Below are 113,948 nucleotides of genomic sequence, written 5' to 3' on the forward strand. Positions count from 1 at the left end.
ACGTTGACCCGGCCAGGGCGATCACCAACAGCAGCAGTGCAACAAAACCGATTTGCAGACCCATGATCACTCTCCGTGTCGCACCGCGTCAGTCGCGGCGACTTTCAGCAATAAGCCTTTACGCCCGACCACGCGCACCGTTTGCCCGGTGTGCAGCGCTGTCGTGCTGTGCACCTGCCAATGTTCGCCCTGCAATTGCACCCAGCCGTTGTGCGCGTTTTCCGCTTGCACGGTGGTCACCGCCGTCACGCTGCCGACCAGCCCGGCATCACCGCTGACGGCGTGGCGTGGCCGGGTTTTCAAGGCGCGGACGATCAAGGCGATCAGCAGCAGGGCGCTGATCAGGCCAAGGCCGATGATCATCGGCACCGGCAACTCGGCGTTGCCCAGAATCAGTGCGCCGATGACGAACATGATGATCCCGCCGAGGCCGATCACCCCGTAGTTGGGCAGCGCGGCTTCGGCGATCAGAAAGGCAATGCCGAAGGTGATCAGCCACAGGCCGACCGGATTGACCGCCGTCAGCGGTACATCAGCCGCGAGGGCCGGGCCGCTGAGCAGCAGTAACAAGGCAAGCGCACAACATCGACTGTTCACGTGACCCTCCGGGAGAGTCATTGGGGTGGTTCTTTAAGTCTAGTTGAGGCTGGCGCTGGATGAATTTTGATCAATGAACAGATGTGTCCGGTGAGCGGATTTCCCTTCGCCAGTGCCTTGCCGAACTAGACTCAGCAGAACAGGCACAACGTTCAGCGTGACACCGAGGTGCAGCATGCGTATGGCAAAAAAAGTGCAAAGCAGCCTGACCCGGGCGCATTGCGAATATGACGTCTTGGCCCACCGACACTCGGCCAGCAGCCTTGAAACCGCAAGGGTTTCCGGGGTCCCTGCCGAACGCGTGGCCAAATCGGTGATTCTCGATGACCACCACGGGCATTACCTGATGGCCGTGCTGCCGGCCAGCCGGCACCTGGATTTGAGCAAAGTGCGCAACCGCGGCGAATGGCAGGTCACCCGGGAGAGCAACCTGGCGCATATCTTCGATGACTGCGAACGCGGCGCGGTGCCGCCGCTGGGGGATTCCTACGGCCTGGACATGGTCATCGACCCACTGCTGACCCGGCAGAAGGACATCTACCTGGAAGCCGGCAACCACAACTACCTGCTGCACATGAGCATGCCCGAATTCCTGAAAATGGTGCCGCATGCCGAGGTGCAGGAGTTGAGTCATTAGGGTTTTTGGCATTGCCACTGCCGCCTTCGCGAGCAGGCTCGCTCCCACAGGGATTCGCGCTAAACCTGTGGGAGCGAGCCTGCTCGCGAATAATCTTCCAGCCACCACTTTCTTCAAGGAGTCCAGCCATGGAACAGCCAACCCACAGCCTGCCATCCCTGTTCAAACAGCTGGGTCTGGACAACGACCCGACCAGCATCGACCAATTCATCGCCACCCATTCACCGCTCAAACCCGAACTGCACCTTGCCGACGCTTTCTTCTGGACCAAGAGCCAAGCGGATTTTTTGCGCGGCGAGATTCTTGATGATGCCGATTGGGCGGAAGTGGTGGATCAGTTGAATGTGTTGTTGCGTAAGGGACGGGAGGGGGTAACCAGCAGGAAACCGCTTGGCACCTGACCATTTTTACAAGTTGTCGGTGAGCTAAAAATAGACCAATATAAAGACCTTAATTGAGGTCTTTATTATGCAAAATATTCTGGCCGATAGGGCTGTCAGTGTTTCCGAGTTGAAGAAAAATCCCTCAGCAGTGCTAAGCGGTGCACACGGTGGAGCTGTGGCTGTACTGAACCACAATCGCGTCATGGGTTACATGGTGCCGGCCGATGTTTACGAAGCCATGATGGAGCGACTTGATGATTTGGAGTTGGCTGAAATCGTTCGTTCCCGCAGCCATGAAACGCCCATTTCGGTAAGCCTGGATGACCTATAAGCTCGAGTTTCTACCGTCTGCTCATAAAGAGTGGAACAAGCTGGGTCATACGGTTCGGGATCAATTCAAGAAAAAGCTCGCCGAACGGTTGGCGATGCCAAGAGTGCCGGCTGATGCGCTTCATGGAATGCCTGACTGTTTCAAAATCAAACTCAGGGCTTCTGGCTATCGTTTGGTCTATCAAGTAATCGATGAGCGAGTGGTCGTTTCTGTAGTCGCGGTAGGAAAGCGCGAGCGCAGCAGCGTGTACGAGAATGCAAAAAAACGCTGAATACGTCCTGACCTTGTCGCTGCCTTTCGACGGATAGCCAATTTGTTTCAAAACTTGACTGAAATTCCCCGCCAATGCGATATTGATAGTTAGCAAACTAACAGTGTGCATTTCCCCGTGCCGAACTCCCTCGACGCTCTCCAGATGAACATCAGCAGTGCCATGGTGGTGGCCGCCAGGCATTGGCGGAAGATCTGCCAGACCACGCTGGTCAACTATGGCATCTCCGAAGCCTGCGCTGTCCCGCTCTTGATGATCGGGCGCCTGGGCGAGGGCGTGCGGCAAGTGCAGGTGGCGCAGGCGGCCGGGATGGAGAGTCCGTCGCTGGTGCGTCTGCTCGATCAGTTGTGCCACGCCGGGTATGTCTGTCGCACCGAAGATGCGCAGGATCGCCGGGCCAAATGCCTGAGCCTGACCGACACCGGCCGCGAACTGGTGCACGCGGTGGAAGTCGAACTGGTACGTCTGCGTCATGAAGTGCTCGAAGGCATCGACCAGAGTGATCTGGAGGCTACGCTTCGGGTACTGCGAGCTTTTGAGGCGGCCAATCCGCCTGTGGTGATCAATTCTTGAACGGTTTTTTCTCTGGCATTCCGCCGGCCCGGGACTGGTTCTACGGGGTCCGCACTTTTGCAGCGTCGATGATTGCGCTGTACATCGCCATGCTCATGCAGATGCCGCGTCCATATTGGGCGATGGCTACGGTGTACATCGTCTCCAGCCCGTTTCTCGGGCCGACCAGTTCCAAAGCCTTGTACCGCGCCATCGGCACTTTTCTCGGGGCGGCGGCGGCGGTGCTGTTCGTGCCGATGTTCGTGCAGAGTCCGTATGTGTTGGTGGTGGTTATTGCCTTGTGGACGGGGATTTTGCTGTTCCTGTCGCTGCACCTGCGTACCGCCAATAGCTACGCGCTGATGCTGGCCGGCTACACCCTGCCGCTGATTGCCTTGCCGACGGTGGATAACCCACTGGCGGTGTGGGACGTGGCGGAAGCCCGGACCGAAGAGATTTTTCTCGGTATCGCCGTGGCGGCGGTGATCGGCGCGATGTTCTGGCCGCGCCGCCTGGCGCCGGTGTTCAACGACGCAGTGGGTAAGTGGTTCGCCGATGCCACGACCTACAGCCTGAAATTTCTCAGCCGCGATGTGCAGCCGGAACAAGTCACGGCCCTGCGCATGGCCATGGTCGCCAATTTCAACAGCCTCGAATTGATGATCGGCCAGTTGCCCCACGAGGGTGCCCGTCCGCAAACAGTGCGCAACACCAAGGAACTGCGCGGGCGGATGATTCACCTGTTGCCGGTGATCGACGCCCTCGAAGACTCGCTCTACGCCCTCGAACGGCGTACGCCGGAACTGGTGGAAAAGTTTGCCCCGCTGCTGACCGCAACCCGTGAATGGCTCGGCCATAACGACGCCGATCTGCAGCGTTGGCAGGCTCTCAAAGATCAGCTGCAAGCCTTGCAGCCGAGCTGCGAGGCGCTGGAAGACCGCAAGCAATTGCTGTTCTCCAACGCGATTTATCGCCTCGGCGAATTCATCGATCTGTGGCAGGACTGTCGCAGTCTGCAGGACGCGATTCTCTGCGAGCGCCAGGACAGCTGGCGCGCGGTGTACCGGCACTGGCGCCTCGGGCGGCTGACGCCATTTCTCGACCGCGGGATGATGCTGTATTCGGTGGCCTCGACCGTTCTGGCGATCATCGTCGCTTCGGTGCTGTGGATTCTGCTCGGCTGGCCGGACGGTGGCAGCGCGGTGATTCTGGCGGCGGTAGCGTGCAGTTTCTTCGCCTCGATGGACGATCCGGCGCCGCAGATCTATCGGTTCTTTTTCTGGACCGGGATGTCGGTGCTGTTCGCCAGTCTCTATCTGTTTCTGATCCTGCCGAACCTGCACGATTTCCCGATGCTGGTACTGGCGTTTGCGGTTCCATTCATCTGTGTCGGCACCCTGACGGTGCAGCCACGGTTCTTCCTCGGCATGCTCCTGACGCTGGTCAACACCTCGTCATTCATCAGCATCCAGGGCGCGTACGACGCGGACTTCTATGCCTTTGTGAACTCCAACCTGGCCGGCCCCATGGGCCTGTTGTTCGCGTTCATCTGGACCCTGATCGCCCGCCCGTTCGGCGTCGAATTGGCCGCCAAGCGCCTGACCCGCTTCAGCTGGAAAGACATCGTGCACATGACCGAGCCGGCCAACCTCGCCGAACATCGGCACCTGGGCGTGCAACTGCTCGACCGCTTGATGCAGCACCTGCCGCGACTGGCCATGACCGGTCAGGACACCGGCATTGCCATGCGCGAAGTGCGCGTGGGCCTAAACCTGCTCGATCTGCTGGCTTACACCCCGCGTGTAGAAGGCGCGCCGAATGCCTTGCTGCAACAAGTGGTGGCTGAGGTCGGCGAGTATTTTCGCGCCTGTCTGAAGGCGGGTGAACGCTTGCCGGCACCGAGCCCCTTGTTGATGACGATGGACCGCGCGCGCCGTGCGCTCAAGGGCGACGGCGACGAGGAAACCCGGCTAAACCTGTTGCATGCCTTGAGCGGTTTGCGCCTGGCGCTGTTGCCCGGGGTGGAGTTCGTCAGCACGAGCGATGCCGAAGAACCGCTGCCCGATGGAGCGCCCCTATGATCGGTGATCTGGATATCAGCGGCATTTTCCTGCCGACCCTGCTGGTGCTGATGGGCATCACCTATGTGTTGTTTTTGCTGGTGCACGGCGTGCTCACGCGTGTGCACTTTTACCGTCTGGTCTGGCACCGGGCATTGTTCAACGTGGCTCTCTACGCCGTGCTGCTGTACGGCGTGGACTCACTCAGTCGATACCTGATGACATGAAAAAACCGTTTCTGACTATCGGTCGCGTGGTACTGACCCTGCTGATCGTGACTTTCGCCGTCGTTCTCGTCTGGCGCATGGTGATGTATTACATGTTTGCGCCGTGGACCCGCGACGGGCACATTCGCGCCGACATCATCCAGATCGCCCCGGACGTGTCCGGGCTGATCCAGCAGGTCGAGGTCAAGGACAACCAGTTGATCAAGCGCGGCCAGGTGCTGTTCAGCATCGACCAGGACCGTTTCAAACTGGCCCTGCGTCAGGCCAAAGCGGCAGTTGCCGATCGCGAAGAAACCCTCGCCCAGGCGCAACGTGAAGCCAAGCGTAACCGTGGCCTGGGCAACCTGGTGCCCGCCGAACAGCTGGAAGAAAGCCAGTCGAAAGTCGCCCGGGCGCAATCGGCGCTGGCCGAAGCGCTGGTGGCGGTGGACAGCGCCCAGCTCAACCTCGACCGCTCGGTGATCCGCAGCCCGGTGGACGGCTACGTCAACGACCGCGCGCCGCGGGTGCAGGAGTTCGTCACCGCCGGGCGTCCGGTGTTGTCGGTGGTCGACAGCAATTCGTTCCACATCGACGGCTATTTCGAAGAAACCAAACTTGACGGCATTCATGTCGGCCAGTCTGTCGACATCCGGGTGATCGGCGACAAGGCCAGGCTGCGCGGGCATGTCGAAAGCATCGTCGCCGGCATCGAAGACCGCGACCGTACCAGCGGCAATAACCTGCTGCCCAACGTCAACCCGGCGTTCAGCTGGGTGCGTCTGGCGCAGCGGATTCCGGTGCGCATCGCCTTTGACGACGTGCCGGAAGACTTCCGCATGATCGCCGGACGTACCGCCACCGTGTCGATCATCGACGAGCACAAGCAGGAGCCTGCGCAATGAGCAGGGTCCTGATGATCGCCGGGTTGGGCATGATGCTCTCGGCGTGTCAGATGGTCGGGCCGGACTATCACCTGCCCGCTGACGCCGCGGTTCAGCGCCAGGACTTGCAGGGCGAGCTGGCCGTGGAGGGCAAACCGGTGGTTTCGGCGCCGGTGCCGGCGGACTGGTGGCGCTTGTATCGGGACCCGCGTCTGGACCAACTGGTGCAACAGGCCATGGCGTCCAACACCGACTTGCGCGTGGCGGCGGCGAACCTGTCGCGGGCCCGTGCACAGGTCGATGAAGCCGAAGCGGCCGGTGGCTGGAGCGGCGGCGTGAAGATGGGCGCGCAGCGCTTGCAGGAATCCGGTCAGGCGTTCCTGCTGCCGGAAAAAGTCCCGGTGGCCAACGTCGCGGACATCGGCATCAGTGCCTCTTATCAGTTCGACTTGTGGGGCACGCTGCAACGCGGGATCGAAGCGGCGAAAGCCAATGCCGATGCCACGCAAGCGGCGGCCGACACCGCGCGCATCACCCTGGTGGCGGACGTGGTACGTGCCTACACCCAGGTGTGCGCCGCCAACGAAGAGCGGGAAATCGCCCAGCATTCCCTCGACCTGCAATCGCAAAGCACCACGCTGATCCAGCGCCTGCGCGATGCCGGGCGTGGCGATGAAACCCAGGTCACCCGCTCGCAAACCCAATTCAAGTCGTTGCGCGCCGACATGCCGCGTTATGAGGCGGCGCGTCAGGCCGGGTTGTTCCGCCTGTCGATGCTGCTGGCCAAACCGGTCGATCAATTGCCGGCCGGCACCGCCACTTGCGCCGAACTGCCGAAAATCGCCCAACTGGTGCCAGTGGGCGACGGTGCGGCGCTGCTCAAGCGTCGGCCCGATGTGCGCCAGGCCGAGCGTCGTCTGGCCGCCGCGACGGCCAGCATCGGTGTCGCCACCGGCGAGCTGTACCCGGACATCAGCATCGGCGCGACCATCGGCACCGTCGGCATTGTTTCCGACCTTGGCGATCCATCGACCAACCGCTGGGGCTTTGGTCCGTCGCTGAGCTGGAAGGTGCCGACCAATGGCGCCCGCGCGCGTATCCGCGAAGCCGAAGCCAATACACAGGGCGCGCTGGCGCATTTCGACGGCGTGGTGCTCAACGCCATCCGCGAAACCCAGACCGGCCTGGCCCAATACAGCGCGCTGCTGCAACGCCGCGATGCGCTGGCCGACGCCGAGCAGTCGGCGAAACTGGCGGCGGACCAGACCCATCGCTTCTTCCAGGCCGGGCGTGAGTCATTCCTCGCCGACCTGCAGGCGACCCGCACCTACACCGACGTCACCGCACAACTGGCCGCCGCCAACACTCAGGTCGCCATGAGTCAGGTCGATTTGTTCCTCGCGCTGGGCGGCGGTTGGGAAAGCGGACGAACGCAAGCCTCAAGCGCCAGCAAACCCTGAAGCCGTTGCTATGCTTTGAAGTGTTGAAAGGGGGCGCCGAGCAACGCACCCTTTCAGCGCACATTGCTAGCGCTGGTCTAGGGGAAACCAATAATGAAAAACCCTTACGCTCTCGGCTTCTGGTGCGCCCTGGTAGCACTGGTGCTGCTGTCGGCCACCTATTTCTACGGCATCATGCTGGCCCACCAGATCGACAAGGCCATGGTTTTCCTCGACAGCGTCACGGCATTGATCGCAGTGATGGCCATCGTGGTGGTTGCCTGGGCGTCGATCCAGGTGCAGCGGGTCAAGAAAAGACAGCTTGAACAAGGCAAGACCCTGGTGCTGATCTGGGACACCAAAGTCGCCCTGCGTCGAGTCGAAACCGTGTTCGATCGCTACTTCTGGGGTAGCTACTGGCAGCCGGGGCGCACCTTCGCCGAAGTCATGGGCGAACTCACCGGCACACCGCTGGAAAAAAGCCTCGAAGCCCTGAAAAAACAGTGCCTGGAACTCGACAAGCAGATTGCCGATGAAGGCTGGCATTGGCTCAACAACGCCCGTGAATTGTCGGATGTCGCCACGGCCATGGCTCGCGAACGCTATCAGCTGGACTTCTGCGACCCTCGGGCCGATGGGCCGGACGGGGCGGTGATCGATCGCGATTTTGAAGTGCTGGTGTACACCTGGACGGCGCGGTTGAAGAGCTTTGATCATCAACTCGATGAGATCGAGGTTCAGTATTCCTGATCTTCTGCGAATCCAGTGGCCCTATCGCGAGCAGGCTCACTCCTACACGGGAAAGCATTCCAATGGTAGGAGAGAGCCTGCTCGCGATAGCGTCCTCAAAAACACTGCAACTCTCCCTGCCTGTCAGCTGTCCACACTCCCCATAGACACTCTTTAACCTTTAAACATTGGGCTGCCTCGCGCTGCCAGTGCTAATCTCCATCGCTAATTTCAGCGGAGTCGAGCCGCGACCCGGTCACGGGTTCAGGGAAGACGACCACACTTTCAGCCACGGACATTGATCAGGTCATTCATGAATAAATCAGCAGGCGTGCTTCTCGGGATTGTTGTTGCGATCGGTGCCATCAGCGCCGGCGGGGCCTGGTATACCGGCACCAAGATCGAAGGCGTGCTGAACAACGCCGTCACCAACGCCAACAAAGAGCTGCAGACCGCGATGGCCGGTTCCAATGGCAGCGCGTCGCTGGAACTGGTGTCACTGGAGCGTCACACCTTCACCAGCACCGCGCACTACCGCCTCAAGGGCGAAGGCGAGATGTTCGGTGAGGCGCCGGTCGAGCTGTTGTTCGTCGACCACATCGAGCACGGCCCGCTGCCGTTCTCGCGTCTGGTGTCGTTGAAGTGGCTGCCGGTCATGGCCACCAGCAACTACGAGCTGGAAAAGAGCCCGGCCACCGAAAAATGGTTTGCCGCCGCCAAGGGCGCCGCGCCGCTCAAAGGCGTGACCAACATCGGCTACGACGAATCCACCACCAGCAGCCTCGAGCTGCTGCCGCTGGAAACCGCGCTGGACGAGCAGTCGAGCCTGAAATTTTCCGGCCTGACCATGAACATCTCCGCCAGTGCCCAGGCGCAGAAGGTCAAGGCTGACGGCTACATGGACAACCTGAAACTGGTCACCGTGTCGCAAGACCAGGCGCCGGTGCAGGTCGAACTCAACGGCCTGACCCTGGCCAGCAACCTGACCAAGAGCAGCTACGGCTACTACACCGGGGAAAACACCCTCGAGCTGACCAACAGCAAAACCACCTTCGGGCCCAAGCAGTCGGTGCTCGGCGTGAAGAACTTCGAAATGAAGAACCTCACCGAAGAGAGCGGCAGCAACGCTTCGGGCCGTGCTGACTACAAGGTCGGTGAAGTGACCCTCAACGACAAGAAAATCGGTTCGGCCAGCATGGCCATGAGCCTGAAAAACCTCGACATCCCGTCGACGATGTCGCTGATGCAGATCTACCAGACCAAATTGCAGCCGTACGAGAAAGAAGCGGCGGCCGCGGCCGAAGCCGGCCTGCCGGCGCCGGAGCTGAACCTGACTGAAGCCGAGTCAGCGCAGGTCAAGGCGGATCTGCAGAAACTGCTGGGCGCCGGCCCTCAGGTCGCGCTGGAAAACCTGTCGCTGAAGACTGCCAACGGTGAAAGCCGCGCCAGTCTGGTGATCGACCTGACCAAGCCGCCGTCGATGGACCTGCCGCCGGATCAACTGGCCAAACAGCTGATCGCGCTGCTGGACCTGAATGTCCAGGTGTCCAAGCCGATGCTGATCGATCTGCTCAGCGTCCAGGCGCAGCTCGACGGTCAGACCGACGCCAAAGCCATCGTCGACCAGGCGAGTGCCGGTGCTGACATGTTCTCCGGCATGGCGGTCGGTTCGCAACTGGCGACCATCGACGGCACCAATGTCGTGACCAAACTGCATTACGCCGCCAATCAAGTGGAATTCAACGGCCAGAAGATGACCGTCGAGCAGTTCGTCGGCTTCCTGATGAACAAGTTCGCTGGCGTCACGCAAGTGCAGTAATACTGCGTTCTAAATAGCAACGCCCGGCCTCTGTATCGCGCAGACGCCGGGCGTTTTGCTGTCTGGTGCTCGGGTTCTCGGCTGAGCCCGCGCCACGATTCTGAACAATTATTGTGTTCTGGATATTCGACTACGCTTGCATGCAAGACTGCCTGACTAAGCTTGGCTGGGTCTTCATGGGCTCAGCCTCCGTTACGAGTGGGCAAGGGGGGCATTGCGACCCGGCTGGCCATGTAAGGATGCTGACGAATGCCGCGTATTGATGTTCCCGTTCTACATCGTGGTTTACGCCCGTTGTTTCGCGTTGCGCTGTGCAGCCAGTTGCTCTGGCCGGCGCTGGCGTTTGCCGATACTCCCTATGATCAGATGGTGCGTGATGCCCGTGCCGGCCAGACCACGCCCGCGCTGAACGTGCTGCGTCAGGTGCCGCCCGGCCAGGCGACCACCGGGCAGATCAGCGATCACCTGCAGATCGCCAGTTGGGCCGGCCTGGATGCCGAAGTGGTGCAGGTTTATGAGACCCAGGGCCGTGACCGGGTGCTGCCGGTGCAGGCGCTGACCGCCACCGCGCGCGCCTATCGCAATCTCAAGCGCTGGGATCAGGCGATCCAGGTCTACACCAAGGCCCTGGCGCTGGAACCGGACAACGCCGACCTGCAACTGGGGCTGGCCCTGACGCAGGCAGACTCGGGCAAACCCGACGAAGCCGTGACCCGCGCCAAGGCACTGGTCGCCGCCAAACCTGATGATCCCTCCCGTCGCCTCGCGCTGGGCTATGCCCTGACCCGCGTTGGCAAACCATACGACGCGCTGTTTGAATACGATCAAGCGTTCATCCGCGCTGGCAGCAAGCCGGAAGTCGCTCGTGAGTACGTGGTCGCCCTGCAAAAGGCGCGTCTGCCGGAACCGGCGCTGCGCCTTGCCAATCAACGCCCCGGGCTGATCGACCCGGTGACCCTGCGCCGCCTCGAAGGCGATCTGGCCGCCGAGCGCGTGCGTCTGGCCGAACTCGCTTCGCGCAGCGAAAAGGAACGCTACGTGATTGCCGACCGCGCACTGGCCGATTACGACAAATTGCTCGTCACCTGGACCCCGGACACCAGCGCCCACGATGACGTGATTCGCTGGCGCATCGACCGCATGGGTGCGCTCAAGGCCCGTGCGCGCACCGCTGACGTGATCAACGAATACCAAAAGCTGCAGGCCGAAGGCGTGAAGATTCCGACCTACGCCCTGCGTTGGGTGGCGGCGTCGTATCTGGATCAGCGCCAGCCGGAAATCGCCACCGACCTGTATCGCCAGGTGCTGTCGGCGCCGGATGCGGATGTCGGCGATCGCCTCGAAGACAGCACGGCGTTGTATTACTCGCTGCTGGAAAGCGACCGCGTCGACGAGGCGCGCAAAGTTGCCGAAGAAGCCGCCAAGAACCAGAAACCACGGGTCGAACTCAAGGGCCTGCCCATCGGCAACCCCAACGACGAATGGATGGACGCCCAGCAACTCGCGGCGCAGGCCGGCACCTATGGCTCCGACTTGCCGCATGGCGAGGAACGCCTGCAAACGCTGGTCGATCAGGCGCCGGGCAACGTGGGCCTGCGCCTGGCCCAGGCCGATCTGTACCTGGCCCGGCAGTGGCCGCGCCGCGCCGAAAACCAGCTCAAGGAAACCGAGAGCATCGTGCCCCGCGACAGAGGCCTGGAAGTGGCTCAGGCGCGCACCGCGATGAGCTTGCAGGAATGGCGGCAGATGGATGCGCTGACCGATGACGTGGTCGAGCGTTTCCCGGACAACCGCCAGGTGCAGCGCGCGGCCCGTGAGCGCGAAGTGCACGACATGTCCGAACTGCGCGTCGAAGCCTATGGCGGCAAGGCCAACGGCGGCGGCAGCAGTGGCGGGGGCGCGGTCAGTGGTAGCCGCGATTTCGGCATCCAGAGCACCCTGTACAGCCCGCCGATCGATGAAGACTGGCGCGTGTTCGTCGGCGCCGGTTATGCCACCGGCGACTTTGCCGAAGGCACCGGTACCGACCGCTTCCAGCGCGTTGGCCTGGAACGGCGCACCCGCGACATGAGCCTGGAAGCCGAGGTCTCCAACCACGATTACGGTTATGGCGCCAAACAGGGGGCGCGCATCGCGATTGCCCGCGACATCGACGACCACTGGCAGTACGGCGGCAGCTTCGCCTATCTGTCGGCCGAGACTCCGTTACGTGCGCTCAACAGCGACATCAAGGCCAATGGCGGCAACGCGTTCATCCGCTGGCGCGCCAACGAGAGCCGCGAGTGGCGACTGTCGGTCAGCCCGTCGCATTTCAGCGATGGCAACAACCGCGTCGAGGCCTTGCTCACTGGGCGCGAGGGTGTGTACAGCGCGCCGAACGTGCAGGTCGATGCCGGTCTGGAAGTCGGCACCAGCCACAACTCCAATTCCGAAGATGTGCCGTACTTCAACCCGAAGTCGGACTTCAGCGTCATGCCGACGGTCAACGTCAACCATGTGCTCTACCACCGTTACGAAACCTCGTGGAGCCAGCAGTTCCAGGCCGGTGCGGGCACCTACAGCCAGCGTGATCACGGCACCGGCGGCATGGCGATGCTCGGCTACGGCCAGCGTTATGCCTGGAACGACGTGTTCGAGGTGGGCGGCTTGTTCAGTGTGATCAACCGGCCCTACGACGGTGATCGGGAGACCGATCTGCGTCTGCTCGTCGACCTCACTTTCCGCTTCTAGAAGAGTTTGAAGATGCCTTTGATTACGCGTTTCATCCTTTTGCTGGGAGTGCTGCTGGTCAGCGCCTGCGCCCAGCAAGCCCCGGCCTTCGCGCCGCCGTCGCAGCGTCCGGTGGCGGCCAATGAAAAACCGTGGCCGAAAAACCATGTACTGGGCATCGCCTATCACGACGTCGAAGACCGTGACCCCGATCAGGCCGTGGTGGCGGTGCGCACCGAGCGCATGATCGAGCAACTCGCGTGGCTGCGCGAGAACGGCTACAAACCGGTCACCGTCGATCAGATCATGGCCGCGCGCAAGGGTGGCCCGGAACTGCCGCCCAAGGCGATCCTGCTCAGCTTCGACGATGGTTATTCGAGCTTCTATACCCGCGTGCTGCCGGTGCTGCGCGCCTACAACTGGCACGCCTTGCTGGCGCCGGTCGGTGTGTGGATCGACACCCCGCTCAATCAACCGGTGGATTTTGCCGGTGCGCCACGGGCACGATCGGATTTCCTCACCTGGGGCCAGATACGGGAAATCTCGCAATCGGGGCTGGTGGAAATCGCCGCCCACACGGACGCCAGCCACAAAGGCATCCTCGCCAACCCGCAGGGCAACCTGCAGCCGGCGGCGGCGACTCGCCGCTACGATCCGGTCACCAAGCGCTACGAATCCGAAGAGGAGTTCCGTGCACGGATCCGCAACGACGTCGCGACCATCTCGGAAAAGATCCGCAAGGTCACCGGCAAGAAACCGCGCATCTGGGTCTGGCCGTACGGCACGGCGGACGGCACTTCGCTGGCGGTGGTCGGCGAGCAGGGCTACGAAATGGCCCTGACCCTGGACGACGGTCTCGACGCCCTCGACAACCTGATGAGCAGCCCGCGCTTCCTGGTGGCGTCCGATCCTGACGGCGAGCATTTCGCCAACAGCATCGTCGGCGCACAATCCGACTTCACCATGCGTGTGGTCCACGTCGATCTGGACAACGTCTACGACCCGGACCCGGCGCAGCAGGAAATCAACCTCGGCAAGCTGGTCCAGCGCATGGCCGACATGGGCGCCAACACCGTATTCCTGCAGGCCTTTGCTGATCCGAAGGGTGACGGGCTGGTGCACTCGCTGTACTTCCCCAACCGTCACTTGCCGGTGCGCGCCGACATCTTCGACCGTGTGGCCTGGCAACTGCGCACCCGCGCCCATGTGAAGGTGTTCGCCTGGATGCCGGTGCTCAGTTTCGGCCTCGACTCGAAGCTGCCACGCGTGACTCGCTGGGATCCGAAGACCGGCACCACTGCGGTCGATCCGGACCAGTATCAGCGCCTGTCGCCGTTCGATCCGCAAGTACGGCAGATCATCGGTGAAATCTACGAAGACGTGGCGCGCCTGACCTCGGTCGACGGCATTCTCTACCACGACGACGCGGTGCTCTCGGACTTCGAGGACGCCAGCCCGCAGGCCTTGAAGGCTTACGCTGCGCAGGGTTTGCCGGGATCGATTGCCGCGCTTCGCGATGATCCGGCAGCGATGCAGCGCTGGACGCGCTTCAAGAGCCGCTACCTGATCGACTTCACCAATGAACTGACTGCCAAGGTTCGGGCGATCCGTGGCCCGCAGGTGCAGACCGCACGCAACATCTTTGCCGAACCGATCCTCAACCCCGACAGCGAAGCCTGGTTTGCACAGAACCTCGACGATTTCCTCGTGACCTACGACTGGACGGCGCCGATGGCCATGCCGCTGATGGAGAAACAGACCCAGGCGCAATCCGGCCCGTGGCTCGAAGCGCTGGTGGCGAAGATCAAACAGCGCCCCGGTGCACTGGACCGCACGGTGTTCGAATTGCAGGCCCGCGACTGGACCAAAAAGGATCAGGCCGACATCGACGGCGCGCAACTGGCCGACTGGATGGGCCGGCTCAAGCGTCAGGGTGCGACCAGTTTCGGTTACTACCCGGACAACTTCCTCGACAACCTGCCGGACCTGAAAACCGTAAGGCCTGCGCTCTCCAACAAATGGAACCCATGACATGCTGGATAGACTGTTAGCCCTGCTTGTTCTGGCGCTCGTCCTCGGCGTGCCGCTGGGGTTGATCTTCCTGGTCACCGGGCAGTTCCTGATGGACTTCGTGTTCTTCTACCCGTTGTTCATGTCCGGGCTGTGGATCGCTGGCGGCCTGTATTTCTGGCTGCACTGGGAACGCCACTGGCCGTGGAAGGACGACACCCTGCCGCCGCCGCTGGAAGGCGAGCCGCTGATCTCGATCCTGATCCCTTGCTACAACGAAGGCGACAACGCCGCCGACACCATCCACGCGGCGCTGGGGCAGCATTACCCGAACATTGAAGTCATTGCGATCAACGACGGCTCCAAGGACAACACCGCGCAAGTGCTGGATGCGCTGGCCAAGGAAGACCCACGGTTGCGGGTCCTGCATCTGGCGGAAAACCAGGGCAAGGCTGTGGCCCTGCGCATGGGCGCCATTGCTGCGCGCAGTGAATATCTGGTGTGCATTGACGGTGACGCGCTGCTGGCGCCGAACACCGCGGCCTATCTGGTGGCGCCGATGCTCGACAACGCACGGCTTGGCGCGGTGACCGGCAACCCACGGATTCGCACACGCTCAACATTGGTCGGGCGGGTACAGGTCGGTGAGTTCTCGTCGATCATCGGCTTGATCAAGCGTACGCAGCGGGTGTTCGGGCGGATCTTTACCGTGTCCGGCGTCATCGTCGCGTTCCGCCGTACGGCGTTGAACCGGGTCGGTTACTGGAGCCCGGACATGATCACCGAAGACATCGACATCAGCTGGAAGCTGCAACTCGATCACTGGAGCATCTTCTACGAGCCGCGGGCGCTGTGCTGGATCCTGATGCCGGAAACCCTCGGCGGCCTGTGGAAGCAGCGACTGCGCTGGGCGCAGGGCGGCGCCGAAGTATTGTTCAAGAACATTCGCGGGATCTGGCAGTACCGCCATCGTTACCTGTGGCCGCTGCTGTTCGAATATTGCCTGTCGACCGGTTGGGCCTTCACTTTCCTGTTGTCGGTGATTTTCTGGGCAGTGGGCAAGTTCGTGGTGATGCCCGAAGCCATTGCGGTCGATCACTTGATGCCACCGGCGTTCACCGGGCTGCTGCTGGCGTTCGTCTGTCTGGTGCAGTTCGCCGTCAGCATCATCATTGACCGGCGCTACGAGCCGGGCCTGGGACGCACGATGTTCTGGGTGGTCTGGTACCCGTTGGTGTTCTGGTTCATCAGTCTGCTGACCACGCTGGTCAGTTTTCCCAAGGTGTTGTTCGGTCAGCATCAGAAGCGTGCGCGCTGGGTCAGCCCTGACCGGGGTATCAAACCGGTCGGAGACGACGAAGAGGAGGTCATCAAATGAAAATCATCCGGACCCGCCAGCGCCCGTTCCTGGTCGTGATCGATGTGATCCTTACCGTGCTGGCCTGGGTCGGCCTGCTGTTTCTGCTGGTGCGTGGGCTATGGCCGCTGATCGAAACCCATGCCGGCGGGCCGCGCATCGACAACTCGGCGTTCGAAGCGCTGGGCACCTTGAACATCTACCTGTGGGTGGCGCTGGTCAACGCGGTGATCCTGATTGCCTGGGCCCGCTATCAACAGCGCAAGAGCAAAAGCTTCGCCCAGCGCCGTCTACCGGCGCCGGTGGTTGACGACGAAGGGCTGACCAAGAGCTTCCGGCTGTGCGATGACCGCTTGCAGACGTTGCGTACGCCCGGGGTGATGACCATCCACAACGATCAGGACGGTGACATCAGCCATGTGGTGCTCAACTTTCGTCCGCTGGAGCCGGCGCAATTGCCGCCACCGCTGGCGCCACTGGAGCATCCGCGGGTGATCTTTCTGCACGCCGAGGATGACGCAAACCGTGATCCGGTGAATCGCCCCACCTGAACGACGATTCCGCTGTAGGAGCTGCCGCAGGCTGCGATCTTTTGATTTTGCTTTTTTAAGATCAAAAGATCGCAGCCTGCGGCAGCTCCTACACGAATCGATGACTAATCGCGGATCAGCGTCCACGCTTGTTCCATCGACAGTGGTTGTTTCATGCGCTCGGCGAGCATCGCCATCTCCCGCTCCTTCTCGCACGCCACCGCAGCCACGACCATGCCGCTCCTGCCAAACAGCCCGATGAACGGCGGTTGCTCGGGTTCGCCGAGAAACTCGACTTCATCCCAATGCTCGGCATGGCCGAGGTAGTCGTAGTTCCTGCCGAAGTGCCAGGTCCAGAAAAACGGCACATCCAGATAATGCTCATCAGCGCCGAGCATGTTGGCGGCGGCGATGCGCGCATGCTGCTGGGCCAGGCGCCAGTGTTCAATGCGTTGCGGCTGGCCGTTCAGCGTGAACGTGGCGATATCGCCAATCGCCCACAAGCCATCGGTGACGCGCAGACTGGCATCGACCCGCAGCGACTGGTCCTTTTCCCTCGGCAGCGCCGCAAAAGCCTCGGTGGCCGGGTGCACGCCGACCCCCGCCAGCACCAGGTCCGCCGACAGGCGCAAACCGTTGTCCAGCAACACCGCCTCGACCTTGCCATCTCCGGTGATTTCCCGGGCTTCGTGGCCGGTGAGGAATTTCACCCCGTGTGCCTCATGCAGCGCACGGATCGCCTTGCCCACCGCTTCGCCGAACTGCGCGGCGAACGGAATGGTGTGGCGGGCGATGACCGTGACGTCGAGGCCGAACTGGCGCAGCGCCGAGGCGCATTCGAGGGCGATGAAGCTGTCGCCGATGATCACCGCACGCTGATCCGGCTTGGCCGCGTGCATGATCTGTTCGGCCTGGGCTTTCGAACGCAGGACAAACACCTGCGGCAGATCGGCACCGGGCAGTTGCAGCGGGTTGGGCTCGCCGCCGGTGGCGAGCACTGCCGCGTCGTAGCGCAGGGACTGGCCGTCGTGCAACTGCAGGGTTTTCGCCGAAGCGTCGAGGGAGGTGATTTCGCCTTGCCGACGTTCGATACGTTGCTCTTTATAAAAAGCCTCATCGCGCAGCGGCGGGGTTTCCTGCGCGGTCATCTCCCCGGCGAGGACGAATTTGCTCAGCACCGTGCGGTCGTAACCGGCGTCCGGCTCGCGGTCGATCATGATGATCCGGCCACCAAAACCTTTCTCGCGCAGTGCCGCCGCACACGCGGTGCCGGCTGCACCCGCGCCGACAATCACGAACGTGCGCGGATCATCTGCCGGCGGCGTATGCGCGTCCGGCAATGGCTGATCATCGACCCAGACCTCATCGCCCCGTAACTCCAGCGGATAACGCTTGAGGCTGTCGAGGGCCGGCGGTTCGCACACTGCGCCGTCTTCGACGCGAAACGCGGCCTTATGCCACGGGCAGATCAGGCGTCCGTGACACAGCGCGCCGTCCGCCAGCGGCGCCCCGGCATGTGGGCATTCGCCCTGAAACGCCCGTAGCTGGCCGTTTGCGTGGAGCAGGACAATCTTGCAGTCGCCGATTTCGACTTGCAGGCCACGGTCTTCAGGGACATCAGCGAAACGGGCGACACGGTGCAGGGACATGATCGGATTCCTCGCGGGTATTTCTCTTACGAGTTTGCGGCACAGTGCGAGGTTCAGCCAATTGCTACTGCCACGGCATCAACGGTACAGCTATAGTTTGCAGGCCGACGAAGGCCTAACTGCACAAGGTGCTCCCGGAATGACCCGATTGACCTCTCTAAACCCTTGGCTGGCGGCCGTTGCCGTCGCCCTTTGCGTGCAGTTTCCGGCGCAGGCAGCCGAGCGCTTTACCCTCGACATCCCTGGTGTCTCGGACAACCGCCTGTTCACCTCGGCCGCCGCCAGCGATTCGGCCGGTTGCGGTGGCAAGAACCAGTCCCCGGCCCTGAGCTGGAACGCTGGCCCCAGCGCTACCCAGAGCTACGCGATCGTCATGCACGACCCGGACGGTCAGAAGGGCATGGGCGTCGATCACTGGATTCACTACGGCATCAAGGCCACCACCCGGCAGATCCCGGCCGGTGTTGGCGCCAAGTCCAGCCTCGAAGGCGTGGGCGGCACCAATAGCAAAGGCACCACAAATTACATCGGGCCATGCCCACCGGTTGGCGACAGTGCTCACCACTACATCATCCAGATCTACGCCCTCGACCTGGCCCCGGACGCCCTGCCGGCCGGTCTGACCCGCGCCGAACTGATGGACAAAATCAAAGGCCACGTACTGCGTAACAGCAGCGTGGTGCGGCGTTATCACCGCTGAAAATAATGTCAGCGGCGTTTAACCCGAACTGAAGGGGCTGCCCGTCTCAGAGGATGAATGGATCACTTTCATCCCGAGGTCAGCCCCCATGTCCCGTTCTCTGCCTTTTCTGCGACCTGCTGCGGTCGGTGTGTTGTTGGCCGTCGCCGGTTGCGGCGTGTCTTCCAATCCGGAGTCAGCTGCTGTCCCGCCACCGGCGCAGCCTCAGGCTTCGATTCAGCATGAAGCGCTCAGCGTCGATGGCGCCATGGCCAAGCGCAGCGCGCGTCCGGCGCCGATCGCCAGTTTCGCGGCGATGCCGGCTGCAGACAGTTATCCACAGGGCTACCGCGACGAACAGCGCGAGCAGTATCAGGCGCTGGCCGACAACCCGATCCATAGCGTCGCCGAATCCCCGGTCTCGACCTTCAGCGCCGACGTCGATACGGGCGCCTATGCCAACGTCCGGCGTTTGCTCAATCAGGGACGTCTGCCGCCGGAGGGCGCGGTGCGACTGGAAGAGATGGTCAATTACTTTCCCTATATCTACGCGCTGCCCAGCGATGGCTCGCCGTTCGGCGTAACCACCGAACTGGCCGCCACCCCGTGGAATCCACACACGCGCCTGCTGCGCATCGGCATCAAGGCCTCCGACCGCGCTGTGGCGGAACTGGCCCCGGCGAATCTGGTGTTTCTGGTGGACGTTTCCGGTTCGATGGATCGCCGCGAAGGGCTGCCGCTGGTCAAAAGCACGCTGAAGTTGCTGGTCGATCAATTGCGCGAGCAGGACCGGGTATCGCTGGTGGTGTATGCCGGCGAATCCCGGGTGGTGCTGGAGCCAACGTCCGGCCGCGAGAAAGCGAAAATTCGCACAGCCATCGAGCAATTGACCGCAGGCGGCTTTACCGCTGGCGCGTCGGGCATCGAACTGGCCTATCAAATGGCGCAGCAGGCGTTCATCCCCCAAGGCATCAACCGCATCCTGCTGGCCACCGACGGTGACTTCAACGTCGGCGTCAGCGACTTCGACAGTCTCAAGCAAATGGCTGTGGATAAACGCAAGACCGGGATTTCCCTGACCACCCTGGGTTTTGGTGTGGATAACTACAATGAACACCTGATGGAACAACTGGCCGACGCCGGTGACGGCAACTACGCCTACATCGACAACCTGCGCGAGGCGCGCAAAGTATTGGTGGATCAACTCGGCTCGACCTTGGCGGTGGTGGCGAAAAACGTCAAATTGCAGGTGGAATTCAACCCGGCCCAGGTCAGTGAATATCGCCTGCTCGGCTACGAAAACCGCGCGCTCAAGCGTGAGGATTTCAGCAACGACAAGGTCGATGCCGGTGAAGTCGGCGCAGGGCACACGGTGACCGCGCTGTATGAAATTGTCCCGGCAGGCGAGAAGGGCTGGCTGGAACCGCTGCGCTACGGTAAATCGGAGGCGGCGGTTGCGGCGAAGAACGGGGAAATGGCGATGCTGCGTGTGCGTTATCAACAGCCCGAAGGTGGGAAAAGTCTGCTGATCGAGCGGCCGATTGCCAATCAGGTCGCACCGGCCAGCGAAGATCTGCGTTTCGCGGCGGCGGTTGCGGCGTTTTCCCAACAGCTCAAGGATGCTCGTTACACCGGCGATTTCAGCCTGAAAGACACCGAAGCGCTGGCCCGTGGTGCGCGCGGCGATGACCGTTTCGGCTTGCGTAACGAGTTCGTGCAATTGGTCGAACTGGCGCAAAGCCTGCGCACCTCAACCGCATCGAATGCGATGCCCACTGAGCGACGGATCGAATAGTGAGCCGATTGAAAGGCTTCATCAGTCAGCTGTTTGCTGTGCCAGACAGCACGGCCGCCAGCAGCGATGAAGCGCTGCTGGCGCGTTATCGCGAGGGCGACGGCGCGGCGTTCGAGACGCTGTACGCCCGCCATCGTCAGAGTCTGTATCGCTTTCTGCTGGGATTGAGCGGTAAACCGGAACTGGCGGATGAGGTGTTTCAGGACACATGGCTGAGCCTGATCCGCAGCGCCAGTCAGCCACAGGGGCGGGCGACATTTCGTACGTGGCTGTTCCAGATTGCGCGCAATCGCCTGATCGATCACTGGCGCAAACACGGCGCTCATCAGCCGCTGCACGACAGCTACGACGAACAGCTGCATGCGGTGGGCGACGAGGCCAACGATCCCGAACAACTGCTGAACCTCAGCCGCGACAGTCAACGCCTGGAAAACGCCCTACAAACCCTGCCCGCCGATCAACGCGAAGTGTTCCTGCTGCGCGCCCATGGCGACCTCGACCTGGCGCAAATCGCCAGCCTCACCGAAACACCGCTGGAAACCGTCAAGAGCCGCTTGCGCTACGCCCAGCAAAAACTGCGTCGGCTGCTGGCCGAGGAGGTACTGACATGACTGACGCCCGGCAGACACCCGAAGATCCTGTGATCAAACATGTTCGCGAACAGCAAAACGCTGAACCGCCGGCGCACCTTGATGCGTTCATCCTCAATGCGGCCCACCGCGAAACCCCGGCGCCGAAGCCAAGCCTGTGGCAACGCTGGCTGCAAGCCTGCCAGAAGCCGCGTTGGCAGGTCGCCTTCGCCAGCCTGGTCGGTGTGGCACTGATGCTGTCGCTGGTGCAACGTGCGCCCGAGCCACAGCCCCGATTCGACTTCGCCCCAGCCGCCAAACCCGCCGCACCATTGGCGCGCAAACAAGCCCCTGAAGCGCAGTCGCTGGCAGTCCCCGCTGGCGCAATGCCGGCACCGGCGCCGATGATGGAAATGGCGGCGCCGATGCAAAGCGACGCGATCAGCACCGATGAAGCCAAAGTCAGCAAACGCGCCGCCGCCCCGGCCAACGGCCTTGACACACAACTGCGCGAAGTCCTGCGCCTGCGCGACTCCGGCCAGTCGCAAGCCGCTGATGCGCTGTACAACAACCTGCACAAACGCTACCCCGGTGTGGACCTTGACCTGCGACTCGAGCAAATCCGCCAGAACTGACCGCCTGTTCGCCCAGCCATTTGGCATTGCCCGGCAAAAACGCGCACTATCGGGCCATAGCTGAAGCGCTGGAGAACACCGTGGCACCAAAAATCGACCGCATCGCCCAACTCCTCAACTGCCCGCAGAAGGGCGAAGAGATGCGGCGCGCGATTACCGAGGCGCGTAAGGAGTTTCTGCTGAACCAGTCGGAAGAAGACGTCGTGGAAGAAGACGAGGTTTTTGAGGAGGTTGGGGAAGAAGAGGATGACGACGATTACGACGAGTTTGACTGGACGACGGAGTGAAAGCCGTCGCATGAGAGACAGCGACCACAAAAAAGCCCCGGACCATCACAGTCCGGGGCTTTCTCGTTTAAATCAGTGGTGCACCAGGCGGGATTCGAACCCACGACCCCTGCCTTCGGAGGGCAGTACTCTATCCAGCTGAGCTACTGGTGCAGCGGGCGACATCATACCTAGGTCGGCTCGGGGCGTCCATGCTGGGTTTCGGCGGGTTTTGTCAGGGCGCGTGTCCGTTGAAACCGCTGCATTCCTTAAAGCTGTAACGTCCTGCAAAACCCTCGCTTGGCGCTTTTGCCGGGCTGATCTATGGTTTGGCTGCGGCCGGGGCTTTTTGCTCGTTGATCTGAAAATTTCCACAAACACGCCGTTTTTGTTCTTTTTTTCGAACGACCTATTGTCCTTTAACCCCTTTGATCCTACGATCCGTTTGAGATTTCAAACGCTCTTTGATCGAGTGCTGAGCCGCACGTGTTTCGAATCGTGCACGATGGATGGGCCTCACCCGGTCTCTGATTTCCCTGACGGCAGCCTTGCGAGGCGCCTTTCTACAATCATAATTTTGCTCCGCGCAGGCCGCGGTGCTGTTAAGGAAAGCCGACATGCAGCTTAAAGACACCCTGTTGTTCCGCCAGCAAGCCTTCATTGATGGCGCTTGGGTCGATGCGGACAACGGTCAGACGATCAAGGTCAACAACCCGGCCACCGGCGAAATCCTTGGCACCGTGCCAAAAATGGGCGCTGCCGAAACTCGCCGCGCGATCGAAGCCGCTGATAAAGCGCTGCCGGCCTGGCGTGCACTGACCGCCAAGGAGCGTGCAGGCAAGCTGCGTCGCTGGTTCGAACTGATGATCGAGAACCAGGACGACCTCGCGCGCCTGATGACCCTCGAGCAGGGCAAGCCGCTGGCCGAAGCCAAGGGTGAAATCGTATACGCCGCTTCGTTCATCGAGTGGTTCGCCGAAGAAGCCAAACGCATCTACGGTGACGTGATTCCTGGCCACCAGCCGGACAAGCGCCTGATCGTGATCAAGCAGCCGATCGGCGTGACGGCAGCGATCACCCCGTGGAACTTCCCGGCGGCGATGATCACCCGTAAAGCCGGCCCTGCGCTCGCCGCCGGTTGCACCATGGTGCTCAAGCCGGCTTCGCAAACCCCGTTCTCCGCGTTCGCCCTGGCTGAACTGGCCCAGCGTGCCGGCATCCCGAAAGGCGTGTTCAGCGTGGTCTCCGGCAGCGCCGGCGACATCGGCAGCGAGCTGACCAGCAACCCGATCGTGCGCAAGCTGTCCTTCACCGGCTCGACCGAAATCGGTCGCCAACTGATGTCGGAGTGCGCCAAGGACATCAAGAAAGTCTCGCTGGAACTGGGCGGCAACGCACCGTTCATCGTGTTCGACGACGCGGACCTGGATAAGGCCGTCGAAGGCGCGATCATTTCCAAGTACCGCAACAACGGCCAGACCTGCGTCTGCGCCAACCGCCTGTACATTCAGGATTCGGTCTACGACGCGTTCGCCGAGAAGCTGAAAGTGGCCGTCGCCAAGCTGAAAATCGGCAACGGTCTGGAAGAAGGCACCACCACGGGCCCGCTGATCGACGAAAAAGCCGTGGCCAAGGTGCAAGAGCACATCGCTGACGCCGTAGCCAAAGGCGCCACCGTGCTGGCTGGCGGCAAGCCAATGGAAGGCAACTTCTTCGAGCCGACCATCCTGACCAACGTGCCGAAAGACGCGGCTGTGGCCAAGGAAGAAACCTTCGGTCCGCTGGCGCCGTTGTTCCGTTTCAAAGACGAAGCCGAAGTGATCGCGATGTCCAACGACACCGAGTTCGGTCTGGCCTCCTACTTCTACGCGCGTGACCTGGGTCGTGTGTTCCGTGTGGCTGAAGCCCTGGAATACGGCATGGTCGGCGTCAACACCGGGCTGATCTCCAACGAAGTCGCGCCGTTCGGCGGCATCAAGGCCTCGGGTCTGGGTCGTGAAGGCTCCAAGTACGGCATCGAAGATTACCTGGAAATCAAATACCTCTGCCTGGGCATCTAAGCCGAGTAAGGGATCGCTGCAAACGCAAAGGGCACGAGAGCGCTGTCCCTTTGCGTCGTTTCAAACCGGAATTTTCTCTGCGGCCGGGAACGCCGTGGCAGTCGATCATCGCATGCTGCCACCGCCGATTTCTCCCGCTTAATCCTTGAACCACGCCGCCCGATGAGCGGTGAATGAGGACTGTAATGAGCAAGACTAACGCTGACTTGATGGCCCGCCGTACCGCTGCTGTTCCACGTGGTGTTGGCCAGATTCACCCGATCTTCGCTGAATCGGCGAAGAACGCCACCGTGACTGACGTTGAAGGTCGTGAGTTCATCGACTTCGCCGGTGGTATCGCTGTACTGAACACCGGCCACGTGCACCCGAAAATCATCGCTGCCGTGACCGAACAACTGAACAAGCTGACCCACACCTGCTTCCAGGTGCTGGCCTACGAGCCGTACGTTGAGCTGTGCGAAAAGATCAACGCCAAGGTGCCTGGTGATTTCGCCAAGAAAACCCTCCTGGTGACCACCGGTTCCGAAGCCGTGGAAAACGCCGTGAAAATCGCCCGTGCCGCCACTGGCCGTGCCGGCGTGATCGCCTTCACCGGCGCTTATCACGGTCGCACCATGATGACCCTGGGTCTGACCGGTAAAGTCGTGCCTTACTCGGCCGGCATGGGCCTGATGCCAGGCGGCATCTTCCGCGCGCTGTATCCGAACGAACTGCACGGCGTGAGCATCGACGATTCGATCGCTTCCATCGAACGCATCTTCAAGAACGACGCCGAGCCGAAAGACATCGCCGCGATCATCATCGAGCCTGTGCAGGGTGAAGGTGGTTTCTACGTCGCGCCGAAAGAGTTCATGAAGCGCCTGCGCGCCCTGTGCGACCAGCACGGCATCCTGCTGATTGCTGACGAAGTGCAGACCGGCGCTGGCCGTACCGGCACTTTCTTCGCGATGGAACAGATGGGCGTTGCTGCCGACCTGACCACCTTCGCCAAATCCATCGCTGGCGGCTTCCCGCTGGCCGGTGTCTGCGGCAAGGCCGAGTACATGGACGCCATCGCCCCAGGCGGCTTGGGCGGCACCTACGCCGGTAGCCCGATCGCTTGCGCTGCGGCCCTGGCCGTGATGGAAGTGTTCGAAGAAGAACACCTGCTGGACCGCTGCAAGGCTGTCGGCGAGCGTCTGGTGACCGGCCTGAAGGCCATCCAGGCCAAATACCCGGCAGTGATCGGCGAAGTGCGTGCCCTGGGCGCGATGATCGCGGTCGAGCTGTTCGAAAACGGCGACAGCCACAAGCCGAACGCTGCGGCGGTGGCATCGGTGGTGGCCAAGGCGCGTGACAAGGGTCTGATCCTGCTGTCCTGCGGCACCTACGGCAACGTTCTGCGCGTTCTGGTTCCGCTGACGGCGCCGGACGAGCAACTGGACAAAGGTCTGGCGATCATCGAAGAGTGCTTCTCGGAGCTGTAAGCCGCGCGCTGTGTGATCGGATAGACAAAAAACCCGCTTCGGCGGGTTTTTTTACGCCCCTGAAACACATCAAGCGCTTTTGCGCTGTATCGAAAGGCCAGCATTGGCTAAGGTTCAGGCATTGCAAGGGAGAGCGAGCATGACTGCCGTTGATTTACCCGCCGTACCCCGAGTGCTGATTGCCGAGGCCGATCCGTGGTCCCGGGACCTGCTCAAACACGTGTTGCTCAATGTCCGTTGCGATGCGCGGTTGGATCTGTGTGCCGATGGTCAGCAAGCCATGTCATTGCTCAGCGAAGTGCCGTATGACCTGGCGATTGTCGATTGGGAGTTGCCGGGCATCGACGGTTTGAGCGTGCTGCGCAGCGTGCGTCAGCGCAAACGCAATCCGCCACTGCCGTTCATTCTGATGAGCAGCCGCAATGACAGCGCCAGTGTGCGCGAAGCGATTCCGCTGGCCCCCACGGCCTACCTGACCAAACCGTTGAACATGGAAAGCCTGACCGAGCGCTTGCAGGGCCTGCTGCTGGATGCCGGCGAAGAGGTGTCCTGCGAAGTGCCGACGCTGGCGCCGGGCATGACCCTGGCGGTGTTTCTTGAGCGCCGCCGCGAGCAGGCCGATGGTGCGCCGTTGATGACCGATGTCCAGGTGGCGGTGAAGCGCAGCCTGAATCCGAGCGGCCTTGATCTGAAACTGCTGGAAGAAGAGGTACGCACCGATCCGCAGATCACTGCGGTGCTGATCGCGGCGGCCAACAGCGCAGCGCAGCATCATGGCGCGGCGGTGCAAACCCTGGGGCAGGCGCTGCATCGGTTGGGCACGGGGCAGAGCATGAATCTGATTCTCGGCCTGGCGCTCAAGCGCAGTGCCAAACTCAGTGACCCGTGCCTGGCCGATTACGCCGAGCGCTATTGGGGGCTGTCGCTGCACACTGCGGAATACGCTCGCACGCTGGCGCGCCTGCTCGATCTGGATCAGGAACGCTGCTATTGCGCCGGCATGTTGCATCGCCTCGGCGATCTGGCGTTGCTGCGCTGTTTGCAGGAGTGGAAGCAGGCTGGCGGAGAGCTGGATGAGTGGGAGGAGGTGGGCGATGCGCTGGCGGAGTTTGGCGCGGCCTACGGTTCGGCGCTGCGCACGCGCTGGCGCTTGCCGCTGGAGCTGCGGGAGCTGATTGCATCGGTCTACCAGCTCGGTGGCGGGGTTTACTCTCGTGAGGCGCTGGTGATGAACATGGCGGCACAAATGGCTCGCCTGACCGAGCACGAGGGCGTCGAGGAACTGGCCAAGAGTCGCACGGCGCGGCTGCTGAAGATCGGGCTGCCGGAGTTGATGCGGATGCGCAAATAACCGGATTCACCAGGATCCATTGTAGGAGCTGCGGCACGCTGCGATCTTTTGATCTTTGAAATCAAAAGATCAAAAGATCGCAGCGTGCCGCAGCTCCTACAGGGAGGTGAGTCGGACGGTGGATTCAGCTTGAGATAATCCGGTTCTTGCCCTGCCGCTTGGCCTCGTACATCGCCGCATCCGCCCGGGCGAACAGGCCGTCGAGGCTGGCGTCGCCTTCCTTGAGGCTGGTCAGGCCCTGGCTGACGGTGATGCCGAATGTCTGCCCGTCATGGTTGAAACTCAAGCGCTGAATCTCCTGCTGCAACCGCTCGGCCACTTGCATCGCCATGTCCGGCGCGCAACCGGGGAACACCGCGGCGAACTCCTCACCGCCAATGCGTCCGAACAGATCGCCCCGGCGTAACGAGCCGCGCCCGCACTCGGCAATCCGCTGCAATACGTTGTCGCCCTCGGGGTGGCCGTAGCTGTCGTTGATCAGCTTGAAGTCATCGATGTCCAGCAGCAGGAAGGCCAGTGGCGCACCTTGCAGGCGTGCCTGTTCGAACTCGCGATGGGCACATTCGAAGAAATGGCGACGGTTGCTGCTTTGGGTCAGCACGTCGGTGGTGGCCAGGCGTTGCAACTCGGTTTCCATGTGCTTCTTGTCGGTGATGTCCTCGGCGATGCCGACAATGATCACCGGTTGCCCGGGCTCGTCCTGACGGTTGATGAAGCATTTGTCGCTGATCCACCGTACCTGGCCGTCGGCGGCGATGATCCGGTATTCGCGGTCTTCCACCGCGCCTTTGTGCAGCACATCGGCAAGGCTGCGTTCGGCGTAATCCAGATCGTCGGGGTAGATGCTGTCGCGCCACTGGTTGTAGTCGGCGAGCAAGAGCCCGGCAGAGCGACCGAAAATCCGTTCATACGCGGGGCTGACGTACAGCACCTGACGGGTTTCCCAGTTGAACGCCCAAAGCACCGCGTTCACGCTCACCAGCAGTGAGCTGAACAGCTGTTCGCGCTCGCTCAGCCGGGCGACTTCGCCTTGGGCGTGCATCAGCGCCATCAGGGTTTGCGCGGCCTCGGGCCACTGCGCAGGGGATGAGTCTTTTTGATTGTTGTTGACCATCGGCACATATCTCAAAGGGCGTGCCGCGATTTCGACAACGGCCACAGTACAGCCCGCCGGGGTGGCGAAGTCTTTGAGATAGGGGATTTTGTGCTTAGTTCCGAAGGGTGCGCCCGGTAGTCCGGGCGCACCGATCAACGGCATCAGACCGCTGCAGGACGCAACGAGTAGGTTTTCAACTGGTCGGCGAATTCACGCAGGGATTGAATGCCGCTGGCCTCGGCCTCGTGCACCCATTCCTTGATGGCGGCGAGCATGTCGTGGCCATTGGCGCTGGTCTTGACCCAGATCTGCTGCAGGGCCAGGCGTTTTTCGTAAATTACTTTCAGCGCCTGGCTGTGCTCGAGCATGTTCTGAATGCGCAAGTGATGACGGTCTTCCAGCAGGCTGGTTTCCCGCGAGAGCAGGCGTTTGGCCCGATGGAATTGATGGCGTACCGAATGATCGACCTTGTCCAGCTCCTGCTTGACCAGCGGGCCGATCACCAATTTGCGGTACTGGGCCATGATCTGGAAACGGTTGTTGAGGATCGCCATGGCGGTGTCCATGTCCAGATTGCCCTTGCCTTCGACGCGGTGGGCGATCGGCGCCACACGTTGCACCTTGGCCAGACCGAGGAAGCTGAAGACCTTGATCCACGCCCAGCCGAGGTCGAACTCCCACTTCTTCACCGACAGCTTGGCCGAGTTGGGGTAGGTGTGATGGTTGTTGTGCAGCTCTTCGCCGCCGATCAGGATGCCCCACGGCACCAGATTGGTCGCCGCGTCGCGGCATTCGAAGTTGCGGTAGCCGATGGCATGGCCCAGACCGTTGACCACGCCGGCGGCCCAGACCGGGATCCACATCATCTGGATCGCCCAGATGGTGATGCCGATGGTGCCGAACAGCAGCAGATCGATGACGCCCATGATCGCCACGCCCAGCAACGGATAGCGGCTGTAGAGATTGCGCTCGATCCAGTCTTCGGGGCAGTTCTTGCCATAGATGCGCAGGGTCTCCGGGTTTTCGGCTTCGGCGCGATACAGCTCGGCGCCTTTGCGCAGCACCGTGGACAGCCCCTTGACGACCGGGCTGTGCGGGTCATCTTCGGTTTCGCATTTGGCGTGGTGTTTACGGTGGATGGCGGTCCACTCGCGGGTATTCTGCGCCGTGGTCAGCCACAGCCAGAAGCGGAAAAAGTGTTTCAGGCCGGCATTCAGCTCAAGCGAGCGATGGGCCGAGTAACGGTGCAGATAGACTGTGACGGCGACAATTGTCACATGGGTCATCAGCAGGGTGACCGCGACCAGTGACCAGGCCGACAAGCCAAGAAAACCTTCGTACCACATAGGCTATAGGGCCCTCGAAAAAGAAAAAAACAGCCGTTGCATTATCACCAAGCACACAGATAAAACCAGTCGCCCTTTCAGATAAGAGTCGCTGGATGTTTCTTCACCTATAATTCCAGCCTTTTTTGTAGGGACATGGACAGCCGAATGCCTGCCACATACCGCGATGCCTTGCGTGCAGCGCTGCTTTATCTGGTACTTGCTGTCGTCTGGCTGCAGGGTACTGGTTACTTATTGAACAGTTTCTTTGATGAATCTGTCGATCTACAGCGATGGCAACTGATCAACGGTTACATCTGGGCGGCGTTGAGTGCCGGATTGATCTTTCTGGCGCGCGTGCGTTTGTATGAGTTTCTCGGCATCGGTGCGCGCTTGCGCGAGCGTCAGGCCGACCGTGAGCGCCTGCGCCAGGCGGCAGCGGTGTTCGATTGCACCCGCGAAGGGGTGCTGGTTACCAACCGCGAGGGCCTGATCGTGCACGTCAATCGGGCGTTCATGGAGATCACCGGTTACCAGTGCGAAGAAGTCCTCGGTCATCAGCCGAGCCTGTTCAAGTCCGGCCATCATCCGCCGGGCTTCTATCAGGCGATGTTCGCCACGCTGCAGGCCCACGGCGAGTGGAGCGGGGAAATCTGGAACCGTCGCAAGAGCGGTGAGATTTATCCACAGTGGCAGACCATCCGCGTCATTCACGACGATCAGGACCGCCTCAGTCACTACGTGGCGGTGTTTTCCGACATCAGTGCGATCAAGGACTCCGAACACGAACTCAAACACCTCGCCCACCACGACCCGCTGACCGATCTGCCCAATCGCCTGCTGTTCAGCGACCGCGCCGAACAGGCGCTGGCCTCGGCGCAGATCCACAAGCGTGGCTGCGCCTTGCTGATGATCGATCTCGATCAATTCAAGATGATCAACGACAGCCTCGGACACAACGTCGGCGACCGCCTGCTCAAGGCAGTGGCGGCGCGTCTGCAGGATCTGTTCGGCCCCGGGATTACCCTGGCGCGGCTCGGTGGTGACGAGTTCGCGGTGCTGGCAGAAAGTTGTCCACAGCTGGTGCAGGCTGCGGCGCTGGCGCAGCGCATTCTCGATGCGCTGAAGGAGCCATTCGGTATCGACCGGCATGAGCTGTTCATCAACGCGAGTATCGGCATCAGCCTGTTCCCCAGTGACGCGTTGAGCGCCGACCAGCTGCTGCGCAATGCCGACGCTGCGCTGTTCAAGGCCAAGAGTAGCGGGCGCAACGGTTATGCGTTGTATACCGAAGAGCTGACTGCGCATGCACAGCAACGGGTCGAGATCGCCTTCGAACTGCGCCGCGCGCTGGAGCAGCAGGAACTGCGGGTCTACTACCAACCGGTTCACGATCTGAGTACCAGTCGCCTGATCGGTGTCGAAGCGCTGGTGCGCTGGCAGCATCCGCAGCGCGGGCTGGTGTCGCCGGCGGAATTCATTCCGATTGCCGAGCGCACCGGGCTGATTGCCGAAATTGACGCCTGGGTGATGCGCCAGGCGTGTTCGCAGATGTGCCAATGGCAGCAGGCCGGGATTGTGCTGTCGTTTGTCGCGGTGAACGTGTCGTCGCGGCTGTTCGCCCGGCGCGAGCTGTATCAGCAGGTGGCGCAGGTGCTGCACGAGAGCGGGTTGAACCCGGCCTATCTGGAGCTGGAAGTCACCGAAAGCGCGGTGATGGATGATCCGGAAGTGGCGCTGGAGCAGATGCATCGTTTGCGCGAACTGGGGATTCGCCTGGCGATCGACGATTTCGGCACTGGCTATTCGTCACTGCTGCGGCTCAAGCGCCTGCCGGTGCAGAAGCTCAAAATCGATCAGGGCTTTGTCGCCGGGCTGCCATGGGACGAGGACGATGTGGCCATCGTTCGGGTGATCATCGCCCTGGCTCGGAGCATGGGCATGCAGGTGCATGCCGAAGGCATCGAGCAGGCGGAGCAGGCGGCGTTTCTGCTGGAACAGGCGTGTGATCTGGGGCAGGGCTACTGGTTTGGGCGGCCGGTGCCAGCAGGGGAGATTGATTGGGAGTGTGCACCAGTCATCGGCTGAATAGAATTCTGTGGCGAGGGGCTTGCCCCCGTTGGGTCGCGCAGCGGCCCTTGGAATTTTGCGACTGCTTCGCAGCCGAACGGGGGCAAGCCCCCTCGCCATGGGTTATCTGTTGCCCGAAATGCGCGCAAACCCTTGCCCGGCCACATAATGTTTTCTAGTTATATAAACATTCTCAAATAGTCTTTTTAAGAATATCTGCGCCTCTCTTATATTGCTCCCACGCCGAACGCAGTGCCGCCCACTGCCAGGCATATCCCATTCAAAGGAGCAGCACCATGAGCGCATCCCTTCGCAGCGTTGACGGTCAGGACGAAACCACCATCTTGCGTGAAATCCAGAGCGCGCTGCGCGATCTGCGGTTTGGCGCGGTGGAGATCACTGTGCACAACGCCCAGGTCGTGCAGATCGAACGCAAAGAGAAATTCCGTTTGCAGCAGCCGGGCAACAAACCGGGCTGAGCTGAAGATCAAAAAATCGCAGCCTGCGGCAGCTCCTACAGGGGGCTGTGTGCAGGAGCTGTCGGAGGCTGCGATCTTTCGCCGGCAAACCCGATTCCAGATATTCATAAGAAAAAGCCATCACCCAGAATTCCAGGAGCTTTCACCATGTCGTCGATTCGCCGTTACGCTTTGGCCGCCCTGGCCAGCGCTGTGTTTGCCGGTTCCGCGGTTGCCAAGGATTACGAGCTGCTCAACGTGTCGTACGACCCGACCCGTGAGCTGTATCAGGACTACAACGCCGAATTCATCAAGTTCTGGCAGCAGGATCATGCCGGCGACACCGTGAAAATCCAGCAGTCCCACGGCGGTTCGGGCAAGCAGGGCCGCGCGGTGATCGACGGTCTGCGTGCCGATGTCGTGACCCTGGCGCTGGCCGGCGACATCGACGAAATCGCCAAGCTTGGCAAGACCCTGCCGGCCGACTGGCAGAAGCGTCTGCCGGACGCCAGCACCCCGTACACCTCGACCATCGTGTTTCTGGTGCGCAAGGGCAACCCGAAAGGCATCAAGGACTGGGGCGACCTGGTCAAGAACGACGTCTCGGTGATCACCCCGAACCCGAAAACCTCCGGCGGTGCACGCTGGAACTTCCTCGCCGCGTGGGCCTACGGCCTGAAAGCCAACGGCGGTGACGAAGCCAAGGCCAAGGCCTACGTGCAGACCCTGTTCAAGCACGTTCCGGTACTGGACACCGGCGCCCGTGGCTCGACCATCACCTTCGTCAACAACGGTCAGGGTGACGTGTTGCTGGCCTGGGAAAACGAAGCGTTTCTGGCGCTGAAAGAGGACGGCGGCGCCGACAAGTTCGACATCGTCGTGCCGTCGCTGTCGATTCTTGCCGAACCGCCGGTGGCCGTGGTCGACAAGAACGCCGAGAAGAAGGGCAACGAGCAGATCGCCGAAGCCTATCTCAAGCACCTGTACAGCCCGGCCGGTCAAGAGATCGCCGCGAAGAACTTCTACCGCCCGCGTGACAAGGACGTGGCGGCGAAGTACGCCCAGCAGTTCCCGAAACTGGAACTGGTGACCATCGACAAGGACTTCGGCGGCTGGAAATCCGCGCAGCCGAAATTCTTCAACGACGGTGGCGTGTTCGACCAGATCTATCAGGCGCAGTAATCTGACTTCAGCCACACACTAAGCCTGAAGCCAGGCGCGGAAAATGTGGGAGCGAGCTTGCTCGCGAAAGCGGAGTGTCAGACGACGTAGAGTTGGCTGATACTCCTTCTTCGCGAGCAAGCTCGCTCCCACATTGGTGCGTTCAGCGGAATGCTTTTTAACCAGGGACTTTTATGTCGCGTCGTATCTCCCCCGTCATACCCGGCTTCGGGCTGACGCTGGGTTACACCTTGGTGTACCTCAGCCTGATTGTGCTCATCCCGCTGGCGGCGATGTTCGTCCACGCCGCCCAACTCACCTGGGATCAGTTCTGGACGATCATTACCGCGCCGCGGGTGTTGGCTGCCTTGAAGCTGAGCTTCGGCACCGCCCTGTGCGCGGCGATCATCAACGGCATCATCGGTACGCTGCTGGCGTGGGTGCTGGTGCGCTACACCTTCCCGGGGCGCAAGGTGATCGACGCAATGATCGATCTGCCGTTCGCTCTGCCGACGGCTGTAGCCGGTATCGCCTTGACTGCGCTATACACCCCGACCGGTCTGGTCGGGCAGTTCGCCGCCGACCTCGGTTTCAAGATCGCCTACACGCCGTTGGGCATCACCCTCGCGCTGACTTTCGTGACCCTGCCGTTCGTGGTGCGCACGGTGCAGCCAGTGCTGGCCGACATCCCGCGTGAAGTCGAAGAAGCCGCCGCCTGTCTCGGTGCGAAACCGTTGCAGGTGTTCCGCCATATCCTGCTGCCGGCGCTGTTGCCCGCCTGGCTGACGGGTTTCGCCCTGGCGTTTGCCCGTGGTGTCGGCGAGTACGGTTCGGTGATTTTCATTGCCGGCAACATGCCGATGAAAACCGAGATCCTGCCGCTGCTGATCATGGTCAAACTCGACCAATACGATTACACCGGCGCCACTTCTATCGGCGTGCTGATGCTGGTGGTTTCCTTCGTCCTGTTGCTGCTGATCAATTTGCTGCAGCGGCGCATCGAAACCCCATAAGGAGGCGCGAACCATGTCCCAATCGTCTATTGCGGCCGCCTCTTCGGCCAACGCCGCGCGCCGTGGCAGTGCCACATCGCGCAGAGTTTTGATCGGTCTTGGCTGGCTGGTCTTTTTCCTGTTTCTGCTGCTGCCGTTGTTCATCGTGGTGTCTCAGGGTCTGAAGAACGGCCTCGGGGCGTTCTTCACCGCGATTTTTGAACCGGACGCGCTGTCGGCGCTGAAACTCACGGTGATCGCGGTACTGATTTCGGTGCCGCTGAACCTGGTGTTCGGGGTCAGTGCCGCGTGGTGCGTGAGCAAGTACTCGTTCCGTGGCAAGAGCATGCTGGTGACGCTGATCGACCTGCCGTTCTCGGTGTCGCCGGTGATCGCAGGTTTAGTCTACGTGTTGATGTTCGGCGCCCAGGGCCTATTCGGGCCGTGGCTGCAGGATCATGACATTCAGATCGTCTTCGCCCTGCCGGGCATCGTGCTGGCGACGATCTTCGTCACCGTACCGTTCGTGGCCCGTGAGCTGATCCCGCTGATGCAGGAACAAGGCACTCAGGAAGAGGAGGCCGCGCGGCTGCTCGGCGCCAACGGCTGGCAGATGTTCTGGCACGTCACCGTCCCCAACATCAAATGGGGCCTGATCTATGGCGTGGTGCTGTGTACCGCGCGGGCCATGGGCGAGTTCGGTGCGGTGTCGGTGGTTTCCGGGCACATTCGCGGGGTGACTAACACCTTGCCGCTGCACGTCGAGATCCTCTACAACGAATACAACCACGTGGCCGCGTTCGCCGTGGCGAGCCTGTTGCTGATCCTGGCGCTCTTCATCCTGCTGCTCAAGCAGTGGAGCGAAAACCGTATCAACCGCCTGCGCGCCAGCGCCGCGGAGGAATAATTCATGTCGATCGAAGTGCGTAACGTCAGCAAGAATTTCAATGCGTTCAAGGCGCTGGACAACATCAGTCTGGACATCCAGAGCGGTGAACTGGTGGCGCTGCTCGGCCCGTCCGGTTGCGGCAAGACCACGCTGCTGCGGATCATCGCCGGGCTGGAAACCCCGGATCAGGGCAACATCGTCTTTCACGGTGAAGACGTCTCCGGCCATGATGTGCGTGATCGCAACGTCGGTTTCGTGTTCCAGCACTACGCACTGTTTCGCCACATGACGGTGTTTGACAACGTCGCGTTCGGCCTGCGCATGAAACCGAAAAACCAGCGCCCGAGCGAAAGCCAGATCGCGACCAAGGTTCATGAACTGCTGAACATGGTGCAACTGGACTGGCTGTCGGATCGCTACCCGGAGCAATTGTCCGGCGGCCAGCGTCAGCGCATCGCCCTGGCCCGGGCCTTGGCGGTGGAGCCGAAAGTGCTGTTGCTCGATGAGCCGTTCGGCGCCCTCGACGCCAAGGTGCGCAAAGAGCTGCGCCGCTGGCTCGCGCGCCTGCACGAAGACATCAACCTGACCTCGGTGTTCGTGACCCACGACCAGGAAGAAGCGATGGAAGTCGCCGACCGTATCGTGGTGATGAACAAGGGCGTGATCGAGCAGATCGGCTCACCGGGCGACGTCTACGAAAACCCGGCCAGCGATTTCGTCTATCACTTCCTCGGCGACTCGAACCGTCTGCTGCTCAGCGACGACAACCACGTGCTGTTCCGCCCGCACGAAGTGTCACTGTCCAGGCATGAGCTGGAAGATCACCACGCCGCTGAAGTGCGCGATATCCGCCCGTTGGGCGCGACCACGCGGGTGACTTTGAAGGTGGAAGGGCAGACGGATCTGATTGAGGCCGAAGTGGTGAAGGATCACGACAGCCTGATTGGTCTGGCCAAGGGTGAAACGCTGTTCTTCAAACCGAAGGTCTGGCAGAAAGTCGCCAGCCTTTAAGATCAAAAGATCGCAGCCTGCTCCTACAGGGGAAACGCATTCCAATGTCGGAGCTGCCGCAGGCTGCGATCTTTTAAAGCGGCCTAAGCCGCCGCTTTGCCATTCGGATTGACCCGCACGACCCCCGCCCGCGCCTCGATCTGCTCTTTCAACTCATGCCGCATCCCGAGCATGAAGGCCAGCTCCGCCACCACAAACAACGGCCCGACAATCAACCCGCTTACATCATCGACAAACGCCGGTTTGCGCCCTTCATAGTGGTGCCCGACAAACTGGATCACCCAGCCGATCACGAACATCGCCAGGCCGCTGCCGAGCCAGACCATGGTGCTCTGCTGCGCCAGCGCATGCCCGGCCCAGACCGACAGTCCCATCAGCACCGTCATCACAATGCCAAGCTTCACTTCCAGGCGCAGGTAAAACCACGCCGAGGCCAATGCCAGCAACACCGCCGGCGATAGCCACAAGCCGCCCAGTGACCACTCTGGTCGCGACAATAAAACGGCCACCGCCACCACGATCAGCGGAATGCCGATAAAGTGGCTGGCGATGTTGCGCGGGTCACGGTGGTACGCGGCGTATTGACTCAAATGATCGACGAGGCTTTTCATTGTTGTTCCTCCTGTAGGGTGAGTGCAGCATGCCCCGGGTTCGGCGTTCGCTCTGTCAGGCAGGCGACAATTGGGAGTGTTCATGGATAAGCGTTCAAAGCTGATGACCGGGCAATGGTTCAGTCATCTGCCGGTATCCTTTCAGGATAGTCTGCTGGCGGCGGCCCGTGAGCGGCGGCTGACGGCGGGGCAGCGCTTGTTCCAGCGCGGTGATGCGCCGTGCGGGTTGTACGCGGTGCTCGACGGCGCGATCCGTATCGGTGCGGTAAGCGAGCAGGGCAAGGAGGCGCTGCTGAGCCTGGTGGAAGCGCCGCACTGGTTCGGCGAAATCTGCCTGTTCGACGGCCAGCCGCGCACCCATGACGCCTACGCCGTCGGGCCGTGCACGTTGCTGAATATCCCGCAGCACACCCTGCTCAAACTGCTTGATGAACAGCCGCTGTACTGGCGACATCTGGCGCTGCTGATGAGCCAGAAATTGCGCCTGACCTTCATCAACCTCGAACAGCTCAGTTTGCTCCCGGCCCCGGCACGCCTGGCTCATCGTCTGCTGCTGATCGCCGAAGGCTACGGCGAACTCGACTCGCCACGCCGTGTGCTGCAGTTGCCGCAGGAACAGCTGGCGTCGATGCTGTCGCTGTCGCGGCAGACCGCCAACCAGATCCTCAAGGATCTGCAGGGGCAGGGGATTATCGGGCTGGGGTACGGTGAGATCGAAATCCTTGATGCCGCGCGATTGCGGGCGCTGACCACTCTCTGAAATTCACACCGATCCATTGTAGGAGTGAGCCTGCTCGCGATAACGGTGTATCAGGAAAACCAGAGGCGACTGACACACCATTATCGCGAGCAGGCTCACTCCTACAGAGGATTTGTGTGGTGGCTACGAACCACGATAGGTCGAGAAGCCATAAGGGCTGAGCAGCAACGGGATGTGGTAGTGCTGGTCAGTCTGCTTCACTTCAAAGATCACCGGAATCTCCGGGAAAAACGTCTCGCGTTTGTTCTTTTCGAAGTACTCGCCAGTCTTGAACACCACCCGATACTCGCCCGCTTCGAAAGGCTGTCTGGCCGGGAACAGTTCGGCGATGCGCCCCTGTTCGTTGGTGGTGCCCTGAGCCAGTGGCTGCCAGTTCTGACCGACGTGTTTTTCCAGGGTCACGTTGATTCCGGGGGACGGCAGGCCGTTTTCCAGATTGAGCACGTGCACGCTCAGCGGGTTGCCGGCGGCCAGCGCCAGGCTTGAACAGGCGCTTAGGCCGAATGCTGCGAAGGTCATGCGCAGGGTGGTCATGGTGAGTTTCCTTATCGGGAACGGGTGACGCGGCAGGTCAGGACTGGCGACAGCGCTGGCGCTCAGACCGATGGCGAAGCTCGCAACGAGGTAGTTGGGGGTCATGAACAGTCTCCGAAAGCGAAGGTCGCCACGTTAGCCGGCGCTCCTCGTCAGAACCTCGTCAGTCGGATTACAAGTTTGTAATGGGCAACCGGGCCGAAGGCGCCTAGCCTGTGTGCCTGATCAATCGAGGTGTGCCATGCGTTTGCTGGTCGTAGAAGATGAAGCCAAAACCGCGAACTTCCTGGCCAAAGGGCTGGGCGAATCGGGTTTCGCCGTGGACGTGGCACTCAATGGCCTCGACGGGCGCTATTTCATCGAGCAGCAGGCGTACGACCTGATCATCCTCGATGTGATGCTGCCGGGCCTCAACGGCTGGCAACTGCTGCAACTGATCCGCCAGCGCGGCGCCACGCCGGTCCTGTTCCTGACCGCCAAGGATGCCATCGAAGACCGTGTGCGCGGCCTCGAACTGGGCGCCGACGATTACTTGCTCAAACCCTTCGCGTTCGCCGAATTGCTCGCGCGGGTGCGCACGCTGCTGCGGCGCGGGCCGATGCGCGAGGCCGAGTCCTATAGCATCGCCGACCTTGAGATTGATGTGCTACGGCGTCGGGTCAGTCGCGGCGGCCAGCGCATTGCCCTGACCAACAAGGAGTTTGCCCTGCTGCAACTGCTCGCCAGCCGTCAGGGCGAAGTGTTGTCGCGCACGCTGATCGCCTCGCAGGTGTGGAACCTGAATTTCGACAGCGACACCAACATGGTCGAAGTGGCGGTGCGTCGCTTGCGGGCCAAGGTCGATGATCCGTACATGCCGAAACTGATCCACACCGTGCGCGGCGTCGGCTATCAGCTGGAAGCGCCCGACGATGCGCGCTAGGTCGATCGCCTGGCGTCTGGCGCTGGCGTTCGCCGTGGTCTGCGCGTTGGTGCTCAGTGCGATTGGCGTGTTCCTCTACCGCTCGCTCGCGTCGGAGATCGCTTACCGCGATGACCTGGCGCTGCTCGGTCGCCTGGAACAGGTGCGCGCATTGCTCGCTGACAGCGATAGCCTCGATGCCTTGCAGGCGCGGCCACGGTTGTACCAGAACATGCTTGGTAACCTCGACAGCCTGCTGCTGGTGCGGCGCGCCGACGGATCAAGCGTCATCGGCATCAACCCTCGCCAGCGTGAATTGCCGGCGCTGAAGGCGATCCCCCGCGAGCAGACGCCGCAGCGCCACGACGTGCTGACCTGGCAAGCGCCGGACGGTGCCGAGCTGGCGTTGCTGTCCGGTGAGGCTCAGGGCCCGAACGGTGAGCCGCTGACGGTGATCGCCGGCAAGGTGCTCAGTGAGCGCGAGCAGATGCTCGGCAGTTATCGCTTGCGCCTCTATCTGGCGGTCGGGCTCGGCGCGTTGCTCGCGTTCGCGCTGGGCCTGGTGCTGCTGCGCCGTGGTCTGCAACCGTTGCGACAACTGAGCGAAGCGGTGCGCGGGATCGACCTGCGCAGCCTCGATCAACGGTTGCCGGCGAGCGGTACGCCAGCAGAGTTGCTCGAACCGGTGCAGGCGCTCAACGGCATGCTCGCGCGCCTGGACGATAGCGTGCAGCGGCTGTCGCAGTTTTCCGCCGACCTTGCGCACGAGATCCGCACGCCTCTGCACACCCTGCTGGCGAGCAACGGTCAGGCGCTGAATCACCCGCGCAGCACCGCTGAATATCAGGAGCTGCTGGCGTCGAACATGGAAGAATTCGAACGCCTCAAGCGCATGGCCGAGAACCTGATGTTCCTCGCCCGCGCCGAACAGGCGGAGCGGGCGCTCGACCGGCGCACGCTGGATCTGCACAACGTTGGCAGCGAGCTCTGCGATTACTTTGAAGCCTTGGCGGATGACCGCGAGTTGCGCCTGGAAAACCAGTTGCACGGCGAACTGTTCGCCGATCAGCAACTGCTGCAGCGCGCCCTTGGCAACCTGTTGGCCAATGCGGTGCGGCATGCGGATGCAGGCACATTGATCAGCCTGCGGCGCCGGGATGAGCCCGGCGTGTGCTGGTTGCAGGTCCACAACCACGGCCCGGCCATTGCGCCGCAGCATTTGGGCAAATTGTTCGATCGCTTCTATCGGGTCGATCCTTCGCGGGCTGAGCCTGGGGATTCCGGTGGGTTGGGGCTGGCGATTGTGCAGTCGATCATGCAATTGCATGGCGGGCGGGTGCGGGTGAGCAGTGATGCTGACGGCAGCGTTTTTGAGCTGGGTTTTGCGTTGAATTAAAGGGCGCTATCGCGAGCAGGCTCACTCCTACAATTGGAATGCGTTCCCCCTGTAGGAGTGAGCCTGCTCGCGATGGCGTCAGATCAGACAACCTGATTCTGGATCAGCGCAACTGATCGCGAAACTGCCCCGGCGTCATCCCGGTCCAGCGTTTGAACGCCCGGCTGAAGCTGCTGGTGTCGGCAAACCCCAGCAGATAACTGACCTCACTCAACGAACACTGCGGATCACGCAGGTGCAGCAGCGCGAGGTTTTCGCGGCTCTCGTTGAGCAGCGTGTCGAAGCGACAGCCTTCATCCGCCAGATGCCGTTGCAGGCTGCGCAGGCTCAGGTGCAACGCTTGGGCGATGCGTTCGGCGCTGGGTTCGCCTTCGGGCAGTTGCTCTTCGATGGCGTCGCGTACCTTGCGCTCCCAGGTCAGCGGTTTGAGCTGGGCCAGGGTGCGCTTGAGCACCGCTTCGTTGTGTTCGGCCAGTTCCGGGTTGGCGTCGTCGAGGTGGCTGTCGAAGTCGGCGAGAGCGAACTCCAGGCGATCTTCGGCGCAGGAGAAATGCACCGGGGCGCGGAACACCTTGTGCCACTGGTGCGCGTCGACCGGCTCCGGACGGCGCAGATACACCGCCAGCGGCGCGTAGTCGCGGCCCAGGCGATTGCGGCAGGTGCGCACATAGATCGCGGTGAACGCATCAATGGCTTCGAAGGCCGGCGCCGGATTGCCTGGCGGAGTCTTCAGACGGAACAGATAACGGTCGTCGCCCTGGCTCAGTTCCAGCTCCAGCGCATCGCTGACCACCGGGTGATAACGCACGATGCGCTCGAACACCTCACGCAGGCTGCCGCTGGCCACCAGCGCATAACCGAGCGCGTGAAACGTGGTCGGGCTGACGAAGCGCGACACCCGCAGACCGATCGCTGGATCGCCGCTGGCCTGCACCGCCAATTCCCACAGGCGCGTGGTGCCGGACAGCGGATAGCGCGCGTTCGGGTCGTCCATCAGCTGCGGATCGAGGCCGGCCTGTTCGCACAGGGCAATGCTGTCCAGACCCAGCGCATCGAGTTGTTTGCGCAAGGCACGGGTCCAACTGGCGAGGGAGGTCGGTTCCTTCATGCTGATTGGCGCTTCCGGTCAACAGGTTGGCGTGCTCGGCTAGCGTGTTCTGCAACCGCACAGGGCAGGATGCGAGCATCGATAACCAGAGGATGGAAGCATGGACCGTACTTCTGCAAGTCCCCAGCGACACAATGCTGCTCAGCGATCAGCGCATATTCGCGAAGTGGTGCTGGCCAAAGGCGTCGAACTGCGTGAGCGCTATCCGATTCTCCAGCATCAGGATGCGCTGGGCGCGGGAATCCTGGCGTTCGCGTTGGCCGGGATGATCGGCTCGGCGGCGCTGTACATCAGCGGTCACATGGCATGGTGGGTGTGCCTGCTGCTCAACGCGTTTTTCGCCTCGTTGACCCATGAGCTGGAGCACGACCTGATCCACAGCATGTATTTCCGCAAGCAGCGCGTGCCGCACAACTTGATGATGGGACTGGTGTGGCTGGCGCGGCCGAGCACGATCAACCCGTGGATCCGTCGGCATCTGCACCTCAACCATCACAAGGTCTCCGGCACCGAAACCGACATGGAAGAGCGCGCGATCACCAACGGCGAGCCGTGGGGCTTTGCGCGGCTGTTGATGGTCGGTGACAACGTGATGTCGGCGTTCATCCGTATGCTGCGGGCGAAAACCTGGGCGCACAAAGTCAGCATTATCAAACGTAGCCTGAAGGTCTACGCGCCGCTGGCGCTGGTGCATTGGGGGGCGTGGTACGTGTTTCTCGGCTTTCATGCGGCGAATGGCATCGCCTACCTCATGGGTTCGCCGATTGAATGGTCGGCGACCACGCTGTCGGTCATGCAGGTGATCGACATCGCGGCGGTGGTGATCATCGGCCCGAACGTGCTGCGCACGTTTTGCCTGCACTTCATCAGTTCGAACATGCATTACTACGGTGACGTCGAGCCCGGCAATGTGCTGCAGCAATGCCAGGTACTGAACCCGTGGTGGTTGTGGCCGTTGCAGGCGTTCTGCTTCAACTTCGGCAGCAGCCACGGGATTCACCATTTCGTGGTGAAAGAGCCGTTCTACATTCGCCAGATGACCGTGCCGGTGGCGCACAAGGTGATGCGCGAGATGGGCGTGCGATTCAATGATTTCGGCACGTTTGGGCGGGCGAACCGGTTTGTTCGCAAGGATGAGGTGGTGCAGGAAGAGGTGCGTACTGCCCGGGCTTGATCTGTTGTTGCAAAGGACCTCATTGCGAGCAGGCTCACTCCTACAGGGGGACGCATTCCAACTGTGGGAGTGAGCCTGCTCGCGAAAGCGGTTTGTCAGGCAACCTCAATCCGGCTGAAACGGCGAAGCACTGAGAATCACCCCGGTCTCCTCCACATATTTCTGCCAGTGACCGATCAACGCGCTGAGCTTGTCAGGCCGACTCAACGCCAGATCATGAATCTCCCCCGGATCACTCGCCAGATCATAAAGCTGCCAGGTCGCCGGCCCCACCGGCCCGGGGATCCACACCGCTTTCCACGACCCTTGGCGAATCGCCCGCCGCCCGAACAACTCCCAACCAGTGACGGTGTGTTCGTCATGCACCTGCGCCGTCTCGCCAGACAAGAAGCCCAGCCATGATTTACCGCGCAGCGGCGCCACCGGTTTGCCGTGCCATTGCTTGCCCGGGTGGCGCACGCCGGCCAGATCGAGGATGGTCGGGGTGATGTCCATCACCGTGCCAAAACCATGGCTGATCTGCCCTTTGATCGGCAATTGCGAGTAGTGAAGCAGCGCCGGCACACGAATCCCGCCCTCGGTGGTAAAGGCCTTGAACAGCCGTGATGGCGCGGTCGCCACCTGCGCCCAGTTGGGCCCGTACCAGACGTAGGAATTGGCCCGGCCAATGTTGTCCAGGCTGTTGTCGTAGTGCTGGTTCAGATAGGTCATCAGCTCTGGGCCAAATTTCGGGAACGCTTCGAGCAGCGCACCCTCGGCACCGTTGTCGGACATGAACAGGATGAAGGTATTGTCGAGTTGCCCTTGCTGACGCAGGTAATCGACCACCCGGCCGATGTTCCAGTCCATGCGTTCAACCATCGCCGCATAGACCTCCATCGCCCGCGCGGAAATCTGCTTTTGTTCAGCGCTCAGCGCGTCCCATTGGGCGCTCAGCTGGATCAGCGGGTGCGGTTCGACGTCCGCCTCGATCAGGCCCAGCGCCTTGAGTTTTTCCAGACGCTCCAGGCGCAATACTTCGGGACCGGCGTCGTAGCGCCCACGGTATTTTTCGACGATGTCAGCCGGCGCCTGCAACGGCCAGTGCGGTGCGGAGAAGGGCAGATAGGCGAAGAACGGCCGGCTCTGGTCGCGCTCCTTGAGGTACTGCAGCAGCTTGTCGCCGAAGGCGTCGGACGAGTAAAAATCCTTGGGCAATTCGTCGAGGAATGTGTCGTCTTCGATGTACAGCGCCGGGGTCGATTTCAGCAGGCCCGGGGTGTGTTCATCGTAGGTCGGCTCGAAACCGTAGTGGTTGGCTGCCCCCGGCAGCAACGAGAACGAACGCTCGAAACCACGGGCCTGCGGCGCCTGTTCGGCCTTCAGGCCCAGGTGCCATTTGCCGCTCATCAACGTCTGGTAACCGGCCTCGCGCAGCAGTTCGGGCAGGGCGACCACGCGATCATTCAAGTAGCCCTCGTAACCCGGTTTGCCGATCAGTTCCGGGGTCAGGGTTTCTGCCATGGTGCCGATGCCGGCGATGTGGTGATCGGTGCCGGTCAACAACATCGAACGGGTGGGCGAACAGGTTGGCGCGGTGTGGAAATCAGTCAGGCGCAAGCCGTTATTAGCGAGTGCATCAAGGTTCGGCGTGGCGATTTCACCACCAAAGGCGCCGAGGTCGGAGAAGCCGAGATCGTCGGCCAGAATCACCAGAAAGTTGGGACGTTGCGGCATCGATACAGCTCCTCTCAGCAGGCAATGAACGACAACGGCAGATCGCGGATCTGCACCGGTACGCTCGGTTGGTAATGGTCGTCACTGGTCAACTCGTGCAGCAGCTCTTCACGCAACTGATGGAAGTCGAAACTGCTGCGCTGGCGCGGATGCGGTAGCGCAATGTCGACCACCTGCTTGATTCGTCCCGGACGTGGCTCCATCACCACCACACGGTCGGCCAGAAAGATCGCTTCCTCGACGTCGTGGGTGACCAGAATCGTGGTGATTTTCGCCCGGTCACGAATCGCCAGCAGCTCGTCCTGCATTTGTTGACGGGTCAGTGCGTCGAGCGCGCCGAAGGGTTCGTCGAGCAGCAGAATGCGCGGACTGGCGACGAGGCCGCGAGCAATCGCCACGCGCTGCGCCATGCCGCCGGAGAGCTGGTGTGGATAGGCGCGGGTGAAGTCGCGCAGGCCGACCAGTTCGATGAAATCGTTGATGCGTTGCTGCTTTTCGGCGGCGCTCAGTGGCTCGTTGACCAGGCCCAGGCCGATGTTGTCGGCCACCGTCAGCCACGGAAACAAGCGGTGCTCCTGAAACACGATGCCGCGCTCGCCGCCGATGCCGCTGACGGCTTTGCCGTCCACCGTAATCTGCCCGCGAAAATGCGTGTCGAGGCCCACCAGCAAGCGCAGCAAGGTGGATTTGCCACAGCCGCTGGAGCCGACGATGGCGACGAATTCGCCCTCGGCGATGTCCAGGTTGAATTCGCGAATCGCCTCCAGTTCGAAACCGTCGACGTCGAAGGATTTGCCTACGTGGGTGAAGCTGACAATCGGTGCGTTCATGCGTGTCTCCAGCGAGTGGCGCGAATTTCCAGGCGTTGGCCGATGAGGTTGAGCAGGGCGCCGGTGAGGCCGACCAACAGCATCCCGGCCATGATCAGGTCCATGCGCAGCAGCTGTTGCGCGCCGATCATCTGGCTGCCGATGCCGCCGTTGGACGGCATGAAGTATTCGGCGCCGATGGTGCCGAGCCAGGCGTAGATCAGGCTCAGGCGCAGCCCGGCAAAAATCCCCGGTGCCGCCCCCGGCAGCACCAGGCGACGCAGGCGTTGGCCGAGGCTCAGGCGCAGCACTTGCGCGGCTTCATTGAGTTGTGGCGAGAGGTTTGCGACGCTGCGTTGGGTGGCGATGAACAGTGGGAAGAACGCGGCGAGGGCGACGAATACCCACTTCGACAATTCACCCAATCCGAACCACGCGGTGAGCAGCGGCACCCAGGCAAAAATCGCAATCTGCCGCAGTGCTGCGAGGGTCGGGCCGAGCAGCCGTTCGCTGGTGCGCGACAGGCCCAGCAGCAGGCCGAGGGCGAAACCGAGTCCGCCACCGAGCAACAAGCCGCCCACAGTGCGGCCGAGGCTCAAGGCCATGCCGCTGATCAACGTGCCGTCGAGCAGACCGTTCGTGGTCGTTTCCAGCACCGCCAGCGGGCTGACCAGGATGTTCGCGTCGATCCACTGCTGATCGCTCGCCACTTGCCAGACGCCGAGCAGGCCCAACGGCAACAGCCATGGTTGCAGACGTTGCCAGCCTTCATAACGCAGGCCACGGCGGATTTCTGCGGTGGCCGGGTGCGGCCAGTGCACCAGTTTGCGGTCGAGCAAGCCGATGCCGCGATCCATCGCCACGCCGAGCAGGCCGATGACCACGATGCACACAAACACGATGTCGAGCATGAACAGCTGTCGCGCCCAGACCATCAGGTAACCGATGCCTTCGCTGGACGCCAGCAACTCCACCGCCAGCAACGAAGTCCAGCCTGCGGCCAGGGCCAGGCGCACGCCGGCCATGAACGCCGGAAGCGCGGCGGGCAGCACCAGGCGGCGGATCAGCAAGTAGGGCGGCAGGCGCAATACGGCGGCGGCCTCGCGCAGTTTCGGTTGCGCATCACGGACGCCGACCAGCGTGTGCAGGGTCACCGGGACCACGATGGCCTTGATCAGCACCACCAGTTTCAGCACTTCGCCGATGCCGAAAAACACCATGAACAGCGGAATCCACGCCAGTGTCGGCACTTGTGCGAGACCGGCGAACGTTGGAAAGATCAGCCGTTCGAGCCGTCGGCTGAAACCCAGCGTGGCACCCAGAACTGCGCCAGCGGATATTCCTGCCAGCAAACCCCAGAGCAGGCGTTGCAGGCTGATCCACAGGTGACTCCACAACTCACCCTGGGACAACTCGACAGCGCTGTTCCACACCAGCGATGGCGCCGGCAGGATCTGTTCGCTCATCCATTGATTGCGCGCAGCCAGCCACCACAGGGCAAACAGGCTGATCGGCAACAGCCAGGGCAACAGGCGTTGGTTCAGGCTTGGCCACGCCCGTCGACTTTTGAGTGGCGGCGCGGGCAGCGGCAGGCTGAGCAGGGAATCACGGGCCATGAGTGACCTCCGTTGTCGGGTTGGATCGGGATCAAGATCAAAAGATCGCAGCCTTCGGCAGCTCCTACAGGGGGATGCGTCCGTGAATTCACTCGATAGGAGCGGCCGAAGGCTGCGATCTTTAGCGGCATTAGCTAAAAACAATAAGTTATAAGCGCTGTGCTAAAAATTAGATTTGGAGATAAGCAGCGCCATTTAAGGCCTCCAGCCCGACGCGCATCCAATGCATTCGAAGAATATTTTCGATGCTGTTAATGCATATGCCGCTGCAAGCCGCGCCGTTGCTTGTTTAGCGTTAAAAGCTATAAAAATGTGCATTTATAGTATTTAAGTGAAGGTCACGCTTCGGCCTACTTTCGGCTCCTCAACGCCTGTCGTGATCAAGGAGCCGTACCCATGAACTTTCCCTTCAAACGTGTCTTCAGCCTGTTGACCATCCCGGCGCTGGCGGGGCTGCTGGCCTTTACCGCGCACGCTGACGAACTCAAGGACATCAGGATCGCTGTGCCAGACCTGAGCGCTGGCACCCAGCACAGCGGTGGCGGTGTGGTGGACGTGCTGCGGGATCGGCAGATCTTCGAAAAGGCCTTCGCTGATCAGGGCATCAAGATTCAATGGAGCTTCTTCAAAGGCGCCGGGCCGGTGATCAATGAAGCGTTTGCCAACGGTCAGGTCGATCTGGCGTATCTGGGCGATCTGGCGGCGATCATCGGCAAGTCCAATGGCCTCGACACGCGTTTGCTCAGCGCCAGTGCGCGCGGGGTGAAGCAGTATCTGGGCGTGGTGCCGGGCTCGGGGATCAAGACCTTGCAGGACCTCAAGGGCAAGCGCGTGGCGATCTTCCGTGGCACCGCCACGCAGTTGTCGTTTGACGCGGCGCTGGCCAGCCAGGGTTTGAGCGAGAAGGATCTGAAGGTGATCAACCTCGATTTCAGCGGCGCGGTCGCGGCACTGGCGGCCAAACAGATCGACGCGTCGTGGGGCAGTTCAGGGCTGACGGCGCTGAAAGCCAAGGGGCTGGCGGAATTGCCGCTGAACACCAAGGATCTGGGCGGCGCCGGCAGCGTGCAGTCGGTGTTGGTGGGCGCCGGCAAGTTTGTCGACGGGCATCCGGAGGTCGTGGCGAAACTGCTCAAGACGCAGCAGCAGGCGGTGGAGTGGTTGACCCAGGACAGCAACAAGGACGCTTACGTGCAACTGGTGTCGGGGCTGGCGAGTTATCCACCGGTGATCCTGTCGCAGGACCTGCAGGATCAGAAACTCAGCGAAGTGTTCCCGTCGACGCTGGACCCGGTGTTCCTCGGCAAATTGCAGGACTCGGTGGACCTGGCGGCGCAGCAGAAGCTGATTCGCAAGCCGTTCAAGGTCAGCGATTGGGTGGCGCCTGAGCTGGCCGCGGCCAAGCTTTAAAAGCAAAAGATCGCAGCCTTCGGCAGCGCCTGCATAGATCGATGTAGGCGCTGCCGAAGGCTGCGATCTTTTGATCTTCAAACGACCATGCTGACTTCCTGTTTATCCACCGCCACCAACGTCTCGATCATCGCCCGCGCTGCCGGCGACAGCCTGAATCCGGTACGACTGACAATCCCGCAGCGCGCGTTCATGCTCTCCAGATTCTGCGGCAGGTTGCGCCAGTGCAGCAGCGCCAGCGAACCCTGGGCAATGTCCTCGACGAACGCCTCTTCCGTGCCCACGCCAATCGCATTCGATTGCAGCACGACCTTCACCAGCGCCGGGAAATGCTCGGTTTCGATGGTCGGCGAAAAATCGATCCGGCCACTGAGGTTCGCCAGCAGTTTGCGGATCCCCGGCGGGATCAGTGTGGTCGCCAGCGGGTAGTCGAACATGTCGTTGGTCGAGAGGCTTTCCTTGGCCAGCAACGGGTGCCCCGGGCGGCAGAAAAACACCCCGCGCTTGGGCGTCAGCGCCTGGGTCTGAAAGTTCGGATCGGCCTCGAAATGGCGAATGTCAGCGATGAAGAATTCGATCTCCTCGCGGCTCAGCGCACGGCTGAGTTTTTCCCAGTTATCCACCTGAAAACAGGTGCGCACTTTCGGGTGCGCGTTGATGAATTGCGCTACCGCATCCGGCACCAGTTTCACCGCTGGCGCCGGGCCGCAACCGAAGTGCACTTCACCGGCATCGAGCTTGGTCATCTGCGTCACCTCGGCACTGAGCAGCGCCGCGCCCTGGACCAGGGTCAGGGCGTGTTGCAGCACCACCTGGCCCTCGGGCGTGGGGCGCAGATCCTTGTTGCCACGATCCACCAGCACGCAGCCGAACTCTTGCTCCAGCCCTTGAATGCTGCGGCTGAATGCCGGCTGGGTGATGCCCATCGCGTCCGCCGCGCGGACAAAACTGCGGTGTTCGTTGAGGGCGATGAAGTAACGCAACTGGCGAAGATCCATATGCTTTTCCGGCATCCTAAAAATAGCTCGAAGGCATTTGCGACGAGGGTTGCTTGAGGTTTTAAATGCAAGCTCTTATTCCGTCAACGAAGCATTTGAATATCTATTAGATGTAAATGGAATATAGATAGAGCGATGTTTCGCTGCCGTCCAACCGCAAGCAGTCGATGAGGGTCTACCCATGAGCAATGCCGCACTCGCTGTAAAACCCGCTGTCCACGCGCTGGAAATCCATCCGGTGGCCGGTCGTATCGGCGCCGAGATTCGTGGTGTGCACCTGTCCGGTGAACTGGACGCCGCCACGGTCGAAGCCATCCAGCAGGCGCTGATCCAGTACAAGGTCGTGTTCTTCCGCGAGCAGACTCAACTCGACGATCAGCGTCAGGAAGCCTTCGCGCATCTGCTCGGTGAACCCGTGGCGCATCCGACCGTGCCGGTGCGTGAGGGCACACGTTATCTGCTGGAACTGGACGGTGCCGAGGGCCAGCGCGCCAACTCCTGGCACACCGACGTGACCTTCGTCGACGCCTACCCGAAAGCCTCGATCCTGCGCTCGGTGGTGGCCCCGGCCTTCGGTGGTGACACCCTGTGGGCCAACACCGCGACCGCGTACAACGAACTGCCGACGGAGCTGCGCGAGTTGGCGGACAAACTGGTCGCCGTGCACAGCAATGAATACGACTACGCCGGGGCCAAGCCGGACGTCTCGGCGGAAAAGCTCGAGCGCTATCGCAAGGTCTTCACCTCGACGGTCTACGAGACCGAGCACCCGGTGGTGCGCGTGCATCCGATCAGTGGCGAAAAGAGCTTGCTGCTGGGGCATTTCGTCAAGCGCATCAAGGGCTATTCGCAGGCTGATTCGGCACACCTGTTCGGCCTGTTGCAGAGCCATGTGATTCGTCAGGAAAATACTGTGCGCTGGCGCTGGAAGGCGGGTGACGTGGCAATCTGGGATAACCGTTCGACCCAGCACTATGCGATTGATGATTACGGCACTCAGGACCGCATCGTGCGCCGGGTGACGCTCAAGGGGGAGGTGCCGGTGGGGGCTTCGGGGCAACGTAGTCAGACGATTAAAGGTGCTGAGCTCGTCGGCGTCTGATCGGGCCTCTTCGCGAGCAGGCTCGCTCCCACAGGGTTTAACGTCGCCCAAATAACTCTGTAGGCGCTGCGGCACGCTGCGCCTACAGTGATGTTGTGTACACCGCAAAACTGTGGGAGCTGGCTTGCCAGCGATACTTTTCACCAAACGCCGATTTGAACGACCTTCTCGGTCTCCGGCTCTCCATATCGAAACCGCTGCCCGCGCACATCAATCTCCTGATGACTGATCGTGGTCCGCCGCTTCAACCCGCGCAGCCATTCAAACAAATACCCCGCGTGTTCCTCGCGCACTGCCGCGTACGCCGGATCTTCACCCAAATCGCGCAGTTCCTGCGGATCATTCAACAAGTCAAACAACTGCGGTCGGAAGCCGTCGTACGCCAGGTATTTCCAGCGCTCGCTGCGCACCATGGTCATGCGGCAACGGTCGATCGGCTGCCCAAGTCGCTCGCGTGCCGGGGCCTGGAAGGCGTAGTCGTATTCGCTGATTGCATAGTGGCGCCAGTCAGGATTTTCACCGTGCAACAGCGGGATCAGCGAGCGTCCCTCCAGCCGATGCTCGGCCCCCGGCAAGCCCAGTGCCTGCAGAAACGTCGGCAATGCGTCGATGGTTTCTGTCAGGCGCTCATCCACCGTGCCACGGGTGATGTCCGCCGCCGCGCGCGGGTCGCGCACGATCAGTGGCACGCCCACCGCTTGCTCCAGCAAAAACTCCTTCTCGCCCAGCCAGTGATCGCCGAGAAAGTCGCCGTGATCGCTGGTGAACACGATCAACGTGTCCTCCCAGCGACCGTTGCTCTGCAGAAAATCGAACAGCCGCCCGAGCTGATCATCCACTTGCTTGATCAGGCCCATGTAGGTGGGGATTACATTCAATCGTACTGAATCACGGGAGAAGTTGAGGCTTTCCTCGTGCTGGCGAAACGCCGTGTATACGGGGTGTTTACTGGCTTCGGAGGGCGTCGCGCGGACCGGTTCGAGAATCGATTTCGTACTGTACAAGGTGTGGTATGGCGCCGGTACGATGTAGGGCCAGTGCGGTTTGATGTAGGACAGGTGCAAACACCAGGATTTGTCACCTTGCTCACCGATGAAGTCGGTGGCTCGATTTGTAGTGTAGACAGTCTCTGAAAATTGCTCGGGAATTCGTGCTGGCAAATGCGCATGACGCATCTGCCAGCCGCTGAGGATTTCCCCGTTCTCGCCTTCGGCGGCGTTAGCCCAGTCGTGCCAGGGGTTGCGGCCGTCGAAACCCTGCTCGCGCAGGTAATGGGTGTAGGGCGCGGATTCGCGTTTGTCGTCGAACAGCGGGTCGTCGGGGAAGATCCCGTCGTGGCGAAAGTACGGTTCGAAGCCGACCTCGTTGAGCACCTCGGCCTGCGCGCTGTCCGGGTTGATCGCCAGGCGCTGCAGGGCATCGACATTGGCTGTGGCGTGGGTCTTGCCGACCAGCGCGGTGCGGATGCCGTGGGGGCGCAGATAGTCGCCGATGGTCAGTTCTTCCAGCGGCAGCGGCACGGCGTTCCACGCCACTTGATGGCTGCTGACGTAACGCCCGGTGTAGGCCGACATGCGCGACGGCCCGCAGATCGTGCCCTGGGTGTAGGCGCGGCTGAAGCGCACGCCGGCGGCGGCCAGGCGATCGATGTTCGGCGTGTGCAAATGCGGGTGGCCGTAGCAGGACAGGTAATCGCGACGCAGCTGATCGCACATGATGTACAGCACGTTGCGCACGGGGTTTTGCGGCTTGGACATGGGGTTCACCGGTCAGAGAGACAGGCGAGGGTTTTCGCTTTCGGCGGGGGTGTTCGGCAAGTGCATTTGGGGAATGGGTTTTATGCAATGGATGCATCGGTGCCTGGGCTGACGCTATCGCGAGCAGGCGCACTCCTACAATTGGAATGCGATCCATTGTAGGAGTGAGCCTGCTCGCGATAGCGGTTGATCAGACCGCAAAATTCTCCAGCGAACACATCTCTTCCTCCACCGCATCAATCGCCTTGATCTGCTCAATCATCGCTTCCGCCAACGGCGACAACCGATACCCCGCGCGGCTGACAATCCCGTAGCGGGTGTACAACTCTTCCAGATCATCGGCCAGGCCCTCGATCTTCAAACACACCAGCTCACCCTTGGCCTGATGCAGCGCATCGGAGTACGCGCCAACAATCCCGATCGCATCCGAACGCAGTACCACACTGAGCAGGCTCGAGCTGTTTTCACATTCCACATTGGGTGTGAAATCCGGGCGGCCGCTGAGGTCGACGATCACCTTGCGCAGGTTTGGCGGACGGATGCTCACCGCCAGTGGATAACTCATCAGTTGCTCGGCGGTGACCCGTTCAACAGTGGCCAGCGGATGCCCGGCACGACAACAGAAATGCCATTTGCGCGGACGCAATCGATGGGTGAGGTAATCCGGATCGGCCTCGAAGTGTCGAGTGTCGGCGACGAAGAATTCGAACTCTTCACTGAGCAGGCGTTTGCTCAGGCTCTGCCAGTCATCGACCTGAAACTGCACCCGCGCCTTCGGGTAACGCCCGATGAACGCGCCGATCGCTCGCGGGATCAATCCGGCTGCCGGCGCCGGCCCACAACCGAAGCGCAGCTCGCCGGCCTCCAGGCCGTTGAACTGGCTGATCTCGTTGGCCATCTGCTGCGCGCCGCTGACCAGCCGTCGCGCATGTTCGAGCAGCACCTGGCCTTGTTTGGTCGGCGGCAGGTCCTTGCGGCCGCGATCGACCAACTGACAGCCGACGCTGTGTTCCAGCGCCTGAATGCTGCGGCTGAACGCCGACTGCGACAGGTTCACCGCCTGCGCGCCAGCGACGAAGCTGCGTTGTTCGGCGAGGGCGATGAAGTGTCGTAACTGGCGCAAGTCGATATGCATTTTTCACATAAAAAATATCCGGGAAATGCATTGGATATGCATTAGGTCGACTCCTTATAAAGGCAATCTCTTATGCAGTAAATATTTGTAAATCCATAAATAAATAACTTAAAAGAATATGCAGCGCTGAAGATGTCTGTGTGTTTTTTGACCAGGAGCCGCGCCATGAGTCCGTTGAACCTTGCGTCACCCTTAACGCCACGACGGCTCAAACGCCTGCCTCTGGCCCTGTTGCTGGCAGGGAGCGCCAGTTGGACGCACAGCTACGCCGCCGACGCTGAAAACCCGCCGCCGGTGTCTGCGGGCAAACCGACGGCCAACAGTTCGCAACTGGAAACCGTGACCGTCACCACCCGCCGTCGCGAAGAAAGTTCGCAAGACGTGCCGACGCCGATGAGCGTGGTCAGCGGCCAGACCCTGGAGACGCAGCGGGTCTACCGGATTCAGGATCTGCAGCAACTGGTGCCCAGCGTCAACGTCGCCTACATGCACGCGCGCCAGTCCAGCGTGTCGATTCGCGGCCTGGGCAACAACCCGGCCAGCGACGGCCTGGAAGGCAGCGTCGGTCTGTACATCGACAACGTGTATCTGGGCCGTCCGGGGATGGCAGTGTTCGACCTGATGGACATCGAACAGCTTGAAGTCCTGCGCGGGCCGCAGGGCACGCTGTTCGGCAAGAACACCACCGCCGGGGTGATCAACATCAGCACGCGCGCGCCGACCTTCACGCCGGAACGCAGCATCGAAACCTCGGTCGGCGAGGACGGTTATTTCCAGACCAAGGGCACCATTTCCGGGCCGCTCAACGATCAACTGGCCGGACGCTTTTCGGCCTACCGCACCCGCAGCGACGGCGACATCAAGAACGAATACAACGGCCATGACCTGAATGGCGGATCGCGCAATGGCTTCCGTGCGCAGTTGCTGTTCAAGCCCAACGAAGATTTCAATCTGCGCTGGATCGGCGACTACAACGAAGAGGACTCCAGCGCCGGCACGCGCGTGCTGTACAACACCGGGCCGACCATCAACGGCGTCAACCTCTATCAATCGCGGGCCAATGCCGCCGGCGCAACGCTGGTCAACGGGTCGCACCGCAAGGTCAATCTGGACAACGACCAGCACGTCACCGTGCATCAGGGCGGCACGTCGGTGGAGGCCAACTGGACGTTGCCGAGCGATTTCACCCTGACCTCGATCAGCGCCTACCGCTTCTGGAATTTCACCCCGGCCAACGATGATGGCCTCAACGTGGCGGCGACCTATAACGCCGGCGTCTCGGTGGAAGACAAACAGTACTCGCAGGAATTCCGTCTGGCTTCGCCCAAGGGCGAGTTCTTCGATTATGTGGTGGGCGCGTACTACTTCGGCTCGGACCTGGACAACAAATCCTTTGCCTATTACGGCCCGCAGGCCGACATCTGGAATGGCACGCCGCGCGGTGCCCTGGCCAATGTCGGCAGCGTCGGCAATGGCCATATCAAGACCGACAGTTTCGCGCTGTTCGCCCAGGGCACCTGGCACCTGACCGAGCGTCTGGATTTCACTGCCGGAGTGCGCGGCACCTATGAAGAGAAAAACGCCTGGGTCACCCGCGATGCGCCAGTCGGTGGCGCTGCGGTGACCGGCGCAGCGGCCACCGCTCGACGCGGACGTACCGGTGCATACGACTCCGGCGATCTCAATCAGTACAGCTCCAGCCCGTCCGGGTTGCTCAACCTCAGCTATCGCATCACCGATGATCTGCTCGGCTACGCCACGCTGTCCCACGGTGAAAAATCCGGTGGGGTGAACCTCGCTGTGGGGTCTGCGCCCACCGCCGGCGCCGACTCGCTGCTGATCGGCACCGAGCGCGCCAACAACGCCGAACTCGGCTTCAAAAGCACCCTGTGGGATCGCCGTCTGCAGCTCAACGCCAACGTGTTCTGGACCCAGGTCAACGCCTACCAGACCAACGCCTACGACGACGTCAATCGCGTGCAGTACCTGACCAATGCCGGCTCCGTGCGCTCACGCGGCGTCGAGTTTGAAAGCACGGTGATCCCGCTGCGTGGCCTGACCCTGAATTTCAACGGTTCGTACAACGACGTCAGCTACCTCTCGTACAAAGATGCGCCGTGCCCGCCGGAAGTCAGCCAGGCACCGGGCGCGCCGGCCTCTTGCGACCTCAGCGGTCATCAGGTGGTCGGCGCTTCGAAATGGATCGGCAACGCCAATGGCGAATACAAATGGAATCTGGCCAACGGCTTCGAACCCTACGTCACCGCCAGCTATGCGTTCCGTTCCAAAGCCGTGGGCACGGTCGAGGATTCCGACTACGGGCAGATCCCGAGCTACGCCGTGGTCAACGTCTCCACCGGCCTGCGCGGCGACTTCAACCAGGGGCAGTGGGACGTCTCGCTGTGGCTGAAAAACGCCTTCGACAAAACCTACTACACGACCCTGTGGACCGGCGGCAACGGCGGCTACGAAGGCCTGCTCGGCACCCCGCGCACCCTCGGTGTGACCGGTCGCTACGACTTCTGATTGGATCGTTCAAGGCGCTGCATCATGTTGCCCGCCATTGGCGTGCAGCAGACCAACGTGAGTCATTAGTAGAAATGGAATTAATGCTCGACGGATTGGCAATAACTTATGAGTAACCAGAACAGTGGTTATTGCAATTTCGTTAGTTTGTGGCATGGACAATATTTGAATGTCGAACCATCCTGACTGTCGTGAGTTTCCAGGAGGAAACTTGCTCTCATCGGAAGACAATTATCCAACGATAAAGGAATCTCGTTATGTCGAGCATTAATGGCAATTATGTAAACGCTAACGCTGGCGCCAAACTGACGATTACCGATGGCAACGATTCCAACGGCACTTTCAGCGGCAAGTTCAGCCAGAACGGCGTGAACTACGACATCGCTTATGGGCATTACCATTTCCAGAACAGCACCGGCCAGCCTACGATCATCACGTTCACGGCCCTCAATGACGGCACGGGTTATCAGTCCTGGACATTGTTCTCGCCGGACCACAACTATTCGAAAGTTCGTGCGGTTGGCTCACGCAATAACTTTGATGGCGATGTTGTAGGCGTGGCCGGGGAATTCGTCAAACAATAAGCGCTGTAAATAAGAGCCGCCATACCCTCATCGGGTATGGCGGCTTTTTTATAGGCGGCGCACGTGTCTGATATTTCCCTTCGGCAACATTCAGTTGCCGTCGATCAAGATACACGTTTGTGCTTTACAGCCCTTTGCCTGACTGAGCGTGACGAATTTGAATCCCGCCTCGGGCGTCGAAGTTGAGACGGTCAACGCCGATGATTTGTAGTCTTTGGCCTGAAAGTGTTCATCCGGCAAAACCACACCGCGCCACTTTCCCTGAAACACATAAATCGGAAAACCGGTTTTATTGGTGATTTCCAACTCAACCGGGGCCGTGTCCCTGGCAGTGGCGAGCGATAGCGGCGCCAGTAATAGCGCCATGTAGATCAATGTCCATTTGCTTGATTGCATGCTTACTCTTCCTGAGTCGATTGATAACGCGATAGCGATCTAATGCGCTCGTGACAACTCATGCAATGTGATTGTTGTAAGTGGGCATGTAGACGAACCCATACCTTGTACGAATATTTCTGATGCTTGAAAAGCATCGGATTTCGTCCGTTCGGCTACAGCCCTTGATTGGCATGGGGCTGCGAAAAATGATCAGTTCTCATATTTCCGAATGGTCTATGTATAACCTGAAAAATTACTTTCGGAGATAAGCGTCAGACCCAATGATTAACCCATCGATCTGTCGTGGGGGATTCAACAAACGGCGGATCGGCAGTTTTTGTAGAGAACGCAAAAAGACCGCAGGGAGTGAATCAATGGGCAATGTCCAGACCGCCGCCAGCGCACAGGAATTGCTGTGGCGTCAGACGCCGAGCGGCGAATTGGTCGATCTTGGCCGACCTCATCGCGTGCCGTTGGGCCAGTTGCGTTTGCAGCGCGCGCCCAAGGGCATTCTGAGCCGACGCGAAGCGATCCTGCTGGGTGTGCTGGCGCTGGTGGTGCACGGTGCGGTGATCTACTGGATCAATCAGCATCCGACACCGGCGTTGCCGATCGTGCCGCCGGAAATTCCGCCGATGACCATCGAGTTTTCGCGGCCGGCGCCGCCAGCACCGCCAGTGGTCGAACCGCCGCCACCGGCGCCGGTGATCGAGCCGCCACCGCCGGTTGAAGACGAACTGGCGGTGAAGCCGCCACCGCCCAAGCCGATCCCCAAACCCAAGCCGAAACCGGTGGCCAAACCGGTTCCGAAACCGGCGGCAAAAGCCGTTGAGCAACCACCCGCGCCGCCGCAACCGGCAGCCCCGGTCGCTGCGCCAGCGCCACCTGCACCACCGGCCCCAGCGCCGGTGACACCGGCCTCGGCCAACGCCGCGTATTTGAAGAACCCGGCGCCGGAATACCCGTCGCTGGCCCAGCGTCGCGGTTGGGAGGGCACGGTGATGCTAAGGGTGCACGTGTTGGCCAATGGCAAACCGGGCGAGATCCAGATCCAGAAAAGCAGTGGCCGGCAACAGCTCGACGATGCAGCGCTGAACGCGGTCAAGCAGTGGAGCTTCGTCCCGGCCAAGCAGGGTGATGTTGCCCAGGATGGCTGGGTCAGCGTGCCCATCGATTTCAAGATTCATTAAACCGAAACCTATTTCGCGCTAAACGTTTACACGAGGGAACACATCATGACGTTACTGGCATCTCCACTGGAATCCATCGAAAGCGCGGTGATCTGGCTGCTGGTGGTTTTTTCCGTCGCCACTTGGGGGCTGGCCCTGCTCAAGGCTGTGCAGTTCGGGCGTCTGAAGGCGCAGGATCGCAAGTTTCATAAGCGCTTCTGGGCGGCGTCGAGTCTGGATTCCGCCGCCGAGTTGAGCGAAACCCAACCTGGGGCTGCAGCCAGGGTGGCGCAGGCCGGTTACGCGGCGATTCAGGTGGGCGAGGCGCCGCAGGCCAATGACCTGAGCCAGGCGATCAACCATCAGGATCGACTGGAGCGCGCCTTGCGTCAGCAGATCGTGCGCGAACGCCGTTCGCTGGAAACCGGTCTGGCGGTGGTCGCGAGTATCGGCAGTACCTCGCCGTTCATTGGCCTGTTCGGCACGGTGTGGGGAATCATGGAAGCTTTGAAAGGCATCAGCGCAGCCGGCTCGGCGAGCCTGGAAACCGTGGCAGGTCCGATCGGTGCAGCACTGGTCGCCACCGGTGTGGGGATCGCCGTCGCGGTGCCGGCGGTGCTGGTTTACAACTACTTTTTGCGGCGTCTGAAACTGACCGCCGCGGATCTGGATGACTTCGCTCATGACTTCTACAGCCTGGCGCAGAAGAGCTCGTTCCGCGTGCTGATCCACCCGACCGCGAACAAGGTAGCGGCGCCGGGCAACGCGACAAAAGTGAAGGAGGCGTCCTGATATGGCCTTCTCCACGCAAGACAGCGACGAGGTGCTGAGCGAGATCAACGTGACGCCGCTGGTGGACGTGATGCTGGTGCTGTTGGTGGTGTTTATCGTCACCGCGCCGCTGCTGACCAACGCGATTCCGATCAACCTGCCGAAGACCGAAGCCGTGGCGCCGGTCGAGCAGAAAGACCCGCTGGTGGTGAGCATCGACGACGCCGGCAAACTGTTTATCAACAAGGATGAAATTCAGCCGGACCTGCTGGAATTCAACCTCAAGTCGGCCAAGGCGAAAGACCCGGAAGTGCGCGTGCAACTGCAGGCTGACGACGGGGTGAACTACGGCGAAGTGGCGCGAGCCATGGCTTCGATCGAGCGGGCGGGGATTACCAAGTTGTCGGTGATCACGGCGCGGTAACAGGATTTTCGTTTTTCCGGGGCCGTCTCCTTGGCAGGGTGCGGCCCTTTTTTTATCCCGAACGGCACTGCTCTGTAGGAGCTGCCGAAGGCTGCGATCTTTTGATCTTAAAAAACAGGGTCAAAAGATCGCAGCCTTCGGCAGCTCCTACAGAGAGCGATTTATATTCGTTTCAGGTATTAACAAATAGCTTCTTATTCCTTAACGAATATAAATCCCGTCCCTATACTCGATCAGGAACAGACACGACGCAGGAGAGCTCCCCCATGCGCAACGAATCAATCCGCTATCTGATTGTGCCGGGCTGGCAAGGATCGCCAGAAGATCATTGGCAAACCCACTGGCAAAACAGCCTGCCCAACAGCGCCCGGGTGGAGCAGGCCGACTGGCTGACGCCACGACGTGAAGACTGGGTCGCTGCGCTGGCCGAGGCGATTGCCGCCGACAGCACGCCCGTGATCCTGATCGCCCACAGCCTCGGCTGCGTCACCGTTGCGCATTGGGCGGCCACTGCGCCGCTGCAGTACCTGCGGCAGGTGCGCGGGGCGTTGCTGGTCGCGCCTGCGGATGTCGAGCGTCCGACCTGCGCGCCGGCGCTGCGCAATTTCGCCCCGATCCCGAGCGATCTGCTGCCGTTCCCCAGCCAGGTCGTCGCCTCCGACAATGACGCCGCCGTCAGTGCCCCGCGTGCACTGGAACTGGCGCGTAACTGGGGCGCCGAGGCGGGGATTCTCGCCGGGGCCGGGCACATTAACGTCAAGTCCGGGCATCAGCGCTGGGAGCAGGGGTTCGCCTACCTCTATCGCCTGCAAAACCGCCTGGAACACCACGCCCGGCGTCGCGCTTGAGTTGTACATTTTCTTTTTGATCGCCCCCGTCTCCCGGCGGTTGTGGGCGGGAGTCTGCCATGAGTTTTGAAACGTTCGGTCAGCCGTTGCTGACCTTTCCCGATGCGGAAAAAAGCCCCCTGAGCATCCGCGCCAAGGCGCTGGTCTTCGTCGATCCACGTTCGCGCCAATTGCGCGAAGAGCTGGAGCACCTGGCACCGCGTGCCATCTCGGTGTTGATCCGTGGCGAGACCGGTACCGGTAAAGAGCTGCTCGCCCGCCACATCCACCGGGCCAGTGATCGCAGCGGTCTGTTCGTCTCGGTCAATTGCGGCGCGATCAGCCCGACCTACGCCGATGCCGAACTGTTCGGCTATGCCGCTGGCAGTTACACAGGCTCGGCCAGCAGCCGCGCCGGCTGGTTCGGTTCGGCCAATGGCGGCACGTTGTATCTGGATGAGATTGGCGACCTGCCGTTGCCGATCCAGATCAAATTGCTCGCCGCTCTGGAAAACCACGAAGTTACCCGTGTCGGAGCCCATCAGCCGAGCCCGGTGGACGTGCGCCTGGTGGCGGCGACCAGCATCGACCTGGCGCAAGCGGTGGACGCAGGGAAATTCCATGAACGGCTTTATCACTACCTCAGCGAAGGGCAACTGGAATTGCCGGCGCTGCGCGAGCGAATCGGCGACATCCTGTCGCTGGCGGAATATTTTCTCGGCATCTACAGCCAACGCCTCGACCTGCCGGTGCCGTTGATCAGCGAAGCGGCGCAACACCTGTTGGAGCGCCACAGCTGGCCGGGCAACACCCGCGAGCTGGAAAACGTCATTCACTTTGCGCTGCTGGTCAGCACTGGTGATGAAATCCTCCCGGAACACCTGAACCTGCCACCGGCGCGGGTGCAGATCGAAAGCCAGATCAAACAAATCCTGGGAAATGGCACCGCTTCCGAGCAGCAGGCGCTAAAGCAGTTACTGAAAGACGTCGGGCTCATGTAGGAGTTGCCGCAGGCTGCGATCTTTTGATCTTCAGCGGTTTCAAGCTATTGAAAATCAAAAGATCGCAGCCTGCGGCAGCTCCTACCTGTCTATCTCGCGTGTATGAGCAAAATGGAATATCAAAGTGAATAAACGTTATTGTCCGGGAATAAAAAATCCCGGTATTGTCCGCGTCACGCCAGAGATAGCACTTCACTGGCACTCGTATTAATAGCCGTCGCCATCCGCGATCGTGATTCTCGATAAGGACACTGCATGAAAAAGGTTCTGTTGTTTACCGCATTGGCGGCTGCTCTGACTGCTGGTCTGGCCCAGGCCGGCGAGAAACTGGTGGTCGCGGCGACCCCGGTACCGCACGCTGAAATCCTCGAGCTGATCAAACCGACCCTTGCCAAAGAAGGCGTGGATCTGGAAATCAAAGTCTTCACCGACTACGTGCAACCGAACGTGCAAGTCGGCGAGAAGCGTCTGGACGCCAACTACTTCCAGACCAAGCCTTACCTGGACAGCTTCAACGCTGGCAAATACAAGGATGACAAGTCCAAGTACCTGGTCACTGTACAAGGCGTGCACGTTGAACCGTTCGGTGGCTACTCGAGCAAGTACAAGAAACTGGCTGATCTGCCGGACGGCGCCACCATCGCCATCCCGAACGAAGGCAGCAACAGCGGCCGTGCCCTGATCCTGCTGCAGAAGGCTGGCCTGATCGAACTGAAGGATCCGAACAACGCGCTGGCGACTCCGAAAGACATCGCCAAGAACCCGCACAACTTCAAGTTCAAGGAACTGGAATCGGCCCTGCTGCCACGCGTGCTGAAAGAAGTTGATCTGGACATGATCAACACCAACTACGCGCTGGAAGCCAAGCTGAACCCGACCAAGGACGCTCTGGTGATCGAAGGTGCCGATTCGCCTTACGTGAACTTCCTGGTGGCCCGTGAGGACAACAAGAACAGCGACGCCATCAAGAAACTGGCTGCGGCCCTGACCAGCCCGGAAGTCAAAGCGTTCATCGAGAAGAAGTACAACGGCGCGGTACTGCCGGCGTTCTGATCTGACGCCTGAACTACCCTTTCAAAGTATGAAAACGCCGATGGCCAGTGATGGTCATCGGCGTTTTTGCACTTGTTCGAATTGGGGCATGTGAATGCTGTTGTGGCGAGGGGGCTTGCCCCCGTTGGACTGCGCAGCAGGCCCTTTTCTAGATCAAAGCGGGCCGCTACGCGACCCAACGGGGGCAAGCCCCCTCGCCACAACTGTGCCTCGCTTCGGGCTCCAGGCTCAGGCCACTTGGGTCTTCAACGCCCGACGCAACGCCACGAGTAATTTCACAATGTCCTGCGGATCCAGTCGCTGCGGCACTTTTACGTCCATGTTGTCTTCCTTGTAATGGTTTGGCCGGGGGAGTCTGGCCAAAAGCTGTTCGTCCTTGGAGGGCTTTCGTGCAAAAAAGATCCTTCCTACAGCGCAAAGGAAAATAGCCTTCTTATTCCTTCCCGGCAAACCCACAGGATAGTTTTCGGTTTCGTCGATGAGGCTGGGCGCTACGTCGGCTTCGACACCGAGATTGGTCGGCGTTTTGCCAAGGATCTGCTGAGCGATGACACCAGGCTGAGAGTGTGATTGTGGAAGGTGGCAAGTGGCCGGACTAACCCCACCTGATCGTTCCCACTCAGAGCGTGGGAATGATCAGGTGGGGTTAGTCCGGCCAGTTCCACGCCGGTTCATCCAACACCCGCTGCCCGACGATCCCGGTCTGCCCCAGCGTCTTCTCCAGCACAATGCAATTGCACTCGGGGTCTTGCTGCAGCGCCGAAATCAACCGCCGCGCATGGGACACCACCCACACCTGACACTCCTGTGAGGCACGAATGATCAACCGCGCCAGCGCCGGTAGCAGGTCCGGGTGCAGACTGGTTTCCGGTTCGTTCAGCACCATCAATGTCGGCGGTCTCGGTGTCAGCAGAGCCGCGACCAGCAGCAGATAACGCAACGTCCCATCTGACAGTTCCGCTGCCGACAGCGGCCGCAACAAGCCCTCCTGAAAGAACTCGATGGCAAAGCGTCCGCCGGCCAACGGTGCGATGTTCAGCCGTGCGCCGGGAAACGCATCGCTGATTGCGGCCTGCAACGCTTCGGGGTCGCCGATTTCATTGATGGTCTGCAACGCCGCGGCCAAGTCGCGGCCGTCGTGGTGCAGCACCGGCGTGCGGGTGCCCAGTTGCGGTTGGCGCACCGGGGCGTCGACGTCGCTGCGAAAGTGATCGTAGAAGCGCCAGCGGCGAATGAACTCACGCATCTGGAACACTTCCGGTGAACTGCGCAGGCTGCCGACCTGATCGAACAGGCTGTCGAAGTTCGGCGTGTGCTGCGCGAGCACGTCCCAGCTGCGGGCTTCGCGGGCGCGGATCATCGGGCCGTTGCGATCCACCAGCAGGCTCGCCGGGCGATAGAGCGGACCGGCCCAGATGCATTCGCGCTTGATCTGCGGATCGAGGCTGAAGCGCGAGGGGCTGGGATGACTGTCCCCCGGCAACATGAAATGTCCATTGGAGTCGGGCAGGCCGAGGCTGATGCAATAGCTGAAATCCTCCCCGGCAAACCCCAGGCGCAGACGTTTGACGCCCTGACGCACCGTCGGCTCGACCGCCACCTCGCCGCTGCGCATGCGCCGGCTGATGGTTTCCGGGCCGGCCCAGAACGTCGAATCCAGCCCGCCCTCGCGGGCCAGCGCATTCACCACGCCGCCCTGAGCGGTCTCCGCCAACAAGCGCAAGGCCCGATAGAGATTGGACTTGCCGCTGCCGTTGGGGCCGGTGATCAGGTTCAACCGGCCCAGCGGAATCACCAGTTTGTTGATCGAGCGGTAATTGGCCACCGCCAGGGTCTTGAGCATGGGCGTTTCCTTTGCCGGAACCGATAGTGTGCCGCGCCTGTGTCCTTGTGGCGAGCGAGCTTGCTCGCGCCGGACTGCGCAGCAGTCGCAAACGCTGCCACCGTGTTAACTGAGAGCACGCGGATGCGGGCTCTCAGGGGCGCTTCGCACCCCAGCGGGAGCAAGCTCTCTCGCCACAGAAATCATTGTCGAAAAATGCGTTGCTCCCGCGAGCGAACGTTGAACCCTGTTCTAAGCTCACAGTCGTATCGTCACTTGCACGTTCGTACACAGGAAGGAGTCTGCATGGCGAGTCCCGGATTGAAAACAGTTGTCGTGCTGAGCCTGCTCACGTTGCTGACCGCTTGCAGCAAGAAAGAAGCCCCGGCGGAGTACCTGCCACGGGTCTTTGTGCAAGAGGTCAAACCGGCCAATTACGCCGCTGCCGTGACCCTTACCGGCGATGTGCAGGCGCGGGTGCAGACTGAACTGTCGTTCCGGGTCGGTGGCAAGATCATCCAGCGCATGGTGGATGTCGGCGACCGGGTCAGCGCCAGACAAGTGCTGGCCAAACTCGATCCCAAGGATCTGCAGACCAACGTCGATTCCGCTCAAGCCCAGGTCACCGCCGAGCAGGCGCGGGTCAAACAGAGCGCCGCGGCGTTCGTACGTCAGCAGAAACTGCTACCCAAGGGCTACACCAGCCAGAGCGAATACGATTCCGCCCAGGCTGCATTGCGCAGCAGCCAGAGCGCCTTGAGCGCGGCGCAGGCGCAATTGGCCAATGCCAAGGACCAGTTGAGCTACACCTCGCTGATCGCCGAAGCGCCGGGGGTGATCACCGAGCGTCAGGCCGAAGTCGGACAGGTGGTGCAGGCCACCGCGCCGATTTTTTCGCTGGCCCGTGATGGCGACCGTGACGCGGTGTTCAACGTTTATGAATCGCTGCTGGCCGAGCGCCCGGCGGATCGGTCAATTGTCGTCAGTCTGCTCGATAACCCGGCCATCAAGACCACCGGTATGGTGCGTGAAATCACCCCGGCGGTGTCGGCGCAGTCCGGCACGGTGCAAGTCAAAGTCAGCCTCGACAGCCTGCCGCAGGGCATGCAGCTGGGCTCGGTGGTCAGCGCCACGGCCAAGGGCAGCGGCAAGTCGGCGGTGGAATTGCCATGGTCGGCGCTGACCAAAAACATCAGCGATCCAGCGGTGTGGATGGTCGACGACAAAGGCGAAGCGCAGCTGCACAACGTCACCGTCAGCCGCTACCTGATCGGTAAGGTCATTATCAGCGACGGCCTCAAGGGCGGGGAGAAAGTCATTGTCGCGGGTGGGCAGTTGTTGCATCCGGGCATGAAAGTCGAGATTGCCGAAAACACCTACGAAGGTCTGCAACCGGGAGCTCAGCCATGAAGCGTCTGGGGCTGTTGTCCATGGGGGTGCTGTTGGTCGCCTGCTCGAAAAGCGAACCACCACCAGAGCCGGTGCGGCCGGTGCTGTCGATCAAGGTTCAGGCGCTGAACGAGGAAACCCTCGGGCGTTTCGCCGGCAGCATTCAGGCGCGTTACGAGAGCAACACCGGTTTTCGCGTTGGCGGACGCATTGCCAGCCGTAACGTCGATGTCGGCGCCGAGGTGCAAAAGGGCACGCTGCTCGCCACCCTCGACCCGTCCGATCAGCAGAACCAGTTGCGTTCGGCCCAGGGCGATCTGGCCAAGGTCCAGGCGCAACTGATCAACGCCCAGGCCAACGCCCGACGCCAGCAGGCGTTGTTCGATCGCGGGGTCGGCGCGCAGGCGCAACTGGACATCGCCACCACCGATTTGAAAACCACCCAGGCCTCGCTCGATCAGGCACGGGCGGCGGTCAATCAAAGCAAGGATCAACTGGGCTACACCGAACTGCGTTCCGACCACAAAGCCGTGGTCACTGCGTGGAACGCCGAAGCCGGGCAAGTGGTGACGGCCGGTCAACAGGTGGTGACCCTGGCGCAGCCGGACATCAAGGAAGCGGTGATCGATCTGCCGGACACGCTGGTCGACGAAATTCCTTCCGACGTGGTGTTTCTGGTGGCCGGGCAACTCGACCCGAGTATCAACACCACGGCGACCATCCGCGAGATCGAACCGCAGGCACAAAGCGCCACGCGTACCCGCCGTGCGCGGCTGACCCTGGCCAATACGCCGGACGGCTTCCGCCTCGGCACGGCAATCAGTGTGACCCTCAGTTCGGCAATCAAACCGCGCATCGAGTTGCCCGCCACCGCCCTGCAAGAAGCCGACGGCAAGACCCGCATCTGGGTGATCGATACCCAAAGCAAAACCGTTGCGCCCCGTGACGTCAGCGTGATCAGTCGTACCGACGGCACTGTGGTGCTGGTCGACGGGGTCAAGTCCGGCGAGCAGGTGGTCAGTGCAGGCGTCAACAGTCTCAAACCCGGACAAGCCGTGAAACTCGACGAGGACAGTCAATGAAAGGCTCTTTCAATCTCTCCGAATGGGCCCTCAAGCATCAGTCGTTCGTCTGGTATCTGATGTTCGTCGCGTTGCTGATGGGGGTGTTCTCCTACTTCAATCTGGGCCGCGAAGAAGACCCTTCGTTCACCATCAAGACCATGGTGATCCAGACCAAATGGCCGGGCGCGACCCAGGAGGAAACCCTCAAGCAGGTCACCGACCGCATCGAGAAAAAACTCGAAGAGCTCGATTCCCTCGACTACGTGAAAAGCTACACGCGCCCCGGCGAATCGACGGTGTACGTGTACCTGCGCGACACCACCAGTGCCAAGGACATTCCGCAAATCTGGTACCAGGTGCGCAAGAAGATCGACGACATTCGTGGCCAGTTTCCCCAGGGCATTCAAGGCCCCGGGTTCAACGACGAATTCGGCGATGTGTACGGTTCGGTCTACGCGTTTACCGCCGACGGCCTGACCATGCGCCAGTTGCGCGACTACGTGGAGCAGGCGCGCGCCGAAATCCGCGACGTACCGGGGCTGGGCAAGATCGAGATGATCGGCCAGCAGGATGAAGTGATTTACCTGAACTTCTCCACCCGCAAACTCGCCGCGCTGGGCATCGACCAGCGTCAGGTGGTGCAGAGCCTGCAATCGCAGAACGCCGTGACCCCGGCGGGGGTGATCGAGGCCGGTCCGGAGCGCATTTCGGTGCGCACCTCGGGGCAGTTCGCTTCGGAAAAAGACCTGGCCGAGGTCAATCTCAAGCTCAATGACCGGTTCTATCGCCTGGCGGACATCGCCGACATCAGCCGCGGTTACGTTGACCCGGCCACCCCGGAATTCCGCTTCGACGGCAAGCCGGCGATCGGTCTGGCGATTGCCATGCAGAAGGGCGGCAACGTTCAGGAATTCGGCAAGGCGTTGCACCAGCGTATCGACCAGGTCACCGCCGACCTGCCGGTAGGCGTCGGCGTGCACACCGTGTCCGATCAGGCCGTGGTGGTGGAGGAGGCGGTTGGCGGTTTCACCAGTGCGTTGTTCGAAGCGGTGGTGATCGTGCTGGTGGTCAGCTTCATCAGCCTCGGCGTGCGTGCCGGGCTGGTGGTGGCGTGCTCGATCCCGCTGGTGCTGGCGATGGTGTTCTTGTTCATGGAATACAGCGGCATCACCATGCAGCGGATTTCTCTCGGTGCGCTGATCATCGCCCTCGGTCTGCTGGTGGACGACGCGATGATCACCGTGGAGATGATGGTCACACGCCTGGAAATGGGCGAGAGCAAGGAGCAGGCGGCTACGTTCGCCTACACCTCCACGGCGTTCCCGATGCTCACCGGTACGCTGGTGACCGTGGCCGGTTTCGTGCCCATCGGCCTCAACGCCAGTTCCGCCGGTGAGTACACCTTCACCCTGTTCGCGGTGATCGCAGTGGCGATGCTCGTGTCGTGGGTGGTGGCGGTGTTCTTTGCCCCGGTGATCGGTGTGCACATCCTCAGCACCAATGTGAAACCTCATGAAGCCGAGCCGGGCCGCGTCGGCCGGGCCTTCAACGGCGGTTTGCTGTGGTGCATGCGCAATCGCTGGTGGGCCATCGGTATCACCGTGCTGCTGTTTGTACTGGCGGTGTTCTGCATGCGTTTTGTGCAGAACCAGTTCTTCCCGTCGTCGGATCGCCCGGAAATCCTCGTCGACCTCAACCTGCCGCAAAACGCCTCCATCGACGAAACCCGCAAGGCTGTCGACAAGCTCGAGGCCACGCTCAAGGGTGACCCGGACATCGTGCGCTGGAGTACCTACATCGGTCAGGGCGCGATCCGTTTCTACTTGCCTCTCGACCAGCAACTGCAAAACCCGTACTACGCGCAACTGGTGATCGTCAGCAAGAACTTCGAGGCCCGCGAGGCCCTGAGCCAGCGTCTGCGTGAGCGCTTGCACAAGGATTTCGTCGGCATCGGCAGTTACGTGCAGGCGCTGGAAATGGGCCCGCCGGTGGGGCGGCCGATCCAGTACCGGGTCAGTGGCAAGGACATCGATCAGGTGCGCAAGCACGCCATCGACCTGGCGACTGAACTGGACAAGAACCAGCACATCGGCGAGATCATTTACGACTGGAACGAGCCGGGCAAAGTCCTGCGCATCGACATCGCCCAGGACAAGGCACGGCAGCTCGGGTTGTCGTCCGAAGACGTGGCGAACCTGATGAACAGCATCGTCAGCGGCGCGCCGCTGACCCAGGTCAATGACGACATCTACTTGATCAACGTGGTCGGCCGGGCGGTGAGTTCGGAACGCGGTACGCCGGAAACCCTGCAGAACCTGCAGATTGTCACGCCCAACGGCACGTCGATCCCGCTGCTGGCGTTCGCCACCGTGCGTTATGAGTTGGAGCAGCCGCTGGTGTGGCGTCGCGACCGCTTGCCGACCATTACCATCAAGGCCTCGGTACGCGACGAGATCCAGCCGACCGACCTGGTGAAACTGCTCAAGCCGTCGATTGATGCCTTTGCCGACAAGCTGCCAGTTGGCTACAAAGTCGCCACGGGCGGTACGGTCGAGGAAAGCGGCAAGGCCCAGGGGCCGATTGCCAAGGTTCTGCCATTGATGCTGTTTTTGATGGCGACCTTTCTGATGATCCAGCTGCACAGCGTGCAGAAGATGTTCCTGGTGGCGAGTGTTGCGCCGCTGGGGCTGATCGGCGTGGTGCTGGCGTTGGTGCCGACGGGCACCCCGATGGGCTTCGTGGCGATCCTGGGGATTCTGGCTCTGATCGGCATCATCATCCGCAACTCGGTGATCCTCGTGACGCAGATCGATGAGTTCGAGAGAAATGGTTCGACGCCGTGGGATGCGGTGGTGGAAGCGACCGAGCACCGGCGCCGGCCGATCCTGCTGACCGCCGCGGCGGCGAGCATGGGCATGATCCCGATTGCCCGGGAGGTGTTCTGGGGGCCGATGGCTTACGCGATGATTGGCGGGATCGTGGTGGCGACGCTGCTCACGCTACTGTTTTTGCCGGCGCTGTATGTGGCCTGGTACAAGATTCGCGAACCGAAGAAAGAGGCCGCTTAAGGCAAAAGCAAAAGATCGCAGCCTGCGGCAGCTCCTACCGGTAATCCCATGTAGGCGCTGCCGAAGGCTGCGATCTTTTGATCTTCAGCCAACCCGCCGCCAGACACTGGCCAGCCAAGGCTGCTGCTCCCGCGGCAGCCCCGCCGGCCGGTAGTAATGTTCAAGCTCGACAAAGCCCGCCGCCGTCAGCAACCCGCGCCACGCCTCCAGGTCGTGATACGCGCCATACCGTGACCCGTTCCAGCCCTCACGGTTATCTCCACGCGGATTGGAGCTGAACAACACGCCATCCGGCTTCAGCGTGCCGTGCAGTTGCTTGAGCACCCGTGGCAACTCCTGCAGCGGCACATGAAACAGCACCGCGTTGGCGAAGATCCCGTCGAAGCGCTCGGCTGGTAGATCGAGTTTCAGAAAATCCTGGCACCATACCTCGCAGCCACTGTCAGCCCGCGCCATCTGCGCGAATTTTTCTGCGCCGTCGAGGCCGACGGCGATGTGGCCCATGCGCGTGAATGTCTGCAAGTCCCGCCCCGGCCCGCAGCCGAAATCGAGAATCGTGAACGGCGCCGTACTGTGGATGTGCCGAAGCAGCGCGTCGATGTTCTGGCTGACATCGTGATCGCGGGTGCCTTCGCGGAAGTCTTCAGCCACCGAGTTGTAATGGCCGAGGGTGGTGGCGGTGATCTGGTCCAGATCGGTGGGGGTCTGTTTCATGGGGCGGACTATTTGGGGGAGTTGAGCAGACTATAAGCGCTTTCGCGCTTTAAAAGATCGCAGCCTTCGGCAGATCCTACAGAAGACCGCATTCCCCTGTAGGAGCTGCCGAAGGTTGCGATCTTTTGATCTTGCTTCAACGCTTGTTCAAGCCCCTCGCCAATCGATCCCCGCCCAACTGAATCACCGCCACCAACACCACCAGCAACACGATCACCGTCAACATGATCTGGCTGTCAAAGCGCTGATACCCATAACGGTAAGCAATGTCGCCCAAACCGCCGGCCCCAATCGCCCCGGCCATGGCCGACGAGTTGATCATCGTTACCAGGGTGATGGTGAAACCGCCAACAATCCCCGGTAGCGCTTCGGGCAACAGCACATGCCAGACAATGTGCCAGCGTCGGCAACCCATGGCTTGCGCGGCCTCGATCAAACCGTGGTCAACCTCACGCAGACTCACTTCGGCAATCCGCGCAAAGAATGGCGTCGCGGCAATCGTCAGCGGCACCACGGCCGCCCACACGCCGTAGGTGGTGCCGACAATCAGCCGGGTGAACGGAATCAGCGCGACCATCAGAATCAGAAACGGGATCGAACGAAACAGGTTCACGAACGCGCCCAAGACACGGTTGAGCACTGGCGCTTGATAGATCCCGCCCTTGTCGCTGGTGACCAGAATCACCGCCATCGGAATCCCCACCAGCAAGGCGATCAGCGACGACACGCCGACCATCAGAAAGGTGTCGATAAAACCCTGCAGCAAGCGATCAAACCACATAACCCAACACCTCCACCCGTTGCGCCCATTGCCCGGCGCGTTCGCGCAATTGCTCGGCGCTCGCCGCCGAACCGCTCACGGCCAGCAGCAATTGCCCCAGCGCATGGCCCTGAATCCGTTCCACGCCACCCTGCAGCAACTTCACGCGACCACCGAGGGCGGCGAACAACGCCGCCAGATCCGGCTCGTCACTGGCACTGCCGGTGAATTGCAGGCGCAGCACCACCGATGCCTCGGAGGAGGGTGGTGAGGCATGCAGACGGTTTTGCAGTTCTTCCGGCAAGGCGTGTTGCAGCGGTGCGAGCAAGGTCTGGCTGACCTCGTGTTGCGGATTGCCGAACACCTCCCAGACCGGGCCTTGCTCGACGATCCGCCCGTGTTCCAGCACCATCACGCGGTCGCAGATTTCGCGGATCACCGCCATTTCGTGGGTGATCAACACGATGGTCAGGCCCAGGCGCTGGTTGATCTCGCGCAGCAGGCCGAGGATCGACTGGGTGGTCTCCGGGTCCAGCGCCGAGGTCGCCTCGTCGCACAGCAGAATGTCCGGATCATGCACCAGCGCGCGGGCGATGCCGACACGCTGTTTCTGCCCGCCGGAGAGCTGCGCCGGGTAGGCCTTGTGCTTGGTTTGCAGGCCGACCAGTTCGAGCAGTTCGCGGACTTTCTGTTCGCGCTGTTCTTTCGGTACGCCAGCGACTTTCAGCGGCAGTTCGACGTTCTGCCAGACCGTCTTCGCCGACATCAAGTTGAAGTGCTGGAAGATCATGCCGATGCGTCGGCGCAGGTTGACCAGGCGATCCTCATCGAACTCGCCGATGTCGACCTGATCGATCAGCACCCGGCCCGACGTCGGTTGCTCCAGACGGTTGATCGTACGGATCAGCGACGACTTGCCGGCGCCACTGCGGCCGATGATGCCGAACACCTCGCCGTGCTGGATCGCCAGATCGATGCCTTGCAGGGCCGCGACCGGACCTTGCCGGCCATCGTAGGTTTTACCCAGGCCGATGAAGCGGATGTGGGCACGATTCAGCTCGGGGTGCAGTTCGGTTTTTTCAGCATTTTTGGGCTCTGGAATCTCCAGTCGCCGTTGGATCGCGGCCGTCATCCTCAGCTTTCCCAACCGGCCTGGTACAGCTTGCCGTGGGCCTTATCCAGCGCGGCACGCACGGCCGGCGAGTGCTGGTAGATGTCGACGAACTTGATCAGGCGCGGATCGTCTTTGCTTTTCGGCTGGATCACGAACTGGATCACGTATTCCTTGTGGTCGAGGCCATCGAACAGCAAGGCGGAACCGGCATCGAAGGTTTTCGCCAGACGGATGTAGGCCGGGTAGCCCTGGACCAGATCGGCGTCGTCATAGGCGCGCACTAGTTGCACGGCTTCCACTTGCAGGATTTTGATCCTCTTCGGGTTGGCGACGATATCGTCTTCGGTGGCCTTGTAGCCGACGCCCGGTTTGAGCGTGATCAGCCCGGCCTTGGCCAGCAGTTGCAGGCCGCGCCCGCTGTTGATCGGGTCGTTGGCGATGGCGACGCTGGCGCCTTCGGGCAACTCGTCGAAGCTTTTGTATTTCTTCGAGTAGAGGCCGACGTTGTTGATGATCCCCGGGGCAAATGGCACCAGATCAAAACCGGAAGCGGCCTTGGCGTTTTCGAGAAACGGGATGTGCTGGAAGTAGTTCACGTCGATGTCGCCGGCGGCGAGGCTGACGTTGGGCGCGATCCAGTCGGTGAACTCCACCAGCTCGACTTTCAGACCTTGTTTGGAAGCCTCTTCGACGGCGGCTTCCAGCGGAATGGCGAACGCGGCGGTGGTGCCGATTTTCAGTGGAGCATCGGCGGCGAATACCGCCGAGCTGAACAGGCCGAAGGCCAGGGCCAGTGCTTTGACTGGGTGGGTCAGGAATTTCTGGGTCATGGTGTTTTTTCCAGTCAGTGCATGAAGTTTGTGGAGCCTGCTCGCGATGCTTTTAACGGCGAAACGAAGAGCCGGTGTGTTGCTCGGGTAACTGCGCCGCCCCGTGAAACAGCTTCTCGCGCAAGCTGCCACTGTCATACGCGGTCTTGTACGACCCACGTCGTTGCAGCTCCGGAATCACCAGCTCAATGAAATCGACATAGCTTTCCGGGGTGACGATGCGGGTCAGGTTGAAGCCGTCCAGACCGGTTTCGGCGATCCACGACTCCAGCTCGTCCGCCACTTGCTCGGGCGAGCCGACCACGGTGATGTAGCGGCCACCGAGGGCGTGCTGGTCGAGCAATTTGCGCCGGGTCCAGTCGTTGTTTTGCAGGTTTTTGGTGGCGGACTGGATGGCGTTGCTTTTCACGTACTGGATCGGCTCGTCGATTTCGTACTGGGAAAAATCGATGCCGGTGGAAGCCGAAAAGTGCGCCACACCGGCCTCGGCACTGGCGTAGCTCAGGTACTCGGCGTGCTTGGCCCACGCGGCTTCTTCTGTCTCGCCGACAATCACGTTGAGGCCCATGAACACCTTGATGTCTTCGCGGTTGCGCCCGGCCTCGACGGCGCTGGCGCGGACCTTGTCCACTTGCACCCTGGTCGACGCTTTGTTCTGGCCGCTGATGAACACGCACTCGGCGTGACGCCCGGCGAACAGCAGGCCGCGATCGGAACTGCCGGCCTGGAACAGCACCGGCGTACGCTGCGGTGACGGCTCGCAGAGGTGGAAACCCTCGACCTGGTAGAACTCGCCCTTGTGCTCGACCTTGTGCACTTTCTCCGGTTGCGCGTAGATCCGCTGCGCACGGTCATTGAGCACCGCGCCGTTTTCCCAACTGCCTTCCCAGAGTTTGTAGAGCACTTCCAGGTACTCGTCGGCCTGATCGTAGCGACGGTCATGCTCGACCTGCTCGCTCAGGCCCATGGCCTTGGCGGCGCTGTCGAGGTAACCGGTGACGATGTTCCAACCCACGCGACCACGGCTCAGATGATCGAGCGTGGACATGCGCCGGGCGAACAGATACGGCGGTTCGTAAGTGAGGTTGGCGGTCAGGCCGAAGCCGAGGTTTTTTGTCACCGCAGCCATGGCCGACACCAGCAGCAGCGGGTCGTTGACCGGCAGCTGGATCGACTCTTTGAGCGTGACATCCACTGAGTTCTGGTAGACGTCGTACACACCGACGATGTCGGCGATGAACAGTCCATCGAACAGCCCGCGCTCGAGCAACTGCGCCAGTTCGGTCCAGTACTCAACGGTGTTGTAGCGCGTCGAGGTATCACGCGGATGCGTCCACAAGCCGTGGTTGATGTGGCCGATGCAGTTCATGTTGAACGCGTTGAGCAGGATCTTCTTTTTCGCAGCGCTCATCAGATCGTCCCTCGCAGCGGAGGGTTTTCATCATTGAGGTAGTAGTTGCCCACCGCGTGATATTTCCAGCGCACCGGGTCGTGCAGGGTGTGCACCCGGGCGTTGCGCCAGTGGCGGTCGAGGCCGTGTTCGATCAGGGTCGCCTGGCTGCCGGCCAGTTCGAACAGTGTGCTGCCGGCGGCCAGGGAAATCTCGGTGCTGATCGCCCGCGCTTCGGCAACGGCAATCGAGGCGGCGGCGACGGTCTCGGCATTCAGCTCGGCTTGCGCTGCGTCGAGGAATTCACCGGCGCGTTCGAGCAGCGCTTCGGTGGCGTGCAGGCGAATGCTCAAGTGGCCGAAGCTCTTCAGGGTCAGCGGGTCTTCAGTGGCTTTGTCGTTACCCGAATCGATCCACGGACGCGTCTTGCTGCGCACAAAGTGCAGCGCGTCGTCATACGCGGCGCGGGCAATGCCGGTGTCGATGGCCGCGTGAAGAATCTGCGCCAGCGGGCCGACCGTGGTCGGACGCTCGAAGGCACTCTGGAACGGGATCACGTCTTCGGCGGCAACGTACACGTCCTCGAACACCACCGAGCCGCTGCCGGTGGTGCGCTGGCCGAAGCCGCTCCAGTCGTCGATCACCGTCAGGCCTTGGCTGTCGCGCGGGACGAACGCCAGTTGCTGCACGCCGTTTTCATCGACCACCGACGTCGGGATGCGCTGCGCGTAGATCGCGCCGGTCGCATAGAACTTGCGACCGTTGATGCGATAGCCGTCGCCGTCGCGCTTGAGGCTGGTGACACGATCGTGGGCGGTTTTGGTACCCAGTTCCGCCAGTGCGTTGCCGAAGCGCTGGCCGCCCAGCACCTCGGCGTACAGGCGTTGTTTCTGTTCGTGGCTGCCGTTCACCCGCAGCACTTCGAGGGCATAGAAATGGTTCTGCGGAATCTGCCCGAGGGAGCCGTCGGCCTGAGCGATCAGGGCGATGACTTTGGCCAGGGTCACGTTGGACACACCGGCACCGCCGTATTCCCTGGGGACGCTGATGCCCCACAGGCCGGAGCGGGAAAACACATCGAGTTCGGGCAGCGGCAGGCGCCGTTCACGATCGCGCACCGCGCTGTCGCGTTTGAAATCTTCGGCCAGGTCGCTGGCGACGATCAGGGCTTGCTCATCGCTGGTGATGACCGCGACGGGATGGGAAAAAGTCATAGGTTTCTCCAAGGCTCTTGAGAACGTGTGCGGTCAGATCCAGGAGTGGCGAGCCGGCAACGTGCCGTTGAGGCGATAAGCGCCAACCGCGTGATATTTCCAGCGCACCGGGTCGTGCAGGGTGTGCACCCGGGCGTTGCGCCAGTGCCGGTCGAGGTTGAATTCGGCGAGGGTGGCGCGGCTGCCGGCCAGTTCGAAGAGCTTTTCGCTGGCCAGCAGCGAGATCTCGGTGGTCAGCACTTTGGCTTCGGCCACGGCAATCGAAGCGCGGGCCGCGGACTCGGCGGTAAGCGGCGCGGCGTGTACCTGATCGAGCACTTGCCCGGCCTTGCGCAGCAGCGCTTCGGCGGCGTGCAGTTCGATTTTCAGTCTGCCGATGTCGGCGATCACGTAGAGGTCATCGCTGGCGCGTTCGACCTTGGCGTCGATCCAGGGCCGGGCGCGGGTTTGGACGAACTCGATGGCATCGTCGATGGCGCCACGGGCAATGCCGGCGTCGATGGCCGCCTGAATCAGCTGCGACACCGCACCTTGGGTATTGGGCTTCTCGTTGATCTTCCAGTTGTCGACCATCAGGCTCGATTCGACGCGCACGTTGTTCAGCACAATCGTGCCGCTGGCGGTGGTGCGCTGACCGAAGCCCGACCAATCATCAACAATGTGCAGCCCCGGAGTGCCTCGACGGACGAAGGCCAGCACTTGCTTGCCGTCGTCGTTGAGTGCCTTGACGGCAACCCAGTGCGCGAACAGCGCGCCGGTGGAGTAGAACTTCTGGCCGTTGATCACGTAATCATCACCGTCGGCGGTGATTCGCGCTTTCAATTCCAGGGTGTTTTTGGTGCCTCGTTCAGGGCCGGCATTGCCGATACGCCAGCCTTCCAGAACACTCTGGAACAGCTGCTTTTTCTGCGCTTCAGTGGCGCTGCCGAGCACCAGATTGATAATGCCGAACTGGTTTTGCGGGATCTGCCCCAGGGCCGGATCGGCCGCGGAAACGATCGCGAACACTTCGGCCAGGGTAACGAACGAAACCTGCGGGCCGCCGTACTCACGCGGGATGGCAATGCTGCCCAGGCCGCTGCGGGTGAACTGTTCGATTTCCGCCCACGGCAGCTTGCGCTGGCGGTCGCGCTTGGCGGCCTGCACGCGAGCGACTTGCGCCAGCTCATGGGCGGCCTCGATGGCTTGGGCGTCGTTGCGCAAGACCTGCGCGGGCAACAACAGTGGGGCGATGTCCAGATCAGACTGGACGTTTGCGTCTGCCAGACTGGACATCAGTGCCGCTCCTTGGCTGCACGCAATGCCCTGGCGATCTGCACTGGGGTGATTGTGTTCCGGACCATACTACCTACCTCACATCTCATGAAAAACGCCGCAAAAGTGCGGCGAACGAAAGAATGTCCGGTGGTCCGGTTCATATACCCTAAGCGTGTATAAATATTAAATAAACTAACTTTTAGGAATATGCATAGAAGGTTGCGTGGTCGTTTTGGTTAACGATTGTGGGTGCGACGATTCGACAAGCTCCCTCGCCACAAAGGTTCAGAGTTCTTTCTTGCGGGATTCAGCGGCCTTTAGCTCTTGGCGCAGTGGCACCTTCAAATAAGGATTCACGCAGCCAATCTTCAATGTCCGTGGCGGTGCCCAGCGAGAGTTGTTGCCGACCCAGTCGAGCACGCAATACGTCACGTCCAGACGCAGGTCTTCACCGCCCTCGACGATGATCGCCGGGGGTACCCAGACATGGATTGGCTGCCCGACATCCGCTGCGCTGATCCTGGGCAGGTCCATTCGTACATCGCCCCAGCGCAAGGTGATTTCGTCGTCCTCGGCCATGTTCAGGTAGGGCTCGATGGTCAGCGGGACGCCGCGTTTGATCTGATTGGGGTTCACCCCCTGGCGGCGGATGGTGTCGGGCAGCGTGACCGGCGCCAGTTGCTGATTCTCGTCACCGCACAATGTCGAAGGCTGACCACCGGGGCAGTCGAGTTTGACCTGCACCCGGGTTGCCGCCGACAGCGCCGGGCCCTGACCGACCTGCATGATCCGGTAGTGGATACGTGCGGTGCCACTGGCAATGAAACTTTCCGGAACCCGCAGACTGACCGAGGCGCCGAGGTCTTCGTTGGTCAATACCCGGGAGGCGACGTAGCAGTTGTTCCAGAACAGTTCGATCAGGTCACCGACATCCATGCCGGGGTAAGGCAGGACATCGATCAGCAGATGAGCGGCGGCGGCCAGGTTGATGGCGTTTTTTTGCGCGGATGCCAGGTTCGGCGCTGCCAGTTCGGGGGTAGGCGAAGTGCGGGTCATCGGGTTCTCTCCTTGAAGTCTTGCAGCGAATTCCGTTTCTTGAAAAAACAAAAGGCGTGATGAATCGGTAATACAACTGTGAACTTTTGTTCTGGTTGAGTACGGAATGATTCAACTAATTGGTGCCGGTTGGCGACTAGATAAGAGGGTGCGCGAAAGAGTGTCAATGGTCCGGATTAGTTAATCCGTAAATTACGAGCTAATCAGAAACTTCCTACGCTGGCAAGGCGGGCTGCCTAGCTGTTTTGGCGAACGGAACTACGGTTTTTACGGATTTTCAGCTGTTTTCGGGCAAGCCGGTTTAAACCTTTATCCACATGCACAGGTACGTCGCAGATTGTTCTTATCTGTTGCAGAACATAGATGTAGTTGTTTGAAAGGTTTTAATGTTTTGGCGGGAGAGATGAAGATAACTTCCATCCATGGAAGTTAATGGTTTGCATCAAGTTGCTCAGGCGTGATTCAGAAACTTGCTGAGAAACTGTTTGGTGCGTTGTTCTTTCGGGTTGGCAAACAACGCCTTGGCTTCACCTTGCTCGACGATCACGCCTTTGTCGAAAAACACCACCCGGTTGGCCACGTCGCGGGCAAAACCCATTTCGTGGGTGACGATGACCATGGTGCGCTTTTCTTCAGCGAGGCCGCGAATGGTCGCCAGTACTTCGCCGACCAGTTCCGGGTCGAGGGCCGAGGTCGGCTCGTCGAACAGGATCACTTCCGGCTCCATCGCCAGCGCCCGGGCAATCGCCACGCGCTGTTGCTGACCGCCAGACAGGCGACGCGGATAAGCGTCCTCCTTGCCTGCCAGACCGACTTTGGCCAACAGTTTCATGCCCAAGGCGGTGGCTTGTTCGCGCGGCATCTTCTTGACCACGATCGGCCCTTCGATGACGTTTTCCAGCGCGGTACGATGGGGGAACAGGTTGAAGTTCTGGAACACGAAACCCACGTGCTGGCGCAGGTTGCGCACCAGGCTTTGCTGCTGGCTCAACGGGCGGCTGGTATCGATTTCGATATCGCCGACCTTGATCCGGCCGCTGGTGGGTTGCTCAAGGAAATTCAGGCAGCGCAGGAACGTGGTCTTGCCCGAACCGCTGGGGCCGATGATGGCCACGACCTCGCCTTCTTTCACCTCAAGATCGATGCCTTTGAGCACCTCTTGACCCTTGAACTGCTTTGTCAGTTTTTCCACGACAATCATGGGGTCAGGACTCCTGGTCGTGCCGATTGACCCGCTCTTCCAACTTGTTCTGCAGGTGCGACAGCACCGTGGCCAGAATCCAGTAGATCAGCGCGGCGGCAAGATACATGGTGAAGACTTCGAAAGTCCGGGCGGTAATCAGCTGTGCCTGACGGAACAGTTCCGGCACCTGAATGGTGGCGGCCAGTGCCGTGTCCTTGACCAGCGAAATGAAGCTGTTGCCCAGCGGCGGCAACGCCGTGCGCATGGCCTGCGGCAGGATGGCCCGGCGCAGGGTCTGCGCGCGGGTCATGCCGATGCTCGCAGCGGCTTCCCACTGACCCCGTTCGATCGAACCGATCGCGGCACGCAGGATTTCACAGGCGTAAGCGGCCATGTTCAGCGAGAAGCCGATCAGGGCCGCTGGCAGCGGATCGAGTTCCAGACCCAATTGCGGCAAGCCGTAATAGATCACGAACAGCTGCACCAGCAACGGCGTGCCGCGAAAGAACGACACGTAGATCCGGGCAAGCCAACTGACCGATTTGAAGCGCGACAGGCGCATCAACGCCAGCCCAAAGCCCAGCAGCAAGCCGAAGAACATGCCGCCGAGACTGAGGATCACCGTGAAGTACGCGCCCTTGAGCAGGAAGGGCGCGGAGTCGAGTGCGAGTTGGAAAGCTTCTTCCATTATTTAGTGACGTCAGCGTTGAAGTATTTCTTGGACAGCTTCTCAAGGGTACCGTCGGCACGCAGTTCGTCGAGGGCCTTGTTCACCGCAGCCAGCAGCTCCGGTTCGCCTTTACGCAGGGCAATGCCGGACTCCTGACGGGAGAAGGCTTCACCAGCGGCTACGGTTTTCGGAGCTTTTTTGGCGTATTCCAGCGCGGCCAGACGGTCGATCAGGATGGCGTCGGTGCGACCATTGTTCAGGTCGGCGAACTTGGTCGGATCATCGTCGTAGGTGCGCACGTCAGCGCCCGGCACATTGGCGCGGACCCATTGTTCGTAGTTGGTGCCCAGGCCGACACCGACCTTCTTGCCGGACAGGTCGGCAGCGGTCTTGATGTTCAGCGCGGCTTCCTTGCTCTTCAGCACCAGCGCCTGAATCCCGGAAACGGTGTAGGGCTCGGAGAAGTCATACTTCTTTTTGCGCTCGTCGGAGATGGTCACCTGGTTGACCACGACGTCCAGGCGCTTGGATTCCAGCGCGGCGAGGATGCCGTCCCACTTGGTGGGTTGAACCTTGGCTTTGACGCCCAGCTTCTGCGCCAGCGCTTCGGAGAGTTCGACTTCGAAACCGGACAGTTTGCCGTTCTCGTCAACGAAGCTGAACGGTGGGTAAGTGCCTTCCAGGCCGACGTTGATAACGCCTTTGTCCTTGATCTGCTTCAGCTGTTCACCGGCAGTTGCCTGGCCGATCAGGCCGGCGCTCAGTGCAAGGCCCAGCGAACCTACCAGCAGATTGCGACGTAGTGCGGAAAAATTCATGACAAGCCCCTGTGTTTTCTTATGGAAGACGCTTAAGGAAAGTTGGCGAATTCGGGATTTGAACGACTGCGTTATCGTGCCCTAAAGCAGCTTATGCGTCTTGCGCGAAATTCGCCTGCGGCGAGACTATAAGATGTCTGCGTTAGACTTGAAAATACTTAATATTTGAAATGATATTCCTTTGTGGAATATGTGTTGTTCGCGAAAAAGATCGCAGCCTGCGGCAGCTCCTACATTTGGAATGCGTACTCCTGTAGGAGTTGCCGCAGGCTGCGATCTTTTGATCTTCCGGTTACAGAAAATCCCTATAGGCAAACAACGCCGGGGCCCCGCCGGTATGCAGGAAAATGATCGGGCCATCGTCGAAGCGCTGACGCCCGATGCCGTCGAGCAAACCGGCCATGGCCTTGCCGGTGTACACCGGATCGAGCAGCACCGCGTCCTGACTCGCCAACAGCTTCACCGCCGCCAGGGTCCCGGCATTCGGCTCGCCATACCGCGGGCCGAAGTATTCGTCCCACAACTCGACCTTGAAGTGCTCCGGCAATTTCACGCCCAGCAGATCCGCCGTGCGTTCGGCCAGACCCTGCACTTTCGGGCGCTGATCTTCTTCGCTGCGCGAAACGGTCACGCCGATCACCGGCAGTTGTGGCAAGGCTTCGCTCAATGCCAGCGCCAGACCGCTGTGGGTCCCGGCGCTGCCCGAGGCCAGCACCACGGCGGCGAAATCGAGGCCGGTGTCCTTGATCTGTTCGGCCAGTTCCAGGCCGGCGCGCACGTAGCCCAACGCACCCAGTGCATTGGAGCCACCGATCGGCACCAGATAGGGTTTTTTGCCATTGCTGCGCAGACGCACGGCGAGGGCGGCCAGTTGTTCGTCGGCATTATCGAGGTTGTCGACCCGTTCGACCTTGGTGTCGAACAGGTCCAGCAGCAGGCGATTGCCGTTGCCGGTGTAATCGCTATCGTCGGTGCCCAGCGGATTTTCCAGCAGGGCCACGCAACCCAGGCCCAATTTGGCGGCCAGCGCGGCGGTCTGGCGCACGTGGTTCGATTGCAGGGCGCCTGCGGTGATCAGCGTGTCGGCGCCCTGGGCGAGGGCATCGGCGGCGAGGTATTCGAGTTTGCGCAGTTTGTTGCCGCCCATGGCCAGCGGTGTCAGGTCATCGCGCTTGATGTACACGTCGCGACCCAGCCAGGCGGACAGGCGTTCGAGTTTTTCCAGAGGCGTGGGTTGTCCGAGCAGATCGAGACGGTTAAAGCGTTCCAGCTGTTGTTTGATCATGAGCCCGTACTGGCGGAGAAAGATGAAAGGACTATAGGCACGCGGTTTTACCGGGGCAACCGGCAATCGCTTATAGCCAAATGTGCTTAGGCCAGCACTATCGGTTCTTAATTCGCCGTCGCGGGCATGCCGTAAAGTAGTCGCCGTTAACGCGGCCAGACCGTCCGGCCGCCCGTGAGGAGTCTTTACCGTGAGCGAGCGTTCCAGCCATTGGCAACTGCAGACCATCGTCAGCCAACTGCGCAGTGCGCGGGATCAGTGGCGTGCACAGAATGGCCGGGCCACCGGCGAGCAGGGTGGCCGCGAGTTGCCATCCCGCGCGGCGATGGCGGAGATTCTCGAGGCCTTGTGTGGCGCGTTGTTCCCGATGCGTCTGGGGCCGGTGGATCTGCGTGAGGAGAGTGAAGACTTCTATGTCGGTCACACCCTCGACACGGCGCTGAATGCCTTGCTGGCGCAAGCCAGGCTTGAGCTGCGCTATGTCGCCCGGCACAGCGCTCAGGACGACAGCGATGTCGAGAAACAGGCGATTCGCATTATTCAGGACTTCGCCCTGGCCTTGCCGGGCCTGCGCAGCTTGCTCGACACCGATGTGCTGGCGGCCTATCACGGCGACCCGGCGGCGCGCAGTGTCGATGAAGTGCTGTTGTGCTATCCGGGGATTCTGGCGGTGATCCACCACCGTCTGGCGCATCATTTGTATCGCGCCGGGCTGCCGTTGCTGGCGCGGATCAGCGCGGAAATCGCGCACTCGGCGACGGGCATCGATATTCACCCGGGCGCGCAGATCGGCCGCAGCTTCTTCATCGACCACGGCACGGGTGTGGTGATCGGCGAAACCACGATCATCGGCGAGCGTGTACGGATCTATCAGACCGTGACACTCGGCGCCAAGCGCTTCCCGGCGGACGAGGACGGACAGTTGCAGAAGGGGCATCCACGGCATCCGATTGTCGAGGATGACGTGGTGATCTACGCCGGGGCGACGATTCTCGGGCGGATCACCATCGGCCAGGGCTCGACCATCGGCGGCAATGTCTGGCTGACCCGCAGTGTGCCGGCGGGGAGCAACCTGACCCAGGCCAATCTGCAGCATGATGACGGGACGCAGAAGTAAGATTCTGAGTCTGCGTTGCGATATCAGGTCTCATCGCCAGCAGGCTCGCTCCCACAATGGAATGCTTTTCAAATGTGGGAGCTTGCTCGCGAATGGTTTTCAGACCGAATCGGGATAATGGCATTCAGCCAATTCTCCAGTGAACGAATCCCCTCAAACCAGCGTCATACCCCTCCTTGAGCTAGCGTAGGAAAACTACCGCTTGGCCGTGCGATTAGTCCTTAGCGCCCTATCCATGTTTAACTTGAACGTTCATTCAAGTTAAACCGGTGGTTCGCTGCCCGCTCACAACAGGAGGCTTGCCTTTGCTGAGTCCGATCATTTCAGCCACGTTTCAACCCCTCGAGGTGCACCGTTCATGAGTGCATCGTCCACCCCCGCCAGCGGTCTGGTACGCATGAATCCGCCGGTGTTCTACTTCGCCGCGACGGTCATTCTGCTGTTTGGTCTCGTTGTCATCGCCATGCCGGAGCAGGCTGGAGCCTGGTTGCTGGCGGCACAAAACTGGGCGGCCAATACGGTCGGCTGGTACTACATGCTCGCGATGACGCTGTATCTGGTCTTCGTGGTGGTCACCGCGTTATCGGGCTACGGCAAGATTAAACTCGGTGCCGACCACGACGAACCCGAATTCAGTTACCTGTCCTGGGCCGGCATGCTGTTTGCCGCCGGGATCAGCATCACCCTGTTTTTCTTCTGCGTGTCCGAGCCGCTGACGCATTTGGCCCAACCGCCGCAAGGCGAGGCCGGTACTGCCGATGCGGCGCGCCAGGCAATGCAGATCCTGTTTCTGCACTGGGGCCTGCACGGCTGGGGCGTGTTCGCCTTCGTCGGTATGGCCCTGGCGTACTTCGCCTACCGGCATAACCTGCCGCTGGCGCTGCGTTCGGCGCTCTACCCGCTGATCGGCAAGCGCATCAACGGCCCCATCGGTTATGCGGTGGACGGCTTCGGCATCATCGCCACGGTGTTCGGTCTGGGCGCCGATATGGGCTTCGGTGTGCTGCACCTCAACTCCGGTCTCGACTATCTGTTCGGCATCGCCCACACCCAGTGGATTCAGGTCGGCCTGATCACGCTGATGATGGGTGCGGCGATCATTGTCGCCGTCTCCGGCGTCGATAAAGGCGTGCGGGTGATGTCCGACATCAACATGCTGCTGGCCTGTGCGTTGCTGCTGTTCGTGTTGTTCGCCGGTCCTACCCAGCATCTGCTCAACACCCTGATCCAGAACCTTGGCGACTACCTCGGCGCCTTGCCGATGAAGAGTTTCGACCTCTATGCCTACGACAAGCCAAGCGACTGGCTCGGTGGCTGGACGGTGTTCTACTGGGCCTGGTGGATCGCATGGTCGCCGTTCGTGGGCCTGTTCATCGCACGGATTTCCCGTGGCCGGACCATCCGTGAGTTCGTCTTCGGTGTGTTGCTGATTCCGCTGGGTTTCACCTTGGCGTGGATGTCGATCTTCGGCAACAGCGCCATCGATCAGGTGCTCAACCACGGCATGTCGGCACTGGGCATGTCGGCCCTCGACAATCCGTCGATGAGCCTTTACCTGCTGCTGGAAACCTACCCATGGAGCAAGACCGTCATCGCTGTGACGGTGTTCATCAGCTTCGTGTTCTTCGTCACCTCGGCCGACTCCGGCACCGTGGTGCTCTCGACCCTGTCGGCCAAGGGTGGCAGCCCGGACGAAGACGGGCCGAAGTGGCTGCGGGTGTTCTGGGGCGCGATGACCGCGCTGATCACCAGTGCGCTGCTGTTCTCCGGCAGCATCGATGCGCTTAAGTCGGCGGTGGTGCTGACCTCGCTGCCGTTCTCTTTGATTTTGTTGCTGATGATGTGGGGGCTGCACAAGGCGTTCTATCTGGAGTCGCAGAAACAGATCGCGCAACTGCATTCGCTGGCCCCGGTGTCCGGCTCACGCCGCGGCAAGGGTGGCTGGCGTCAGCGCCTGAGCCAGGCCGTGCACTTCCCGTCGCGCGACGAGGTGTACCGCTTCATGGACACCACGGTGCGTCCGGCGATCGAAGAAGTGACGGCAGTGTTTGTTGAAAAAGGCCTGAATGTGGTCACCCAACCGGATCCGGCGCATGACAACGTCAGCCTGGAAATCGGCCATGGCGAGTTACATCCGTTCATCTACCAGGTGCAGATGCGCGGCTACTTCACGCCGTCGTTTGCGCGCGGTGGTATGGGTTCCAAGCAACTCAACAACCGCCGCTACTACCGCGCTGAGGTGCACTTGAGCGAGGGCAGTCAGGACTACGATCTGGTGGGTTACACCAAGGAACAGATCATCAACGACATCCTCGACCAGTACGAACGCCACATGCAGTTCCTGCATCTGGTGCGTTGATCGGCCGCTGGGCGTCGGGACGTTTTACGACTCGGCGCTCAGCACCATGAACAACACCAGCGCCGCCATCGGCACTCCGAACACCGCACTGCCCACCGCGATTTCCGACCCCAGCGGCTGCCCGGCATGCACCACGCCCACCGCGCCATTGATCACCGTCAACGCCAGCCACAGCGCGGCGAAGCTGTAGGCCAGGGTCTGCCGACTGAAGCCGATACGCTCGCCGATGTACAGCATCAGGGCGAGCAGGACCAGGCCGAAGAAGATGATGATGGCGGTGTGCATGGCGAGTTCTGCCTAGTAGATGGATATCGCCTGATAGACCTCTATCGCGAGCAGGCTCACTCCTACAGTGAACGCGGTTGCGCACAAATCCTGTGGCCAACCGCATTCCTTGTAGGAGTGAGCCTGCTCGCGATAGGGCCACCTCGGTGTTAACTAGAGCATAGCCAATCCAGCCCCCGTCATCTTCGTCAGGTGCTCTCGCGTTCGATGACTTGGCACTGCAGTAAATTCAGCCGCTGCACCTCATCGCTCGGTAATACCCCAAGGCTTTCCAATACTCGCGTTGCCGCCAGCACGCCTATCTCCAGTGCCGGCGGTTTGATCGTGCTCAGGCTCGGCAACAGCATCTCGGCGAAAGGGTAATCGCCGAAGCCGAGGACGGCGCAGTCTTCGGGGATCTTCAGGCCGGCGCGTTGCCCGGCGAGCAGGCCGCCGGCGGCGAGGTTGTCGTTGGCGAAGATGATCGCCTCGGGGCGGGGAGAGGCGTTCATCAGCGCCTCCATCGCTTGCTTGCCGGCCTCGAACGGCGCGCGGTCGGCGTCGGGGGCGAACACCCAGGGTTCAAGTCCGAACTCACGCACGGTGGCGGCGTAACCGTCGCGGCGTTCCAGTGCACTGAGGTCGCCGGGGGCGCTATTCTGGACGAAGGCAATGCGTCGATAGCCTTTATCATGCAGATAACGCGCAGCGGTCGCGCCGACCTCGTAATGCGAAAAGCCGATCTGCATCGGTTCGCGATCCGGCTGGTAATCCCAGGTTTCGATCACGGGAATATCTGCCTCGGCGATCATCTTTTCCGTACCCGAACTGTGGAAGTGACTGGTCAGCACCAACGCTGCCGGCGACCAGCCGAGAAACGCCCGCACGGCGTTTTCTTCCTGTTCGGTGCTGAAGTAACTCGACGCCAACAGCAGTTGATAACCGTGGCGGCTGAGCGTGTCACTGAAGCCCTGAATGGTATTGGCAAAGATCGGCCCGGAGATGTTCGGGATCACCATGCCAACGATTTTGCCCCGCGATGAAGCCAGCCCGCCAGCCACCAGGTTCGGCACGTAACCCAACTCGGCGACCACTGCCGCAATTCGCTCGCGACGCTCGGGCGAGACCGACTCCGGTTGATTGAAATAACGTGACACGGTGATTGCCGATACACCGGCCTGGCGCGCCACCGCATTCAGGGTCACGCGTCCGGCGCCACGGCGTTTGCGGGGCTTTTCCTGGCTCAAGTCTCGATCCTTCCTAAAAACCAAAACGCATATAAAAGTAATTTTTCAGTATTGGACGCTCTATATGCAGCTTGCCAATACTGGCGATGGTAGCGCTAACAAAGCGCGCTGTCTGCTACTCGCTCGAGCGAATGCCCAAGACACCGATTCAGGCGCTGTCGTCGCAGAACGGCAGCGGTTCAGGGCCAATTTCGAGCGGGCAAACATGCACAACTTTCCTGGGGCGACACACACTCTGGCGCAATCGATTCGCGCCGCTGGCTGGATTTTTGCCGGGCTGGCGGCGTTGCCGCTGGCCGATGCGCTGGCCGCTGACAGCAGCGATCAGGAGCCGACTCTCAAGTCGGTGACAGTCACCGCCACCCGCCGCGAGGAGTCGCTGCAAAAGGTCCCGGTGGCGGTCTCGGTGATCGAGGGTGAACAGCTGGAGCGCGACAACCGCAACGGCGTGTCGAGCATCGTCCAGCAAGTGCCGTCGCTGAATTTCCGCACCGGCGCGTCGAACAAGGACACCTCGTTGTTCGTGCGTGGCGTCGGCACGATTTCTACCTCTCCAGGCGTCGAGCCAACGGTGGCCACGGTGATCGACGGCGTGGTCTATGCGCGTCCCGGTCAATCGACCCTCGATCTGCTGGATCTGGAGCGCGTCGAAGTCCTGCGCGGCCCGCAAGGCACGCTGTTCGGCAAAAACGCCTCGGCCGGTGTGCTCAACATCACCAGCAAGGCGCCGACCAACGAGACCCACGGCTACATCGACCAGTCGTACTACAGCGGCAACGAAAGCCGCACCCGCTTCGGCATCGGCGGCAGCCTGATTCCGGACACACTCAAGGGCTCGATCAGCACTTTGTTCGGCACTTACGACGGCAACGTCGATAACCAGCACAACGGGCAGGAGGTCAACGGCTACAACCATCGCGGCGTGCGCGGCAAACTCGAATTCACCCCAAATGACGACGTCACCTTCACCTTGATCGCCGACTACATGCAGTCCCATGACGACGGCCCCAACGGCGTCGTCAGCAAGTCGCTGACCCCGGCATTCGCCAACGCGCTGAGCCCGGTCTACGCCAGCAGCCATAACCGCGACATCAACACCGACACCCGCAGCCATGTCGAGGACACCAACAAAGGCCTGTCCGGCCAGCTCGACTGGCAACTGGGCGATTACACCCTGACGTCGATTACCGCGTGGCGCGGCTGGGACAACACGCAGTATCAGGACGGCGACCGTCTCGGCACCGTGACGGCAGCGTTCCCCGGCACTGCCGACAAGGGCGATCTGGCCTTCGACCAGTACTCGCAGGAGCTGCGTCTGGCCTCGCCGAAAGGCGAATTTATCGAGTACGTTGGCGGCCTGTTCTACATGCACGGCAAGGACGACGAGACGTATCAACGCACCTTGACCACCACCACGCGCACCGACCGAGGCGTCGCCGATTACAGCACCACCAGTGACAGCTACGCCGCGTTCGGCGAAACCACGCTGAACTTCACTTCCGCCTTCCGTGGCATCGCCGGCCTGCGCTACACCCACGATGAGCTGGAATACGATCACCGCCGCGTCTCGACGTCGGCGACCACGGTCAGCGGCATTCAACCGGCGACCCGCAGTTCCGGTTCGGTGGACGAGGACGGCTGGTCCGGTCGTCTCGGCGTGCAGTACGACCTCAGTGATGCCGTCACCACGTACCTGACCTATTCGCGCGGCTACAAAGGCCCGGCCTACAACGTGTTCTTCAACATGCAGCCGCGTGACACCGAGGCGCTGAAACCGGAAACCTCCAACACCTGGGAGGCAGGGGTCAAGGCCACGAGCTGGAACAACCGGCTGACCACCAATCTTGCGGTGTTCCACAGCGACTACGACAACTATCAGGCGAACTTTTTCGACACCGTTGCCGGGCAAGTAGTGACGCGCCTGATCAACGCCGGCAGCGTCAGCACCGAAGGCGTCGAACTCGATTACGCCTTGCAAGCGACCCAGCAACTCAAGCTCTCCGGGGCACTGGCTTACACCCGTGCACGCATCGATCAATTCAGCTGCCCGGCGGGTGCGGCGGCGTCGTGCAACGTCAATGGCAAGCCGCTGCCGTTCAGCCCGGACTGGAAAAGCTACGTGCGCGCCGACTACAGCATTGCGCTGGAAAACGGTCTGGATATCGAACTGGGCACCGACTACAACTGGCAGAGCGAAGTGCAGTACGACATCAGCCAGAACGCCGACACCAAACAAGGCGCCTACGGCATCTGGAACGCCAGCGTCGCGCTCGCCGATTACACCAACGGCTGGCGCGTGGCGCTGCTGGGCAAGAACCTCGCCGACAAGTCCTATTCGCCCCTGCTCGCCAGCGGCGGCAGCTACATCTACCGTGCCGTGCCACGGGATGACGAACGCTACTTCGGCGTGCAACTGCGCAAGGACTTCTGAGATGAGCAGACAGTTGAAACTCGGCGCGTTTCTCATGGCCACCGGGCACCACGTCGCCGCGTGGCGTCACCCTCAGGTGCCGGCCAATGCCGGCCTGGATTTCGCCCACTACAAGCGTCTGGCGCAGATTGCCGAGGCGGCAAAATTCGACACGCTGTTCGTCGCCGACAGCGTTGCCGCGCCGACCCAGGACATCGCCAGCCGCATGGCGCGCTCCGATCACTTCGAACCGCTGACCCTGCTCTCGGCCCTCAGCGCGGTCACCGAGCACATCGGTCTGATCGCTACGGCCACCACCAGCTACAACGAGCCGTACCATGTGGCGCGTAAATTCGCTTCACTCGATCACCTGTCCGACGGGCGCGCGGGGTGGAATCTGGTGACCTCGGACAATGCCGCCGAAGCGCTGAATTTCGGTCGCGACGAGCACATCGGTCACGCCGAACGCTACAGCCGCGCCCGCGAGTTTCATCAGGTGGTCACCGGGCTGTGGGACAGTTGGGAAGACGATGCGTTTCTTCGCGACAAGGCCAGCGGCACGTATTACGACCCGTCGAAGCTGCATGTGCTGGATCACGTCGGCGAGCACTTTCGGGTGAAAGGCCCGCTGAACGTCGCCCGTTCACCGCAGGGGCAACCGGTGATCGTGCAGGCCGGCTCTTCTGAAACCGGGCGTGAACTGGCAGCGCAAACCGCTGAGGTGGTGTTCACCGCGCAGACCTCGCTGGCCGGCGCACAGGCGTTTTACGCCGATCTCAAGGGGCGTCTGGCCAAGTACGGCCGCAGTGCCGATTCGCTGAAAATCATGCCGGGGGTTTTTGTCGTCGTCGGGCAAACGGAAGCCGAAGCACAGGAAAAATGTGAAACGTTTCAGCAATGGGTCGAACCGGAGGTTGGCGTCGCCTTGCTTGGGCGTATGCTGGGCAACTTCGACCTGTCGAAGTACCCGCTGGACGGGCCGTTACCGGCGTTGTCGCTGACCGACAGCGGGCAGCAGAGCCGGCAGAAATTGCTCACTGAACTGGCAGGGCGGGAGCACCTGACGCTCGCCGAACTCGGGCGCAAGATTGCCGGCGGACGCGGGCATTACAGCCTGATCGGCACCCCGGTGCAGATCGCTGACCGCTTGCAGGAGTGGTTCGAACAGGGCGCGGCGGATGGTTTCAACGTGTTGGTGCCGCACCTGCCGGGCGGGCTGGAAGACTTTGCCCATGGCGTGGTTCCGGAACTGCAGCGGCGTGGGCTGTTCAGAACCGAGTATGAGGGGCGGACCTTGCGCCAGAACCTGGGCCTGGCCCGACCCCAAAACAGATTTGTGTAGATCACTTTTTGTGGCGAGGGAGCTTGCTCCCGCTGGGCTGCGAAGCCGCCCCAAAAACCTGCAGCCGCATTCATTCAGGCAATTCACGATGGATGGATTTGCGCTTGCTGCGCAACCGAGCGGGAGCGAGCTCCCTCGCCACAGGTTGGGATTCACCCTCAATTTGCTGTCAATCAAACAAGAGAGGATTCGATGACTTATACCGCTGCCGAAAACCGCTACGACTCCATTCCTTACCGCCGCGTTGGCCGCAGCGGTCTGGTGCTGCCGGCGCTGTCGCTGGGCCTGTGGCACAACTTCGGTGACAGCACGCCGATCGACACCCAGCGCGCGTTGCTGCGCACCGCGTTCGATCTGGGGATCAACCACTTCGACCTCGCCAACAACTACGGCCCGCCGTACGGCAGCGCCGAGATCAATTTCGGTCGCCTGTTGCGTGAAGATTTCAAGCAGTACCGCGATGAGCTGATCATCTCGAGCAAGGCCGGTTGGGACATGTGGCCTGGTCCTTACGGGCAGGGCGGCGGTTCGCGAAAATACGTGCTGGCCAGCCTCGATCAGAGCCTGCAGCGTCTGGGCCTGGACTATGTCGATATCTTCTATTCGCACCGCTTCGACCCGGACACCCCGCTGGAAGAAACCGCCAGCGCCCTCGCCACCGCCGTGCAACAGGGCAAGGCGTTGTACATCGGTATCTCGTCGTACTCCGGGGTGAAAACCCGCGAGATCGCCGCGCTGCTCAAAGAGTGGAAAGTGCCATTGCTGATTCATCAGCCGGCGTACAACCTGCTCAATCGCTGGGTGGAAAAAGACCTGCTCGACACCACCGACGAACTCGGTGCCGGCGTCATCGCCTTCACCCCGCTGGCGCAGGGCTTGCTGACCGACAAATACCTCAACGGCGTGCCGGCGGATGCGCGGGTCAATCGTCCGGGCGGCGGCTCGTTGCAGGCTTCGCACTTGTCCGAGGCCAACATCGCGCACGTGCGCGCGTTGAACGAAATCGCCAAGCGCCGTGGCCAGAGCCTGGCGCAACTGGCGCTGGCGTGGACCCTGCGTGATCCGCGGGTGACCTCGGCCCTGATCGGCGCGAGCCGGCCAGAGCAGATCATCGAGAACGTCGGGGCGTTGAACAACCTGAGTTTCAGTGCTGAAGAATTGGCGGAGATTGACCGGTTTGCCCAGGAGGGCGGGATCAATCTTTGGGAGAAGCCTTCGACGGCTGAGTAATCAGTAAAGCAAAAGATCGCAGCCTGCGGCAGCTCTTACAGAGGAACGCGTTCCAATGTAGGAGCTGCCGCAGGCTGCGATCTTTTGATCTTAAAAGTAAGGCACATCCCCCAACACCGTAGCCCGCTGCATCACCCGTCGAGCCGGGCGGTAATCATCCACCGCGTAATGCTGGGTCACGCGGTTGTCCCAGAACGCAATGTCGTCTTTCTGCCAGCGCCAGCGAAGGGTGAATTCGGGGCGCGTCGTGTGAGCGAACAGAAACTTCAGAATCGCCTCGCTCTCGGTTTCCGACAGCTCGTTGATCTTCGAGGTGAAGCCTTCGTTGACGAACAACGAACGGCGGCCACTCACCGGATGGGTGCGGATCACCGGGTGCGACAACGGCGGATTCTTGCGCCGCGCCTCTTCCCACTGCGCCAGGGCATCTGGCGTATTGCCGTAGCGCTCCAGCGGAAACGAGCGGGTGAAGTCGTGAGTCGCGGTCAGCCCTTCGAGCAAGGTTTTCAGCGGCACCGACAGCGCTTCATACGCAGCGATTCCGCTGGCCCACAACGTGTCGCCACCGAACTCCGGCAGCAGTTTGGCGCTGAGTACCGCGCCCATCGCCGGGGTTGGCAGGAAGGTCACGTCGGTGTGCCAGATCGCGTTGTCGCGCACGTCGGTGACGGCGGTGTCGAGGATCAGCACTTCCGGCTGCTCCGGCACGTTCGGGTAGATCGGGTGAATGTGCAGGTCGCCGAAGTACGCGGCGAAACGCGCCTGTTGTGATGGCTCGATCGGCTGGTTGCGGAAGAACAGCACTTGGTACTTGAGCAGCGCCTGCTCAATGGCGTCGCGCTGTTCCAGGTTCAACGGCTGGCTGATGTCGACGCCGCTGATCTGTGCGCCGAGGGCTGAGCTTAAGGGGGTGATGGTCAGGCTGCTCATGGTGGTTCTCTTCAAATTCGGGGTTCAAGCTTTTGTAGGAGTGAGCCTGCTCGCGATTGCAGGCTGACAGTCAACGCTGTGGTGAATGACACACCGCAATCGCGAGCAGGCTCACTCCTACAGGGGATCCACATCAAATTTGTCAGTGTGCCTGGCCGTGCCACGGCACCAGTTTGCGCTGCAGGGCGCGCAGGCCCATTTCCATGGCGAACGCGATCAGGGCGATGACCAGAATCCCCAGCACCACCACATCGGTAACCAGGAACTGCGCGGCCGACTGCACCATGAAGCCCAACCCACTGGTGGCGGCGATCAGTTCGGCGGCGACCAGCGTCGACCAGCCAACCCCCAGACCAATGCGCACGCCGGTGAGAATGTCCGGCAGGGCGCTGGGCAAAATCACGTGGCGGATCAGCTGGGCGCGAGTGGCGCCCAGCGACTGTGCAGCACGCAGTTTGGCCGGGTCGACGGTGCGCACGCCAGTCGCGGTAGCGATGGCAATCGGTGCGAAAATCGCCAGGTAGATCAGCAGCACTTTCGACAACTCACCGATGCCGCACCAGATCACGATCAGCGGCAGATATGCCAGTGGCGGAATCGGCCGGTAGAACTCGATCAGCGGATCGAGCACACCACGGGCGATACGGTTGGCGCCGATGGCAATGCCCACCGGCACAGCGGTCAGAATCGCGAAACCGAGGCCCAGGCCAATGCGGCTCAGGCTCGCGCCCAGGTGCTGCCACAAGGTCGAATCCATGTAGCCCGTGGTTGCCAGCAACCAGCCTTTTTGCAGCACGGCGGACGGTGGTGGCAGGAACAGCGGTTCGATCAAACCGCTGGCGGTCACTGCCCACCAGATCACCAGCAAGACGAACAAGGTCAGCAGGCTGATCCAGCGCGTGCTGAGGCTGCGGCGCACGGGAATCGCCACCGATGGGGTTTTCACCGCCGGGGCGGAAACGTCGTAACTGCTCATGCGCGCTCCTGCCGCTGAACGGCGCTGCGTTGCGAGAACACTTTGCTCAGCACGTGCTCGCGGGTTTCGATAAACCGCGGGTCGGACTTGATCGCCCGCGCCGACTCACCGGCGGCGTACCGCTGACCGAAATCCAGGTGCAGACGCTCGACGATCTGCCCCGGATTCGGCGCCAGCAGAATCAGGTCAGTGGCGAGGAACACCGCTTCTTCGATGTCGTGGGTAATCAGGAACACCGGTTTGGCGGTGCGCTGCCAGACTTGCAGCAACAGCTCCTGCATCTGTTCGCGGGTGAACGCGTCGAGGGCGCCGAAGGGTTCGTCCATCAGCAGCACGCGCGGGTCGGCGGCGAGGGCGCGGGCCAGGCCGACGCGTTGTTTCTGGCCGCCGGAGAGCTGCCAGATACGGCGATTTTCAAAGCCTGTGAGATCGACCAGCGCGAGCATTTCCCGGGCGATTTTTTCGCGCTTGTCCTTGGCGACGCCGGCCAGTTCCAGGCCGAAAGCGACGTTGGCCAGCACGTCCTGCCAGGGCAGCAGAGCGTCGTCCTGGAACACCACGCCACGTTCGGCGCTCGGACCTTTGACCGGCTCGCCGTCGAGGGTGATGCGCCCGGCGCTGGGTTCGACGAAGCCGGCAATCAGGTTCAACAGCGAGGTCTTGCCACTGCCGGACGGGCCGAGGGCGACCAGCAACTGCTGAGGCCCGAGGGTCAGGGAAATGTCCGCCAGCACAGGTTCCAGGCTGCCGGGATACTGTGCGCTGATGCGCTCCAGCTGTAGCAAGGCCATCGCGGTTACCTCCCGATCAGTGGGTGATGTATTTGGCGCTGACGTACGGCGCGTAGTCCGGCAGTACGGCTTCGACCTTGCCTTGCTCCTTGAGGAACGCGGCGGTGTCGGTGATGGCCTTGGTGGTTGGTGTGCCGAGGGTGATCACTTGATCAGCCGCCAGCGGGTAGACGTTGCCTTGCAGCAGCAGCGGAATGTCGCTGGCCTTGGCGCCGGAGAGTTTCACCAGTTTGTCGACGTGGGACTGATCGGCGAGCCAGGCTTTTGGATCCTTGCGGTAGTCGGCGTAGGCGTCGAGGGTGACCTTGGCGAACGCGGTGACGATGTCCGGGTGCTTCTCGGCGAAGTCCTTGCGCACGATCCACGCATCGAACGTCGGCGCACCGAATTTGGCCAGTTCGCCGGAGGTGATCAACACCTTGCCGTTTTCCTTGGCGACACCGAGGGCCGGGTCCCAAACGTAAGTGGCATCGATGTCACCGCGTTTCCACGCGGCGATAATCGCTGGCGGGGCAAGGTTGAGTACGGTGACTTTCGACGGATCGATGTTCCAGTGCTTCAGCGCCGCGAGCAGGCTGTAGTGACCGGTGGACACGAACGGCACGGCGATTTTCTTGCCGACCAGATCCTGCGGGGTCTTGATGCCGGAACCGTCGCGAGCGACCAGTGCTTCGGCGGCGCCGATCTGTGTGGCGATGAGGAAGGTTTCCACCGGGACCTTGCGGGTGATGGCGGCGGTCAGCGGGCTGGAACCGAGGTAACCGATCTGCACGTCACCGGAGGCGATGGCGGCGATGATGTCGGCGCCGTTGTCGAACTTGCGCCAGCTGATGTCGGCCTTGGTGGCTCGCTCGTAAGCGCCATCGGCCTGCGCGACTTTCGCCGGGTCAACGGTGGTCTGGTAAGCGACGGTGAGGTCGGCGGCCTGCGCCAGAAAGCTCGCAGCAGCCAGCGAGGCCACGGCCAGCAGGCGAAGCGGGAAATTCAGTTTCATGGGGGAGTGCTCCAAATCAGGCGACCGACGATCGGCGTGAAAGGAGACTAAATGATCTAAGAAACTAAAAATAAATAACTTTTTAGACTTAGCTTATGAGCGGAAAAATCTAAAGGATCAAAAGATCGCAGCCTGCGGCAGCTCCTGCATGGGATCAATGTTGATCCTGTAGGAGCTGCCGCAGGCTGCGATCTTTTTTATCGACAACGCTTAATTGCTGATCGCCAGAATGCTCGCCTGATACGACCCGACAAACACGTCGAAATCGCCAACCTCGTTCTGCTCCAGCTCCGCTTGCTGTGCCAGCGACGAACGTGCCAGCGCCTCAAACTTCGCTTGTTCATCGGCGCTCAACGGCTCACTGCGGAAGAATTCAGCATGCGCCTGGCTCTGACGCAGGGAGAATTGCGCGAAGCTTTCCTTGTGCTCGGCCATCGCGGCCAGCACCTGCGCCGACGGAGTCAGGGACGGGTTGCTGACCTTGGCCAGTTGTGCGTCCAGTGCCTTGCTGTGCGCCTCGCCGCCATGGCTCTGATCGAGCAGGGCTGCCAGCGGAGCGATTTTTTCCAGCAGTTCGCCTGCCCATTCCTTGAGGTCGACCGCCTGACCGTCGCGCTGCAATTGCAGGCCCGGACGGCGACCTTCCTTGACCACGCTGAGGAAGTTCGAAGTGGCGTTGCCGCACGTGGTATTGGTCAGCAGCGGACTGTCGTTCAGCGCGCAATACAGCAGGAACGCGTCGAGGAAGCGCGACTCGGTGACGTCGATACCCATCGGCAAGAACGGGTTGATGTCCAGGCAGCGCACTTCGACGTACTGGATGCCACGGGCCATCAGCGCCTGGATCGGCCGCTCGCCGGTGTAGGTCACGCGTTTCGGGCGGATGTTGGAGTAGTACTCGTTTTCGATCTGCAGGATGTTGGTGTTCAACTGAACCCATTCGCCATCCTTGTGCGTGCCGACTTCAACGTACGGCGCATACGGCGTGGCCACGGCTGTGCGCAGGCTGTCGGTGTAGCTCGCCAGATCGTTGTAGCACGGCGTCAGACCGGCCTGGGCGTTGCTCTGGTAACCGAGGTCGCTCATGCGCAGGCTGGTGGCGTACGGCAGGTACAGGGTGTCCGGATCCAGCTGTTCCAACTGGTGCGAACGGCCGCGCAGGAAGCCGGCGTCCAGTGCCGGCGAGGCGCCGAACAGGTACATCAGCAACCAGCTGTAGCGGCGGAAGTTGCGGATCAGCGCGATGTAGGACGACGACTGGAAATCACGGTCGGTGCCGACGAAACCCTCGGCTTCGCGCAGCAGTGGCCAGAGCTTTTCCGGCAGGGAAAAGTTGTAGTGAATCCCGGCGATGCACTGCATGGTCTTGCCGTAACGCAGGGCCAGGCCCTTGCGGTAGACGTACTTGAGCTGACCGATGTTGGAGGTGCCGTAATAGGCGATCGGGATGTCTTCCTCGGCCGGCAACGGGCACGGCATCGATGGACTCCACAGGTACTCGTTGCCGAGCTTGCTGTAGGCGAAGCGATGAATCTTGTCCAGGCTCGCCAGGGTGTCAGCCGGGTCGGGCAGGGCGGGCGTGATGAATTCCAGCAGCGACTCGGAATAGTCGGTGGTGATCTGTTCATTGGTCAGCGCGGAACCCAAGGCTTCCGGGTGCGGCGTTTGCGCCAGTCGACCTTCGCTGGTCACGCGCAGGCATTCACGTTCGATACCGTGGAGGCACTGTTCGAGCAGAGAGAGGTTGGCGCGCTCGCCGAGCAGAGCCAGGCGGCGGTTGAGAAGTTCGCTCAATTTGGATTCCTTCACGCGTCAGTCGCCCCAATATGGGGGTGGGCAGGACGGTCTACAAGGGTGAAGTTGAAACTGGCGTTTTCGCCTGGTTTTTAGCGGCAGGCCATTTGCCGGTCGGTCAAGAACTGCACAATCCCTGTGGGAGCTTCTGTGGCGAGGGGGCTTGCCCCGTTGGGTTGCGAAGCAACCCCAAAATCTCTGAGTTTCCAAAATTTTTGTGAGTGCTAAGCACTCAAACGGGGGCGAGCCCCCTCGCCACAGGTGCTCCCCACAAGGTTCGTTGCGCCGAAATTAACTCAAATTGATGACGACAAGCTACAACACAGCGAACGTGCCTTGCGCTTTTGCGACCAGTTTGTCGCCCTGCATCACGTCGGCCTCGACCACCAGCGTGCGGCGGCCTGGGTGGATCACCCGGGCCGTGCACAGCACCTCGCCGTCGGAGACGGCGCGGATATAGTTGATCTTGCACTCGATGGTCGCGCTCTGCTGATCGAAGCCGTGAGTGCTGGAACAGGCCAGCCCCATGGCGATGTCGACCAGACTGAACAGCGCGCCACCGTGCAACTTGCCGCCACGGTTGCGCAGTTCGGGTTCCAGCACCAGGGCGACTTGCGCCACCCCGGTTTCCAGGCTGTGCAGGCGGCAGCCCAACAGCTTGAAAAACGCGCTCTCGACGAGCCCGGCCGGAATTTCCATCAACGTTTCTTCAACTGCTTGGCGTTGGCGAACAGCGAAGCCATGGCGTTGTTCACCGGCGCTGTGGTAGCCGTTTCCTTGCGCGGCGCGTTGCCCGAAGACTGGCGCGGTGCCGAGCCCGGACGTGAGCCACGGGCACCGTCGATTTTCTCGCCCGGGGTGTCGCTCATGCGCATCGACAGGCCAACGCGTTTGCGCGGGATGTCGACTTCCATGACCTTCACTTTCACCACGTCACCGGCCTTCACCGCTTCGCGTGGGTCCTTGATGAACTTCTCCGACAGCGCCGAGATGTGCACCAGACCGTCCTGATGCACGCCGATGTCGACGAATGCACCGAACGCGGTCACGTTGGTGACGACACCTTCGAGGATCATCCCCAGTTGCAGGTCTTTGAGGTCTTCGACGCCTTCCTGAAACTCGGCGGTCTTGAACTCTGGACGCGGGTCGCGGCCCGGTTTTTCCAATTCTTGCAGGATGTCAGTGACGGTTGGCAGACCGAAGGTCTCGTCGGTGAATTTCTTCGGATCCAGGCGCTTGAGGAACGCGGCATCGCCGATCAGCGAGCGAATGTCGCGGTCGGTTTCAGCGGCAATGCGCTGCACCAGCGGATAGGCTTCCGGGTGAACGGCCGAGGAATCCAGCGGGTTGTCGCCGTTCATCACGCGCAGGAAGCCTGCCGCCTGTTCGAAGGTTTTTTCACCCAGACGCGCGACTTTCTTCAGCGCCGCACGGGTTTTGAACGCGCCGTGTTCGTCACGGTGGGCGACGATGTTCTGCGCCAGGGTCGCGTTGAGGCCGGAGATCCGCGCCAGCAATGCCACCGAAGCGGTGTTCACATCGACGCCGACGGCGTTCACACAGTCTTCGACCACCGCATCCAGACCGCGCGCCAGTTTCAGCTGCGACACGTCGTGCTGGTACTGGCCGACGCCAATGGATTTCGGATCGATCTTCACCAACTCCGCCAGTGGATCCTGCAGGCGGCGGGCAATCGATACCGCGCCACGGATCGACACGTCCAGATCCGGGAATTCCTTGGCCGCCAGTTCCGACGCCGAGTACACCGATGCGCCCGCCTCGGACACCATGACCTTGGTCATCTTCATCGCTGGATATTTTTTGATCAGCTCGATCGCCAGTTTGTCGGTTTCGCGGCTGGCGGTGCCGTTGCCGATCGCGATCAGGTCAACCGAGTGCTTGGCGCACAGGGCGGCCAGGATCGCGATGGTCTGATCCCACTTGTTGTGCGGCACGTGCGGGTAAACCGTGGCGTGATCCAGCAGTTTGCCGGTGGAATCCACCACCGCGACCTTGCAGCCGGTACGCAGGCCCGGGTCGAGGCCCAGGGTCGCGCGTGGGCCGGCCGGAGCGGCCAACAGCAGGTCGTGCAGGTTGTGGGCGAAAACGTTGATCGCCTCGGTTTCGGCGCCGTCGCGCAGCTCGCCGAGCAGGTCGGTTTCCAGGTGGGTGTAGAGCTTGACCTTCCACGTCCAGCGCACCACTTCACCGAGCCATTTGTCGGCCGGGCGGTTCTGGTTCTGGATGCCGAATTGCTGGCCGATCATGCCCTCGCACGGGTGCATGGTGCCCGGCAGTTCGTCGCCGACTTTCAGCGCAGAGCTGAGGATGCCTTCGTTGCGACCACGGAAAATGGCGAGCGCGCGGTGCGACGGCATGCTTTTCAGCGGTTCGTCGTGTTCGAAGTAGTCGCGGAACTTGGCGCCTTCTTCTTCCTTGCCGGCGATGACGCGGGCGCTGATGGTCGCTTCCTGCTTGAGGAAGTTACGCAGCTTTTCCAGCAGGCTGGCGTCTTCGGCGAAGCGCTCCATCAGGATGTACTTGGCGCCTTCGAGCGCAGCCTTCACATCGGCCACGCCTTTTTCGGCGTCGACGAAACGTGCGGCTTCGGCTTCCGGGGTCAGGTTCGGGTCGTTGAACAGGCCGTCTGCCAGCTCGCCGAGGCCGGCTTCCAGGGCGATCTGGCCCTTGGTGCGGCGCTTCTGCTTGTACGGCAGGTACAAGTCTTCGAGGCGGGTCTTGGTGTCGGCGAGCTTGATGTCGCGCTCAAGGGCTGGGGTGAGTTTGCCTTGCTCTTCGATGCTGGCGAGGATGCTGATGCGCCGTTCGTCGAGTTCTCGCAGGTAGCGCAGACGCTCTTCCAGATGACGCAGTTGGGTGTCATCGAGGCTGCCGGTGACTTCTTTCCGGTAACGGGCGATGAAGGGAACGGTAGAGCCTTCATCGAGTAGCGCGACGGCCGCTTCGACCTGTTGCGGGCGTACGCCGAGTTCCTCGGCGATGCGGCTGTTGATGCTGTCCATAAAACCACCTGACATATTGTGAAAGCAGGCTCGCAGGCACGGAAATAAAGGCCCGGAGTCTGGTTGAGCGGCTAGAAAATTGCCGCTGCCTGGGTCAAAAGGCTCCCCATTGACCCGTGAAATCGAACAATTACTGCGCAGGCCCGGAAAAAATCGCGGCCACCTGCGGTAACGATTCAGACGTTGCCTGGCACAAAACGCCGCGCATTATAACCAGCGTTCTGTCATTCGGGGGTGTAGCAGTCTGTAGGCATAAACCCCGGTTTTCTGGCAGTGAAGGAAAAATCTGCTAACAATGCACACGGTGCGTATAACGGCAGCTACGCCATAATGCGCGCCGAGCTAAAAGGAGCATCCAATGAGCAGCACTGTAAATAATGCTGAAGGCGAAAAAATTCTTATTGTTGACGACGATCCGGGTCTGAGCAGCCTGCTGGAACGTTTTTTCGTCAGCAAGGGCTACCGTGCCCGCACCGTACCGAACACCGAGCAGATGGATCGTCTGCTGTCGCGTGAAGTGTTCAACCTGGTCGTCCTCGACCTGATGCTGCCGGGCGAAGACGGTCTGACCGCGTGCCGCCGTCTGCGTGCCGCGAACAACCAGATTCCGATCATCATGCTCACCGCCAAGGGCGATGAGATGAGCCGTATCAAGGGCCTGGAACTGGGCGCCGACGATTACCTGGCCAAACCGTTCAACCCGGACGAGCTGATGGCTCGGGTCAAGGCAGTACTGCGTCGTCAGGCCGCGCCGGTGCCGGGTGCGCCGGGCAGCGAAGACGAAAATGTCACCTTCGGTGATTACGTATTGTCGCTGGCGACCCGCGAATTGAAGCGTGGCGACGAAGTGCACATGCTCACCACCGGTGAGTTTGCGGTACTCAAGGCCCTGGTGATGAACGCGCGTCAGCCGCTGACCCGCGACAAACTGATGAACCTGGCCCGTGGCCGCGAGTGGGATGCCCTGGAGCGTTCCATCGACGTGCAGATTTCCCGTCTGCGCCGGATGATCGAACCCGACCCGTCCAAACCACGCTACATCCAGACTGTCTGGGGCGTGGGCTACGTGTTCGTACCGGATGGCACCGCCACCAAGTGATCGGTGATTTGTAGGAGCGGGTCTGCAGGGTGGTCGATTGACCGTGTCCACAGACTCGCGATCCGCAATATGCGAGCATGGCTCGCTCCTGCAAGTGTGTAACGGTTAGCGATGAAAACCCCCGTCTGGTTCCCCCAAAGTTTTTTCTCCCGCACCCTTTGGCTGGTGCTCATCGTCGTGCTGTTTTCCAAGGCGCTGACCCTGGTTTATCTGTTGATGAACGAGGACGTGCTGGTGGATCGCCAATACAGCCACGGCGTCGCTCTGACGCTGCGCGCCTATTGGGCCGCCGATGAGGAAAACCGTGCAAAGATTGCTGATGCTGCAACCCTGATCCGGGTGGTCGGCGCCGGTGTGCCGGAAGGCGAGCAGCACTGGCCGTACAGTGAAATCTATCAGCGCCAGATGCAGGCGGAGCTGGGGGCCGACACCGAAGTGCGTTTGCGCATGCATTCGCCACCGGCGTTGTGGGTGCGCGCACCGAGCCTCGGTGATGGCTGGCTGAAAGTGCCGCTTTACCCGCATCCGTTGCGCGGGCAGAAAATCTGGAACGTGCTTGGCTGGTTCCTGGCGATCGGTTTGCTGTCGACCGCGTCGGCATGGATTTTCGTCAGTCAGCTCAACCAACCATTGAAGCGTCTGGTGTATGCCGCACGGCAACTCGGCCAGGGCCGCAGCGTTCGTCTGCCGATCAGTGACACACCGAGTGAGATGACCGAGGTGTATCGCGCCTTCAACCAGATGGCCGAAGACGTTGAGCAGGCCGGTCGCGAACGCGAGCTGATGCTGGCGGGGGTGTCCCACGACTTGCGCACGCCGCTGACCCGCTTACGGCTGTCACTGGAGCTGATGGGCGATCGCAATGACCTGACTGACGACATGGTGCGCGACATCGAAGACATGGACGCGATTCTCGACCAGTTCCTCGCGTTCATTCGTGATGGTCGCGACGAGTCGGTAGAAGAGGTGGACCTGAGCGATCTGGTGCGTGAGGTGGCAGCGCCGTACAACCAGAATGAAGAGAAAGTACGTCTGCGTCTGGAACCGATCCAGCCGTTCCCGCTGCGTCGGGTGTCGATGAAGCGTCTGCTCAATAACCTGATCGGCAACGCTCTGAACCATGCTGGCAGTGGTGTCGAGGTCGCGGCCTATGTGTCCGGTGACACCAGCGCGCCGTATGTGGTGCTGAGTGTGATGGACCGTGGCGCGGGGATCGATCCGTCGGAGCTTGAGGCGATCTTCAACCCGTTCACCCGTGGCGACCGCGCGCGGGGCGGCAAGGGTACCGGGTTGGGGTTGGCGATCGTGAAGCGGATTGCGTCGATGCATGGCGGCAATGTCGAGCTGCGCAACCGGTCCGGGGGCGGGCTGGAGGCGCGGGTAAGGTTGCCGTTGGGGTTGATGCTTCCTCGGGATGCGGTATAGAAGCAGCTACAAGCTACAAGCTACAAGCTACAAGCTACAAGCTACAAGCGGCAAGCAAGAGCGACTTTACTTGTCGCTTGGGGCTTGCCGCTTGAAGCTGGCTTTAGCCCTTGCCTTTGGTACGGGTCATATTCGGCCCGCCATTCTTCTCAAGGTGCTCGATGATGATCCCCGCCACGTTCTTGCCGGTGGTGGTCTCGATCCCTTCCAGGCCCGGTGACGAGTTCACTTCCATCACCAGCGGCCCGTGATTGGAACGCAGGATATCCACACCCGCCACTGCCAGGCCCATGACCTTGGCCGCACGCAATGCGGTCATGCGTTCTTCCGGGGTGATCTTGATCAGGCTGGCGCTGCCGCCGCGGTGCAGGTTGGAGCGGAACTCACCCGGTTTGGCCTGACGCTTCATCGCCGCGATCACCTTGTCGCCGACCACGAAGCAGCGGATGTCCGCGCCGCCGGCCTCCTTGATGTATTCCTGGACCATGATGTTCTGCTTCAGGCCCATGAACGCCTCGATCACCGACTCCGCCGCCGTCGCTGTTTCGCACAGCACCACGCCGATGCCCTGGGTGCCTTCCAGCACCTTGATCACCAGCGGCGCGCCGTTGACCATGTCGATCAGGTCGGGAATGTCGTCCGGCGAATGGGCGAATCCAGTTACCGGCAGGCCGATGCCGCGACGCGACAGCAGTTGCAACGAACGCAATTTGTCCCGCGAGCGGGCGATGGCCACCGATTCGTTGAGCGGAAACACCCCCATCATTTCAAACTGGCGCAACACCGCGCAGCCATAGAACGTCACCGACGCGCCGATCCGCGGGATCACCGCGTCGAAGCCTTCCAGCGGTTTGCCGCGGTAGTGGATCTGCGGCTTGTGGCTGGCGATGTTCATGTAGGCGCGCAAGGTGTCGATCACGACCATTTCATGCCCGCGTTCGGTGCCGGCTTCGACCAGACGACGGGTGGAATACAGACGCGGATTCCGCGACAGCACAGCGATCTTCATGCAACACCTGTGGAGGAGGTAGATACCGGGAACACCGGCTTGTCTTGTACATATTTGATGCCCGGATTGACCACCAGCTGGCCGTCGATCAAGGCTTTTGAACCGAGCAACAGGCGATAGCGCATGGACTTGCGGCAGGCGAGGGTGAACTCGACGGCCCACACCCGATCACCAAGGGCCAGGGTGGTGCTGATCACGTAGCGCACCTGGGCCTGGCCGTTGGAGCTTTTAATGGTTTTGCGCGTGACCAGCGGTGCTTCGCAGCGCCGGTGACGCAATTGCACGACCGTGCCCAGGTGCGCGGTGAAGCGCACCCACTTCTCGCCGTCGCGTTCGAACGGCTCGATGTCGGTGGCGTGCAGACTGGAGGTGCTGGCGCCGGTGTCGATTTTCGCCCGCAGGCCGGCGACTCCCAGATCCGGGAGCGCCACCCACTCGCGCAGACCGACAACGGTCAAATGGTCAAATGTCTTCAAAGGTACTCAACCGGCAGAAACCGCTCGGGCCGCGTACGGCCGAATTCGCGGTATTCACGCAGAATAATGGTTAAAAGGCGACAGATATCTACGGCCCGGATCGCCGACGCCAGCAGCAGGCGTCGGGTGGTGCGCATTGTAATCCGGGACGGCGTAATTCATGGCACGACAGAAACGGTAGTACAGTTCATCAATATTTCAGAATGAGGAAATTCCATGGCACAAAAAAGCGAAGAGGACGACAAGGTCCGTCTCGATAAATGGTTGTGGGCGGCGCGTTTTTATAAAACCCGAGCCTTGGCCAAAGCCGCCATCGAGAGTGGCAAGGTGCATTGCCGAGGGGAGCGCTGCAAGCCTGGCAAAGAGCCACGCATTGGCGACGAATTCCAGATTCGCACCGGTTTTGAAGAACGTACGGTGAAGGTTGAAGCCTTGTCGATCGTGCGTCGCGGCGCACCCGAGGCGCAGGCGCTGTATACCGAGACCGAGGCCAGTGTTGCCAAGCGTGAAGCGGCTGCGGCGATGCGCAAGGCCGGGGCGTTGAGCGTGAGCACCGACGGCAAGCCGAGCAAGAAGCAGCGGCGGGATCTGTTTAAATTTCGTGGTAGCAGTAACGACAACTAGTTTGCGTCGAACACCATTGTGGCGAGGGAGCAAGCTGCCTCGCCACAGGTATTGCACATAACTGTCAGTTTGTAGCGGACACCACACTCATCCGCGAAACCACCGGCAGCTTGCCCAGCAGCGCGAAAATCGGCGCGGTTACCTTCATCCAGAAATTCGCCGCGTGATAGGCAAACGGCGTGTAGTAACCCCAGCCCAACGCCCATACCGCCAGCAGCATGCCGCCGATGTAATCGTCCTGGCCCCAATGCGCGCCGGCCACCAGACGCGGCAGCATGAACAGCAGCGTCAGGCCCCACACCGTCAGGAACTGGCCGGCCGTGCGACTGAACACGCCCATGAACAGCGCCCAGATCAGCAGCACCGAAGCGTGGTCACCGGGGAAGCTCTGGCTGGAGCGATCCTTCAGCTCCCAGGCTTTTTCCAGATGTGGAAAGTAGTCACTGAGGTGCACCGCACCCTCAAGCACCATCGACGGACTGCTGTGCTGCCAGTCCATGGAATCGGCGAATTTGGAAAACAGCGCGCGGATGACCACCATCAGCAGCAGAATCGAGAAAAAACCAAAGAACGCGCGACGTACGTCAATGGCCTTGAACACCCAGTCGCCCTTGATCAGCAGCGTCAGCAGGATCAGCCCGACAACGATGTCGAACGGGCGCAGACTTGCAATTGCCCAGATGTGGAGCCATATGGGGTTGCTGGCCAGTGGTGCATTGAGTGAGCGGAACAGCCACTCGTCGAAAATCACACACAGCATCTGACCCGTAGGCCATAACCAGAAAGCCAGTAGCGCCAATGGCACTACGTTACACAGAACCAGCCGGCCGAGGTTCCACCTTGATTGGAACAAACCCGGATTGTTCATAAAATGCCTCCCGTGGCAGAACATTTGGCACCAAAATGGGTGCCAGGAAGCGCAAATTTTCACGTTTTGTAACCATTTTGTCATCTCATTCAGATACCCAGACCTATGACCGATCTCCCGGATACCGATTACACCCAACGCTTCATCTTCGATGACAGCGACACTCGCGGCGAACTGGTGGCGCTGGAGCGCAGCTACGCCGAAGTCCTCGCCAAGCACCCGTACCCGGAGCCGGTCGCGCAGTTGCTGGGCGAACTGATGGCGGCCGCCTCGTTGCTGGTGGGCACCCTGAAATTCGATGGCTTGCTGATTCTGCAGGCGCGCTCCGAAGGCCCGATTCCGCTGCTGATGATCGAGTGCTCCAGCGAGCGCGAGATCCGTGGTCTGGCGCGTTACAACGCCGAGCAGATCGCTGCGGATGCGACCCTTGCCGACCTGATGCCGGGCGGTGACCTGACCCTGACTGTCGACCCGACGATCGGCCAGCGTTATCAGGGCATCGTCGACCTTGATGGTGAAACACTGTCGGAATGCTTCACCAATTATTTCGTCATGTCGCAACAGGTCGGCACGCGCTTCAAGCTGTTCGCCGACGGCCGTCGTGCCCGCGGCATGCTGCTGCAGCAACTGCCGGCCGACCGTCTGAAAGACGAAGAAGAGCGCGCCGCCAGCTGGCAGCACATCACCGCACTGGCCAGCACCCTGACCGCCGATGAATTGCTGAGCCTGGACAACGAAACCGTTCTGCATCGCCTCTACCACGAAGAGCAAGTGCGCCTGTTCGATGTGCAGAACCTGCGCTTCCGTTGCAGCTGCTCTCGGGAACGCTCGGGCAATGCGCTGGTCAGTCTGGGACTGGAAGATGCGCAGGCACTGGTGGCCGAACGCGGTGGCGAAGTCGAGATCGATTGCCAGTTCTGCAACCAGCGGTACCTGTTCGATGCGGCCGATATTGCTCAATTGTTCGCTGGCGCGGGCGTCGACACGCCGTCAGATACCCGGCACTAAAACGGTTCAGCGCAGGTAAATTCACTGCGTAACGACGGAATTTCGCCGTTACGACGGGAGGACCCTACTCTTTTTGGGCTTTTCTGGCATAATCCGGCCCACTTTTTTCGCGGTAGTAGTGCACGACTTTCTACTACAAAACGTTTGGAGCACACTCGGCCACTGGCCGACGGGGAACCTCATGACGCAAGCCAATAACGCCGTGTACACCGATCTGAGTGTTGATGATCTGGTTAAAGAAGCCCTGCAACGCGGTGAGGGCGAGCTTGCCGATACCGGCGCTCTGGTCGTTCGCACCGGTCATCGCACCGGCCGTTCGCCAGTCGATCGTTTCATCGTTGAAGAGCCTTCCACCCAGGCCGCCATCGCCTGGGGCCCGATCAACCGCAAGTTCCCGGCCGACAAGTTCGACGCGCTGTGGGCTCGTGTCGAGGCGTTCAACAACGCGCAAGAGCACTTTGTTTCCCACGTGCATGTAGGTGCGGCTGAAGATCACTACCTGGCCGTGAAAATGACCACCCAGACTGCCTGGCAGAACCTGTTCGGTCGTTGCCTGTTCATCAACCCGGCCCAGTACAACCCGGCCGGTCGTGAAGAGTGGCAAGTGCTGAACGTGGCCAACTTCGAGTGCGTGCCTGAGCGTGACGGCACCAACTCCGACGGTTGCGTGATCATCAACTTCGCCCAGAAAAAAGTGCTGATCGCCGGCATGCGTTACGCCGGTGAAATGAAGAAAGCCATGTTCTCCGTGCAGAACTTCCTGCTGCCGGCCGCTGACGTGCTGCCAATGCACTGCGCTGCCAACATCGGTGAAGAAGGCGACGTGACCCTGTTCTTCGGTCTGTCGGGCACTGGTAAAACTACTCTGTCGGCCGACGAAAGCCGTTACCTGATCGGTGACGACGAACACGCCTGGGGCGAAGGCGTTGTCTTCAACATCGAAGGCGGTTGCTATGCCAAGTGCATCGACCTGTCCGAGAAGAACGAGCCGGTCATCTGGAAAGCCATCAAGCACGGCGCCGTCCTGGAAAACGTTGTCATCGACGACGCCAAGCACGCCGACTACGCCGATGTCAGCCTGACCCAGAACAGCCGCGCGGCCTACCCGCTGGAGCACGTTGCCAAGCGTTCCGAGAAGAACCTGGGCGGCGAGCCAAACGCTGTGATCTTCCTGACCTGCGACCTGACCGGCGTACTGCCGCCAGTGTCGATCCTCAACGAAGAACAAGCGGCCTACCACTTCCTGTCCGGCTACACCGCGCTGGTGGGCTCGACTGAAATGGGTTCGGGCAGCGGCATCAAGTCGACCTTCTCCACCTGCTTCGGCGCACCGTTCTTCCCGCGTCCGGCTGGCGAATACGCTGAGCTGCTGATCAAGCGCATCCGCGGTTTCGGCTCCAAGGTCTACCTGGTCAACACCGGCTGGACCGGCGGTGGCTACGGCGTCGGCAAACGCTTCAACATCCCGACCACCCGCGCCGTGATCGCAGCGATCCAGAGCGGCGCGCTGATCGGTGCCGCCACCGAACACCTGGACACCATCAACCTCGACGTGCCACTGGCCGTACCGGGTGTTGAAACCAACCTGCTCAACCCACGCAACACCTGGGCTGACAAAGCCGCGTACGACGAGGCTGCCAAGGCCCTGGCCGGTCTGTTCATCGAGAACTTCAAAAAGTTCGAAGTGAGCGACGCGATCAAGGCGGCGGGTCCGAAGTTGTAAGATTGGTTTGTGGTGAATGAAAAAGCCGCCTTTAGGGGCGGCTTTTTTGTGGGCGAAAGGTTAGCAGTTCAACTGCCATTATTCCCGCAGGATAGGGGTACACGGCCAGAATAATGCCACTTAGGGTACGAGTGGCCCGCCAATACAGCTCTCGAAGATATCTTCAAGTCCACGATAATCGCATGTAACGGCATCAACGTTTGCTGGAATCCAAGCGTCTTCCTTGACCAGCCACCAATCAACAGTGAAGCCGGCATTGATGATGATCTGCTCAAAAAGGATGCGCTGGGCGCGACCATTGCCTTCGCGAAAAGGATGAATGATATTTAAGTCGCCATAGGCTTCGGCGATAGCCATGACGAGTTCCTCTTTACTCAATCCCACAAACCATGCAGCACTCTCCATGGCGTGAAATATTTTCTCTGCCTCTGGGAGAATTCTTTCTGCGGTGCAGAAAAAGGTATTCCCCTTCTGAATGTTGACAGTTCGCAGTTGCCCAGCCCAGTCGTAGACATCGCAAAATAGGGTTTTATGGGCATGTTGCAAGATGGTTAGATCATAGGGAGGGGGAAGAAGACGAAATCGACTTACAGCGATCTCTGATAGCTCTCGCTCTGCTTTCTGCAGTTCTTCTTCACAGCGAATATTGAGCAAGTTACGCAGGACATCACTTCCAGAGTAGCAGTAGGGGTCTTGCCCGACCCCGTACTTGTCCACCATTAGCGTGAGTTCTGACGATATTTTTCGATGACTGATTCCCGTGATGGAAGTGGTCTTTCAGCATCGCTACGACTGGTATCGAACCCTTCTAGACGCAGGCTGGCCAAGTAGTTAGACCGACGTACCTTGTCGTAATAAGCCTGCTTTTGCTGAAACGTCAATTTGCTCATGGCATGGGCCTCTTGGTGCAGAACCACAGTGTAGCGCAATCGTATGGGCTGATTGGTTGGGATTTTCGATGCTTGCACGAGCGTTGCCCATCTGAAAATTTAGAGCTTTTTTCAGCCTGCTTACCAACCTCCGATTTGTAGGACGCTCTCTGCTCGCTACGCAGGATCTCGTCCATTTCCTGAACGCTTTCCATCAGTTCATCAAAAAACTTGCTCATGGTTACTCCGATGTTTGATCACGTTTTATTGATCGCTCTCAGGTCAGGCGTGAGAGCGATCCGAACACTGTCAGCGTCAGGCTGGTGCTTTCCAGCCGAGCATCTGCTGCTGCGCAACTTGCAGCAGGTCACAGCCATCCTGCGTCAGCAGATACAGGGCGTGGGTGATGTGGGGGATGTCTTCGACATCGGCCTGTTTGAAACTGAGGCAGTAGAGGGTTTTGAGCAGATCGCTGGAGGCGCGCAGGCGCTGGACGGCGCATTCGAGGATGTCTTGCGGGTTGGCTTCTGTGTCGATGATCAGGGGCTTGGTGTCGGTGAGATTGGATTCGAGTGAGCGGTAGCGATCAGGGGGGAGCGGGTTCCATACTTTCATAGTGTGTATTCCAAATGTCGTGAGGAGTCATCCCACCGTGACCAAGCGATGGGAGGCGAACTGTGTTCGGGTTGGTCAACCGAAGGAACACACAAGTCCGGCACGCTCGAAGGCGTCCCAAACACAGCCACCATTAAGCGTGCAGACATTTGAACTGCCGGCAGCATACAACGGACGCATGTATGTATCCCACCGGGTGACCAAGCCCGAGCCGCTGATTTGGCAGCGACAGTCACGACTATAGGTGTGAGCTAGCGGGTGGCGATAGGCGACAAGGTGTCTGTATTTGTAGGAACGGGACGAACTTCCAATAGGCAAATACCGTAGGATTTTTCGCGCTCTCGTCGATCACCACCCACCTCCCTCAACGAATAGGCCGATACGCCGCCAGATCCAGCACGCTGGTGGTCAGCCCGGTATCCGGTGCATAGATCGCGCCCTTCACCGACGAGAACGGCACGCCTTTGCTGCCCAGCGACACGTAGCGCTCGCCCTGGTCCAGTTCGGTGAACCAGGTGTAGGAGGACTTTTCCATGGCTTTGTATTTCGCGGCGTCCCTGACCATTGCATCGCCGCATTGCTTCAGGTCGGCGTCGGTCAGATTCAGGGTTTTGGTCAGTGGTGTGCCCCAGCGCTTGAGGCAGGTTTCGGCGAAGTGGCGCACGAACTGGCCGGGTTCGGCGAGTACTTTCGGGCCAGCGACGCCGTCGGCGGAGGCGTTGCCGACCAGGGTGGCATGGCGGCCGGGGATCGGGAAAATATGGGTCCGGGTGCCGGTGGCAGTTTGCGGGATGACGCAACTGAAGCCTTTCGAGCGTTCATCACGAGCGTAGAAGCCGACGTACTCTTTGACGTTGGCATTGAGTTTGACCCGGTGTTCCTGGAAGTTGCCGATACCGGGTACCGGGTCAATGGCGAATATATTCACCGGGATGTTCTTGAGAGCACTGTCGTTGTACATGGCGTTGGCCAGCATGTGGCAGCTGATACCGCCGCGGCTCCAACCAACCAGATTCACTTTAGTTGGAAGAATACCGTCCTTGCGGAACGTTTTAATGATCTGTTCCTGTAACTGTTGTTGGGTGATGCTGCGCTCGCCGTAGTTGTATTTACGCCAGAACCAGGAACCTTCGACTTTTACATCTTCAATGGGAATGCCGGCAGCTTTGAGGCGGTTGTATTCCGTCTCGGTCAGTTGCTCGCGCTGCCAGTCGCACTTGCCTTTGATGATGTTCATTGCGTGCAGCACGTTCTCCTCCCAGCCTTTACCGAACAGCGTGCCGCTGAGCCCGTAGTCGGCCGATTTGGTGAACAGCTCGTCGGCCTGCAGGTTGCTGGTGCCGGGGCCATCCACCACGATCCATTCGGCAAATTCGCGACCGGCATGGTGCGAGGCGAGGGTGGACACCAGTTCGCCGTTCCAGTAGTTGTTGTTGGTCGTGTCGAATTGGGTGGAACCGGTGCCACAAAAGAAAATAGTTAATGTCGTCATGAGGTTGCTCTTGATTGATGTAAGAGCAAGCAGGCTAGTTTTTTAAGTTGTTTGTTTGAAGTGTTTAGTTGTTGCTTTATTTGTGGTTGTGTTTTTTATAAAGAGGTCGTTGGTTGCAATTTTGCTACTTCCAAAAGTTCGCAACCGTCCTGGGTCAATAGATACAGTGCGTTGACGATGTTGGGGATGTCTTTGACATCGGCTTGTTTGAAACACAAGCAGTAAAGAGTCTCCAGCAAGTCGCTGGCGGCGCGCAGACGTTGGTGCGCGGCGTCAAGCAGATCGCCATGGCTGGCCTGGGTGTCGATGGTCAGCACCGGATGATCGCTGTAGTTGCTTTTGAGGGGGTGGTAACGAGGGGGCATCGGATCATGCGTGTTCATGGTGAGACGTGTCCTGTACGAAGTCGCTCCAGTGGTTTCAGCCGCGCCGGCCACTATAGAAGTGCGTGGCGAGTCGTCACAAGACCGCCGTGATGGACAGAGTTCGTAGGGGTTTTTCCGAGACTCGGGCATTTGCCCTACAAGGTTTTGTGGGTTTTTCGAGGTGAAACCCTTAGCGCAGAAATTTCCCACGGGATTCACAGGCGTTTCTTGGGAAACCTCTGTATGGTGCGCGCCAGAATCTGTAGGACGTTTCCAAACGTCCGATACGCGCTTAAAGGGAATTGAGTATGCAGTGGCTAAGAATGGCCTCGATTTTATTGCTGTGGGCCAGTGGCTGCCGTTTGGCCGTGGCATCCGACGCTGGCAACGGCTGGATGTTTGTCGATCTGCAACGTACCGGCTGGCCCGATACGCTTTCCAGTCAGGCCAGCATCGATACCGCGTCACGCGCCGAGGTGTTGATGTTCGCTAAAGCCTTGTTGGCGAGCGAAGCGCTGGATGAGAGCGGACTGCAACGGCGGCTGGGTGTTCCGCATGTGCAGCTCAAGTCGATCAGGCAGGTGCGTGACGGTCTGTGGGACCGCTTGCTGAGCACCTATCGCAATGCCAGTCAGGATTGTGACGGGCAACCGTTCTGTCCTCGCGTGCGCAGTGTCGCGGAGCTGCGTCAGTTGGCGGCAGCCTTCACCGGCGACATCAGTCCGGCCCATGCACAGTGGGCGAACAAGAGCCAGGGTGTGCACGAGCAGGTGCTGAATGAGCAACTGCGGGTGGCGGTGCTGCGTCCGTAGCCCGCCGTTGCCGCAAGACTTATGTGGTGGCCGCCTGATCTGCCGTGGCGCACATTGCGAGGGACGGAAGATCATCGGGCACTTGCATGCATCCGCCCAGCAACAGCGACGCGAGGGTAAGAGTGAGGAGTAGTTTCAGTCTGTTGGGCATGTTCATTCCTTGAGTTGATCCACGGATGTCGGCCGTCCTGGCACGACGCTCGTTTCGTGGATGCGGCGCACGTTACCTTCGTTGCAGCCAGGCCTGCGAGAGGCAAATTGTTTCCTTTGTTTGATCCGGTGGCATCCACCCCCGGCGCTGTATCATCCCGTATCGAATTGACCCCGACCTTTTCTCGACGCGCTGCGATCGCCCGCTAGGCTGTTGGCATCACAGCGGTCAACGGAGTGACAGCGCATGCACAACACCCTGGAACAGGTTTTCGGTTATCCACAGTTTCGACCCGGGCAGGAAGCCGCGATCAGCGCCGTACTGGCCGGGCGCTCGGCGGCGGCGATTTTCCCCACGGGTTCCGGCAAGTCGCTTTGCTACCAGGTGCCGGCACTGTTGCTGCCGCACCTGACCCTGGTGGTCTCGCCGCTGTTGGCGTTGATGCAGGATCAACTGGCGTTCCTCAAACGTCACGGCATCAATGCCGGCAGCATCGATTCGGCGCAAAGCCGCGATGATGCCAACGACGTGATGGCTCGTGCCCGTTCGGGTGAGTTGAAGATTCTGATGATCTCCGTGGAGCGTTTGAAGAACGAGCGTTTCCGCAACTTTTTGCAGCAGGTGCCGATCTCGCTGTTGGTGGTCGACGAGGCGCACTGCATCTCCGAATGGGGCCACAACTTTCGCCCTGACTACTTGAAACTGCCGGACTACCAGCGCCAGTTCAACATCCCGCAAACCCTGCTGCTGACAGCCACGGCGACACCGAAAGTGATTGCCGACATGCAGGCCAAATTCGCCATCGCCGAAGCGGATGTGGTGACCACCGGGTTCTACCGGCCCAACCTCAATCTGCTGGTCGAACCGGTGCGGGGTCAGGACAAGCGCCGGCGGCTGGTAGAGTGGATGAGCGCGCGTGCGGGGCAGCCGAGCATCGTCTACGTGACGCTGCAGAAAACCGCCGAACACATCGCCGAGCATCTGGGGCGCAACGGGATTCAGGCCGAGGCCTATCACGCCGGGTTGCCCAATGATCAGCGTGAGGCGATCCAGAAGCGCTTCATGGCCGGACAGTCCAATTGCATCGTCGCGACCATTGCGTTCGGCATGGGTATCGACAAGAGCGACATCCGCAACGTGGTGCATTTCGACCTGCCCAAATCCATCGAAAACTACAGTCAGGAAATCGGTCGCGCCGGACGTGACGGGCAGCCCTCGGACTGTCTGGTGCTGGCCAATCGCGACAGCCTCAACGTGCTGGAAAACTTTGTCTACGGTGATACCCCGGAGCGCGAGGGGATTCGTTGTGTACTGGAGGAAATGCAGGCTGCTGCGGCCGAAGGGCAGTGGGAGTTTCTGCTTGGGCCGCTGGCCGATCAGAGCAACATTCGCTCGCTGCCGCTCAAAACGCTGCTGGTGCAACTGGAGTTGCGTGGCTTGATCGCGCCGCGCTATGCGTATTACGCCGAGTACCGTTTCAAATACCTGCTGGAACCGGAAGTGCTGCTTGAGCGTTTCGCAGGTGAGCGCAGGGATTTTGTCGCCGCCATCATCC

General features: G+C 60.9%; 104 protein-coding genes, 1 tRNA gene and 1 pseudogene (2 of these 106 cut by a window edge). 59 read left to right on the plus strand and 47 right to left on the minus strand.

The window, feature by feature from the left end; genetic code table 11:
- Together KKQ10_RS11150 and KKQ10_RS11155 are read right to left on the minus strand one after the other, a co-directional pair.
- Positions 1-64 carry the 5' portion of a slipin family protein gene (locus KKQ10_RS11150; protein ID WP_127648438.1) on the minus strand. It extends 695 nt beyond the left edge of the window, so the window shows 64 of its 759 coding nt (coding positions 1-64); it begins with the start codon at positions 62-64; its stop codon lies beyond the left edge, outside the window.
- Positions 65-66: 2 nt separating this feature from the next.
- Positions 67-597, minus strand: a complete 531-nt coding sequence (locus tag KKQ10_RS11155) for an NfeD family protein (RefSeq protein ID WP_353844743.1) — start codon at positions 595-597, stop codon at positions 67-69.
- Positions 598-772: 175 nt separating this feature from the next.
- On the opposite strand from KKQ10_RS11155, the gene KKQ10_RS11160 reads away from it, so the two are divergent.
- The 15 genes from KKQ10_RS11160 (at position 773) to pgaD (ending at position 16,535) form a co-directional block, all read left to right on the plus strand.
- Complete coding sequence (locus KKQ10_RS11160; protein ID WP_215501124.1) at positions 773-1,234, plus strand: aminoacyl-tRNA deacylase; 462 nt, start codon at positions 773-775, stop codon at positions 1,232-1,234.
- 128 nt (positions 1,235-1,362) lie between these two features.
- A complete protein-coding gene (locus KKQ10_RS11165) occupies positions 1,363-1,635 on the plus strand; it encodes a DUF2789 domain-containing protein (protein ID WP_215501125.1) in 273 nt (90 codons plus the stop codon).
- 67 nt (positions 1,636-1,702) lie between these two features.
- On the plus strand, positions 1,703-1,948 hold the full coding sequence (locus KKQ10_RS11170) for a type II toxin-antitoxin system Phd/YefM family antitoxin (protein ID WP_215501126.1): 246 nt from the start codon (positions 1,703-1,705) through the stop codon (positions 1,946-1,948).
- Positions 1,938-2,219 (plus strand): type II toxin-antitoxin system RelE family toxin, encoded by a 282-nt coding sequence (locus tag KKQ10_RS11175; RefSeq protein ID WP_215501127.1) that lies wholly within the window; start codon positions 1,938-1,940, stop codon positions 2,217-2,219. Before KKQ10_RS11170 ends, KKQ10_RS11175 begins: the two co-directional genes overlap by 11 nt.
- Positions 2,220-2,363: 144 nt before the next feature.
- Positions 2,364-2,792 carry a MarR family winged helix-turn-helix transcriptional regulator gene (locus KKQ10_RS11180; RefSeq protein ID WP_127648442.1) on the plus strand — a complete coding sequence of 143 codons (429 nt, stop codon included), beginning with the start codon at positions 2,364-2,366 and terminating at the stop codon, positions 2,790-2,792.
- On the plus strand, positions 2,789-4,852 hold the full coding sequence (locus KKQ10_RS11185; protein WP_215501128.1) for an FUSC family protein: 2,064 nt from the start codon (positions 2,789-2,791) through the stop codon (positions 4,850-4,852). Before KKQ10_RS11180 ends, KKQ10_RS11185 begins: the two co-directional genes overlap by 4 nt.
- Entirely contained in the window at positions 4,849-5,058 is a 210-nt protein-coding gene (locus tag KKQ10_RS11190; RefSeq protein WP_047601052.1) for a DUF1656 domain-containing protein, read from the plus strand. The genes KKQ10_RS11185 and KKQ10_RS11190 overlap by 4 nt, the downstream gene beginning before the upstream one ends.
- A complete protein-coding gene (locus tag KKQ10_RS11195) occupies positions 5,055-5,942 on the plus strand; it encodes an efflux RND transporter periplasmic adaptor subunit (RefSeq protein WP_127648444.1) in 888 nt (295 codons plus the stop codon). The genes KKQ10_RS11190 and KKQ10_RS11195 overlap by 4 nt, the downstream gene beginning before the upstream one ends.
- Entirely contained in the window at positions 5,939-7,381 is a 1,443-nt protein-coding gene (locus KKQ10_RS11200; RefSeq protein WP_215501129.1) for an efflux transporter outer membrane subunit, read from the plus strand. Before KKQ10_RS11195 ends, KKQ10_RS11200 begins: the two co-directional genes overlap by 4 nt.
- Before the next feature lie 93 nt (positions 7,382-7,474).
- The gene (locus tag KKQ10_RS11205) at positions 7,475-8,110 is read left to right on the plus strand and encodes an NADH:ubiquinone oxidoreductase subunit N (protein ID WP_127648446.1); all 636 of its coding nucleotides are present in this window, start codon (positions 7,475-7,477) and stop codon (positions 8,108-8,110) included.
- 292 nt (positions 8,111-8,402) lie between these two features.
- On the plus strand, positions 8,403-9,908 hold the full coding sequence (locus KKQ10_RS11210; protein WP_127648447.1) for a YdgA family protein: 1,506 nt from the start codon (positions 8,403-8,405) through the stop codon (positions 9,906-9,908).
- Positions 9,909-10,157: 249 nt separating this feature from the next.
- Entirely contained in the window at positions 10,158-12,638 is a 2,481-nt protein-coding gene (gene pgaA / locus KKQ10_RS11215) for a poly-beta-1,6 N-acetyl-D-glucosamine export porin PgaA (RefSeq protein WP_215501130.1), read from the plus strand.
- A gap of 12 nt (positions 12,639-12,650) precedes the next feature.
- Positions 12,651-14,648 carry a poly-beta-1,6-N-acetyl-D-glucosamine N-deacetylase PgaB gene (gene pgaB / locus KKQ10_RS11220; protein WP_215501131.1) on the plus strand — a complete coding sequence of 666 codons (1,998 nt, stop codon included), beginning with the start codon at positions 12,651-12,653 and terminating at the stop codon, positions 14,646-14,648.
- A gap of 1 nt (position 14,649) precedes the next feature.
- Complete coding sequence (gene pgaC / locus KKQ10_RS11225; protein WP_127648450.1) at positions 14,650-16,005, plus strand: poly-beta-1,6-N-acetyl-D-glucosamine synthase; 1,356 nt, start codon at positions 14,650-14,652, stop codon at positions 16,003-16,005.
- On the plus strand, positions 16,002-16,535 hold the full coding sequence (pgaD, locus tag KKQ10_RS11230) for a poly-beta-1,6-N-acetyl-D-glucosamine biosynthesis protein PgaD (protein WP_127648451.1): 534 nt from the start codon (positions 16,002-16,004) through the stop codon (positions 16,533-16,535). Before pgaC ends, pgaD begins: the two co-directional genes overlap by 4 nt.
- Positions 16,536-16,639: 104 nt before the next feature.
- Here the strand turns inward: pgaD and KKQ10_RS11235 are convergent, their stop codons facing one another.
- Complete coding sequence (locus KKQ10_RS11235; protein WP_215501132.1) at positions 16,640-18,163, minus strand: FAD-dependent oxidoreductase; 1,524 nt, start codon at positions 18,161-18,163, stop codon at positions 16,640-16,642.
- A 139-nt stretch (positions 18,164-18,302) separates the two neighbouring features.
- On the opposite strand from KKQ10_RS11235, the gene KKQ10_RS11240 reads away from it, so the two are divergent.
- The 5 genes from KKQ10_RS11240 (at position 18,303) to KKQ10_RS11260 (ending at position 22,128) form a co-directional block, all read left to right on the plus strand.
- Entirely contained in the window at positions 18,303-18,863 is a 561-nt protein-coding gene (locus KKQ10_RS11240) for a YbhB/YbcL family Raf kinase inhibitor-like protein (RefSeq protein ID WP_127648453.1), read from the plus strand.
- Between the two features lie 88 nt (positions 18,864-18,951).
- Complete coding sequence (locus KKQ10_RS11245; RefSeq protein ID WP_215501133.1) at positions 18,952-20,637, plus strand: vWA domain-containing protein; 1,686 nt, start codon at positions 18,952-18,954, stop codon at positions 20,635-20,637.
- 29 nt (positions 20,638-20,666) lie between these two features.
- Entirely contained in the window at positions 20,667-21,248 is a 582-nt protein-coding gene (locus KKQ10_RS11250; protein WP_252191594.1) for an RNA polymerase sigma factor, read from the plus strand.
- Positions 21,245-21,841: a hypothetical protein gene (locus KKQ10_RS11255; RefSeq protein ID WP_215501135.1), complete on the plus strand. Its 597-nt coding sequence runs from the start codon at positions 21,245-21,247 to the stop codon at positions 21,839-21,841. Before KKQ10_RS11250 ends, KKQ10_RS11255 begins: the two co-directional genes overlap by 4 nt.
- 20 nt (positions 21,842-21,861) lie before the next feature.
- Entirely contained in the window at positions 21,862-22,128 is a 267-nt protein-coding gene (locus KKQ10_RS11260; RefSeq protein ID WP_252191578.1) for a hypothetical protein, read from the plus strand.
- 76 nt (positions 22,129-22,204) lie between these two features.
- On the opposite strand, the gene KKQ10_RS11265 is transcribed toward KKQ10_RS11260, so the two are convergent.
- Positions 22,205-22,281 (minus strand) — tRNA-Arg (locus tag KKQ10_RS11265).
- Positions 22,282-22,724: 443 nt separating this feature from the next.
- Between KKQ10_RS11265 and gabD the strand changes: the two genes are divergently transcribed.
- The 3 genes from gabD to KKQ10_RS11280 all read left to right on the plus strand — a co-directional run bounded on the left by gabD (position 22,725) and on the right by KKQ10_RS11280 (position 26,984).
- Positions 22,725-24,167, plus strand: a complete 1,443-nt coding sequence (gene gabD / locus KKQ10_RS11270) for an NADP-dependent succinate-semialdehyde dehydrogenase (RefSeq protein WP_025113404.1) — start codon at positions 22,725-22,727, stop codon at positions 24,165-24,167.
- 185 nt (positions 24,168-24,352) lie between these two features.
- Positions 24,353-25,633 carry a 4-aminobutyrate--2-oxoglutarate transaminase gene (gene gabT, locus KKQ10_RS11275; protein WP_215501137.1) on the plus strand — a complete coding sequence of 427 codons (1,281 nt, stop codon included), beginning with the start codon at positions 24,353-24,355 and terminating at the stop codon, positions 25,631-25,633.
- Positions 25,634-25,772: 139 nt separating this feature from the next.
- Positions 25,773-26,984 (plus strand): response regulator, encoded by a 1,212-nt coding sequence (locus KKQ10_RS11280; RefSeq protein ID WP_127648459.1) that lies wholly within the window; start codon positions 25,773-25,775, stop codon positions 26,982-26,984.
- 124 nt (positions 26,985-27,108) lie between these two features.
- Here KKQ10_RS11280 and KKQ10_RS11285 read toward each other — a convergent pair whose 3' ends face one another.
- Both KKQ10_RS11285 and desA read right to left on the minus strand, forming a co-directional pair.
- On the minus strand, positions 27,109-28,098 hold the full coding sequence (locus KKQ10_RS11285) for a GGDEF domain-containing protein (protein WP_215501138.1): 990 nt from the start codon (positions 28,096-28,098) through the stop codon (positions 27,109-27,111).
- A 143-nt stretch (positions 28,099-28,241) separates the two neighbouring features.
- Positions 28,242-29,426: a delta-9 fatty acid desaturase DesA gene (gene desA, locus KKQ10_RS11290; RefSeq protein ID WP_127648461.1), complete on the minus strand. Its 1,185-nt coding sequence runs from the start codon at positions 29,424-29,426 to the stop codon at positions 28,242-28,244.
- Positions 29,427-29,573: 147 nt separating this feature from the next.
- Here desA and dibA point away from each other — a divergent pair, with 147 nt between their 5' ends.
- The 6 genes from dibA (at position 29,574) to KKQ10_RS11320 (ending at position 35,986) form a co-directional block, all read left to right on the plus strand.
- Positions 29,574-31,493, plus strand: a complete 1,920-nt coding sequence (gene dibA, locus KKQ10_RS11295) for a phosphodiesterase DibA (RefSeq protein ID WP_127648462.1) — start codon at positions 29,574-29,576, stop codon at positions 31,491-31,493.
- Positions 31,494-31,771: 278 nt separating this feature from the next.
- Entirely contained in the window at positions 31,772-31,954 is a 183-nt protein-coding gene (gene oscA / locus KKQ10_RS11300; RefSeq protein WP_127648463.1) for a sulfur starvation response protein OscA, read from the plus strand.
- Positions 31,955-32,101: 147 nt separating this feature from the next.
- Positions 32,102-33,115 carry a sulfate ABC transporter substrate-binding protein gene (locus KKQ10_RS11305; protein ID WP_127648464.1) on the plus strand — a complete coding sequence of 338 codons (1,014 nt, stop codon included), beginning with the start codon at positions 32,102-32,104 and terminating at the stop codon, positions 33,113-33,115.
- A gap of 173 nt (positions 33,116-33,288) precedes the next feature.
- Positions 33,289-34,107 (plus strand): sulfate ABC transporter permease subunit CysT, encoded by an 819-nt coding sequence (gene cysT, locus KKQ10_RS11310; protein WP_027611147.1) that lies wholly within the window; start codon positions 33,289-33,291, stop codon positions 34,105-34,107.
- 13 nt (positions 34,108-34,120) lie between these two features.
- Positions 34,121-34,993, plus strand: a complete 873-nt coding sequence (cysW, locus tag KKQ10_RS11315) for a sulfate ABC transporter permease subunit CysW (RefSeq protein WP_215501139.1) — start codon at positions 34,121-34,123, stop codon at positions 34,991-34,993.
- Positions 34,994-34,996: 3 nt separating this feature from the next.
- On the plus strand, positions 34,997-35,986 hold the full coding sequence (locus KKQ10_RS11320) for a sulfate/molybdate ABC transporter ATP-binding protein (RefSeq protein WP_041071059.1): 990 nt from the start codon (positions 34,997-34,999) through the stop codon (positions 35,984-35,986).
- Between the two features lie 83 nt (positions 35,987-36,069).
- On the opposite strand, the gene KKQ10_RS11325 is transcribed toward KKQ10_RS11320, so the two are convergent.
- Positions 36,070-36,597 carry an Mpo1 family 2-hydroxy fatty acid dioxygenase gene (locus KKQ10_RS11325; protein WP_215501140.1) on the minus strand — a complete coding sequence of 176 codons (528 nt, stop codon included), beginning with the start codon at positions 36,595-36,597 and terminating at the stop codon, positions 36,070-36,072.
- 82 nt (positions 36,598-36,679) lie between these two features.
- Between KKQ10_RS11325 and KKQ10_RS11330 the strand changes: the two genes are divergently transcribed.
- On the plus strand, positions 36,680-37,357 hold the full coding sequence (locus KKQ10_RS11330; RefSeq protein WP_215501141.1) for a Crp/Fnr family transcriptional regulator: 678 nt from the start codon (positions 36,680-36,682) through the stop codon (positions 37,355-37,357).
- A 123-nt stretch (positions 37,358-37,480) separates the two neighbouring features.
- On the opposite strand, the gene uraH is transcribed toward KKQ10_RS11330, so the two are convergent.
- Positions 37,481-37,891 carry a hydroxyisourate hydrolase gene (uraH, locus tag KKQ10_RS11335; RefSeq protein WP_215501403.1) on the minus strand — a complete coding sequence of 137 codons (411 nt, stop codon included), beginning with the start codon at positions 37,889-37,891 and terminating at the stop codon, positions 37,481-37,483.
- A 241-nt stretch (positions 37,892-38,132) separates the two neighbouring features.
- Here uraH and KKQ10_RS11340 point away from each other — a divergent pair, with 241 nt between their 5' ends.
- Entirely contained in the window at positions 38,133-38,813 is a 681-nt protein-coding gene (locus KKQ10_RS11340) for a heavy metal response regulator transcription factor (RefSeq protein ID WP_215501142.1), read from the plus strand.
- Positions 38,803-40,188 (plus strand): heavy metal sensor histidine kinase, encoded by a 1,386-nt coding sequence (locus KKQ10_RS11345; protein ID WP_215501143.1) that lies wholly within the window; start codon positions 38,803-38,805, stop codon positions 40,186-40,188. Before KKQ10_RS11340 ends, KKQ10_RS11345 begins: the two co-directional genes overlap by 11 nt.
- Before the next feature lie 103 nt (positions 40,189-40,291).
- Here the strand turns inward: KKQ10_RS11345 and KKQ10_RS11350 are convergent, their stop codons facing one another.
- Complete coding sequence (locus KKQ10_RS11350) at positions 40,292-41,296, minus strand: AraC family transcriptional regulator (RefSeq protein WP_215501144.1); 1,005 nt, start codon at positions 41,294-41,296, stop codon at positions 40,292-40,294.
- A gap of 100 nt (positions 41,297-41,396) precedes the next feature.
- Between KKQ10_RS11350 and KKQ10_RS11355 the strand changes: the two genes are divergently transcribed.
- Complete coding sequence (locus KKQ10_RS11355) at positions 41,397-42,470, plus strand: fatty acid desaturase (protein ID WP_215501145.1); 1,074 nt, start codon at positions 41,397-41,399, stop codon at positions 42,468-42,470.
- 105 nt (positions 42,471-42,575) lie between these two features.
- Here KKQ10_RS11355 and KKQ10_RS11360 read toward each other — a convergent pair whose 3' ends face one another.
- The 3 genes from KKQ10_RS11360 to KKQ10_RS11370 are packed head-to-tail and all read right to left on the minus strand — an operon-like array spanning position 42,576 to position 46,611.
- Complete coding sequence (locus KKQ10_RS11360) at positions 42,576-44,186, minus strand: arylsulfatase (RefSeq protein ID WP_215501146.1); 1,611 nt, start codon at positions 44,184-44,186, stop codon at positions 42,576-42,578.
- 14 nt (positions 44,187-44,200) lie between these two features.
- Positions 44,201-45,016, minus strand: a complete 816-nt coding sequence (locus KKQ10_RS11365; RefSeq protein WP_215501147.1) for an ABC transporter ATP-binding protein — start codon at positions 45,014-45,016, stop codon at positions 44,201-44,203.
- The gene (locus KKQ10_RS11370; RefSeq protein ID WP_215501148.1) at positions 45,013-46,611 is read right to left on the minus strand and encodes an ABC transporter permease; all 1,599 of its coding nucleotides are present in this window, start codon (positions 46,609-46,611) and stop codon (positions 45,013-45,015) included. The genes KKQ10_RS11365 and KKQ10_RS11370 overlap by 4 nt, the downstream gene beginning before the upstream one ends.
- Before the next feature lie 396 nt (positions 46,612-47,007).
- Here KKQ10_RS11370 and KKQ10_RS11375 point away from each other — a divergent pair, with 396 nt between their 5' ends.
- Positions 47,008-48,021, plus strand: a complete 1,014-nt coding sequence (locus tag KKQ10_RS11375; protein ID WP_215501149.1) for an ABC transporter substrate-binding protein — start codon at positions 47,008-47,010, stop codon at positions 48,019-48,021.
- 77 nt (positions 48,022-48,098) lie between these two features.
- Here the strand turns inward: KKQ10_RS11375 and KKQ10_RS11380 are convergent, their stop codons facing one another.
- The gene (locus KKQ10_RS11380; protein ID WP_215501150.1) at positions 48,099-49,019 is read right to left on the minus strand and encodes a LysR family transcriptional regulator; all 921 of its coding nucleotides are present in this window, start codon (positions 49,017-49,019) and stop codon (positions 48,099-48,101) included.
- Between the two features lie 181 nt (positions 49,020-49,200).
- Between KKQ10_RS11380 and KKQ10_RS11385 the strand changes: the two genes are divergently transcribed.
- On the plus strand, positions 49,201-50,121 hold the full coding sequence (locus KKQ10_RS11385) for a TauD/TfdA dioxygenase family protein (RefSeq protein WP_127648479.1): 921 nt from the start codon (positions 49,201-49,203) through the stop codon (positions 50,119-50,121).
- A 140-nt stretch (positions 50,122-50,261) separates the two neighbouring features.
- On the opposite strand, the gene KKQ10_RS11390 is transcribed toward KKQ10_RS11385, so the two are convergent.
- Positions 50,262-51,878 (minus strand): alkaline phosphatase family protein, encoded by a 1,617-nt coding sequence (locus tag KKQ10_RS11390; RefSeq protein ID WP_215501151.1) that lies wholly within the window; start codon positions 51,876-51,878, stop codon positions 50,262-50,264.
- A 190-nt stretch (positions 51,879-52,068) separates the two neighbouring features.
- Entirely contained in the window at positions 52,069-53,013 is a 945-nt protein-coding gene (locus KKQ10_RS11395; RefSeq protein WP_215501152.1) for a LysR family transcriptional regulator, read from the minus strand.
- A gap of 165 nt (positions 53,014-53,178) precedes the next feature.
- On the opposite strand from KKQ10_RS11395, the gene KKQ10_RS11400 reads away from it, so the two are divergent.
- Positions 53,179-55,539 (plus strand): TonB-dependent receptor, encoded by a 2,361-nt coding sequence (locus KKQ10_RS11400; RefSeq protein ID WP_215501153.1) that lies wholly within the window; start codon positions 53,179-53,181, stop codon positions 55,537-55,539.
- Positions 55,540-55,796: 257 nt separating this feature from the next.
- Entirely contained in the window at positions 55,797-56,123 is a 327-nt protein-coding gene (locus KKQ10_RS11405; protein WP_215501154.1) for a hypothetical protein, read from the plus strand.
- Between the two features lie 90 nt (positions 56,124-56,213).
- Here KKQ10_RS11405 and KKQ10_RS11410 read toward each other — a convergent pair whose 3' ends face one another.
- Positions 56,214-56,519 carry a hypothetical protein gene (locus KKQ10_RS11410; protein WP_127648484.1) on the minus strand — a complete coding sequence of 102 codons (306 nt, stop codon included), beginning with the start codon at positions 56,517-56,519 and terminating at the stop codon, positions 56,214-56,216.
- Positions 56,520-56,875: 356 nt separating this feature from the next.
- On the opposite strand from KKQ10_RS11410, the gene KKQ10_RS11415 reads away from it, so the two are divergent.
- The 7 genes and pseudogenes from KKQ10_RS11415 to KKQ10_RS11445 all read left to right on the plus strand — a co-directional run.
- A complete protein-coding gene (locus KKQ10_RS11415) occupies positions 56,876-57,691 on the plus strand; it encodes an energy transducer TonB (protein ID WP_215501155.1) in 816 nt (271 codons plus the stop codon).
- 45 nt (positions 57,692-57,736) lie between these two features.
- Positions 57,737-58,462: a MotA/TolQ/ExbB proton channel family protein gene (locus tag KKQ10_RS11420; protein WP_096797442.1), complete on the plus strand. Its 726-nt coding sequence runs from the start codon at positions 57,737-57,739 to the stop codon at positions 58,460-58,462.
- A 1-nt stretch (position 58,463) separates the two neighbouring features.
- Positions 58,464-58,865, plus strand: a complete 402-nt coding sequence (locus tag KKQ10_RS11425; RefSeq protein WP_215501156.1) for an ExbD/TolR family protein — start codon at positions 58,464-58,466, stop codon at positions 58,863-58,865.
- Positions 58,866-59,131: 266 nt separating this feature from the next.
- On the plus strand, positions 59,132-59,713 hold the full coding sequence (locus tag KKQ10_RS11430) for an alpha/beta hydrolase (RefSeq protein ID WP_215501157.1): 582 nt from the start codon (positions 59,132-59,134) through the stop codon (positions 59,711-59,713).
- A 59-nt stretch (positions 59,714-59,772) separates the two neighbouring features.
- Entirely contained in the window at positions 59,773-60,693 is a 921-nt protein-coding gene (locus tag KKQ10_RS11435; protein ID WP_127648488.1) for a sigma 54-interacting transcriptional regulator, read from the plus strand.
- Positions 60,694-60,948: 255 nt separating this feature from the next.
- The gene (locus tag KKQ10_RS11440) at positions 60,949-61,746 is read left to right on the plus strand and encodes a MetQ/NlpA family ABC transporter substrate-binding protein (RefSeq protein ID WP_127648489.1); all 798 of its coding nucleotides are present in this window, start codon (positions 60,949-60,951) and stop codon (positions 61,744-61,746) included.
- 417 nt (positions 61,747-62,163) lie between these two features.
- A pseudogene (locus tag KKQ10_RS11445) lies at positions 62,164-62,307 on the plus strand (glutamine ABC transporter substrate-binding protein); the annotation flags it as partial.
- 85 nt (positions 62,308-62,392) lie between these two features.
- Here KKQ10_RS11445 and KKQ10_RS11450 read toward each other — a convergent pair.
- A complete protein-coding gene (locus KKQ10_RS11450) occupies positions 62,393-63,589 on the minus strand; it encodes an AAA family ATPase (protein ID WP_215501158.1) in 1,197 nt (398 codons plus the stop codon).
- A 285-nt stretch (positions 63,590-63,874) separates the two neighbouring features.
- On the opposite strand from KKQ10_RS11450, the gene KKQ10_RS11455 reads away from it, so the two are divergent.
- The 3 genes from KKQ10_RS11455 to KKQ10_RS11465 are packed head-to-tail and all read left to right on the plus strand — an operon-like array spanning position 63,875 to position 69,089.
- Positions 63,875-64,978, plus strand: a complete 1,104-nt coding sequence (locus KKQ10_RS11455) for an efflux RND transporter periplasmic adaptor subunit (RefSeq protein WP_215501159.1) — start codon at positions 63,875-63,877, stop codon at positions 64,976-64,978.
- On the plus strand, positions 64,975-66,039 hold the full coding sequence (locus tag KKQ10_RS11460) for an efflux RND transporter periplasmic adaptor subunit (RefSeq protein WP_215501160.1): 1,065 nt from the start codon (positions 64,975-64,977) through the stop codon (positions 66,037-66,039). Before KKQ10_RS11455 ends, KKQ10_RS11460 begins: the two co-directional genes overlap by 4 nt.
- Positions 66,036-69,089, plus strand: a complete 3,054-nt coding sequence (locus KKQ10_RS11465) for an efflux RND transporter permease subunit (RefSeq protein WP_127648493.1) — start codon at positions 66,036-66,038, stop codon at positions 69,087-69,089. The genes KKQ10_RS11460 and KKQ10_RS11465 overlap by 4 nt, the downstream gene beginning before the upstream one ends.
- Positions 69,090-69,173: 84 nt before the next feature.
- Here the strand turns inward: KKQ10_RS11465 and KKQ10_RS11470 are convergent, their stop codons facing one another.
- The 12 genes from KKQ10_RS11470 to KKQ10_RS11525 all read right to left on the minus strand — a co-directional run bounded on the left by KKQ10_RS11470 (position 69,174) and on the right by KKQ10_RS11525 (position 81,380).
- A complete protein-coding gene (locus tag KKQ10_RS11470) occupies positions 69,174-69,803 on the minus strand; it encodes a class I SAM-dependent methyltransferase (protein ID WP_215501161.1) in 630 nt (209 codons plus the stop codon).
- Positions 69,804-69,939: 136 nt separating this feature from the next.
- Positions 69,940-70,584, minus strand: a complete 645-nt coding sequence (locus KKQ10_RS11475) for a methionine ABC transporter permease (protein ID WP_215501162.1) — start codon at positions 70,582-70,584, stop codon at positions 69,940-69,942.
- Positions 70,574-71,695 (minus strand): methionine ABC transporter ATP-binding protein, encoded by a 1,122-nt coding sequence (locus KKQ10_RS11480; protein WP_215501163.1) that lies wholly within the window; start codon positions 71,693-71,695, stop codon positions 70,574-70,576. Before KKQ10_RS11480 ends, KKQ10_RS11475 begins: the two co-directional genes overlap by 11 nt.
- Before the next feature lie 2 nt (positions 71,696-71,697).
- Positions 71,698-72,507: a MetQ/NlpA family ABC transporter substrate-binding protein gene (locus KKQ10_RS11485; protein ID WP_215501164.1), complete on the minus strand. Its 810-nt coding sequence runs from the start codon at positions 72,505-72,507 to the stop codon at positions 71,698-71,700.
- A gap of 52 nt (positions 72,508-72,559) precedes the next feature.
- Positions 72,560-73,918: an LLM class flavin-dependent oxidoreductase gene (locus KKQ10_RS11490; RefSeq protein WP_215501165.1), complete on the minus strand. Its 1,359-nt coding sequence runs from the start codon at positions 73,916-73,918 to the stop codon at positions 72,560-72,562.
- A complete protein-coding gene (locus KKQ10_RS11495) occupies positions 73,918-75,111 on the minus strand; it encodes an SfnB family sulfur acquisition oxidoreductase (protein ID WP_215501166.1) in 1,194 nt (397 codons plus the stop codon). Before KKQ10_RS11495 ends, KKQ10_RS11490 begins: the two co-directional genes overlap by 1 nt.
- A gap of 33 nt (positions 75,112-75,144) precedes the next feature.
- A complete protein-coding gene (locus KKQ10_RS11500; RefSeq protein ID WP_215501167.1) occupies positions 75,145-76,386 on the minus strand; it encodes an SfnB family sulfur acquisition oxidoreductase in 1,242 nt (413 codons plus the stop codon).
- A gap of 267 nt (positions 76,387-76,653) precedes the next feature.
- On the minus strand, positions 76,654-77,424 hold the full coding sequence (locus tag KKQ10_RS11505) for a hypothetical protein (protein WP_215501168.1): 771 nt from the start codon (positions 77,422-77,424) through the stop codon (positions 76,654-76,656).
- 451 nt (positions 77,425-77,875) lie between these two features.
- A complete protein-coding gene (gene tcyN / locus KKQ10_RS11510; RefSeq protein ID WP_215501169.1) occupies positions 77,876-78,625 on the minus strand; it encodes an L-cystine ABC transporter ATP-binding protein TcyN in 750 nt (249 codons plus the stop codon).
- 4 nt (positions 78,626-78,629) lie between these two features.
- The gene (gene tcyL, locus KKQ10_RS11515; RefSeq protein ID WP_127648502.1) at positions 78,630-79,295 is read right to left on the minus strand and encodes a cystine ABC transporter permease; all 666 of its coding nucleotides are present in this window, start codon (positions 79,293-79,295) and stop codon (positions 78,630-78,632) included.
- Positions 79,295-80,095: a cystine ABC transporter substrate-binding protein gene (tcyJ, locus tag KKQ10_RS11520; protein WP_127648503.1), complete on the minus strand. Its 801-nt coding sequence runs from the start codon at positions 80,093-80,095 to the stop codon at positions 79,295-79,297. Before tcyJ ends, tcyL begins: the two co-directional genes overlap by 1 nt.
- 292 nt (positions 80,096-80,387) lie before the next feature.
- A complete protein-coding gene (locus KKQ10_RS11525; RefSeq protein ID WP_215501170.1) occupies positions 80,388-81,380 on the minus strand; it encodes a D-cysteine desulfhydrase in 993 nt (330 codons plus the stop codon).
- 190 nt (positions 81,381-81,570) lie between these two features.
- On the opposite strand from KKQ10_RS11525, the gene epsC reads away from it, so the two are divergent.
- Positions 81,571-82,497 carry a serine O-acetyltransferase EpsC gene (gene epsC, locus KKQ10_RS11530; RefSeq protein ID WP_102354693.1) on the plus strand — a complete coding sequence of 309 codons (927 nt, stop codon included), beginning with the start codon at positions 81,571-81,573 and terminating at the stop codon, positions 82,495-82,497.
- A gap of 397 nt (positions 82,498-82,894) precedes the next feature.
- Positions 82,895-84,856 carry a choline transporter BetT gene (betT, locus tag KKQ10_RS11535; protein ID WP_164747836.1) on the plus strand — a complete coding sequence of 654 codons (1,962 nt, stop codon included), beginning with the start codon at positions 82,895-82,897 and terminating at the stop codon, positions 84,854-84,856.
- Positions 84,857-84,880: 24 nt separating this feature from the next.
- Here the strand turns inward: betT and KKQ10_RS11540 are convergent, their stop codons facing one another.
- Positions 84,881-85,141, minus strand: a complete 261-nt coding sequence (locus KKQ10_RS11540; protein ID WP_127648506.1) for a hypothetical protein — start codon at positions 85,139-85,141, stop codon at positions 84,881-84,883.
- Positions 85,142-85,329: 188 nt separating this feature from the next.
- The gene (locus KKQ10_RS11545; protein WP_215501171.1) at positions 85,330-86,367 is read right to left on the minus strand and encodes a LacI family DNA-binding transcriptional regulator; all 1,038 of its coding nucleotides are present in this window, start codon (positions 86,365-86,367) and stop codon (positions 85,330-85,332) included.
- 205 nt (positions 86,368-86,572) lie between these two features.
- Between KKQ10_RS11545 and KKQ10_RS11550 the strand changes: the two genes are divergently transcribed.
- From KKQ10_RS11550 to mgrA, 3 genes are all read left to right on the plus strand, one after another.
- Positions 86,573-88,798, plus strand: a complete 2,226-nt coding sequence (locus tag KKQ10_RS11550) for a TonB-dependent receptor (protein WP_215501172.1) — start codon at positions 86,573-86,575, stop codon at positions 88,796-88,798.
- A gap of 1 nt (position 88,799) precedes the next feature.
- Positions 88,800-90,119, plus strand: coding sequence for an LLM class flavin-dependent oxidoreductase (locus tag KKQ10_RS11555; protein WP_215501173.1), 1,320 nt, complete (start codon positions 88,800-88,802; stop codon positions 90,117-90,119).
- Between the two features lie 192 nt (positions 90,120-90,311).
- Positions 90,312-91,349, plus strand: coding sequence for an L-glyceraldehyde 3-phosphate reductase (gene mgrA, locus KKQ10_RS11560; protein ID WP_215501174.1), 1,038 nt, complete (start codon positions 90,312-90,314; stop codon positions 91,347-91,349).
- A gap of 90 nt (positions 91,350-91,439) precedes the next feature.
- Here mgrA and tauD read toward each other — a convergent pair whose 3' ends face one another.
- The 7 genes from tauD to KKQ10_RS11595 form a co-directional block, all read right to left on the minus strand.
- Positions 91,440-92,279 carry a taurine dioxygenase gene (gene tauD / locus KKQ10_RS11565; RefSeq protein WP_215501175.1) on the minus strand — a complete coding sequence of 280 codons (840 nt, stop codon included), beginning with the start codon at positions 92,277-92,279 and terminating at the stop codon, positions 91,440-91,442.
- Positions 92,280-92,421: 142 nt separating this feature from the next.
- On the minus strand, positions 92,422-93,255 hold the full coding sequence (gene tauC, locus KKQ10_RS11570; protein WP_215501176.1) for a taurine ABC transporter permease TauC: 834 nt from the start codon (positions 93,253-93,255) through the stop codon (positions 92,422-92,424).
- On the minus strand, positions 93,252-94,046 hold the full coding sequence (gene tauB / locus KKQ10_RS11575) for a taurine ABC transporter ATP-binding subunit (protein ID WP_215501177.1): 795 nt from the start codon (positions 94,044-94,046) through the stop codon (positions 93,252-93,254). The genes tauC and tauB overlap by 4 nt, the downstream gene beginning before the upstream one ends.
- Positions 94,047-94,062: 16 nt before the next feature.
- The gene (gene tauA / locus KKQ10_RS11580; protein ID WP_215501178.1) at positions 94,063-95,040 is read right to left on the minus strand and encodes a taurine ABC transporter substrate-binding protein; all 978 of its coding nucleotides are present in this window, start codon (positions 95,038-95,040) and stop codon (positions 94,063-94,065) included.
- 210 nt (positions 95,041-95,250) lie between these two features.
- The gene (gshA, locus tag KKQ10_RS11585; RefSeq protein ID WP_215501179.1) at positions 95,251-96,834 is read right to left on the minus strand and encodes a glutamate--cysteine ligase; all 1,584 of its coding nucleotides are present in this window, start codon (positions 96,832-96,834) and stop codon (positions 95,251-95,253) included.
- Between the two features lie 315 nt (positions 96,835-97,149).
- On the minus strand, positions 97,150-97,533 hold the full coding sequence (locus KKQ10_RS11590; RefSeq protein WP_007917925.1) for a PaaI family thioesterase: 384 nt from the start codon (positions 97,531-97,533) through the stop codon (positions 97,150-97,152).
- On the minus strand, positions 97,533-99,857 hold the full coding sequence (locus tag KKQ10_RS11595) for a Tex family protein (protein ID WP_215501180.1): 2,325 nt from the start codon (positions 99,855-99,857) through the stop codon (positions 97,533-97,535). The genes KKQ10_RS11590 and KKQ10_RS11595 overlap by 1 nt, the downstream gene beginning before the upstream one ends.
- A gap of 358 nt (positions 99,858-100,215) precedes the next feature.
- Here KKQ10_RS11595 and ompR point away from each other — a divergent pair, with 358 nt between their 5' ends.
- Positions 100,216-100,956 (plus strand): osmolarity response regulator transcription factor OmpR, encoded by a 741-nt coding sequence (ompR, locus tag KKQ10_RS11600; protein ID WP_064585484.1) that lies wholly within the window; start codon positions 100,216-100,218, stop codon positions 100,954-100,956.
- 111 nt (positions 100,957-101,067) lie between these two features.
- Positions 101,068-102,381 (plus strand): ATP-binding protein, encoded by a 1,314-nt coding sequence (locus KKQ10_RS11605; RefSeq protein ID WP_003220639.1) that lies wholly within the window; start codon positions 101,068-101,070, stop codon positions 102,379-102,381.
- A gap of 103 nt (positions 102,382-102,484) precedes the next feature.
- Here KKQ10_RS11605 and rimK read toward each other — a convergent pair whose 3' ends face one another.
- Positions 102,485-103,390, minus strand: a complete 906-nt coding sequence (gene rimK / locus KKQ10_RS11610; RefSeq protein WP_007949201.1) for a 30S ribosomal protein S6--L-glutamate ligase — start codon at positions 103,388-103,390, stop codon at positions 102,485-102,487.
- Positions 103,387-103,866 carry a retropepsin-like aspartic endopeptidase RimB gene (gene rimB, locus KKQ10_RS11615; protein ID WP_003220644.1) on the minus strand — a complete coding sequence of 160 codons (480 nt, stop codon included), beginning with the start codon at positions 103,864-103,866 and terminating at the stop codon, positions 103,387-103,389. Before rimB ends, rimK begins: the two co-directional genes overlap by 4 nt.
- 216 nt (positions 103,867-104,082) lie before the next feature.
- On the opposite strand from rimB, the gene KKQ10_RS11620 reads away from it, so the two are divergent.
- Positions 104,083-104,490, plus strand: coding sequence for an RNA-binding S4 domain-containing protein (locus tag KKQ10_RS11620; RefSeq protein WP_215501181.1), 408 nt, complete (start codon positions 104,083-104,085; stop codon positions 104,488-104,490).
- A 64-nt stretch (positions 104,491-104,554) separates the two neighbouring features.
- Here KKQ10_RS11620 and KKQ10_RS11625 read toward each other — a convergent pair whose 3' ends face one another.
- Complete coding sequence (locus tag KKQ10_RS11625; protein ID WP_215501182.1) at positions 104,555-105,358, minus strand: phosphatase PAP2 family protein; 804 nt, start codon at positions 105,356-105,358, stop codon at positions 104,555-104,557.
- A gap of 105 nt (positions 105,359-105,463) precedes the next feature.
- Between KKQ10_RS11625 and hslO the strand changes: the two genes are divergently transcribed.
- Together hslO and KKQ10_RS11635 are read left to right on the plus strand one after the other, a co-directional pair.
- The gene (gene hslO / locus KKQ10_RS11630; protein ID WP_127648519.1) at positions 105,464-106,366 is read left to right on the plus strand and encodes an Hsp33 family molecular chaperone HslO; all 903 of its coding nucleotides are present in this window, start codon (positions 105,464-105,466) and stop codon (positions 106,364-106,366) included.
- 181 nt (positions 106,367-106,547) lie between these two features.
- Positions 106,548-108,089 (plus strand): phosphoenolpyruvate carboxykinase, encoded by a 1,542-nt coding sequence (locus KKQ10_RS11635; RefSeq protein WP_215501183.1) that lies wholly within the window; start codon positions 106,548-106,550, stop codon positions 108,087-108,089.
- A 120-nt stretch (positions 108,090-108,209) separates the two neighbouring features.
- Here KKQ10_RS11635 and KKQ10_RS11640 read toward each other — a convergent pair whose 3' ends face one another.
- From KKQ10_RS11640 to KKQ10_RS11665, 6 genes are all read right to left on the minus strand, one after another.
- Positions 108,210-108,809: a putative adenosine monophosphate-protein transferase Fic gene (locus KKQ10_RS11640; protein ID WP_215501184.1), complete on the minus strand. Its 600-nt coding sequence runs from the start codon at positions 108,807-108,809 to the stop codon at positions 108,210-108,212.
- Positions 108,809-108,979: a YhfG family protein gene (locus tag KKQ10_RS11645; protein ID WP_127648522.1), complete on the minus strand. Its 171-nt coding sequence runs from the start codon at positions 108,977-108,979 to the stop codon at positions 108,809-108,811. Before KKQ10_RS11645 ends, KKQ10_RS11640 begins: the two co-directional genes overlap by 1 nt.
- A complete protein-coding gene (locus KKQ10_RS28385) occupies positions 108,976-109,197 on the minus strand; it encodes a hypothetical protein (RefSeq protein ID WP_252191579.1) in 222 nt (73 codons plus the stop codon). Before KKQ10_RS28385 ends, KKQ10_RS11645 begins: the two co-directional genes overlap by 4 nt.
- A gap of 76 nt (positions 109,198-109,273) precedes the next feature.
- A complete protein-coding gene (locus KKQ10_RS11655; RefSeq protein ID WP_215501185.1) occupies positions 109,274-109,573 on the minus strand; it encodes a hypothetical protein in 300 nt (99 codons plus the stop codon).
- Positions 109,574-109,937: 364 nt separating this feature from the next.
- Positions 109,938-111,065 (minus strand): lipase family protein, encoded by a 1,128-nt coding sequence (locus tag KKQ10_RS11660; RefSeq protein WP_215501186.1) that lies wholly within the window; start codon positions 111,063-111,065, stop codon positions 109,938-109,940.
- Positions 111,066-111,160: 95 nt separating this feature from the next.
- A complete protein-coding gene (locus KKQ10_RS11665) occupies positions 111,161-111,448 on the minus strand; it encodes a hypothetical protein (RefSeq protein WP_215501187.1) in 288 nt (95 codons plus the stop codon).
- Positions 111,449-111,738: 290 nt separating this feature from the next.
- Between KKQ10_RS11665 and KKQ10_RS11670 the strand changes: the two genes are divergently transcribed.
- Together KKQ10_RS11670 and KKQ10_RS11675 are read left to right on the plus strand one after the other, a co-directional pair.
- A complete protein-coding gene (locus KKQ10_RS11670) occupies positions 111,739-112,242 on the plus strand; it encodes a polysaccharide deacetylase (RefSeq protein ID WP_215501188.1) in 504 nt (167 codons plus the stop codon).
- Between the two features lie 397 nt (positions 112,243-112,639).
- Positions 112,640-113,948: the 5' portion of a RecQ family ATP-dependent DNA helicase gene (locus KKQ10_RS11675; protein WP_215501189.1), read on the plus strand. The gene runs 620 nt beyond the window's last position; 1,309 of the gene's 1,929 nt are visible here — the first part of the coding sequence; its start codon is at positions 112,640-112,642; the stop codon falls past the right edge of the window.

The organism is Pseudomonas sp. MG-9, assembly GCF_018729515.1.
Classification (GTDB): domain Bacteria; phylum Pseudomonadota; class Gammaproteobacteria; order Pseudomonadales; family Pseudomonadaceae; genus Aquipseudomonas; species Aquipseudomonas serboccidentalis.

Coding starts and splice junctions, on each gene's coding strand:
- KKQ10_RS11160 (WP_215501124.1), top strand. CDS start 773: ATGCGTATGGCAAAAAAAGTGCAAAGCAGCCTGACCCGGGCGCATTGC.
- KKQ10_RS11165 (WP_215501125.1), top strand. CDS start 1,363: ATGGAACAGCCAACCCACAGCCTGCCATCCCTGTTCAAACAGCTGGGT.
- KKQ10_RS11170 (WP_215501126.1), top strand. CDS start 1,703: ATGCAAAATATTCTGGCCGATAGGGCTGTCAGTGTTTCCGAGTTGAAG.
- KKQ10_RS11175 (WP_215501127.1), top strand. CDS start 1,938: ATGACCTATAAGCTCGAGTTTCTACCGTCTGCTCATAAAGAGTGGAAC.
- KKQ10_RS11180 (WP_127648442.1), top strand. CDS start 2,364: ATGAACATCAGCAGTGCCATGGTGGTGGCCGCCAGGCATTGGCGGAAG.
- KKQ10_RS11190 (WP_047601052.1), top strand. CDS start 4,849: ATGATCGGTGATCTGGATATCAGCGGCATTTTCCTGCCGACCCTGCTG.
- KKQ10_RS11195 (WP_127648444.1), top strand. CDS start 5,055: ATGAAAAAACCGTTTCTGACTATCGGTCGCGTGGTACTGACCCTGCTG.
- KKQ10_RS11200 (WP_215501129.1), top strand. CDS start 5,939: ATGAGCAGGGTCCTGATGATCGCCGGGTTGGGCATGATGCTCTCGGCG.
- KKQ10_RS11205 (WP_127648446.1), top strand. CDS start 7,475: ATGAAAAACCCTTACGCTCTCGGCTTCTGGTGCGCCCTGGTAGCACTG.
- KKQ10_RS11210 (WP_127648447.1), top strand. CDS start 8,403: ATGAATAAATCAGCAGGCGTGCTTCTCGGGATTGTTGTTGCGATCGGT.
- pgaA (WP_215501130.1), top strand. CDS start 10,158: ATGCCGCGTATTGATGTTCCCGTTCTACATCGTGGTTTACGCCCGTTG.
- pgaB (WP_215501131.1), top strand. CDS start 12,651: ATGCCTTTGATTACGCGTTTCATCCTTTTGCTGGGAGTGCTGCTGGTC.
- pgaC (WP_127648450.1), top strand. CDS start 14,650: ATGCTGGATAGACTGTTAGCCCTGCTTGTTCTGGCGCTCGTCCTCGGC.
- pgaD (WP_127648451.1), top strand. CDS start 16,002: ATGAAAATCATCCGGACCCGCCAGCGCCCGTTCCTGGTCGTGATCGAT.
- KKQ10_RS11235 (WP_215501132.1), bottom strand. CDS start 18,163: ATGTCCCTGCACCGTGTCGCCCGTTTCGCTGATGTCCCTGAAGACCGT.
- KKQ10_RS11240 (WP_127648453.1), top strand. CDS start 18,303: ATGACCCGATTGACCTCTCTAAACCCTTGGCTGGCGGCCGTTGCCGTC.
- KKQ10_RS11245 (WP_215501133.1), top strand. CDS start 18,952: ATGTCCCGTTCTCTGCCTTTTCTGCGACCTGCTGCGGTCGGTGTGTTG.
- KKQ10_RS11255 (WP_215501135.1), top strand. CDS start 21,245: ATGACTGACGCCCGGCAGACACCCGAAGATCCTGTGATCAAACATGTT.
- gabD (WP_025113404.1), top strand. CDS start 22,725: ATGCAGCTTAAAGACACCCTGTTGTTCCGCCAGCAAGCCTTCATTGAT.
- gabT (WP_215501137.1), top strand. CDS start 24,353: ATGAGCAAGACTAACGCTGACTTGATGGCCCGCCGTACCGCTGCTGTT.
- KKQ10_RS11280 (WP_127648459.1), top strand. CDS start 25,773: ATGACTGCCGTTGATTTACCCGCCGTACCCCGAGTGCTGATTGCCGAG.
- KKQ10_RS11285 (WP_215501138.1), bottom strand. CDS start 28,098: ATGGTCAACAACAATCAAAAAGACTCATCCCCTGCGCAGTGGCCCGAG.
- desA (WP_127648461.1), bottom strand. CDS start 29,426: ATGTGGTACGAAGGTTTTCTTGGCTTGTCGGCCTGGTCACTGGTCGCG.
- dibA (WP_127648462.1), top strand. CDS start 29,574: ATGCCTGCCACATACCGCGATGCCTTGCGTGCAGCGCTGCTTTATCTG.
- oscA (WP_127648463.1), top strand. CDS start 31,772: ATGAGCGCATCCCTTCGCAGCGTTGACGGTCAGGACGAAACCACCATC.
- KKQ10_RS11305 (WP_127648464.1), top strand. CDS start 32,102: ATGTCGTCGATTCGCCGTTACGCTTTGGCCGCCCTGGCCAGCGCTGTG.
- cysT (WP_027611147.1), top strand. CDS start 33,289: ATGTCGCGTCGTATCTCCCCCGTCATACCCGGCTTCGGGCTGACGCTG.
- cysW (WP_215501139.1), top strand. CDS start 34,121: ATGTCCCAATCGTCTATTGCGGCCGCCTCTTCGGCCAACGCCGCGCGC.
- KKQ10_RS11320 (WP_041071059.1), top strand. CDS start 34,997: ATGTCGATCGAAGTGCGTAACGTCAGCAAGAATTTCAATGCGTTCAAG.
- KKQ10_RS11325 (WP_215501140.1), bottom strand. CDS start 36,597: ATGAAAAGCCTCGTCGATCATTTGAGTCAATACGCCGCGTACCACCGT.
- KKQ10_RS11330 (WP_215501141.1), top strand. CDS start 36,680: ATGGATAAGCGTTCAAAGCTGATGACCGGGCAATGGTTCAGTCATCTG.
- uraH (WP_215501403.1), bottom strand. CDS start 37,891: ATGACCACCCTGCGCATGACCTTCGCAGCATTCGGCCTAAGCGCCTGT.
- KKQ10_RS11340 (WP_215501142.1), top strand. CDS start 38,133: ATGCGTTTGCTGGTCGTAGAAGATGAAGCCAAAACCGCGAACTTCCTG.
- KKQ10_RS11345 (WP_215501143.1), top strand. CDS start 38,803: ATGCGCGCTAGGTCGATCGCCTGGCGTCTGGCGCTGGCGTTCGCCGTG.
- KKQ10_RS11350 (WP_215501144.1), bottom strand. CDS start 41,296: ATGAAGGAACCGACCTCCCTCGCCAGTTGGACCCGTGCCTTGCGCAAA.
- KKQ10_RS11355 (WP_215501145.1), top strand. CDS start 41,397: ATGGACCGTACTTCTGCAAGTCCCCAGCGACACAATGCTGCTCAGCGA.
- KKQ10_RS11360 (WP_215501146.1), bottom strand. CDS start 44,186: ATGCCGCAACGTCCCAACTTTCTGGTGATTCTGGCCGACGATCTCGGC.
- KKQ10_RS11365 (WP_215501147.1), bottom strand. CDS start 45,016: ATGAACGCACCGATTGTCAGCTTCACCCACGTAGGCAAATCCTTCGAC.
- KKQ10_RS11370 (WP_215501148.1), bottom strand. CDS start 46,611: ATGGCCCGTGATTCCCTGCTCAGCCTGCCGCTGCCCGCGCCGCCACTC.
- KKQ10_RS11375 (WP_215501149.1), top strand. CDS start 47,008: ATGAACTTTCCCTTCAAACGTGTCTTCAGCCTGTTGACCATCCCGGCG.
- KKQ10_RS11380 (WP_215501150.1), bottom strand. CDS start 49,019: ATGGATCTTCGCCAGTTGCGTTACTTCATCGCCCTCAACGAACACCGC.
- KKQ10_RS11385 (WP_127648479.1), top strand. CDS start 49,201: ATGAGCAATGCCGCACTCGCTGTAAAACCCGCTGTCCACGCGCTGGAA.
- KKQ10_RS11390 (WP_215501151.1), bottom strand. CDS start 51,878: ATGTCCAAGCCGCAAAACCCCGTGCGCAACGTGCTGTACATCATGTGC.
- KKQ10_RS11395 (WP_215501152.1), bottom strand. CDS start 53,013: ATGCATATCGACTTGCGCCAGTTACGACACTTCATCGCCCTCGCCGAA.
- KKQ10_RS11400 (WP_215501153.1), top strand. CDS start 53,179: ATGAGTCCGTTGAACCTTGCGTCACCCTTAACGCCACGACGGCTCAAA.
- KKQ10_RS11405 (WP_215501154.1), top strand. CDS start 55,797: ATGTCGAGCATTAATGGCAATTATGTAAACGCTAACGCTGGCGCCAAA.
- KKQ10_RS11410 (WP_127648484.1), bottom strand. CDS start 56,519: ATGCAATCAAGCAAATGGACATTGATCTACATGGCGCTATTACTGGCG.
- KKQ10_RS11415 (WP_215501155.1), top strand. CDS start 56,876: ATGGGCAATGTCCAGACCGCCGCCAGCGCACAGGAATTGCTGTGGCGT.
- KKQ10_RS11420 (WP_096797442.1), top strand. CDS start 57,737: ATGACGTTACTGGCATCTCCACTGGAATCCATCGAAAGCGCGGTGATC.
- KKQ10_RS11425 (WP_215501156.1), top strand. CDS start 58,464: ATGGCCTTCTCCACGCAAGACAGCGACGAGGTGCTGAGCGAGATCAAC.
- KKQ10_RS11430 (WP_215501157.1), top strand. CDS start 59,132: ATGCGCAACGAATCAATCCGCTATCTGATTGTGCCGGGCTGGCAAGGA.
- KKQ10_RS11435 (WP_127648488.1), top strand. CDS start 59,773: ATGAGTTTTGAAACGTTCGGTCAGCCGTTGCTGACCTTTCCCGATGCG.
- KKQ10_RS11440 (WP_127648489.1), top strand. CDS start 60,949: ATGAAAAAGGTTCTGTTGTTTACCGCATTGGCGGCTGCTCTGACTGCT.
- KKQ10_RS11450 (WP_215501158.1), bottom strand. CDS start 63,589: ATGCTCAAGACCCTGGCGGTGGCCAATTACCGCTCGATCAACAAACTG.
- KKQ10_RS11455 (WP_215501159.1), top strand. CDS start 63,875: ATGGCGAGTCCCGGATTGAAAACAGTTGTCGTGCTGAGCCTGCTCACG.
- KKQ10_RS11460 (WP_215501160.1), top strand. CDS start 64,975: ATGAAGCGTCTGGGGCTGTTGTCCATGGGGGTGCTGTTGGTCGCCTGC.
- KKQ10_RS11465 (WP_127648493.1), top strand. CDS start 66,036: ATGAAAGGCTCTTTCAATCTCTCCGAATGGGCCCTCAAGCATCAGTCG.
- KKQ10_RS11470 (WP_215501161.1), bottom strand. CDS start 69,803: ATGAAACAGACCCCCACCGATCTGGACCAGATCACCGCCACCACCCTC.
- KKQ10_RS11475 (WP_215501162.1), bottom strand. CDS start 70,584: ATGTGGTTTGATCGCTTGCTGCAGGGTTTTATCGACACCTTTCTGATG.
- KKQ10_RS11480 (WP_215501163.1), bottom strand. CDS start 71,695: ATGACGGCCGCGATCCAACGGCGACTGGAGATTCCAGAGCCCAAAAAT.
- KKQ10_RS11485 (WP_215501164.1), bottom strand. CDS start 72,507: ATGACCCAGAAATTCCTGACCCACCCAGTCAAAGCACTGGCCCTGGCC.
- KKQ10_RS11490 (WP_215501165.1), bottom strand. CDS start 73,918: ATGAGCGCTGCGAAAAAGAAGATCCTGCTCAACGCGTTCAACATGAAC.
- KKQ10_RS11495 (WP_215501166.1), bottom strand. CDS start 75,111: ATGACTTTTTCCCATCCCGTCGCGGTCATCACCAGCGATGAGCAAGCC.
- KKQ10_RS11500 (WP_215501167.1), bottom strand. CDS start 76,386: ATGTCCAGTCTGGCAGACGCAAACGTCCAGTCTGATCTGGACATCGCC.
- KKQ10_RS11505 (WP_215501168.1), bottom strand. CDS start 77,424: ATGACCCGCACTTCGCCTACCCCCGAACTGGCAGCGCCGAACCTGGCA.
- tcyN (WP_215501169.1), bottom strand. CDS start 78,625: ATGATTGTCGTGGAAAAACTGACAAAGCAGTTCAAGGGTCAAGAGGTG.
- tcyL (WP_127648502.1), bottom strand. CDS start 79,295: ATGGAAGAAGCTTTCCAACTCGCACTCGACTCCGCGCCCTTCCTGCTC.
- tcyJ (WP_127648503.1), bottom strand. CDS start 80,095: ATGAATTTTTCCGCACTACGTCGCAATCTGCTGGTAGGTTCGCTGGGC.
- KKQ10_RS11525 (WP_215501170.1), bottom strand. CDS start 81,380: ATGATCAAACAACAGCTGGAACGCTTTAACCGTCTCGATCTGCTCGGA.
- betT (WP_164747836.1), top strand. CDS start 82,895: ATGAATCCGCCGGTGTTCTACTTCGCCGCGACGGTCATTCTGCTGTTT.
- KKQ10_RS11540 (WP_127648506.1), bottom strand. CDS start 85,141: ATGCACACCGCCATCATCATCTTCTTCGGCCTGGTCCTGCTCGCCCTG.
- KKQ10_RS11550 (WP_215501172.1), top strand. CDS start 86,573: ATGCACAACTTTCCTGGGGCGACACACACTCTGGCGCAATCGATTCGC.
- KKQ10_RS11555 (WP_215501173.1), top strand. CDS start 88,800: ATGAGCAGACAGTTGAAACTCGGCGCGTTTCTCATGGCCACCGGGCAC.
- mgrA (WP_215501174.1), top strand. CDS start 90,312: ATGACTTATACCGCTGCCGAAAACCGCTACGACTCCATTCCTTACCGC.
- tauD (WP_215501175.1), bottom strand. CDS start 92,279: ATGAGCAGCCTGACCATCACCCCCTTAAGCTCAGCCCTCGGCGCACAG.
- tauC (WP_215501176.1), bottom strand. CDS start 93,255: ATGAGCAGTTACGACGTTTCCGCCCCGGCGGTGAAAACCCCATCGGTG.
- tauB (WP_215501177.1), bottom strand. CDS start 94,046: ATGGCCTTGCTACAGCTGGAGCGCATCAGCGCACAGTATCCCGGCAGC.
- tauA (WP_215501178.1), bottom strand. CDS start 95,040: ATGAAACTGAATTTCCCGCTTCGCCTGCTGGCCGTGGCCTCGCTGGCT.
- KKQ10_RS11590 (WP_007917925.1), bottom strand. CDS start 97,533: ATGGAAATTCCGGCCGGGCTCGTCGAGAGCGCGTTTTTCAAGCTGTTG.
- KKQ10_RS11595 (WP_215501180.1), bottom strand. CDS start 99,857: ATGGACAGCATCAACAGCCGCATCGCCGAGGAACTCGGCGTACGCCCG.
- ompR (WP_064585484.1), top strand. CDS start 100,216: ATGAGCAGCACTGTAAATAATGCTGAAGGCGAAAAAATTCTTATTGTT.
- KKQ10_RS11605 (WP_003220639.1), top strand. CDS start 101,068: ATGAAAACCCCCGTCTGGTTCCCCCAAAGTTTTTTCTCCCGCACCCTT.
- rimK (WP_007949201.1), bottom strand. CDS start 103,390: ATGAAGATCGCTGTGCTGTCGCGGAATCCGCGTCTGTATTCCACCCGT.
- KKQ10_RS11620 (WP_215501181.1), top strand. CDS start 104,083: ATGGCACAAAAAAGCGAAGAGGACGACAAGGTCCGTCTCGATAAATGG.
- KKQ10_RS11625 (WP_215501182.1), bottom strand. CDS start 105,358: ATGAACAATCCGGGTTTGTTCCAATCAAGGTGGAACCTCGGCCGGCTG.
- hslO (WP_127648519.1), top strand. CDS start 105,464: ATGACCGATCTCCCGGATACCGATTACACCCAACGCTTCATCTTCGAT.
- KKQ10_RS11635 (WP_215501183.1), top strand. CDS start 106,548: ATGACGCAAGCCAATAACGCCGTGTACACCGATCTGAGTGTTGATGAT.
- KKQ10_RS11640 (WP_215501184.1), bottom strand. CDS start 108,809: ATGGTGGACAAGTACGGGGTCGGGCAAGACCCCTACTGCTACTCTGGA.
- KKQ10_RS11645 (WP_127648522.1), bottom strand. CDS start 108,979: ATGAGCAAATTGACGTTTCAGCAAAAGCAGGCTTATTACGACAAGGTA.
- KKQ10_RS28385 (WP_252191579.1), bottom strand. CDS start 109,197: ATGAGCAAGTTTTTTGATGAACTGATGGAAAGCGTTCAGGAAATGGAC.
- KKQ10_RS11655 (WP_215501185.1), bottom strand. CDS start 109,573: ATGAAAGTATGGAACCCGCTCCCCCCTGATCGCTACCGCTCACTCGAA.
- KKQ10_RS11660 (WP_215501186.1), bottom strand. CDS start 111,065: ATGACGACATTAACTATTTTCTTTTGTGGCACCGGTTCCACCCAATTC.
- KKQ10_RS11665 (WP_215501187.1), bottom strand. CDS start 111,448: ATGAACACGCATGATCCGATGCCCCCTCGTTACCACCCCCTCAAAAGC.
- KKQ10_RS11670 (WP_215501188.1), top strand. CDS start 111,739: ATGCAGTGGCTAAGAATGGCCTCGATTTTATTGCTGTGGGCCAGTGGC.